At 63.6% G+C, this 110982-nt stretch carries 114 protein-coding genes, 2 pseudogenes and 1 riboswitch (2 of these 117 running past the window's edge); of the genes and pseudogenes, 60 read left to right on the plus strand and 56 right to left on the minus strand.

The window, feature by feature from the left end; genetic code table 11:
* From TZ00_RS09540 to TZ00_RS09550, 3 genes are all read right to left on the minus strand, one after another.
* Nucleotides 1-329, minus strand: the 5' portion of a protein-coding gene (locus TZ00_RS09540) for an NAD-dependent epimerase/dehydratase family protein (RefSeq protein WP_044441119.1). The gene continues 634 nt to the left of window position 1, outside the view; 329 of the gene's 963 nt are visible here — the first part of the coding sequence; it begins with the start codon at nt 327-329; its stop codon lies beyond the left edge, outside the window.
* Between the two features lie 81 nt (nt 330-410).
* Nucleotides 411-1442: a helix-turn-helix domain-containing protein gene (locus TZ00_RS09545; protein ID WP_044441121.1), complete on the minus strand. Its 1032-nt coding sequence runs from the start codon at nt 1440-1442 to the stop codon at nt 411-413.
* 82 nt (nt 1443-1524) lie between these two features.
* Nucleotides 1525-2499, minus strand: a complete 975-nt coding sequence (locus tag TZ00_RS09550; protein WP_044441482.1) for an alpha/beta hydrolase — start codon at nt 2497-2499, stop codon at nt 1525-1527.
* Between the two features lie 339 nt (nt 2500-2838).
* Between TZ00_RS09550 and TZ00_RS09555 the strand changes: the two genes are divergently transcribed.
* Nucleotides 2839-3495 carry a hypothetical protein gene (locus tag TZ00_RS09555; RefSeq protein ID WP_044441123.1) on the plus strand — a complete coding sequence of 219 codons (657 nt, stop codon included), beginning with the start codon at nt 2839-2841 and terminating at the stop codon, nt 3493-3495.
* Nucleotides 3492-4088, plus strand: coding sequence for a hypothetical protein (locus TZ00_RS09560; RefSeq protein WP_044441125.1), 597 nt, complete (start codon nt 3492-3494; stop codon nt 4086-4088). Before TZ00_RS09555 ends, TZ00_RS09560 begins: the two co-directional genes overlap by 4 nt.
* A 13-nt stretch (nt 4089-4101) precedes the next feature.
* On the opposite strand, the gene TZ00_RS09565 is transcribed toward TZ00_RS09560, so the two are convergent.
* Complete coding sequence (locus TZ00_RS09565; RefSeq protein ID WP_044441127.1) at nt 4102-4533, minus strand: MepB family protein; 432 nt, start codon at nt 4531-4533, stop codon at nt 4102-4104.
* A gap of 202 nt (nt 4534-4735) precedes the next feature.
* On the opposite strand from TZ00_RS09565, the gene TZ00_RS09570 reads away from it, so the two are divergent.
* Nucleotides 4736-6124, plus strand: a complete 1389-nt coding sequence (locus TZ00_RS09570) for an FUSC family protein (protein ID WP_044441129.1) — start codon at nt 4736-4738, stop codon at nt 6122-6124.
* Here TZ00_RS09570 and TZ00_RS09575 read toward each other — a convergent pair.
* From TZ00_RS09575 to TZ00_RS09600, 6 genes are all read right to left on the minus strand, one after another.
* Nucleotides 6121-7617, minus strand: coding sequence for a bifunctional hydroxymethylpyrimidine kinase/phosphomethylpyrimidine kinase (locus TZ00_RS09575; RefSeq protein WP_044441483.1), 1497 nt, complete (start codon nt 7615-7617; stop codon nt 6121-6123). The genes TZ00_RS09570 and TZ00_RS09575 overlap by 4 nt on opposite strands.
* A complete protein-coding gene (gene thiE, locus TZ00_RS09580) occupies nt 7614-8267 on the minus strand; it encodes a thiamine phosphate synthase (RefSeq protein ID WP_044441131.1) in 654 nt (217 codons plus the stop codon). The genes TZ00_RS09575 and thiE overlap by 4 nt, the downstream gene beginning before the upstream one ends.
* Nucleotides 8264-9070: a hydroxyethylthiazole kinase gene (gene thiM / locus TZ00_RS19665; RefSeq protein WP_044441132.1), complete on the minus strand. Its 807-nt coding sequence runs from the start codon at nt 9068-9070 to the stop codon at nt 8264-8266. The genes thiE and thiM overlap by 4 nt, the downstream gene beginning before the upstream one ends.
* A riboswitch (TPP riboswitch) is annotated at nt 9064-9155 on the minus strand. It overlaps the preceding gene by 7 nt.
* A 27-nt stretch (nt 9156-9182) precedes the next feature.
* Complete coding sequence (locus TZ00_RS09590) at nt 9183-11126, minus strand: YhgE/Pip domain-containing protein (protein ID WP_044441133.1); 1944 nt, start codon at nt 11124-11126, stop codon at nt 9183-9185.
* Nucleotides 11123-14200 (minus strand): MMPL family transporter, encoded by a 3078-nt coding sequence (locus TZ00_RS09595; protein WP_052521444.1) that lies wholly within the window; start codon nt 14198-14200, stop codon nt 11123-11125. Before TZ00_RS09595 ends, TZ00_RS09590 begins: the two co-directional genes overlap by 4 nt.
* A 131-nt stretch (nt 14201-14331) precedes the next feature.
* The gene (locus TZ00_RS09600; RefSeq protein ID WP_044441135.1) at nt 14332-14709 is read right to left on the minus strand and encodes a bleomycin resistance protein; all 378 of its coding nucleotides are present in this window, start codon (nt 14707-14709) and stop codon (nt 14332-14334) included.
* Between the two features lie 132 nt (nt 14710-14841).
* Between TZ00_RS09600 and TZ00_RS09605 the strand changes: the two genes are divergently transcribed.
* The 4 genes from TZ00_RS09605 (at nt 14842) to TZ00_RS09620 (ending at nt 18405) form a co-directional block, all read left to right on the plus strand.
* Nucleotides 14842-15384 carry a hypothetical protein gene (locus tag TZ00_RS09605; protein ID WP_152631135.1) on the plus strand — a complete coding sequence of 181 codons (543 nt, stop codon included), beginning with the start codon at nt 14842-14844 and terminating at the stop codon, nt 15382-15384.
* Nucleotides 15385-15527: 143 nt separating this feature from the next.
* Nucleotides 15528-17282 carry a DUF7125 family protein gene (locus TZ00_RS09610; RefSeq protein WP_044441140.1) on the plus strand — a complete coding sequence of 585 codons (1755 nt, stop codon included), beginning with the start codon at nt 15528-15530 and terminating at the stop codon, nt 17280-17282.
* Nucleotides 17283-17287: 5 nt separating this feature from the next.
* A complete protein-coding gene (locus TZ00_RS09615; RefSeq protein WP_161793756.1) occupies nt 17288-17566 on the plus strand; it encodes a circadian clock KaiB family protein in 279 nt (92 codons plus the stop codon).
* A 140-nt stretch (nt 17567-17706) separates the two neighbouring features.
* On the plus strand, nt 17707-18405 hold the full coding sequence (locus TZ00_RS09620; protein ID WP_161793757.1) for a phosphatase PAP2 family protein: 699 nt from the start codon (nt 17707-17709) through the stop codon (nt 18403-18405).
* Between the two features lie 6 nt (nt 18406-18411).
* On the opposite strand, the gene TZ00_RS20365 is transcribed toward TZ00_RS09620, so the two are convergent.
* The 3 genes and pseudogenes from TZ00_RS20365 to TZ00_RS09635 all read right to left on the minus strand — a co-directional run bounded on the left by TZ00_RS20365 (nt 18412) and on the right by TZ00_RS09635 (nt 20917).
* Nucleotides 18412-18825: a hypothetical protein gene (locus tag TZ00_RS20365; RefSeq protein WP_238579651.1), complete on the minus strand. Its 414-nt coding sequence runs from the start codon at nt 18823-18825 to the stop codon at nt 18412-18414.
* A gap of 267 nt (nt 18826-19092) precedes the next feature.
* Nucleotides 19093-19176, minus strand: a pseudogene (locus TZ00_RS20370) (DNA-binding response regulator); the annotation flags it as partial.
* A gap of 145 nt (nt 19177-19321) precedes the next feature.
* Nucleotides 19322-20917 carry an exo-alpha-sialidase gene (locus tag TZ00_RS09635; protein WP_152631136.1) on the minus strand — a complete coding sequence of 532 codons (1596 nt, stop codon included), beginning with the start codon at nt 20915-20917 and terminating at the stop codon, nt 19322-19324.
* A gap of 254 nt (nt 20918-21171) precedes the next feature.
* On the opposite strand from TZ00_RS09635, the gene TZ00_RS09640 reads away from it, so the two are divergent.
* The 6 genes from TZ00_RS09640 (at nt 21172) to arfA (ending at nt 28329) form a co-directional block, all read left to right on the plus strand.
* Nucleotides 21172-22197 carry a LacI family DNA-binding transcriptional regulator gene (locus TZ00_RS09640; RefSeq protein WP_044441144.1) on the plus strand — a complete coding sequence of 342 codons (1026 nt, stop codon included), beginning with the start codon at nt 21172-21174 and terminating at the stop codon, nt 22195-22197.
* A gap of 141 nt (nt 22198-22338) precedes the next feature.
* Entirely contained in the window at nt 22339-23601 is a 1263-nt protein-coding gene (locus tag TZ00_RS09645) for an ABC transporter substrate-binding protein (RefSeq protein WP_044441145.1), read from the plus strand.
* A gap of 86 nt (nt 23602-23687) precedes the next feature.
* Nucleotides 23688-24641 carry a carbohydrate ABC transporter permease gene (locus TZ00_RS09650; RefSeq protein WP_044441146.1) on the plus strand — a complete coding sequence of 318 codons (954 nt, stop codon included), beginning with the start codon at nt 23688-23690 and terminating at the stop codon, nt 24639-24641.
* Entirely contained in the window at nt 24638-25516 is an 879-nt protein-coding gene (locus TZ00_RS09655; RefSeq protein ID WP_044441147.1) for a carbohydrate ABC transporter permease, read from the plus strand. The genes TZ00_RS09650 and TZ00_RS09655 overlap by 4 nt, the downstream gene beginning before the upstream one ends.
* 20 nt (nt 25517-25536) lie before the next feature.
* A complete protein-coding gene (locus TZ00_RS09660) occupies nt 25537-26802 on the plus strand; it encodes a family 1 glycosylhydrolase (RefSeq protein WP_238579636.1) in 1266 nt (421 codons plus the stop codon).
* Between the two features lie 12 nt (nt 26803-26814).
* On the plus strand, nt 26815-28329 hold the full coding sequence (arfA, locus tag TZ00_RS09665; protein WP_044441149.1) for an arabinosylfuranosidase ArfA: 1515 nt from the start codon (nt 26815-26817) through the stop codon (nt 28327-28329).
* A 13-nt stretch (nt 28330-28342) separates the two neighbouring features.
* Here arfA and TZ00_RS09670 read toward each other — a convergent pair whose 3' ends face one another.
* On the minus strand, nt 28343-28930 hold the full coding sequence (locus TZ00_RS09670; protein ID WP_044441150.1) for a TetR/AcrR family transcriptional regulator: 588 nt from the start codon (nt 28928-28930) through the stop codon (nt 28343-28345).
* Nucleotides 28923-29759, minus strand: a complete 837-nt coding sequence (locus TZ00_RS09675) for an alpha/beta fold hydrolase (RefSeq protein ID WP_044441151.1) — start codon at nt 29757-29759, stop codon at nt 28923-28925. Before TZ00_RS09675 ends, TZ00_RS09670 begins: the two co-directional genes overlap by 8 nt.
* 186 nt (nt 29760-29945) lie before the next feature.
* Here TZ00_RS09675 and TZ00_RS09680 point away from each other — a divergent pair, with 186 nt between their 5' ends.
* Nucleotides 29946-30599, plus strand: coding sequence for an NAD(P)-dependent oxidoreductase (locus TZ00_RS09680; RefSeq protein ID WP_044441152.1), 654 nt, complete (start codon nt 29946-29948; stop codon nt 30597-30599).
* Between the two features lie 4 nt (nt 30600-30603).
* Here the strand turns inward: TZ00_RS09680 and TZ00_RS09685 are convergent, their stop codons facing one another.
* Nucleotides 30604-31185, minus strand: a complete 582-nt coding sequence (locus tag TZ00_RS09685; RefSeq protein ID WP_044441153.1) for a TetR/AcrR family transcriptional regulator — start codon at nt 31183-31185, stop codon at nt 30604-30606.
* A 121-nt stretch (nt 31186-31306) separates the two neighbouring features.
* Here TZ00_RS09685 and TZ00_RS09690 point away from each other — a divergent pair, with 121 nt between their 5' ends.
* On the plus strand, nt 31307-31972 hold the full coding sequence (locus tag TZ00_RS09690; RefSeq protein ID WP_044441154.1) for an SDR family NAD(P)-dependent oxidoreductase: 666 nt from the start codon (nt 31307-31309) through the stop codon (nt 31970-31972).
* A 1-nt stretch (nt 31973) separates the two neighbouring features.
* On the opposite strand, the gene TZ00_RS09695 is transcribed toward TZ00_RS09690, so the two are convergent.
* Nucleotides 31974-32951: a DMT family transporter gene (locus TZ00_RS09695; RefSeq protein ID WP_044441155.1), complete on the minus strand. Its 978-nt coding sequence runs from the start codon at nt 32949-32951 to the stop codon at nt 31974-31976.
* A 168-nt stretch (nt 32952-33119) separates the two neighbouring features.
* Nucleotides 33120-34154, minus strand: coding sequence for a LacI family DNA-binding transcriptional regulator (locus tag TZ00_RS09700; RefSeq protein ID WP_084606022.1), 1035 nt, complete (start codon nt 34152-34154; stop codon nt 33120-33122).
* A gap of 222 nt (nt 34155-34376) precedes the next feature.
* On the opposite strand from TZ00_RS09700, the gene TZ00_RS09705 reads away from it, so the two are divergent.
* The 5 genes from TZ00_RS09705 to TZ00_RS09725 all read left to right on the plus strand — a co-directional run bounded on the left by TZ00_RS09705 (nt 34377) and on the right by TZ00_RS09725 (nt 39769).
* Nucleotides 34377-35627: an ABC transporter substrate-binding protein gene (locus TZ00_RS09705; RefSeq protein ID WP_238579637.1), complete on the plus strand. Its 1251-nt coding sequence runs from the start codon at nt 34377-34379 to the stop codon at nt 35625-35627.
* A 64-nt stretch (nt 35628-35691) separates the two neighbouring features.
* On the plus strand, nt 35692-36651 hold the full coding sequence (locus tag TZ00_RS09710; protein WP_084606023.1) for a carbohydrate ABC transporter permease: 960 nt from the start codon (nt 35692-35694) through the stop codon (nt 36649-36651).
* A complete protein-coding gene (locus TZ00_RS09715; RefSeq protein ID WP_052521447.1) occupies nt 36648-37553 on the plus strand; it encodes a carbohydrate ABC transporter permease in 906 nt (301 codons plus the stop codon). Before TZ00_RS09710 ends, TZ00_RS09715 begins: the two co-directional genes overlap by 4 nt.
* 2 nt (nt 37554-37555) lie before the next feature.
* Nucleotides 37556-39334: a DUF5605 domain-containing protein gene (locus tag TZ00_RS09720; protein WP_044441159.1), complete on the plus strand. Its 1779-nt coding sequence runs from the start codon at nt 37556-37558 to the stop codon at nt 39332-39334.
* 171 nt (nt 39335-39505) lie between these two features.
* Entirely contained in the window at nt 39506-39769 is a 264-nt protein-coding gene (locus tag TZ00_RS09725) for a hypothetical protein (protein WP_152631137.1), read from the plus strand.
* Between the two features lie 21 nt (nt 39770-39790).
* Here TZ00_RS09725 and TZ00_RS09730 read toward each other — a convergent pair whose 3' ends face one another.
* Together TZ00_RS09730 and TZ00_RS09735 are read right to left on the minus strand one after the other, a co-directional pair.
* On the minus strand, nt 39791-40168 hold the full coding sequence (locus TZ00_RS09730) for a DUF1801 domain-containing protein (RefSeq protein ID WP_044441163.1): 378 nt from the start codon (nt 40166-40168) through the stop codon (nt 39791-39793).
* An 87-nt stretch (nt 40169-40255) separates the two neighbouring features.
* Nucleotides 40256-41728 (minus strand): helix-turn-helix transcriptional regulator, encoded by a 1473-nt coding sequence (locus tag TZ00_RS09735; protein WP_044441164.1) that lies wholly within the window; start codon nt 41726-41728, stop codon nt 40256-40258.
* A gap of 146 nt (nt 41729-41874) precedes the next feature.
* Between TZ00_RS09735 and aceA the strand changes: the two genes are divergently transcribed.
* Both aceA and aceB read left to right on the plus strand, forming a co-directional pair.
* Nucleotides 41875-43170, plus strand: a complete 1296-nt coding sequence (aceA, locus tag TZ00_RS09740) for an isocitrate lyase (protein WP_044441166.1) — start codon at nt 41875-41877, stop codon at nt 43168-43170.
* Between the two features lie 28 nt (nt 43171-43198).
* On the plus strand, nt 43199-44827 hold the full coding sequence (gene aceB, locus TZ00_RS09745) for a malate synthase A (RefSeq protein ID WP_044441168.1): 1629 nt from the start codon (nt 43199-43201) through the stop codon (nt 44825-44827).
* 160 nt (nt 44828-44987) lie between these two features.
* Here the strand turns inward: aceB and TZ00_RS09750 are convergent, their stop codons facing one another.
* The gene (locus TZ00_RS09750; RefSeq protein WP_044441170.1) at nt 44988-45329 is read right to left on the minus strand and encodes a hypothetical protein; all 342 of its coding nucleotides are present in this window, start codon (nt 45327-45329) and stop codon (nt 44988-44990) included.
* A 95-nt stretch (nt 45330-45424) separates the two neighbouring features.
* Here TZ00_RS09750 and TZ00_RS09755 point away from each other — a divergent pair, with 95 nt between their 5' ends.
* The 5 genes from TZ00_RS09755 (at nt 45425) to TZ00_RS09775 (ending at nt 48858) form a co-directional block, all read left to right on the plus strand.
* Nucleotides 45425-46234, plus strand: coding sequence for a helix-turn-helix domain-containing protein (locus TZ00_RS09755; RefSeq protein ID WP_044441171.1), 810 nt, complete (start codon nt 45425-45427; stop codon nt 46232-46234).
* A 69-nt stretch (nt 46235-46303) separates the two neighbouring features.
* Nucleotides 46304-47098: an SDR family NAD(P)-dependent oxidoreductase gene (locus TZ00_RS09760; RefSeq protein WP_044441172.1), complete on the plus strand. Its 795-nt coding sequence runs from the start codon at nt 46304-46306 to the stop codon at nt 47096-47098.
* A gap of 46 nt (nt 47099-47144) precedes the next feature.
* Entirely contained in the window at nt 47145-47954 is an 810-nt protein-coding gene (locus TZ00_RS09765; RefSeq protein ID WP_044441174.1) for an alpha/beta hydrolase, read from the plus strand.
* Nucleotides 47955-48000: 46 nt separating this feature from the next.
* A complete protein-coding gene (locus tag TZ00_RS09770; protein WP_044441177.1) occupies nt 48001-48528 on the plus strand; it encodes a putative immunity protein in 528 nt (175 codons plus the stop codon).
* Between the two features lie 33 nt (nt 48529-48561).
* Nucleotides 48562-48858, plus strand: a complete 297-nt coding sequence (locus TZ00_RS09775; protein WP_044441179.1) for a DUF2277 domain-containing protein — start codon at nt 48562-48564, stop codon at nt 48856-48858.
* Nucleotides 48859-49109: 251 nt separating this feature from the next.
* On the opposite strand, the gene TZ00_RS09780 is transcribed toward TZ00_RS09775, so the two are convergent.
* The 3 genes from TZ00_RS09780 to TZ00_RS09790 form a co-directional block, all read right to left on the minus strand.
* A complete protein-coding gene (locus tag TZ00_RS09780) occupies nt 49110-49415 on the minus strand; it encodes a hypothetical protein (RefSeq protein WP_044441181.1) in 306 nt (101 codons plus the stop codon).
* Nucleotides 49416-49636: 221 nt separating this feature from the next.
* The gene (locus TZ00_RS09785; RefSeq protein ID WP_044441183.1) at nt 49637-49963 is read right to left on the minus strand and encodes a PadR family transcriptional regulator; all 327 of its coding nucleotides are present in this window, start codon (nt 49961-49963) and stop codon (nt 49637-49639) included.
* 115 nt (nt 49964-50078) lie between these two features.
* The gene (locus TZ00_RS09790) at nt 50079-50474 is read right to left on the minus strand and encodes a hypothetical protein (protein ID WP_044441185.1); all 396 of its coding nucleotides are present in this window, start codon (nt 50472-50474) and stop codon (nt 50079-50081) included.
* A gap of 105 nt (nt 50475-50579) precedes the next feature.
* On the opposite strand from TZ00_RS09790, the gene TZ00_RS09795 reads away from it, so the two are divergent.
* The gene (locus TZ00_RS09795) at nt 50580-51641 is read left to right on the plus strand and encodes an ankyrin repeat domain-containing protein (RefSeq protein WP_052521448.1); all 1062 of its coding nucleotides are present in this window, start codon (nt 50580-50582) and stop codon (nt 51639-51641) included.
* 46 nt (nt 51642-51687) lie between these two features.
* Here the strand turns inward: TZ00_RS09795 and TZ00_RS09800 are convergent, their stop codons facing one another.
* From TZ00_RS09800 to TZ00_RS09810, 3 genes are all read right to left on the minus strand, one after another.
* Complete coding sequence (locus TZ00_RS09800) at nt 51688-52011, minus strand: type II toxin-antitoxin system PemK/MazF family toxin (protein WP_238579638.1); 324 nt, start codon at nt 52009-52011, stop codon at nt 51688-51690.
* Nucleotides 52012-52028: 17 nt separating this feature from the next.
* On the minus strand, nt 52029-52274 hold the full coding sequence (locus tag TZ00_RS09805; RefSeq protein ID WP_044441189.1) for a CopG family transcriptional regulator: 246 nt from the start codon (nt 52272-52274) through the stop codon (nt 52029-52031).
* 79 nt (nt 52275-52353) lie between these two features.
* Nucleotides 52354-53217 (minus strand): helix-turn-helix domain-containing protein, encoded by an 864-nt coding sequence (locus TZ00_RS09810; RefSeq protein WP_044441190.1) that lies wholly within the window; start codon nt 53215-53217, stop codon nt 52354-52356.
* A gap of 173 nt (nt 53218-53390) precedes the next feature.
* Between TZ00_RS09810 and TZ00_RS09815 the strand changes: the two genes are divergently transcribed.
* The 3 genes from TZ00_RS09815 to TZ00_RS09825 all read left to right on the plus strand — a co-directional run bounded on the left by TZ00_RS09815 (nt 53391) and on the right by TZ00_RS09825 (nt 56425).
* Complete coding sequence (locus TZ00_RS09815) at nt 53391-54239, plus strand: SDR family NAD(P)-dependent oxidoreductase (RefSeq protein ID WP_044441191.1); 849 nt, start codon at nt 53391-53393, stop codon at nt 54237-54239.
* Nucleotides 54240-54332: 93 nt separating this feature from the next.
* Entirely contained in the window at nt 54333-54725 is a 393-nt protein-coding gene (locus tag TZ00_RS09820) for an ArsR/SmtB family transcription factor (RefSeq protein WP_044441193.1), read from the plus strand.
* Nucleotides 54722-56425, plus strand: coding sequence for a SulP family inorganic anion transporter (locus TZ00_RS09825; protein ID WP_084606024.1), 1704 nt, complete (start codon nt 54722-54724; stop codon nt 56423-56425). The genes TZ00_RS09820 and TZ00_RS09825 overlap by 4 nt, the downstream gene beginning before the upstream one ends.
* Here TZ00_RS09825 and TZ00_RS09830 read toward each other — a convergent pair.
* Nucleotides 56419-57984, minus strand: coding sequence for a flavin-containing monooxygenase (locus tag TZ00_RS09830; protein WP_044441498.1), 1566 nt, complete (start codon nt 57982-57984; stop codon nt 56419-56421). The two genes, TZ00_RS09825 and TZ00_RS09830, sit on opposite strands and share 7 nt — an antisense overlap.
* Before the next feature lie 70 nt (nt 57985-58054).
* Between TZ00_RS09830 and TZ00_RS09835 the strand changes: the two genes are divergently transcribed.
* Nucleotides 58055-58684, plus strand: a complete 630-nt coding sequence (locus TZ00_RS09835) for a TetR/AcrR family transcriptional regulator (protein ID WP_044441195.1) — start codon at nt 58055-58057, stop codon at nt 58682-58684.
* A 14-nt stretch (nt 58685-58698) separates the two neighbouring features.
* Complete coding sequence (locus TZ00_RS09840) at nt 58699-59556, plus strand: 3-hydroxyacyl-CoA dehydrogenase (RefSeq protein WP_044441197.1); 858 nt, start codon at nt 58699-58701, stop codon at nt 59554-59556.
* A gap of 69 nt (nt 59557-59625) precedes the next feature.
* Here TZ00_RS09840 and TZ00_RS09845 read toward each other — a convergent pair whose 3' ends face one another.
* Complete coding sequence (locus tag TZ00_RS09845) at nt 59626-59991, minus strand: MmpS family transport accessory protein (protein ID WP_052521449.1); 366 nt, start codon at nt 59989-59991, stop codon at nt 59626-59628.
* Between the two features lie 58 nt (nt 59992-60049).
* On the opposite strand from TZ00_RS09845, the gene TZ00_RS09850 reads away from it, so the two are divergent.
* The 8 genes from TZ00_RS09850 to TZ00_RS09890 all read left to right on the plus strand — a co-directional run bounded on the left by TZ00_RS09850 (nt 60050) and on the right by TZ00_RS09890 (nt 71005).
* The gene (locus TZ00_RS09850; protein WP_044441199.1) at nt 60050-61057 is read left to right on the plus strand and encodes a LacI family DNA-binding transcriptional regulator; all 1008 of its coding nucleotides are present in this window, start codon (nt 60050-60052) and stop codon (nt 61055-61057) included.
* Nucleotides 61058-61115: 58 nt separating this feature from the next.
* Nucleotides 61116-63272: a beta-galactosidase gene (locus TZ00_RS09855; protein WP_238579639.1), complete on the plus strand. Its 2157-nt coding sequence runs from the start codon at nt 61116-61118 to the stop codon at nt 63270-63272.
* 9 nt (nt 63273-63281) lie between these two features.
* Nucleotides 63282-64634, plus strand: coding sequence for an ABC transporter substrate-binding protein (locus TZ00_RS09860; RefSeq protein WP_238579640.1), 1353 nt, complete (start codon nt 63282-63284; stop codon nt 64632-64634).
* Nucleotides 64635-64696: 62 nt separating this feature from the next.
* Nucleotides 64697-65605 (plus strand): carbohydrate ABC transporter permease, encoded by a 909-nt coding sequence (locus TZ00_RS09865; RefSeq protein WP_044441203.1) that lies wholly within the window; start codon nt 64697-64699, stop codon nt 65603-65605.
* A complete protein-coding gene (locus tag TZ00_RS09870; RefSeq protein WP_044441205.1) occupies nt 65602-66501 on the plus strand; it encodes a carbohydrate ABC transporter permease in 900 nt (299 codons plus the stop codon). The genes TZ00_RS09865 and TZ00_RS09870 overlap by 4 nt, the downstream gene beginning before the upstream one ends.
* 62 nt (nt 66502-66563) lie before the next feature.
* Nucleotides 66564-68972: a glycoside hydrolase family 43 protein gene (locus TZ00_RS18840; RefSeq protein ID WP_161793758.1), complete on the plus strand. Its 2409-nt coding sequence runs from the start codon at nt 66564-66566 to the stop codon at nt 68970-68972.
* 1244 nt (nt 68973-70216) lie between these two features.
* A complete protein-coding gene (locus TZ00_RS20375) occupies nt 70217-70741 on the plus strand; it encodes a hypothetical protein (RefSeq protein WP_052521451.1) in 525 nt (174 codons plus the stop codon).
* Between the two features lie 42 nt (nt 70742-70783).
* Complete coding sequence (locus tag TZ00_RS09890; protein ID WP_044441209.1) at nt 70784-71005, plus strand: hypothetical protein; 222 nt, start codon at nt 70784-70786, stop codon at nt 71003-71005.
* A gap of 65 nt (nt 71006-71070) precedes the next feature.
* On the opposite strand, the gene TZ00_RS09895 is transcribed toward TZ00_RS09890, so the two are convergent.
* Together TZ00_RS09895 and TZ00_RS18850 are read right to left on the minus strand one after the other, a co-directional pair.
* Nucleotides 71071-71274, minus strand: a complete 204-nt coding sequence (locus TZ00_RS09895; protein WP_044441211.1) for a hypothetical protein — start codon at nt 71272-71274, stop codon at nt 71071-71073.
* A 39-nt stretch (nt 71275-71313) separates the two neighbouring features.
* Nucleotides 71314-72159, minus strand: coding sequence for a hypothetical protein (locus tag TZ00_RS18850; RefSeq protein WP_152631142.1), 846 nt, complete (start codon nt 72157-72159; stop codon nt 71314-71316).
* Nucleotides 72160-73139: 980 nt separating this feature from the next.
* Between TZ00_RS18850 and TZ00_RS09915 the strand changes: the two genes are divergently transcribed.
* Entirely contained in the window at nt 73140-73409 is a 270-nt protein-coding gene (locus TZ00_RS09915) for a hypothetical protein (protein ID WP_044441215.1), read from the plus strand.
* 36 nt (nt 73410-73445) lie between these two features.
* Here TZ00_RS09915 and TZ00_RS09920 read toward each other — a convergent pair whose 3' ends face one another.
* Nucleotides 73446-74060: a TetR/AcrR family transcriptional regulator gene (locus tag TZ00_RS09920; RefSeq protein ID WP_044441217.1), complete on the minus strand. Its 615-nt coding sequence runs from the start codon at nt 74058-74060 to the stop codon at nt 73446-73448.
* A 75-nt stretch (nt 74061-74135) separates the two neighbouring features.
* Here TZ00_RS09920 and TZ00_RS09925 point away from each other — a divergent pair, with 75 nt between their 5' ends.
* Nucleotides 74136-75098 (plus strand): zinc-dependent alcohol dehydrogenase family protein, encoded by a 963-nt coding sequence (locus tag TZ00_RS09925; protein ID WP_044441508.1) that lies wholly within the window; start codon nt 74136-74138, stop codon nt 75096-75098.
* Between the two features lie 98 nt (nt 75099-75196).
* Here the strand turns inward: TZ00_RS09925 and TZ00_RS09930 are convergent, their stop codons facing one another.
* Entirely contained in the window at nt 75197-76867 is a 1671-nt protein-coding gene (locus tag TZ00_RS09930; RefSeq protein WP_044441219.1) for a 2-isopropylmalate synthase, read from the minus strand.
* A gap of 139 nt (nt 76868-77006) precedes the next feature.
* On the opposite strand from TZ00_RS09930, the gene TZ00_RS09935 reads away from it, so the two are divergent.
* Nucleotides 77007-77681 (plus strand): FadR/GntR family transcriptional regulator, encoded by a 675-nt coding sequence (locus TZ00_RS09935; RefSeq protein WP_044441221.1) that lies wholly within the window; start codon nt 77007-77009, stop codon nt 77679-77681.
* A 50-nt stretch (nt 77682-77731) separates the two neighbouring features.
* Here the strand turns inward: TZ00_RS09935 and TZ00_RS09940 are convergent, their stop codons facing one another.
* Nucleotides 77732-78340, minus strand: coding sequence for a LysE family translocator (locus TZ00_RS09940; protein WP_044441223.1), 609 nt, complete (start codon nt 78338-78340; stop codon nt 77732-77734).
* Nucleotides 78340-79302 (minus strand): MerR family transcriptional regulator, encoded by a 963-nt coding sequence (locus tag TZ00_RS09945; RefSeq protein WP_044441225.1) that lies wholly within the window; start codon nt 79300-79302, stop codon nt 78340-78342. Before TZ00_RS09945 ends, TZ00_RS09940 begins: the two co-directional genes overlap by 1 nt.
* Before the next feature lie 121 nt (nt 79303-79423).
* Here TZ00_RS09945 and TZ00_RS18855 point away from each other — a divergent pair, with 121 nt between their 5' ends.
* Entirely contained in the window at nt 79424-80257 is an 834-nt protein-coding gene (locus TZ00_RS18855) for a response regulator transcription factor (RefSeq protein WP_084606027.1), read from the plus strand.
* Here TZ00_RS18855 and TZ00_RS19300 read toward each other — a convergent pair.
* The 3 genes from TZ00_RS19300 to TZ00_RS09960 all read right to left on the minus strand — a co-directional run bounded on the left by TZ00_RS19300 (nt 80236) and on the right by TZ00_RS09960 (nt 81280).
* On the minus strand, nt 80236-80397 hold the full coding sequence (locus TZ00_RS19300; RefSeq protein WP_084606028.1) for a YqaE/Pmp3 family membrane protein: 162 nt from the start codon (nt 80395-80397) through the stop codon (nt 80236-80238). The genes TZ00_RS18855 and TZ00_RS19300 overlap by 22 nt on opposite strands.
* 35 nt (nt 80398-80432) lie before the next feature.
* Nucleotides 80433-80636 (minus strand): hypothetical protein, encoded by a 204-nt coding sequence (locus tag TZ00_RS09955; RefSeq protein WP_044441227.1) that lies wholly within the window; start codon nt 80634-80636, stop codon nt 80433-80435.
* A 149-nt stretch (nt 80637-80785) separates the two neighbouring features.
* Nucleotides 80786-81280, minus strand: coding sequence for an Asp23/Gls24 family envelope stress response protein (locus tag TZ00_RS09960; protein WP_052521454.1), 495 nt, complete (start codon nt 81278-81280; stop codon nt 80786-80788).
* A gap of 262 nt (nt 81281-81542) precedes the next feature.
* On the opposite strand from TZ00_RS09960, the gene TZ00_RS09965 reads away from it, so the two are divergent.
* Nucleotides 81543-82553 carry a hypothetical protein gene (locus TZ00_RS09965; protein ID WP_044441229.1) on the plus strand — a complete coding sequence of 337 codons (1011 nt, stop codon included), beginning with the start codon at nt 81543-81545 and terminating at the stop codon, nt 82551-82553.
* A gap of 175 nt (nt 82554-82728) precedes the next feature.
* Here TZ00_RS09965 and TZ00_RS09970 read toward each other — a convergent pair whose 3' ends face one another.
* The gene (locus TZ00_RS09970; RefSeq protein ID WP_044441514.1) at nt 82729-83508 is read right to left on the minus strand and encodes an alpha/beta fold hydrolase; all 780 of its coding nucleotides are present in this window, start codon (nt 83506-83508) and stop codon (nt 82729-82731) included.
* 50 nt (nt 83509-83558) lie between these two features.
* On the opposite strand from TZ00_RS09970, the gene TZ00_RS09975 reads away from it, so the two are divergent.
* Nucleotides 83559-83972, plus strand: a complete 414-nt coding sequence (locus TZ00_RS09975) for a MarR family winged helix-turn-helix transcriptional regulator (RefSeq protein ID WP_044441231.1) — start codon at nt 83559-83561, stop codon at nt 83970-83972.
* Nucleotides 83973-84008: 36 nt separating this feature from the next.
* On the opposite strand, the gene TZ00_RS09980 is transcribed toward TZ00_RS09975, so the two are convergent.
* Both TZ00_RS09980 and TZ00_RS09985 read right to left on the minus strand, forming a co-directional pair.
* Nucleotides 84009-85922: an ABC transporter ATP-binding protein gene (locus TZ00_RS09980; protein ID WP_044441233.1), complete on the minus strand. Its 1914-nt coding sequence runs from the start codon at nt 85920-85922 to the stop codon at nt 84009-84011.
* A 293-nt stretch (nt 85923-86215) separates the two neighbouring features.
* Complete coding sequence (locus tag TZ00_RS09985; protein ID WP_044441235.1) at nt 86216-86944, minus strand: hypothetical protein; 729 nt, start codon at nt 86942-86944, stop codon at nt 86216-86218.
* Nucleotides 86945-87170: 226 nt separating this feature from the next.
* On the opposite strand from TZ00_RS09985, the gene TZ00_RS09990 reads away from it, so the two are divergent.
* Nucleotides 87171-87740 carry a sensor histidine kinase gene (locus tag TZ00_RS09990; RefSeq protein ID WP_052521455.1) on the plus strand — a complete coding sequence of 190 codons (570 nt, stop codon included), beginning with the start codon at nt 87171-87173 and terminating at the stop codon, nt 87738-87740.
* A complete protein-coding gene (locus TZ00_RS09995; protein ID WP_044441237.1) occupies nt 87737-88396 on the plus strand; it encodes a response regulator transcription factor in 660 nt (219 codons plus the stop codon). The genes TZ00_RS09990 and TZ00_RS09995 overlap by 4 nt, the downstream gene beginning before the upstream one ends.
* A 187-nt stretch (nt 88397-88583) precedes the next feature.
* On the opposite strand, the gene TZ00_RS20600 is transcribed toward TZ00_RS09995, so the two are convergent.
* The 3 genes from TZ00_RS20600 to TZ00_RS10005 are packed head-to-tail and all read right to left on the minus strand — an operon-like array spanning nt 88584 to nt 90374.
* Entirely contained in the window at nt 88584-88985 is a 402-nt protein-coding gene (locus tag TZ00_RS20600; protein WP_420796230.1) for a ubiquitination-like system serine protease family protein, read from the minus strand.
* Nucleotides 88982-90142: a ThiF family adenylyltransferase gene (locus tag TZ00_RS18860; RefSeq protein ID WP_052521456.1), complete on the minus strand. Its 1161-nt coding sequence runs from the start codon at nt 90140-90142 to the stop codon at nt 88982-88984. Before TZ00_RS18860 ends, TZ00_RS20600 begins: the two co-directional genes overlap by 4 nt.
* Nucleotides 90117-90374, minus strand: coding sequence for a multiubiquitin domain-containing protein (locus tag TZ00_RS10005; protein ID WP_044441239.1), 258 nt, complete (start codon nt 90372-90374; stop codon nt 90117-90119). The genes TZ00_RS18860 and TZ00_RS10005 overlap by 26 nt, the downstream gene beginning before the upstream one ends.
* 244 nt (nt 90375-90618) lie before the next feature.
* Between TZ00_RS10005 and TZ00_RS20380 the strand changes: the two are divergent.
* The 3 genes and pseudogenes from TZ00_RS20380 to TZ00_RS10015 all read left to right on the plus strand — a co-directional run.
* A pseudogene (locus tag TZ00_RS20380) lies at nt 90619-90762 on the plus strand (helix-turn-helix domain-containing protein); the annotation flags it as partial.
* Between the two features lie 48 nt (nt 90763-90810).
* Complete coding sequence (locus tag TZ00_RS20385) at nt 90811-91056, plus strand: hypothetical protein (protein WP_238579652.1); 246 nt, start codon at nt 90811-90813, stop codon at nt 91054-91056.
* Nucleotides 91053-91601, plus strand: a complete 549-nt coding sequence (locus TZ00_RS10015) for an ImmA/IrrE family metallo-endopeptidase (RefSeq protein WP_052521457.1) — start codon at nt 91053-91055, stop codon at nt 91599-91601. Before TZ00_RS20385 ends, TZ00_RS10015 begins: the two co-directional genes overlap by 4 nt.
* Nucleotides 91602-92074: 473 nt before the next feature.
* Here the strand turns inward: TZ00_RS10015 and TZ00_RS10020 are convergent, their stop codons facing one another.
* The 3 genes from TZ00_RS10020 to TZ00_RS10030 all read right to left on the minus strand — a co-directional run bounded on the left by TZ00_RS10020 (nt 92075) and on the right by TZ00_RS10030 (nt 95512).
* On the minus strand, nt 92075-93265 hold the full coding sequence (locus tag TZ00_RS10020; protein ID WP_161793759.1) for an ATP-dependent nuclease: 1191 nt from the start codon (nt 93263-93265) through the stop codon (nt 92075-92077).
* Between the two features lie 856 nt (nt 93266-94121).
* Nucleotides 94122-94676, minus strand: coding sequence for a restriction endonuclease (locus tag TZ00_RS10025; protein WP_044441244.1), 555 nt, complete (start codon nt 94674-94676; stop codon nt 94122-94124).
* Complete coding sequence (locus TZ00_RS10030; protein ID WP_044441246.1) at nt 94673-95512, minus strand: toll/interleukin-1 receptor domain-containing protein; 840 nt, start codon at nt 95510-95512, stop codon at nt 94673-94675. The genes TZ00_RS10025 and TZ00_RS10030 overlap by 4 nt, the downstream gene beginning before the upstream one ends.
* A 1031-nt stretch (nt 95513-96543) precedes the next feature.
* On the opposite strand from TZ00_RS10030, the gene TZ00_RS10035 reads away from it, so the two are divergent.
* From TZ00_RS10035 to TZ00_RS10055, 5 genes are all read left to right on the plus strand, one after another.
* On the plus strand, nt 96544-97674 hold the full coding sequence (locus tag TZ00_RS10035; RefSeq protein WP_084606029.1) for a Shedu immune nuclease family protein: 1131 nt from the start codon (nt 96544-96546) through the stop codon (nt 97672-97674).
* 175 nt (nt 97675-97849) lie between these two features.
* A complete protein-coding gene (locus TZ00_RS10040; RefSeq protein WP_084606030.1) occupies nt 97850-98956 on the plus strand; it encodes a histidinol-phosphate transaminase in 1107 nt (368 codons plus the stop codon).
* A 31-nt stretch (nt 98957-98987) separates the two neighbouring features.
* On the plus strand, nt 98988-100109 hold the full coding sequence (locus TZ00_RS10045; protein ID WP_044441248.1) for a thiamine pyrophosphate-dependent dehydrogenase E1 component subunit alpha: 1122 nt from the start codon (nt 98988-98990) through the stop codon (nt 100107-100109).
* Nucleotides 100109-101089, plus strand: coding sequence for an alpha-ketoacid dehydrogenase subunit beta (locus tag TZ00_RS10050; protein WP_044441250.1), 981 nt, complete (start codon nt 100109-100111; stop codon nt 101087-101089). The genes TZ00_RS10045 and TZ00_RS10050 overlap by 1 nt, the downstream gene beginning before the upstream one ends.
* A gap of 51 nt (nt 101090-101140) precedes the next feature.
* Nucleotides 101141-102631: a dihydrolipoamide acetyltransferase family protein gene (locus TZ00_RS10055; protein WP_044441251.1), complete on the plus strand. Its 1491-nt coding sequence runs from the start codon at nt 101141-101143 to the stop codon at nt 102629-102631.
* A 101-nt stretch (nt 102632-102732) separates the two neighbouring features.
* Here the strand turns inward: TZ00_RS10055 and TZ00_RS10060 are convergent, their stop codons facing one another.
* From TZ00_RS10060 to TZ00_RS10085, 7 genes are all read right to left on the minus strand, one after another.
* The gene (locus tag TZ00_RS10060; protein ID WP_044441253.1) at nt 102733-103692 is read right to left on the minus strand and encodes a hypothetical protein; all 960 of its coding nucleotides are present in this window, start codon (nt 103690-103692) and stop codon (nt 102733-102735) included.
* 471 nt (nt 103693-104163) lie between these two features.
* Entirely contained in the window at nt 104164-104286 is a 123-nt protein-coding gene (locus TZ00_RS20495) for a hypothetical protein (RefSeq protein ID WP_274519269.1), read from the minus strand.
* Entirely contained in the window at nt 104279-104401 is a 123-nt protein-coding gene (locus TZ00_RS20500; protein ID WP_274519270.1) for a hypothetical protein, read from the minus strand. The genes TZ00_RS20495 and TZ00_RS20500 overlap by 8 nt, the downstream gene beginning before the upstream one ends.
* Before the next feature lie 63 nt (nt 104402-104464).
* Nucleotides 104465-105664, minus strand: coding sequence for a sensor domain-containing phosphodiesterase (locus tag TZ00_RS10070; RefSeq protein WP_044441257.1), 1200 nt, complete (start codon nt 105662-105664; stop codon nt 104465-104467).
* A gap of 56 nt (nt 105665-105720) precedes the next feature.
* Nucleotides 105721-106179 carry a MarR family winged helix-turn-helix transcriptional regulator gene (locus TZ00_RS10075; protein WP_044441259.1) on the minus strand — a complete coding sequence of 153 codons (459 nt, stop codon included), beginning with the start codon at nt 106177-106179 and terminating at the stop codon, nt 105721-105723.
* Nucleotides 106180-106183: 4 nt separating this feature from the next.
* Nucleotides 106184-106609: an SRPBCC family protein gene (locus TZ00_RS10080; protein WP_044441261.1), complete on the minus strand. Its 426-nt coding sequence runs from the start codon at nt 106607-106609 to the stop codon at nt 106184-106186.
* A gap of 51 nt (nt 106610-106660) precedes the next feature.
* Entirely contained in the window at nt 106661-107410 is a 750-nt protein-coding gene (locus TZ00_RS10085) for a MerR family transcriptional regulator (protein WP_044441263.1), read from the minus strand.
* A 155-nt stretch (nt 107411-107565) separates the two neighbouring features.
* On the opposite strand from TZ00_RS10085, the gene TZ00_RS10090 reads away from it, so the two are divergent.
* Nucleotides 107566-108321 carry a hypothetical protein gene (locus TZ00_RS10090; protein WP_044441265.1) on the plus strand — a complete coding sequence of 252 codons (756 nt, stop codon included), beginning with the start codon at nt 107566-107568 and terminating at the stop codon, nt 108319-108321.
* A 228-nt stretch (nt 108322-108549) separates the two neighbouring features.
* Nucleotides 108550-109272: an alpha/beta hydrolase gene (locus TZ00_RS10095; protein ID WP_044441266.1), complete on the plus strand. Its 723-nt coding sequence runs from the start codon at nt 108550-108552 to the stop codon at nt 109270-109272.
* On the opposite strand, the gene TZ00_RS10100 is transcribed toward TZ00_RS10095, so the two are convergent.
* Complete coding sequence (locus tag TZ00_RS10100; protein WP_161793760.1) at nt 109258-110289, minus strand: alpha/beta hydrolase; 1032 nt, start codon at nt 110287-110289, stop codon at nt 109258-109260. The two genes, TZ00_RS10095 and TZ00_RS10100, sit on opposite strands and share 15 nt — an antisense overlap.
* Entirely contained in the window at nt 110282-110698 is a 417-nt protein-coding gene (locus TZ00_RS10105) for a DUF4259 domain-containing protein (protein WP_044441270.1), read from the minus strand. Before TZ00_RS10105 ends, TZ00_RS10100 begins: the two co-directional genes overlap by 8 nt.
* 116 nt (nt 110699-110814) lie before the next feature.
* On the opposite strand from TZ00_RS10105, the gene TZ00_RS10110 reads away from it, so the two are divergent.
* Nucleotides 110815-110982, plus strand: partial view of a cupin domain-containing protein gene (locus tag TZ00_RS10110; protein WP_044441272.1) — the 5' portion only. The gene runs 216 nt beyond the window's last position; the window shows 168 of its 384 coding nt (coding positions 1-168); it begins with the start codon at nt 110815-110817; the stop codon falls past the right edge of the window.

Here is a 110982-nt window from a genome sequence, read left to right on the forward strand (position 1 = left end):
GACTCGTCGGCATCCGTTTCATCGTTTCGGCTGTAGACCGAGACGCTCGACACGAGCGTCCAATGCGCGGCGCGAGACGCGAGCGCGTCGAGGGCGGGGCCGACGAGTTGGGGATCGTGCGAGAGCTCGACGACGTCGTCCCACTCGCCGGTCACTTCGTCGTATGCCTCGGGCGACAGACGATCGGCGCGCACGAGATGCGCGCTGTCGGGAACCGCACCCGATTCTCCGCGAGCGAGGCAGGTGACATCCGCCCCCTCGGCCACCGCTCGCTGTGCGATCTCGCGCCCCAGCCATCCCGTTCCGCCCAGTACAAGCACTCGTCGCATGAACCCAGTCAAGCGTGCGCCCTTAGGCGATGTCGCTCGCTTCGCCAAGGGCGCAACCGTTGGGATGGGGCGCCGGATCGTTCAATCGAAGCGCGTCGTGGCGAGGCGGTGGAGTGCGAGTGCGAGAGTGAGACGCACGCGGCCGGCGGGAGTGTGGGTGTCGAAGCCGAGAGACTGCGTGACATGTGCCACCTTCGTCTGCACGGTGGAGTGGTGCAGCCCGAGTTCGAGGGCTATCGCGCGCAAGCTGTCGTTCTCGGCGATCGCGTCGAGAAGATTCTCAATCTGCGGCTGTGCCCGCAGGAGTGCCCTCACGGCGATCACGTCGGGAGTCGGCGGGCCTGACGAATCGGCTGCCGCTGCGAGTACAAGCAGGCCGCCGAGGTCATCGGCCTCGATCACCGGTGCGCGCGCCGACGTGAGCCTCAGGGCGATGAGAGCCGACGACCATGACGAGGCGAGGGCGTGTGCTCGAGCCGCCACACCGACGCCCGCGCGTTCGGGCAGTGGCGCATCCGCATCCGCACCGGCACACAGCGACACCCGAACCGGCCCGGCGCTCGTTCCGATCACGGCGCTCGGCCTGATGTGACCGTGGGATGTGGGGCTCGCGAGCACCCGGTACGGGGTGGTGGCATCGAGGTGGAGTCGCGTCGCGGCCCCGATCCTCGCCTCATCGGTGGTGGTGGCGTCGATCAGCGTCTCGATGGCCCGCCGTGACACCGCCGATGGCGAGGTGCGATCCACGGCCAGATCGAGCGCGATGGCGAGCCGTTCCAGGATCATGTGATCGTTCGCGTGCGGTGCGCCATCGCGTTCGATCCAGGCCTTGCCATCGTCGCCGAACGGCTGCGACGCCCATCCATCGACACCGTCGGCTCCTCTGTGGTGCGGGCCAGGCGAGCGGGTGTCGACGATGCCTGACGCCTCCACCCGACGGGTTCGGCCCTCTGCGTGGAATCCGGCTGCACATCCGCTCAGCACGGCCGCGCCGCGCAAGAGCACATCCACGCCCGCCCGGCCGTCGATCAGGGCGTCGAAATAGGAGATGACCTTCAGGGTTTCCGTCGCCTCGGCGTCAAGTGCCGTCAGGCGACCCACGAGTTCCTGCATCTTCGCTGCTCACTGGTCGGTGTCTCTGCCCCACCACCCTAGCCCTGCGACGACGGTGGCGGGGCAGAGATCCACCGCCTACTCAGGCCTCGAGCACGCGGTGGAGCCAGGCCACGCGAGCGGCGCGTGCCTGAATCGAGAGTGCTGCCTGCGGTGCCATCGCGTCGAAGCCGTGGAATCCGCCGGGCCACACGTGCAGCTCGGCCACACCGCCCTGCTCCCAGATTTTTACCGCGTACGCGACATCCTCGTCGCGGAATACTTCGGCGCTGGCGACGTCGATGAAGACCGGCGGCAGGCTGGTGAGGTCTGTCGCGCGGGCGGGCGCGGCGTAGATCGAGACCGCGTCTGTGCGGCGGCGCGCGCCGAGCAGAGCATCCCAGCCGGTGTCGTTGCTGCCACGATCCCAGATGCCAAAACCATCGACCTGGTGGCTCGAGACGGTCTCATTGCGGTCGTCGAGCATCGGGTAGATGAGCAGCTGGGCGGCAAGGGCGGGCGTGCCGAGGTCGCGGGCCTTCAGAGCGACGCCGGCGGCGAGGCCGCCTCCAGCGCTCGCTCCGGCGATGACGATGCGGCCGGGATCGACCCCGAACTCGTCGGCGTGGTCGGCAAACCACACGAGCCCGGCGTAGCAGTCGTCGACGGGCGCTGGATCGGGATTTTCGGGCGCGAGCCGGTACTCCACCGATGCAACGACCGCGTCGAACTCGAGCACCCAGGCGAGAAATTCGTCCGCTCCTGTGAATCGGTCACCGACGACCATGCCTCCGCCGTGGGTGTGGTAAATCCCCGGGCCGCCTGCGACATGGTCCGTGCGGCTGAAGAGAGAGAGCACGATATCGGGGGCTCCCGCCGGCCCGGGAACGATGCGCTCCTCGTGCCGGATTTCGCGGTCGCCTATGAGTTCGTCGATGGGGATGGCGCCGAAACCGCTGCTGCGCATCGGGCCGATCATCTCGGGAGTCAGAGTGGAGGGGAGCATCTCGCTCATGGCGGCGAGCACAGCGCCCAGCTCGACATCGAACGGGGGAGAGGGGTGAGTGTTGATTGTCATAGTGACCTCCATTGGTCGCGGCCACGACTGTGTGGCCTGATTCATCCTGACGTGTCGCGGAGGCGCACCTCTACCGCCGTTTGCACGCGAATGGATGCGGCCACCTGCCGTCTGGCGGGTCTGCCCGCCGCGAGGGTCGCGACCACGTGCGGCGTGTCCCGATTGCCGACAGGCGCGCGCTTCAACGCAGGCAAAACCGGGTGTCCGCGTGCGAACAGGCCTGATACGGGCCACTTTTCCTGAATGAGGGCGAGTCCTGCCTCCGCTCGGGTCGTAAAGCACAGTCGATAGGGTCGATGGAGGGCACGCAGCCGGCGGCCCGCCTGACGGAGGAGCTCGATGACCCAGTGGAGATGGCGCTACGCTGCCTGGTACCTGCTGCTGATCCCGTTGATTCTGCCCCTGGCGGCGTTTGCCGGCTGGGCAGTGAAGAACTCGTCTCGTATGGCGGATCCGCCTGACTACCCGCTGTCGGCGACCCTCTTTCTCGGCTCGGTCGTGGTTGTGCCGCTCGTGATCTTTCTCTTCGTCTACGAGGCCATGGCTGCTCGCCGGTTCGCGGCGATACGTGCGCAGTTTCCGCGAGCCGTCGTGATGGAGTTCGGCGTCTCCGGCGCACTGCGCGCCTCGCTGCAGCAGCTGCTCGGCCGTCGCCTGGCCGGGCCCGTCGTCGCATCGATGGTTGTGGTCGTCTCCGAAACGGCGATCGGTCTGCACCGCAGAGCCGAGCCGACGAGACCCGAGATCGTTCTGCGCTGGAACTCGATCGGCCGGGTCGGAGTGGTGCGTAGAGGAAAGAAGATCGAACTCGTCATCGAGGTTCTCGGGCCGAACGGCGATAAGGGCGACTCGCTGATTCTCTCGCTGCTCATGTCGCTCAATCACTCGCCGAGTCCTCGGAGCTACGCGAGTCGCCGCGAGGTACTCGAGTCGGCGCTCGACGGCATCGCGTCGTGGCGAGAGCACCGCTTCGTGGCCGGAGAGGCCAGCGCATGAGCGCTCTTCCTCCCCTGCCGCCGATGCGCAAGCCCACGCGCTCGCTGCCCTCGTGGCCAGTCTGGGTGTTCTTCGCCGTCATGCTGATTCCCGGCATGATCGTTCTCGCCCTTCTCGGTTTCAACAAAGACATCGCACAGATGGGGCTCGAGTTTCAGCGCGATGCGATCGGCCGCAGCGTCGTGGTCACGGGAACACTCTCGGAGGTCGACACCACGTCTGGCCTGCCCATGACCACGAGCTACTACGAGGTCGTGATTCCGGATGCCGACGGCCGGCCAGGCAAGACCGTCACCTTCACCGGTGGCGAGCAATGGGGGTTTCCGCCCTCGAGCGAGTACCCGGCCGAGCAGTCCTTTCTCGTCATCGCCGACGATCCGCCCCGCTCGGTCCGGAACGGTCCCGTGGGCAGCATCGACCCGGTGACTGAAGAGACACTGCAGGATGCAGAGCGTGGCCGCACGATCGCGCAGGCCGTGTGGGTGGCGGGCATCGTGATCTTCTGGATCTTCGCTGCTGGGCTTCCCATACTCGGGACCGTTCTCGCGGTGCGCAGGCATCGCAAGCGCCCGGGGCTCGTGCCGCGTATCTAGGTCGGCTGAGAGCTCAATACTCCTGAAACGCCGACGCCTGAGCATGCTGCGTGGCCGTGGCCTGTGGGTTCAATCCCGCACACCAGCTCGGGTAAACGCGGAACCCGCGCTTGCCGCTCTTGGCCCCGGACGTGATTCCGAGTTCGGCGAGATGCGCACGGCCGAACCGAAATACGCCGCGTCTGCCCTGCTGCTCTACAAAGACGAGCAGGCCCGCCGCGAGATCGTCATCGCTGAACGGTGTCGTCGTTCCGTCCTCATCCCGCTGCCAGAAGGCCACGAACGCGCCTGGTTTAGTCGGAGTGTTTCGTGCGGTCCGAATACGCCAGGCCTCACCGTCGATCTGCGCGATTCCCGACTCGTAGTCGCTGTTTTGCGTCTCGGGAGTCACCGAAACTGTCGTCCCCACCTCGGCCGCATAGGCCTCGAACGCTCTGAACTGCACCCAGCCAAGCTATCCCACCCACAACGAAGGCCTCCTGCGGTGCCCTGCGCTCCAACTCAGGTGGAACCGGCCAACGGCGCGCGAAGTCGCGCGATTCGAAGCAGTTCTCCTGAACAGTGGCGCGCCGCCTCGGCAACTCTCTAAAAAACACTGCTCGGACTCGTTCAGCTGAACAGACACCGCGCAGGTATAGCGTTGCGTCATGCATCGAGGGATCCGGGCCAAGCTGGTCAGGGGTAGCGTCGCTCTGTTCGCAGTGGCGCTCATCGTGGCCGTGTTGCTGGTCGTCGATCCGGAGCCGGCGCCTGTGATGCTCGGCATCACTTTGGGCTCGTCGTTGAGCCGTAGCCAGCTGGGGCGCCATGGCCGTGAGCGTCTGGAGGCTCTCGCGTTATTGCCTCTTCTGGGCTTGGCCACGATCGGCCTGGGCACGCTGTTGCACGTGCAATTCGTTCTCGGCGCTGCGGTCTATGTGCTCGTCTTGGTCGGCACGGTGCTTCTGAGACAGACCGGCGATCTGGGAAAGCGCTTCAGTGGACTCGCCGCGACACCGTTCCTGGCCGTGCTGTTTCTCCCCGGTGGTGCGGGCCGAGACCACGGCCCGGTTCTCGCGGTCGCAGAGCCGTTGTTGATCGCCGTGTTTGCGTGGGTGGTCGTCACCGCGGTGCAACTTGTCGTGCAGCGCATCGGCGTGCTTCCTTCGCCCGTTGTGCCTCCGGCAAGCCCGGCAAGCCCGGCAACCCCGGCATCCTCACGCCCGACCGGCGGACTTCGCCCCTCCGCGACCACGCGCTCGGCTCTCCAGCTCGGCGTCGGGCTCACTCTTGCCTTCGTGATCGGTGTGGCGGGGTTCGGCACACACTGGGCGTGGGTCGTGCTGAGCGCGGTGATCGTCGCCTACCTGCCGCGAGGCAGAGCGGATGCCGTGAGCAAGGGTCTGCACCGCCTGCTCGGCGCCGCCGCGGGTTCGGTTTTCGCCCTCGTGCCGCTCGCCGTCGGCCCTGGAGACTCGACTGTTCTGGTCCTCGCCGCGCTCGCGGCGATCGGCGTCGGCATCCTCTTCAGAGAGGTCAGCTACGCGGTGTGGGCATTCGGGGTGACTGTCGCCCTGACTCTGCTCGATCACCTCACTGGGCAAGCCTCACCACTCATCGGGATGCGTCTGGTCGAGATCGCTATCGGCGTCACGGTGGGATTGCTCCCCGTCTGCCTCCTCCTGCCGGTACGCACCACTGACGTGGTGCGCTCACGCCTGCGACCGGTGCTCTCCGCCGTGGCGGAGCGCCTCGAGGCTGCGGGGCCGAGCGAGCGTGCCGCCACGCAGCATCGCATTGAAGCGGATCTGCGGGAACTCGACCAGGCCAGCGCATCATTGCGGGAGGCGGCTCGCGTGCTCGCGATCGTGCGTCGCCCGCCTCCGGAGGGTGCGCAGTGGGTGCGTGACACGCACACGATAGCGGCAGCGGCCATCGCCTCGCCGCCGTCAGTCGACAGCGATTTCCGCCGGGCGATCCGCGATGCACGGCGCGCACTCCGCGACCCGGCCGCGCTGGGCACCGCGCTGAGTGTCGCCTCTCGAACGGCGAACTAGGTCTGTTTCGCCAGCGGCGAGGCGAAGAACGCCAGCTCGTGCTCGGCCGAGCGCACGAACGCCTGCCGCATCGCTTCGCGACCCCGATCGTCGGCGCGGGCGGCAGCCTGCGTGACGAACTCGACCGCAGCCTCGGTCACCTCGGCAATGCCCGCGTCGGCGTAGGTCTCGATCCACGATCGATAGGGATGCGCGTCGTGCGATCGAGGCAGCAGCCGCAGGCCGATGTCTTGATACAGCCAGAAGCACGGCAGCAGGGCGGCGATGAGCGTGTCGTAGCTTCCCTCGGTGCACCGCGCGAGCAGGTGGTCGAGGTACGCGGTGGTCGCGTCGTCTGCGACCGTGCCGTCATAAGCGCCGTCGGCGAGCCACGAGTCGTGCAGCTCCAGCTCGGCGGTGATCGAGCCCTCTGCGGCTGCCGCCCAGAACGCCTGCTCGGCGACGGTCGGAGCCAGTGCGCTCGCCATCGCCAGCACACGTGCGTAGTCGCGCAGATAGAGCGCATCCTGAGCCAGGTAGCCGCGGAAGACGTCTTCGCGCAACGTTCCGTCGCCCAGGCCCAGCACGAACGGCAGCGCATCGATCTGCTCGCGCACCGTTCGGATGCTGTCCCACCACTCCGTTCGAATCTCGTCGGCCGTGGGCCGGGTCTCGAGCCCGGCGCGCTGCCACATTCCCGCGAAGTGGTGGATCGGCCCGTTGCCGCCGCCGACCGCGAGGTCGCCGCCGGCCCGGATGCTCTCGCTGATCCAGCGCTTCACCTCCCCGACCGCGCGGGCCGGCGAGGCGAAGCCGACGAGCCGTGTCGCCAAGGCAGAAGAGAGCGAGCACCCCGTGCCGTGAGTATTCGTCGTCTCAATGCGCGAAGCGTCGTAGACGGTCACGAGCAGCTCGGAGCCGGTCGCGTCGACCAGGGCATCGGGCGCTGTGTCGTGATCGAGGTGGCCGCCCTTCGCCAGCACCACCACGCCGAGTCGCGCCGACACGCGCGCAGCCTGATCGAGCGTCTGTTGCCACGTCGTCGCCTGCGGCTCGTCGGCCAGAATGGCCAACTCAGGGATGTTCGGCGTGACGACGTGCGCCAGCCGGGCCAGCTCGCGAAGGGCCCCCTCCGCATCGGCGCGCAGCAGCCTGTCGCCGCTGGTCGCCACCATCACCGGGTCGAGCACCACGACGGGCGGCGCCACCCGAACCAGCCACTCGCGCACGGCACCGATCACGTCGACGTCGGCGAGCATCCCGATCTTCACCGCGTCGATCTCGACGTCGTCGCTGACCGCATCGAGCTGTTCGCGAAGAAACGTCACGGGAGGCACATGCACCGAGCGCACCCCGCGGGTGTTCTGTGCGACGAGGGCTGTGACCACCGCCATGCCGTAGCCCCCGTTCGCCGCGATGCTCTTGAGGTCGGCCTGAATTCCGGCGCCGCCGGTGGGGTCGGTGCCGGCGATGCTGAGTACCCGGGGCACGGCGCGGGTCGGCACTGCGCTCATCGGGCGTTCCTCCATTCGCTCGCCAGCTCTCGGGCGGCGTCGCGGGGGTTGGGCGCCGAGCAGATGGCCGACACCACGGCGGCTCCCGCGGCTCCCGCTCGGCGCAGCGGTGCGATATCTTCCCGGCCGATGCCGCCGATCGCGACGGCCGGCAAGCGGGTGGATGCGGCCAGCGCCGCGAAAGCCTCGAGCCCCAGAGGCCGGGGCGCGTCGGTCTTCGTCGTGGTCGCGTGCAGGGCTCCGATGCCCACGTAGTCGACGGCGCCGGGGTCGTTCTCCGCCTCGAGCAGCTGCGCGGGCGTCGATGCGCTGAGTCCGAGAACGGCGTCGGGGCCGATCAGTTCTCGCGCCATCGCGGGCGGCAGATCGGACTGTCCGAGGTGCATTCCGCTTACCCGCGCGCCGAGCCTGCGGGCGGCGAGAAAGACATCCACTCGGTCGTTGACGATCACCGCGACCTCGTCGGGCACCTCATCGGCGACTCGGCCCACCAGGTCGAGAAACTCGCGGGCCGTGGCGTTCTTCTCGCGCAGCTGCACGACGGTCATGCCGCCCGCGACGGCTTCGCGCACGACCGAGAGAATCGGATGCCCGGCCGCCGTGGCGAGGGCCGTGTCGGTCACGAGGTAGAGAGACAGATCGAGCGTCACGAGATGCTCGCTCGCGCGGCGATGTCGTCTGCGTCGACAGCGGCCAGGGCATCGAGGAAGGCGACGCCGAAGCTGCCAGGGCCTCCGGACTTCTCCGCGGCAAGCTCGGCGGCGACCGTGTAGACGGTGACCGCCGCGACCGTCGCGGCCAGGCGGTCGTCGTGGGCCGCAAGGAATGCGGCCATCACGGCGCCCAACGCGCATCCGCCGCCCGTGATGCGGGTGAGCAGCGCGTCGCCGTTGGCGATGCGCATCACGCGCGCGCCGTCGGTGAGCAGATCGACGGCGCCGGAGACGGCGACGACGCCCGACGTCGTCTCGGCGAGTGAACGCGCGGCGGGGAGGGCGGCCTCGACCGAGTCGAGCGCGTCGACGCCGCGGCCACCCGCGCCCATGCCCGAGAGCGCGATGATCTCGGAGGCGTTGCCGCGGACGACCGTGGGGTGCAGATCGCGCAGCCGGTACGCGAGGGGCGTGCGCACCGGAAGTGACCCGATGGCCACGGGATCGAGCACCCAGGGGGTGTTGCCTGAGGCTGCTCCGGCCTGCGCTTCGATCATCGCGGCGCGCTGCTCGGGCGTGGGCGTGCCCAGGTTGATCAGCAACCCGGATGCGACGGTTGCGAACGGCCCGGCCTCGCCGACAATGTCGACCATCGCGGGCGCGGCCCCCACGGCGAGCAGGGCGTTGGCCGTGAAGTTCACGACCACGCTGTTGGTGATGCAGTGCACGAGCGGGCTGGTCAGCCGCACCTGCTCGAGGGCATCGACGGTGGATTCGATAAATGGTGTTGACGTGCGCATAAGCGCGACATCCCTTCGCTAGTACGAACTAGATCAGGTTCGACGGGTGTGTTCTCAGCCCGGATGGGCACCCCGTGTCACGTAATTGCGGCCAGCCTAGCAAAGTCTCCGATCAGGGCAGCGGCTGCATCCGGCGCCGCGAGATCGCCACCAGCGTCAGCGCCACGCCAACGGCTCCGGCGATCACCAGCGTCGCGATCGCCGAGCCGACCTGATCCCAGCCTCCGTCGCCGGCTGCGAGTGCCTGCAGCGCCCGGGTCGCCTGAGCCAGCGGAAGGCTGCCGACCAGTGACTGCAGCGGATTGTCGGCTCCCGCTCGCACGAAGAGCGTGCCGGCCGCCGCGAGTTGCAGGGCGACGACCGCCAGTGAGATCGCCCAGCCGATGCGGCCGAAGAGTGCCACCAGCCCCTGGTGCAGCAGCACGAAGGCCAGGGAGATTCCGAGCACGACGAGCACGCTGCCGGCGTGGTGAACAGGCGATACGCCGAAGGCCGCAAGCCAGATCAGAACGAGCACGGCCTGCGCCAGAACGAGCGCGGCCACGACCGCGAACGAGCGAGCTCCGATGCGCCAGCTCGACGCGGCCGAGAGCAGGGCCCTCGGCGGGAACGGACGCAGCAGGACGAACAGCACGAGGGCGCCGATCCATAGCGCGAGCGGCAGCACGGCGATCGATATCGCGGTCTTCGGCGCGGGTGCTGCGGTGGTGTCGCTGGTCGTCGTGACGATCGGGTCGCTCACCACCATCGACAGGGTCTTCTCCTGGTCGTCGGTGTAGCTGGGCACGGCGTTGGCGGCTGTGCGAAGGCCGGATGCGAGTTGCCCGGTTCCGCTTGACAGCTGGGCTGCGCCGCTCGACAGCGCCGCGGTTCCCGTGTTCAGCGCAGAGGTTCCTGCCGCCAGCTCGGAGGCTCCGCCGGCGAGCAGGGTGAGCCCATTGCTCAACTCGGGCGTGTTGGTGGCGAGGGCGCCGGTGCCCGTTGCGAGCAGCTTGTTCGCCTCGGTGAGAACGCCCGAGCCGAGGGTGGCCGCGTCGAGGTCGATTCCGATTCCGATGGCCTGCGCCTCGGTGGTGTCCGCCGTCTGCTGCGCCGCCTCGAGCTTCTGCTGCAGCTCGAGTTTGAGGGGCGCCAAGGCCGGGTCTGTGGTGGTGTCGATGCCGTCGATGACCTGGCGCAATGCATCCATCTCGCCGCGCAGTTGCAGCTGGTTCGCCTGAAGGGCCTCGGCCTTGCGGGCCGTGTCGCCCAGCCCTGAGGTGAGCAGCGTCGATCCGTCGACGGTCACGCCGGCCAGGGCGTTGAGCTTCTGGGTGGCGTCGGGCAGCGCGCTGGCTCCGGCGGCGGCAGCAGAGAGTCCGCTCGACAGCTGCTGCGCGCCAGCGTCGAGCTGCGCGGTGCCGGTCGCCGACTGCTGCAGGCCCGTGGCCAGCTGGCTCGCGCCCGAGGCGAGGGTGCCGGCGCCGTCGGCAACGGTGCCGAGCTGGTCGTGCAGATCGGTGTAGCCCACGAGCAGTTGAGACACGAAGCCCTGGGTGAAGGTGGTCGCCAGGCTCTCGTGCAGACTCCGGGCGAGTGCCGAGGCGAGTGCCTGCGCCGACGCTCCCTGCGCGCTGCTGGTCTGCACCTCGAGTTGAGCCTGCACGGGTGTGTCGCCCGTACTTGAGATGTATGCCGCCGAGAAGTTCGACGGAACCGTCACCACGGCCGAGTAGAGGCCGTCGGACAAGCCCGCTGCTGCGGCGGACGGGTCGGTCAACGTCCAGTCGAAGCCGCTGTCGTCGCCCGACACCAGCTGCTGGGTGAACAGCTTTCCGGCGGCCACGGGCGTGGACTTTCCGCCCGCTTTGCTGTCGATCGGAGTATCGAGGTTCACGATCGCGGCAGGCAGGGTCGGCACGCCGTTGGCCGCAGTCGGTGTCGTCGGCGTCATCGCCGTGACCGCGACACCGGCCACCACCAGCGGAGCCACGAGGACCAGGGCGAGAAGTGCCCCGCGCAGCCAGCGCGGTCTACGTGAGTCTGCATCGTTCAGCAGGCCGGTGAGCGCGCTCATGCCAGCACCTTTCCGTTCAGGTCGTGCGCCGGGTCGTTGACGGCCAGACTCAGCTCGACGAGGTGCGTGATGCGACCGAGGGCTTCTGGGTCGAACTGGTGTGTCGTGCCGGTCGCATCGCTCGCGTCGGTCGCGCTCGCCGCGAGGGCGATCGCGAGGGTGACGTCTGCAGGCGCGGCCTCGGCGAGGGCGAGCACAAAATCGGATGCGTGCCGCGGCTCGAGCGCGCTCGTCTCGACAGCAATCAGCGGCCGGCCCGACGAGAGCGCGATGGCCACGTCGACGGCGAGCAACTGCTCACCCGAAAGCTCGTGCAGCGGCGTCTTGTCGGTCACGCGCCGTGCGCCTGCGCTCCGGAGGGCGTCGGCGGGTTCGTTGATTGCGGGCAGTCCATCGGATGCCGTGCCCCCGGTGACCTCGTCGCTCACCGCGGCGAGCAGGGCGGGCAGGATGCGGTGCGCGATTCCGCGACGATCCGCGCGGTGGCCGCGCGGTGCATCCATGGCGATCTGAGACGTGAGATAGCGGCCCACGGTAAGTGGCTCGGCGGGCTGAGCGAGCACGAGTTCGCTCTGGCCGCGCAGCGCGTGGGCGTCGAACGGCAGCGCTTTGCCGAGCACCGTGAGGTGGCCCGAGACGGGTCGGGCCCGGCCGGTGAGCGCGGCGAGCAGCTCGATGCGCGCGGCAACAGATGCGCCGGCGAACAGCAGGACGTTGCCGACTTCTGCGTCGATATCGACGGGGGAGAGGCCGGCGATGACGAGGTCGCGAGCCTCGATGGCCGGCGCGGCCGGGGCCGCGTCGGCCTGCCCGTCCGGGTCTGAGCCGGGCGCGGCCGGGGCCGGGCTGGCCTCGGGGTGCCAGCCCCGGGCATCCAGAAGCTCGTGCACTTTCTCGCCCTCGAGATCGACGTTCGGCACGATGCGGTCGAGCCACGCCGGAAGATGCCACGCCCGATCGCCGAGCAGCGCCATAAGGGCGGGAATGAGGGTCATGCGCACGATGAAGGCGTCGATGAGCACGCCCACGGCGAGGCCGCCGGCGAGCGGCTGAAGCACGGCGCCTCCGCCGGGAACGAACGACGCGAAGACACTGAACATGATCAGCGCGGCGGCTGTGACCACGCGTGCAGAAGCGGTGAAGCCATCGATGACCGAGCGATGCGCGTCGCCGGTCTTCGTGTAGTCCTCGCGCATGCGGGTCACGAGAAAGACCTGGTAGTCCATGGCGAGCCCGAAGAGAACGGCCATCACGAGAATGGGCATGAAGCTGATCACCGGGCCGACCTTCTCGACGCCGAGCGGATCGGCGAGCCAGCCCCAGTTGAAGACCGCGGTGACCACGCCGAACGACGCGCCCACCGAGAGCAGAAAGCCGAGGGTCGCCGTGAGGGGAACCGCCAGCGAGCGGAACACCATGGTCAGCAGCACGATGCAAAGGCCGACCACCACCAGCGCGAAGGGCAGCAGCGCGTTGCCGAGGCGGCCCGAGATGTCGATCGCGATCGCGGTCTGGCCGGTCACCATGTAGCCGAAGTCGTTGGCCTTCTCGAAGGCGGGCTCCATGTCGCGGATGCTGGTGACGAGAGCCTTGGTCGCGTCGGAGTCTGGCGCGCTCGACGGGGTGATCGAGATGATCGCCATGTCGAGCGCCTGGTTCGGAACCGCCTGGCTTACGGCGGCCACGTCGGCCACGCCGGTGAACTGCTTCTCGAGGGCATTGAGCGCATCCTCGATCTTGAGCGTGCCGCTGATGTCTGCGGTCACGAGCAGCGGACCGTTGAATCCGGGACCGTAGCCCTTGGCCAGCAGGTCGTACGCTACGCGCGCCTGCGTTCCGGGGGCGTCATAGCCCGCATCGGGCACCGTGAGCTTGAGGCCGAGGGCGGGCACGGCCAGCAGACCGAGGCCCAGCACCGTGGCGACGACGGTGATCACGGGGCGTCGGGTCACCATGGTCACCCAGCGGTGCCGGATGCTCGTCTCCTCGGTGCGCGGGCGTCGCGGCGCGCGCGTGGCCGGCTTCTTAGACGTGTTCTTGGAGGCTTTCGGCGCCTTGGGCGTGCGCACCCGGGGGATCATGCGCTTGCCGCAGAGGCCGAGTATCGCAGGCAGCAGGGTAATAGAGATGACGATCGAGATGACCACGCCGAACGCGGCGCCCGCGCCCATAACAGAGAGGAACGGGATGCCCACGACCGAGAGGCCGAGCAGGGCGATGATCACGGTGAGGCCGGCGAACACCACCGCGCTGCCGGCCGTCGCTGTGGCAAGAGCCACCGATTCTCGGGGCGCCATGCCGGTGGCCAGCTGCGCTCTGTGTCTCGACACGATGAAGAGGGCGTAGTCGATTCCCACGGCGAGGCCGAGCATTTCGGCGAGCACGGGTGCTGTCGACGAGATCGTGACGAAGGCCGAGAAGATGCCGATGCCGCCACTCGAGATGGCGACGGCGATCAGGGCGGTGACCAAGGGCATCCCAGCCGCCAGAAGCGAGCCGAAGGTGATGGCGAGAATCACGAAGGCCACGCCGAGGCCGATCGCTTCCTGACTCAGATCGGAGGCGGCCGCGGGCGGGGTGACTCCGGCGTATGAGACGGTGAGCCCGTCTTTCTCGGCGGCATTGCCCACGCTCTGGATGTTCTCCTCGGCTTCCGGGGTGAGCGAGGTCTGTGGCACGTCGTACTGCACCGAGACGTAGGCGAGCGACTTGTCGGCGGAGATCTGGCTGGAGTTGCCCGAGGCGAAGGGGTCCGCGGCGTTCGCCACATTGGGCATGGCACCGAGGTTCTTGGAGATGGCACTGATCTCGGAGGAGTAGTTGTCGATGTCGTCGCCCGCGGGCGCCTCGAAGATCACCTTTGCGCTGCCGCCGCTGGCCTGCGGGAACCGCGTCTCGAGCATGTCGATGGCGGTCTGCGATTCGGTTCCCGGAATCTCGACCGACTGTTGCATCTGGCCGTTGAGAACGTGCGCTCCGCCGAGTGCGGCCACGGCCAGCAGCAGCCACGCCGCGATAATCAGAAAGTGTCTGCGGGCGGAGAATGCCCCGATCGAATAGAGCAGTGTTGCCATGAAAAGCACGTCCCCCGGTGAGCGCTTGCACCCATTGGATGCGCCGCGCGGTTACGGCCACGGGGCATGCCCACGATACCGGAGCAGGCACTCAGACGCGACGAGGCATCACGAATCTCCGCCGAGGCCGGTCACACCGAGTCGGCTGCTCTGTTCTCGATGAGATTCAGTTGTGTTCCGTCAGGATCGATGAGGAATCCCGCTCTCAGACCCCACGGCTGCATCGTCACGGGATGCAGGCGCGGTCTGCCCGCCGACTTCTCCTCCACGCCGGTCTGCTTGATCCGCCGATAGAGCTCGTCGACATCGTCGACTCGAACGCTGCACATAAAAGAGCTCTCGTCGGGAACGAGGTCGGCGAAGGGGAAGAACTCGAGCTGCAGATCGCCGCGGCGCAGAATAAGCCACTCGTCGCTTCGGTAGCTCGGCTCGAATCCGAACGCGCCGTAGAAGGCGACGGTGACGTTGAAATCACGAGACGGCAGGTTCGGTGCGGCGTGATCGGTCATAAAACGAGGCTAGCGACGTGGATGCTTTGGGGCCACTCCTCGATAATCCCCCCGAACGAGGGGTCACAATGCTGCGCGTGCCGCGTCGGTGCGGCAAAATTGAGCGCGACGACATCGAGGAGGTTCTCACCCGTGACATCGCCGAGACCAGCAAGGCTCGCTCTCTTGTTCAGCGCCGCACTCATCGCCGCCGCGCTCGCGGGATGCTCCACTTCGGCAGTCACTGACTCCCCGACCTCCACCCCGCCATCTGCCTCGGCGACACCGACCCCGACTGCGACACCCGACGCATCCGCCGGGTCTGGCGAAGATCGTTACGCGACCTTCTGTGCAGCGAACGGAGCGGCGTCGGCGGCGAAGGCGGGCACGGTCGGCGAAGACCTCGAGGCGGTCAAGGCGCAGGGCGTGGCCATTCGGGCGCTGCTACCGATGACGGACGTGAGCTCTGAGATCGCGGCGGGCGCAGAGGTGTTCGCCATCTCGACCGACGAGACTGCCGGGATCCTCGCGCAGTTCCCCGCCGACACCCTGGTCTCCGACGTGGGGCTCGACCCGCGGTTCACCCAGTCGCAGTCGATGCAGAGCGCCATGACCGATCCCAACTACCAGGCCTTCATCGCCTGGACCATCGAGACCTGCGGACTCGGCTCGGGAGAGAACGGCAACAATCCGTGAACCTCGACTCGGGTGGTTGCGTGCTTTTTATACAACGTCGCGCCGCAAAATTTACGCTGCGTAGGGCATGACCTTACTGTCTCCAGGTAGTATCACGAGACCGGGCACCCTGGAGGACTGCCTGACATCAATGAACGGATGACATGGACGAGCAACCGCAGTTCCACGAAGTCGAAGCACGGTCGGTTCTCGAAACGGGCATAGCTGGTCTCGATCACATCACTGGCGGGGGGCTGCCGCGAGGGCGCGTGATCAGCATCTTCGGGGCAGCGGGTGCCGGAAAGACTGTGCTCGGTCTGCAGATTCTCGCCCATCGGGTGAGCATGGGTGAACGTGCGGTCTTCATCAGTTTCGAGCAGACGGCCGACAGCGTTCTCGAAGACATGGCCGGCTTCTCCTGGGGCGCCGATGGTTTTCCCGAGGATGACCTGATCGTACTCGAGACCGGGGTGCCGACTGATCTGCACATATCTGGGCGATTCGATATGCAAGGGCTGATCGCCACGTTGCTTGCCGTGACCGACGCGTCGGGCGCCACCATCGTGATGCTCGACGGACTCAACGCGCTGCTGTCGCTGCTGCTCGAAGAAGCGGACGAGCGGCGAGAGCTCTTGCGCCTCACCGACTGGGTGCGCAGCCAGGGCCTCACTGTGCTGATCACGGCGAAGGCCAGCGCCGAGAACGAGCGCGCACGCACCCGCGCTGAGATCCTCGACTACCAGACGGACTGCGTTCTGGTGCTGGATCGTCTGCAGACCGGCAACACCATCTCGCGCACTCTCCAGGTGACCAAGTACCGAGGGGCCGCTCACATCGGACACATCGTTCCCGTCGTGATGACGCACAACGGCGTCGACGTCGTTGTCGCCGCAAGTCTTGTGCTCGAAGACTCCACGACGAGCGTCTCCGGGTCGCGGCCCGATGAGCGGATGCCGACGGGCGTGGAGGAGCTCGACCCCCTCTTGGGTGGGGGATACCTGGTGGGCTCGAGAACCCTCCTCTCCGGCGCGCCCGGAACATCGAAGAGCACCCTCGCCGCTGCATTCTCGCTCGCCGTGGTGCAGGGCGGTGGCCGGGTTCTCTATGTGAGCTTCGATGAGGTGCGCGCCCAGCTCGAGCTGCATACCTCCAGCGTCGGTTACTCGTTCCGCGAGCCGCTCGAGAACGGCAGCCTTCGCATTCTCGAGGAGTCTGCGGCGGGTGGCACCCCGGAGGAGTCGGCGCTGCGCATCATCCGCGCGGTCGACGAGCTCGGCGCGAACGCGGTGGTCATCGACCCTGTGTCGGCGTTGACCAGCTCGGGGCAGCCATTCGTCGAGGAGGCGCTCAGCTATCTTCTGACGAGCCTCAGCCAGCGCGGGGTCACCGTGCTGCTCACGTCACTGCTTCACGGCGCTGCGTCGCTCGATGATGAGGCGACGAATAGCAATATCTCGACGATCGCAGACAACTGGATTCACCTCACCTACATAGCGAACGGAGGGGAGCGCAACCGGGCGCTGACGATCGTCAAGTCGAGGGCAACCGCGCATACGAATCAGGTGCGAGAGCTCGTGATCACATCGGACGGTATCGAGCTGCGTCCCGCGTACGCCGCTGACGGCGACGTGCTACTCGGCTCGGCACGCGTTCAGAAAGAAGAACAGGATCGCACAGCGGCCTGGCTGCGTTCCGTGGAGTACGAGCGGGGGGAGGCGGAGATCCTCGCGTCGATGGCAGAGCTCGAAGGCCGCATCTCGGGTCTCGGCAACGAGGTCGACCTGCGTCGCCGAGATCTCGAGCGGCTGCGATCGACGAGAGACGGCGCTCTGGAGCGGACGGCAACGGCGCTGGAGGCCCGTGTGGCCTCTCGCAGGTCGGGCAACCTCGCGAACGAAGGCGAGGCAAACCAGAAATGACTGAGATGTCGACATCGAGAAGCGCCGAGTTGACCCTGCTCGTGGCGGGAGAATCGTCGGCCGCGCGATCGGCGCGAGCCACCCTCGACACTCTGATCGGTGACGGTCTGGCAGAGGCCTCGCACGTCCGTGTCATCGATGTGCTTCAGCAGCCCGATTACGCGCTGCGCTACAAGGTCTATTTCACGCCGAGCCTCATCGTCGAGACGTCGACCACGACGACGACGATCGTGGGAGACCTTCACGAAATCGACGAGGTCAGGTCGCTTCTCGCCGCTGCCTGACCGGCGCGGCGGTCTATTCGCAGCTTCACAGCGGCCCGGATGCCTACTCTTGGTCACGACCGTACGACGGCGTCGGTGACCGGCGTGCTCTTCGAGCGAGTGTTCACCGGGTCGCACCTGAGAACTCCCGAATGGACAGCATGCCCTCCGTCAAACACGCCGCACCCGCGCCCGGGGCGCACTCGTACATTCTTCGCGCGGCCCCGCATCCACGACGAACGCTGATCGTCGCGATCGTCGCCGTCGTGATGCTCACCCTGATCGGGTTCCTCCTCCGATCGCATCCCGTCGACCTGCAGCTCTCCCAGGCGTTCAATGCAGCCCACGTCGGCGCGCTCGGGGCGTTCACGTCGGCGGTCTATGTGGCGATCGGACCTGTACCCGCGATCATCGGCACAGCTCTCGTTGCGGTCGCGATCGGTTTCGTCGGACGGAATTGGCGCAGGGCTGCGGCCTTCGCCGGCGTCGTCGGTCTCACCTGGGTTCCATCCGACCTGGTGAAGATTCTCGTCGATCGGCCGCGACCGGACGCGCAACTGCTCGCGCATCCCTACTCCCCGGCGCAGGTCGACGCCTCGTACCCGAGCGGGCACACCGTGTTCATCGTGGCGTTGGTGATCGCTGCGCTCTACCTACTCGTCGGCACCCGCTGGTTCCGTGTCGGAGTGGTCGTCGGCGGTGTGCTCGTCGCGGTCGTTGTGCTCTCTGTCGTGATCGATGGCCTGCACTACACGTCGGATGCTCTGGCCTCGGTTGTCTGGGCTCTGGCCGTCGCCCCGGCCGCCCGCCTCGTGTGGGTCGACTGGATTCTCGCGCGGTTCTGGCCCGGTAGGCGCTGATTCGGCTCAGACGCCAGTCACGAGGCGGATGCCGGCGGAGATCTTGGCCACCATGTAGGCGGGCAGGTCGCCCACCGGATACGGGTCGATGAACTCGCGACTGACCGCGCCGAGCTGAGAAGCGACGGCCACGGAATCCTTCTCCAAGCCGGAGGCCTCGACGGGCACCACGACGTTGCCAGGGAATCCCTCGAGAATGGTTCGCTCGAACTCACGGAGAAAGGCTCCATCTGCGGCCGGCTGTCCCGCGCGGGCGATCGTTGCGTTCGCCAATGTGGTCAATTCGGCTTCGCCCTCGAGCTCTGCTGCGAGCTTCGCTCCTGCCAACCTGTAGAACTCAGACCTGTTCATGCCGCGCCGTGCCGCGATGCGCTCAAAACGCTCGAAGTCGCCATCTGGAAGGGAGATCGCCGTCTTCATGAACCAAGTATCACCAGTCATACCGCAGAATCGGGCGCATTTCTGACCTGTCGCGTGGTTGGGGCGCTCCAACTCAGGTAGAACCGGCCCGTGGCGCACGAAGCCTCTCGATTCCGCGCAGTTTTCCTGAATAGTGGCGCACTGGCCCGGGGTACTTCCGCTCAACGCCGGGCAGATGGCCGTGGCGGCACCCCACCCGCGAGCCGCAGCGCCAGCGCCGTGCGGTTCGCGCACGAGACGCGCGTCGTCGAAGCTCGTGAGAACTAGCACGGGCAGGCCGGGATGCGACGTGGCGCACTGCTGCACGAGTCCGAGCCCGTCGAGCACCGGCATCCGCGAATCGGCGAGCACGACGTCGGGCTTGTGCTGGTCGTCACCGCTCTGCGCCGCGGCAAGCGCATCCTGGATGGCGAGAGCTGAGGTCGAGAGCTCAGCCGGCCCCGGGCGCTGTGCGCCGCGGAACCGACTGAGCTTCGCGAGCTCAGCGGCAGATGGATCAGGGCTGATAGAGCTGAATCTGGTCGAGCTCGGCGAATCCTGTTCCCTTGGTGAAGGTGATCGTGTTGGTGCCTGCCGCGAGTGTGACGTTCAGTTGAGCCCAGCCGAAGCGGCCCCAATTCGCGGTGGGCGGGTACGACACCGTCAACGCTGACCCGTTGTTGACGCTGACGGCGTGCGTGCTGGTCGTTGTCGTGCCGTTGTCGTAGCGAACGTTCATCGTGTAGGTTCCGGCCGCGGCCGCTGTGACGGTGAACTTGACAGAGCTGGTGGCGTTGTTGATGTTGCCCACCTTCAAGCCGCCCTTGGCGTCGGCCTGCGTCACGGTCGAGGTGTCGGTGCGGGTGGCGGATTCGGCCTCGTACTGCTGTGCATTGATGGGGATCGATCCGACCCGCACGTCGTTATACGTGGTGGCCAGGTTCTCGACGTTCGTCGCCTGGTACAGCGTCTTTCCGTCAGCGCTGCTGTCGAAGCTCTGGGCGAATCCACTGAACGTGCCGCCCTCTGTGTCGGCTGCGTCGTAGGTCACGGCGTAGGGCAGTTGCTCCCACGAACCGCTGCCCTGGTTGCGATTGACGAAGAAGTTCTGCCCGCCGTCGATGGCGCCGGCTGAGGTGAGGCCCCACTTCGACGAGACGACGATCATGCCGTTCGAGTTTCCGGCGGTCGGAACCCAGCGCACTTCGGGTGATGACCCGAGACCCCTCCCGTTGGGGAGCGATATCTTCGTGCCGAGGCTCGTGGTCGGCGACCAGTTCAGCCCGTCGGGTGAGGTCTTGTAATAGACCGGCGCGGTGTTGTTCGACTGGCTCGGTTGATTGACCACCTCGTAGGTTGCGATGTAGTTGCCGTTCGGCAGTCGGGTGACGGTGATCATGCCGGGCCGGTCGCTGTTGTTGTTCGGAGCAGAGACGTTCACGACGCCACCCCAGGTCAGGCCGCCATCAGTAGAGCGGCGGTAGCTGACGGCCTGCAGAACCCCGCTTGCCTTCTGGCGTTCGTCAGAGAAGTAGGTGACGAGTCCGCCATTGGCGTCGACTGCGAGAGAGGGTTCCCAGACGGTCGACGTGGTCGAGGTGGGACTCGGGTCGTAGACGGCCGCCCCACCCGTGTCGACTGTGCTGACGAACGACCAGGTCGCACCGTGATCAAGACTCTTGTACATCACGAGGCGGCTGCTCGATCGATCGGAGGGCATGATCATTCCGCTGAGCAACAGAGTGCCCGCAGGCATGGAGCCCAGTGCGATCGGGGTCTCGTACAGCGAAGGCTGTGCGGTTCTCGTGAGCGAGGGAAACTGGATGCTCGGCGAGACGGTCGCGATGCGGCTCCACGTGGTGCCATTGTTTGTGCTGCGGTAGATCGGGTAGACCTGCACCCCGTTCTCGAGAACGAGCTGATCGAACGTGACGATCTGGGTGCCGTTTGAACTGCCACTGTTCTTCAGCACGATCATCTTTGCGTAGGTCGTTCCGGCCGCCCGGCCACCCTCTGGATTGAACGATGTGCCGGCGGCGGGCGAGTAGACCAGACTCCCGTTGCCGGTCGTGACGGCGAACGCCGGACCGGCGAAGGCCTGCGGGGCGATCATGGTCGCCGCTGCTAGCGCTGCGATCAAAACGAGGCGCTTTAGGCGCCGTGGTGGGGTAGGTCTGAGATTCAACGTCATTGTCTGGATCGCTCCTCGATAGATGCGGATAATTTACATCGATGTAAATTTCAAGCTAAACTAGCCGTGGGAGTGCTGTCAAGGCGTGAAATTCTTCGGGAAAGGCGTCGGGGTATTCTTAGCCCACGTATCTGATTGGGGTGCTGATGGGTCGGTCTGCGCGCGAAGCTCCGAGAATGCGAGATGTCGCTGCGCTGGCGGGAGTGTCGGCCAAGACGGTCTCGAATGTGCTGTCGGGGTACGAGCACGTCTCTGAAAAGATGCGTGCTCGAGTTATGGATGCCGTCTCCGAGCTCGGCTACGAGGTCAACGTGTCGGCGCGTAATCTGCGGGTGGGCAGTACTCGGGTGCTGGGCCTGGCGGTTCCGGAGCTGAGTCAGGCATATTTTGCCGAATTGGCAGACGCGGTCATTCGTGCTGCCGGCGCGCGAGGGTACACGGTGCTCATTGAGCAGACTCTTGTTGATCGGTCGCTTGAGATCACGACGGTCTCTGACATGCGACGGCACTCGATTGATGGGCTCATCTACAGTCCCCTGGCTGTTCGCCCGGGTGACGTCGACCTGCTCGACGTCGACTTTCCGATTGTCGTTCTGGGCGAGAAGGTCGAGGGAAGCCGTTCGGACCACGTTGCGATGTCGAATGTCGAGGCCATGAAGGTAGCCACCCTGCACGTGCTCTCGCTGGGCCGACGCCGTGTCGCGGTCATCGGAACGCAGCCTGACGGTCCGGTCGGCACGGCAGCCTCACGACTGCATGGCTATGTCGAAGCCTTGGCTGAATATGGCATCGATGCCGATGCCGACCTCATTGTGTCGGCCGCACTGTGGCATCGCGAGAACGGGGTCGAGGCCATGGAGCGCCTCATCGCCAGTGCAGTGCCGTTCGACGCCGTCGTCTGCTTCAACGACGCGTTGGCGCTGGGGGCGATGCGCGCCTTGCATCGGCATGGACTTCGCATTCCCGACGATGTCGTTGTTGTCGGTTTCGACGACATCGAAGACTCGGCCTACTCGACGCCCTCCCTGACGACGGTCTCTCCGCACCGAGACGAGATTGCGCAGAACGCCATCGACATTCTCATCGAGCGCATCGAGGGTGACGGTGCCCGCCCCGATCCACGGCGCGTCGAGACCGGGTACTCGTTGGTGATCAGAGAGTCATCGACGGGAGTGAGTGTCGGCCAGCGCTCGGCGCTCTAGCCCTCTCCGCACGTCGCGGCGTGCATGAGTTGACACGGCTGAGCTTGTCGCTTACTGTCACTTTTACATCGATGTAAATTTGATGTCCATCACTCGAAAAGTTCCCGCACACAGGCGTCGGGAGCAGTAAGTAGGTACTCAGTGAAGAAGCTGATCGGAGTCGCCGCAGCAGCGTTGGTTGCGGTGGGGCTCTCAGGATGCGCGGGATCGTCAGACGATCAGGCCAGCGGCCCGGTCTCCCTGACTTTCTGGCACGGCTATACCGAAGCCGACGGCGGCGTGCTCGACGACATCGTCAAAGACTTCAACGCGTCGCAGAGTGACGTCACCGTGACGACCCAGACGAAGACATGGGCTGTGATCGATGACACGCTCCTGCCCGCCCTCTCCTCGAAGAACGGGCCGGACATTGTCGCCATGACCAGCGACCGGCTCCCGGTCTACGCGCAGAAGAAGGCGCTTGTCGACCTCGACGATTTTTACAGCCAGTCGTCGAGTAATACCAGCGCGTTGAAGCCCGAGGCTGTCGCTATGGAGACCGTTGGCGGCAAGAAGTTCGGCGTGCCGAGCGGTTTCGTTCCCCTCTCGGTCATATACAACAAGACGCTGTTCGCCGCTGCGGGCATCACGAGCTTTCCAACCACATGGGACGAGTGGGTCGCTGACGCGAAGAAGCTCACCGTCGACTCCAACGGCGACGGCACTCCGGAGCAGTACGGCCTTGCCCTTCCCGACCACGCCACGGTCGGCAACGGCATCTGGCCGAGCCTGTTCGAGGGCAACGGCGGGTCGATCACCAACGACGACGGTACTGAGTCGACCATCGACTCAGCGGAGAACGTCGAGACCCTGACCTACTGGTCGAAGGCTATTCAGAACGACAAGATCTCACCGACGGGCCTCGACGGTATCGCCGCCGACAAGCTCTTTACGGCGGGCAAGACAGCCATGGAGATCGGCGGGCCGTGGATGGCCGGGGTGGCACAGTCCTCGAATATCGACTACGGCATCGCAGCCATCCCTGCGGGCCCGAAGGCGCAAGCCGCGTCGTCGATCGGTATCTCGATCGGTGTCACGGCGCAGACAGATGCCCGCACGCAGCAGGCGGCCGAGAAGTTCCTTGCCTACTTCAACGACAAGACGACCGCCACGAAGTGGTCGCTCGGGTCGGGTTGGCCGCCCCTGCGCACAGATATCACGTCTGCCGATGTGTCGGCCAACGCGACCGTCGCAACCCTGACGGAGATCGCGCCGAACACGGTGGCTCTGCTGCCGGGAGTCGTCAACAGCACCGACGTTCTGACGGCGATCGACACGGCCACTCAGAAGGCTGTCGCCGGTGGCGATCCGAAGCAATTGCTGAGTGACGCGTCTGCGAGCATCCAGCAAGCCCTCACCAAGTAGTACCGACTACAAGTAGCACCGACTACGCCGGGGGCGGGGGTGTGCGGCCGACGAGCCCGCACCCCCGCTGCTCGCCGGGAGACACCATGACCACGCAAAACCTCGCTCGACCGCGCCGATACCGACCACCAGCGCAACTCGGCGGGCGCACGCCACTGAACGGCACGTTCAAACGACGCGCCACCATCGTCGGCTTCCTCGCTCCGGCCCTGATCATTCTCGGCGCATTCGTCGCGTGGCCGATGATTTCCGCCTTGCAGCTCTCGTTCACCGACGCGAGCGGCTTCGGCACACCCGAGTTCGTGGGTCTCGACAACTATGTGCGCGTCTTCACCGACAGCGAGATCCTTCAGTCGATGGGTAACACTGCCCTATACGCGGTGTTGTTCACCCCGACCGCGATCGTTGTGGCGCTCGTTCTCGCTCTCGTGATCAACAGCCCACGCCTGCCGTTTCGCGGCTTCTTTCGCTCCACGCTTTTCCTGCCCTTCATCGTGTCGCTCGCCGTCGCCGCGTTCGCGTGGTCGTACCTGCTCGACCCCCAGATCGGCCTGCTGAACTACTGGCTGCAGGCCGTCGGCATCCGCATCGGCAATGTCCTGCAAGATCCAGCCCTGGCTATGCCCACCGTCGTGGCGGTCGCGGTGTGGAAGAGCTTCGGGTTCTACATGGTGATCTTCCTCGCGGGCCTCCAGGAGATTCCGACAAGCCTCTACGAAGCCGCGCAACTCGACGGTGCCAACGGCTGGAAGCGATTCACCAACGTCACTTTCCCGATGCTCAGCAACACGATGGCGTTCGTCGTCATCGTGGCGCTCATCGCTGCTTTGCAGGCATTCGACCAGATCTATGTGCTGACCGGCGGCGGCCCCTACCGAAGCACAGAGACCATCGTGATGCAGATCTATCAGTCGGGGTTCAAAGACCTCGACCTCGGGTTCGCCTCCGCGCTGTCGTATGTGCTGCTCATCGTCACCCTTCTGCTCAGCCTTGTGCAGTTCCTCTTTTTCGGCCGTCGTTCAAAGGACATCAACTCGTGACCGCTCTCGTCCGCCCCCGGGTTCTGCCCTCGAGCCATGCGAGCTCGCGTCGGCGCCGTGGCGACCCAATGCGCTGGGTCTTCTTCGCGTCGTTCCTGGTCGTGACCTTCGCTCTTATGTTGCCGGTGACCATCATCGTGCTCACTGCTTTCAAACCGGCCTCCGAGGTCAATGCCTTTCCGCCGACGCTGTTCCCCCATCAGTGGACTCTCTCGAACTTCGAGGCGATCTTCTCCGAGCTGCCGTTCGGACGGCTCATTCTGAACAGCTTCGGTTTCGCCGGTGGTGTGACCGTATTCGCGCTGGTATTCGATTCGCTCGCCGCTTATGCACTCGCCCGGCTCGATTTTCGTGGGTCGCGCATCCTGCTCATTGTGATCATCGCCAGTCTGATGATCCCGTTTCAGGCAACGCTCATTCCGATCTACCAGTTGGTCTCCCAGCTCGGTTGGGTGAACACCTTCGCTGGGCTGATCGCCCCGCGCGCGGCCGATGCCTTCGGCATCTTCTTTCTGAGGCAGTTCTTCGTGTCGTTGCCCCGAGACCTCGACAACGCGGCCCGCATCGACGGCGCTTCGGAGTGGCGGGTGTTCCGAAGCATCATCTTGCCGAACGCGGTGCCCGCCTTGCTGACGCTCGGCATCTTCTTGTTCGTGAACAACTGGAACGACCTGCTCTGGCCGCTCGTGTTCACCACCGACCAGAACATGGGAACGATCACCTCCGGACTGACCCTCCTCACCGGACCTGGTGGCATCATTCCGCAGGGCGTGATGATGGCGGGCGCCCTTATAGCCGTTCTGCCGCTGGCCATCATGTTTCTGCTCGTGCAGCGCCGCTTCATCGAAAGCGTTGCGAGCACCGGCCTCAAATGATCTACGAGACGAGAACTGCTGTGAAATGGTTTGACGACGGGGAGCTGCACTTCGCCCTCGGCATCGAAGACACCTTCGTGCCGCAGAGCCGTGCCGGCGAACGGGCGATCGACGAGTACGAATTGACCGACCACTACAACCAGGTCGAGACCGACCTCTCTCTTGCGGTGGATGTCGGGGCAGAGTTTCTTCGGTGGGGTGTCCCCTGGTACCGGGTCGCGCCCGAGCCTGGTCGCTGGGACTGGTCGTGGGTCGACCGCGCAATGGACCAGTTTCGCCGTTTGGGCCTCAAGCCCATCGTCGACCTGTTGCACTATGGCACGCCGCTGTGGCTTGCCGACCAATTCGCCAACCCCGACTATCCGCATCACGTCGCGGAGTTCGGAGTTCGTTTCGCCGAGCGATACGGTGACGTTGCCACCGACTACACCCCGGTCAACGAGCCCATGGTGCACGCGCTCTTCTCGGGCGAGTACGCCTACTGGCCGCCGTACTACGACGGACCAACGGGGCTCGCGCACATCGCCACCTCCCTTGCCCGCGGTCTCGTCCTCACCCAGCAGGGCATCGCCCAGGCGCTGGGCAAGAGAGCGAGCTTCGTTCACGTGGATGCAGGCATGCGCTACGTCGGCGACGTCGATGCGCCAGAGCACCGAGATACGGTGGCCCGACTGCGTCATCAATCGTTTCTCGTTGAGGATCTTGTAACCGGCAATGTGGGTGGCGATCATCCACTGCTCAGGCAACTCGGCGAAGCCGGGGTCACGGATGCCCAGCTCGCCTGGTTCGAATCGAACGCCGTGCATCCCGATGTTATGGGGGTGAACTACTACCCCTTGCACTCGACGGAGGTGTTCGAGGCGGGGGTGCATCACGGGGGAGGGTTCGCCGATTCGCGACCGTTCTTCGACGCCGGCGCCGATGGTCTCGCGGAGGTCCTGCGCAGCTACGCCCAGCGCTACGGAGCCCCGGTGATGCTCACCGAGACGTGCGTGACGGGAAGCGTGGATGAACGGCTGGCGTGGATGGACGAATCCGTCTCGGCTCTGCACCGTCTGAAGAGCGAAGGGCTCCCCGTCGTCGGCTTCACCTGGTGGCCTCTCTTCGACATGTACGAGTGGACCTACCGGCACTCCACGGGCCCCAAGCGAGACCACTTGCTGACGATGGGACTCTTCGACCTCGTCGAGATGCCCGACGGGCGGTTGATTCGCGACCGCAACCCGGTCGCCGACCGATTCCACCAGCACGCGACCGCTGCTGTACCCCAATCCACTCCTGCCTGAAAGAAGACCTCCATGCTTCACGCCCGCATTTTCATCGACACGCGTTCCGTCATCGGACCCGTCAATCGTCGACTCTTCGGATCGTTCGTCGAACACCTGGGCCGTTCGGTCTACGACGGCATCTACGAGCCCGGCCACGAGAGCGCAGACGAAAACGGATTCCGTCGCGATGTCATCGAGCTGGTGAAAGAACTCGGCGTCACCGCGATTCGTTACCCGGGTGGCAACTTCGTTTCGGGCTTCCGCTGGGAAGACAGTGTCGGCCCCCTTGAGAGTCGGCCCCGTCGGCTCGACCTCGCCTGGCATTCGACCGAGACGAACGAGGTCGGTCTGGCTGAGTTCGACGCGTGGCTGAAGCTGGTCGACAGTGAGCTGATGCTCGCTCTGAACCTCGGCACCCGCGGCGTGCAGGAGGCACTCGATCTGCTCGAATACGCGAACCTCGCAGAGGGCACGGCGCTCGCCGAGAAGCGGATCGCAGACGGGCATCCGGAGCCGTACGGCGTGCAGATGTGGTGCCTCGGCAACGAGATGGATGGGCCGTGGCAACTCGGCCACCGTTCAGCAGACGACTACGGCAAGCTGGCTGCCCAGACCGCCCGGGCCATGCGTTCGTTCGACCCGTCGCTCGAGCTTGTGGTCTGCGGATCGTCGAGCGCATCGATGCCCACCTTCGGAGAGTGGGAACGCACCGTGCTGACCCACACCTACGACGAGGTCGACTACATTTCTTGCCACGCTTACTACGAAGATCGCGGCGACCGTGGGGACTTTCTCGCCTCAGGCGTAAACATGGATCACTTCATCGATGCTGTGGTCGCCACGGCCGATCATGTGAAGGCCGTTCGGGGTAGCTCGAAGACCATGTACATCTCGTTCGACGAATGGAACATCTGGTACAACGAGCGGTTCGAGAAGGTCGACAAGCTGACGGGCGTCGACAACTGGCCCGTCGCCCCGCGCCTGCTCGAGGATCGCTACTCCGTCACCGACGCCGTGGTCTTCGGGAGCCTGCTGATGTCGCTCCTTCGGCATGCAGACCGCGTCACCAGCGCGTCTCTCGCTCAGCTCGTGAACGTGATCGCTCCGATCATGACTGAACCTGGCGGCCCGGCCTGGCGGCAGACCACGTTCTTTCCGTTCGCCGAGACCGCGGCGCACGCGTCGGGGTCGGCCCTGCGGGTGAACGTCGAGAGCGACACCTACCAGACGGCCTCCTATGGCGACGTATCGCTCGTCGACGCGGCGGCGACCTTCGACGATCAGACGGGCAACGCGGCGATCTACCTCGTGAACCGATCGGAGCACGAGAGCGTCGAAGTGACAATAAACCTCGGCGATCTGGCCGGCTCGGTGCTGACCGCCACGAGCCTCGCCTCGAGCGACCCGGATGCCGCCAACACCCTCGACGAGCCCGATCGCGTCGGGCTCACCGCCAACGACACTCTGCGTTCGAGCGGGGCGACGGCGTCGATCACGCTGCCGCCGATCTCGTGGACGCAGATCACTGCGTTGACGCAGAACTAGCCGACCGATCGGCTCACGTTTCGGCGATTTCGACGGGTTCTTTCCAGTGGTCCAGCGCGACGGTGAAGCCGTGGATCAGGCGCTCGAAGCTGCGCTCGATGTCTACTTTGAGGGCGAACCCACCAGTGGTCTCGAGCGACACGAATCCGTGCAGGAGGGAGCGGAAGGCGCGAATCGCATCGACAGAGTCGTCGCCTTCGAGGTTGTACGCGGTGAGCACGTCGGTGATGACCCGGATGGCGGACATCGTGGTGGTCTCGTCCTCGGCATCTCCTGCGGCCGGCGGTGTCTGAGACACGACATACCGGCCGGGATGCTGGATGGCCCAGTTGCGATACGCGTGAGACATGGCGAAGATCGCGTCGGCGCCGGAGCGGCCGACGGCGGCCCGAGAGATTGCCTCCCCGAGTTCGCGCTTGGCGACCAAGGAGACGCTTCGGTGCAGGCCCGCGACGGAGTCGAGGTGCTTGTACAGCGAGGGTTGCTTCACGCCGAGCCGTTCGGCCAGGGCGGCGAGGGTGAGGGAGTTGAGCCCCACCTCATCCGCCATGATCGCGGCAGTCTCGACCACGCTGTCGCGGGTGAGGCCGACCCTAGGCAACGGGAACCACTGTGGAGAGGAAGCCCAGAACCGCGGGCGTGGTGACCTCGGGCCGCTGCGACTGGGGGTAGTGGCCGGCTTCGGGAACCATAACGACGTCTGCGTGCAGCTTCTCGCCGATCCACTTCGCTTCGGCGGCGGGGTCTGTGAAGTCGGGGTCGCTGTCGCCCATGATGACGATCGCTGGCGCCGTGACCTTGGCGAGGCTGGCCTCGGCGGGGTCGTGGTTGGTCTGGTTGGTCGTGAGCGAGAAGGCCTTGCCATAGCCGGGGCGCTTGAGGCTTGCGATCACCGTGGAGCGGTACTCCGTGAAGTCGGCGGGCTTCGTGCCCCTGTAGAGGGTGGGTAAGTAGGAGTTCCACATCGTGGTCACCCAGAGCGGTGCCATCATCGTGCGGAACAACCATGCCTGGAACGCCGATGTCGGAGGATTGCGCACGAACGGGCCGAGCAGCACCAGGCCGGAGACCTTCTCGGGATGCTCCGCGGCGACAATGACCGCGGCACCGGCTGCGAGCGAGTTGCCGCCGATGACCGCTTTGCCGCCCAACTCGTCGATCAGGGCATCGATGTCGCCGGCAGTTTCGGGGTCGCCGTACGACGAGAATGTGGTGTCGCTGTCTCCGTGGCCGCGAAGGTCGGTCGTGGCAACGGTATAGCCGGCGGCGACGAGCTCGGGTGCCAGGTAGCGGTAGCTGGCACGAAGGTCGCCCATGCCGGGAACCAGAACGACGAGGGGGCCGCTGCCCTGAACGTCGTATGCGATGCGGCCTTCGGGGCGATCGATATAGCGAGTGGGTAAGGACTTGGCGGAGAGTGATGATGTCATGTAGCTAGTATGCATTCCTGTTTGGCTAACGTCAATAGCCATTTCATGCAATGCGATTCGGGATCCGGATGCTCTTCTCGGCCTATTAATGTGAGGAGTGGCTCAACTTGCGTGCTACTCTAATCCTGAAAAGTGAGGTAGCCCTCATATTGTGCGGCTGTGCCGCGATTGGACTCGGGAGACGTGATGAATCTGACCATCTTCGGCGCCAGCGGGCGCACTGGCGTCCACCTGGTCGAGCAGGCTCTTGCCGCGGGACACGACGTGGTGGCGTTGATCCGAGATCCGGCGAAGCTCGCCCTGCGCCACGAACGGCTGCAGATCGCGCAGGGCGAACTGACCGACAAGGCAGCCGTTGAGGATGCCATCCGCGGCGCCGACGCCGTCCTCGCCGCCCTGGGTCCCAAGGTCTTCGGCGGGCCCCGGGACCTGCCCCTCGCGTCGGGAACACGCAACATCCTGGCCGCGATGCGCACGCACGGCGTCCGCAGACTCGTCTACAGCTGGGGGCCGAGCATTCTGATTCCCCGCAGTCCCCTGCTGCGCGCGTTGCGCACGGCGAGCTTCGCCCTGTTCACGCTGTTTCCTGCCACCCGCCCCATGGTCACGGAGTCGGCCGAGGTGGGCGAGGTCATTCGCGGATCGGATCGCGACTGGACCATCGTGGCCGTCACCGCGCCCAACGACACGCCCGGATCGGGGAGGGTCAAGGTGCGTACCGCGACCGGATCCGGGGATCGAGTCGGCGCGCGCATCTCCCGGGCCGACCTGGCAGAGTTCATGCTCGCTCAGTCGGATGACCTGCGATACGCGCAGCAGGAGGTGCGGATCAGCAACTGACGCCCTAGAGCGCCGGCTGTGACGATTCGGTCCATGCGGCGGCGATGCTGCGGTCGACCACGCGGCGCCAACCCGCCGGCGCTGTCCGGTCGCGGCTCGCCGTGCCGACCATCCACAGCACTGCCATGAGGTCCTCACCCGTGAAGTCGTGGGATAGGACGCCGGCGTCATGGGCGTTCTCGACAAGCTCGTGTCCGAGCGCAGTAGACCGATCGCAGGCGTTGATGAGCGCGGTTGCGTCGGGGAATCGTCGGAGCATGGCATCGTTCATGGCCGGATCGCTGAGCTGCAGGTCGATCATCTCCGAGATGAATCGCTCCAACTTCGCCCGGGGGGTCTGCTCCGCAAGCGTCCGCTCCGTGAGCGCCTTAAGCTTTTCGCCCATGACCGCGGGGACTACGGCGTCGATCAGGCCCTCGCGCGACCCCACTCGGTTGTAGAGCGTACCGATGCTCACGCCGGCCTCGCGGGCTATGTCCTCCAGTGGAGCGGATAGCCCGGTCTTGGAGAACACCGTCAAGGCGGCCGAATGCAGCTTCTCGACGTTGGCCTGTGCGTCTCGTCGAAGGCCTCGTGGCTGATTCATGTGGCCTCCACTAGATATTGAGTGCGCCCTCAAGATATGCTGAATTTGATTGAGGACAACCTCAACTTAGATCATCAACGCTGCGCCTCGCCACTTAGCGGACGTAGAAAGGACTCATCCCATGCCCCTGATCACTGTCATCGGAGCCGGCTCCGGCCTTGGCCTCGAAATCGCTCGCACCTTCGGACGCAAAGGATTCGACGTCGCTCTGGTGGCGCGCAATCAGGCGAAGCTCGACGCCCTCGCCCTCACGCTCGAGGGCGAGGGGATTCGCGCTCGCGGGTTCACGGCAGACGTCAGTAAGCCCGCCACCATCGTGAGTGCCCTCGGTGCGATCAAGACCGAGCTCGGACCGATCGACATCCTGGAGTTCTCCCCGGCCGACCCGACGATCGTGCCGGTCGACGTGCTCGAGGTGACGGCAGAGAACCTGCAGCCGCAGATCGACTTCTACCTCGGCGGAGCCCTCACAGCAATCGGCGCCGTTCTGCCGGACATGATCGCCGCCGGCACCGGAACGGTGATCGTCACGACCGGAGGTGGCTCCATCAGCCCCGTGCCGTTCCTCGGCAACATCAACATCGCCGCCGCGGGCCTCCGGAACTGGACGCTGAATCTGCACAACGCCCTCCGAGACAAGGGCGTCTATGTCGCCCATGTGGGGATCACCGCTCTCATTGGGGGCGGCCACCCGGACGCCGAGCCGGCCGTCATCGCTAAGGCATACGCGAAGCTCTACGACGACCGCCAGGATGCAGAACTGCACTACATCGCCTACAACGGTTGACCTACCCGCCCGGCCGGGGCCCGCTGCTCCGGCCGGCAGGCGCGGGAAACGGGCCAGCCACCTTGAGGCGGCGAAGCCGGGGTAGGCGTCGCTGACTGATCAGGATGCCAACGATCACGACGGTGGCGCCGATCGGCTGGTACCACGCAAGACCCTCGTGAAGGACCGAGACGCCGAGTGCAATTCCTATGACGGGAGCAATGTAGGTCACCGTTGATGCGGTGGTTGCGCCCCAATGGGCAACGATGCTCGCGTTCCAGATATAGGCAAACCCGGTGCCGAAGGCCCCGAGAGCGAGCATTGACGCGACCGCCGCGGGGGAGATGGTGACGGGTTGGCTGGCGATGAACGGGCTGAGCGCGATCATGATGACTGCGGCCATGCCCACGTGCGCCGTCGCGAGAGGGATTGCGGCGATACCTCGGGGGGACACGAATCGACGCAGGTAGACGAACGCGATCCCATAACTGAGAGTTGCGCCAAGGCAAGCGAGATAGCCACGGGGGCCGGCGTCGCCGTCGAATGCACTGAACGGATCGAGAACGAACAGGATTCCGATGAATCCGACGCCGAGGCCGCCTACCTTCCAGCGATCCGGTCGCTCCGAAGGCAGAGCGAGCAGCGCCACGATCATCGTCATCAGCGGCGTGGTCGCGTTGAGGATGCTCGCGATACTCGACGGAATGTTCTGTTGCGCCCATGCGAACAGCAGGAACGGAACAACGCAGAGCAGCATCGCTACGACGAACAGATGTGCCCAGGTGCTCACGCCGCGAGGAAGGCGTTGACGGCTGACAAGACACACGACCCCCAGAACTATCGCACCAATTGTCAGACGTGCGAACACCACCTGAGTCGGCATAAGATCCCGCAACCCTATGTCGACGAAGAAGAAACTCGACCCCCACACCAGAGCAAGCATCACGTACTGAATCAGGGTGCGATGTGGCCCTGTCGAACTCCGGGAAACGTCGGTCATGAATTCAGAATCCGTCACCGCTCCGAGAGGCGCTGGCGGAATACGGACAACACAGCCGGGCTTAGCCCTTCGGAGCAGTGTTGAGCGCAGCCGCCGCGCGGATCACGGCCTGCAGCGCATCCGCATCCACCGTCTTGCCCTCGCTGTCATCGACGCTCGTCGCGGTCGTCACCGGCGAGGCTCGCCCGTCGACTCTCGTACGACCAGCTCTGCGGGAATGATCACGCCCGGCTGGCGTTCTCCGGTGCGGATTCGCTCGAGAAGCATCCGAATCGCCGTTTCGCCGAGCAGCTGAAAATCCATGCGCACGGTGGTCAGAGGAGGTGTGCGGAACAGGGAGTCCGGCATGTCGTCGATGCCGACGATCGAGTAGTCGCGGGGCGCCGTGAACCCTCGAGCCGCCAATGCGTGTGAGAAGCCGAAGGCGATCTCGTCGTTGGCCGAGAAGACGCCGGTGAAGCTGGAGGGGTCGACGCGGGCGCCGTGGCCGGCGCCGGAACGCGCATCCCACTCCGGGCATCGAAGTACGTCGAGCGGACTCAGCCCCGCCTCGGCGATCGCGTCTCGATAGCCCTGCTCGCGTTGGCCTGATTCGTTGCGATCGCTGGGGCCCGCGAGATGAAGGATTCGCCGGTGGCCGAGTTCAATCAGGTGGCGAGTCGCGGTGAGGCCGGCGTTGTACGAGTCGGCGTGGGTGAAGTCGACAGCCGAACTCTCCTGCTCCGACAGGGTGACGACGGGCACCTCGCCGCCGACATGTTCCATGACGGCACCCAGGCCCAGATAGGGCGTGCCCACCACGATCCCATCGACCTGAAAAGACAGAAACCTGTCTAGTGCGGCGCGCACATCGCTGTGGGCGTCCTCTTCGGTATCGAGGTCGAGTTGGGTGGTGATGACCGACATGCCCGACCCGCGCGCGCCTCGTCCCACGCCTGTGAGGATCTCCGCGTTGCCGTAGTTGATCGGTCCCATCATGAGAAATCCGACGGTGTCGGTGCGTTGGACACGCAGGTTGCGGGCGACCTGATTCTGGCGATAACCGAGCTCCGCGACGGCGGCCTCGATGCGCGCCCGGGTCTCTTGACCCACGTAGCCGCCCGTGAAGAATCGGGAGACGGTCTGGGCTGATACCTCGGCGAGTCGGCCGACGTCGGCCATGCTCGGGCGGGCGCGCGTCTGATGAGGGGATGTATTTGTCATCGTTGATCTCCCGCTGATGCCGAATGTTGAGTCTAGCTACTCGCCTTCGTGCGTGATGGTGTTACTCGATCGTTATTGGTCAACCGGTTCTTCTGTACTTGTTTTCTCAATGTGTTATCGATAACGTACTCTCAATCCTCACGAGAATCTGTCTCGGAGGCAAGACGATGGCGTCGCTCCGCGGCGCTGCGATCACAGCGAAAGGACGCAATGATGCGTGCAGTGCCCAAGATCATTGCCGTCGGGCTGGGTCTCGCCCTCGTAGCCGGAGTCTCCGGTTGCTCAGGGGGCGGCTCCACCGATGGCAAGACCGAGATCACTTGGTTCAAGCTCACCGAGTCGGCTGATTCGGCGAACACAACGATCAACGAGATCGTCGCCGACTTCGAGAAGGCGAATCCCGACATCACCGTCAAGGTCGAAGGACGCGCTGTCGACGCCCACAAGGATGCACTCCGAACCACTCTCGGCACGAGCGGTTCACCGGACATCTTCTTCTCGTGGGCAGGCCCGGGGCTAGGCGGAGAGTTCATCGACGCCGGCGCCAGCCTCGACCTCGAGAAGTACTACGACGAGTACGGCTGGGCAGACAGGTTCTCGGACACCACGATGTCGACGGTGACCCAGTACGGTGGCCACGACGGTGTGCCCTATACGCAGCGCACGGAGGCCGTCTTTTACAACAAAGAGCTCTTCGCCCAGGCGGGCATCGACGCTGCGCCCACCAACTACGACGACCTCGTATCCGACGCGAAGAAACTCAAGAGCGCCGGCATAACGCCGTTCGAGTTCGGCGGCACCGTGAACTGGCACGTGATGCGACTGCTCGACAGCCTTCTCGAGACCAAATGCGGTGCCGACACTTACCAGGCGCTCGTGACCAAGAAGGCGAGCTGGGCCGACGAATCCTGCGTTGCAGATACATACAGCGAATTCGCGACCTGGACCTCGGACTATGTGAACCCCGGCTTCATCTCGATCAACAACGACGAATCCGGAGCACTGTTCTTCAGCGGCAAGGCCGCCATGGCGCTCGAGGGTGACTGGTTCAACCAGCAGGTGCGAGACGCGGGGATGGCGGAGGACTCCGTCGGAATCTTCGCGTTCCCCACGGGCACAGACCGGATCTACGGATTCAACGAGAACAACTACATCTCGGCGAACTCGAAGCACCCCGACGAGGCGGCGAAGTTCCTCGATTACCTCACCTCGGCTGAGGCGCAGAAGAAGTTCATCGCCACCTTCGGCAGCCGCTCGGTCAACGTCGATGTGGTCCCGGCCGACCAGAACGCCTTCGACGCCGAGTGGAACCCCATCGTCGCCGCGTCCACGGGCGTCTACATGAACAACGACCAGAACCTCAGCCAGAGCGAAACCACCGAGTACTGGCGCATCCAGAACCTGGTGGCGACGGGAGAGCTCGAGCCGTCGAAGGCCGGCGCCGAGTTCCAGAAGTTCATCGACCAGGAGTGACGGCAAGGTGGGCGGCACGGAACTGTGCCGCCCACCTTCTCCGCCCCGGTTACCGAGAGGCATCATGTCAACGACATCCACCACCGCCCCCAGTCGTACGTCGCGCACTTCACGGCCACGTCGACGGCTCGCCCGTTTCGGCAGTACGGGCTTCATCGCGGCCCTGCCCTTCCTCGCCCCGGCTCTTGTCGCCTATCTCGTCTTCGTCGTCGCACCAGCCCTCGAGTCGGTTCGGTTGAGCTTCTTCGAATGGTCGGGCTTTCAGGGGGCACCGCAGGTTTTCGTCGGGCTGCAGAACTACGTGCGGATCTTCACCCATGACCCGGTCTTCTGGACCGCTCTGAGCAACACCGTGATCTGGGTCATCCTTTCTCTGGTGATCCCGGTGGGTCTGGGCCTTGTGATGGCTCTGGCGCTCAACCGCAAGATCTTCGGGCGAAACCTCTTCCGCTCGGTCTTCTACATCCCCGGCGTTCTGGCGCCGATCGCGATCGCGAACATGTGGCGGTGGATGTACAACCCGAACTACGGAATAGGCGTGAACCTCGCGCAGCTTTTCAATCTTCCGTGGCTTGCCGACGTGCAGTGGCTCGGCGACAAGAACCTCGCTCTCTACTCGATCTTCGCCGCGTTCGTGTGGCAAATCGCTGGAACCAACATGGTTCTCTTCCTTGCCGGCCTGCAGGGTGTGTCCCCCGACCACGTCGAAGCTGCCAAGCTCGACGGCGCCAACCGGTGGCAGGTCTTCCGCAACGTCGTGATGCCGTCGCTGCGCCCCACCACCGTCGTTGTCGTCGTGCTCACGATCATCAACTCCATCAAGGTGTTCGACCTCATCGTCGGCATGACCGGCGGAGGCCCGGCCCAGCAGACCCAGGTGCTGGCGCTGTGGTCGTTCCAACAATCCTTCAACAACCACGAGTACGGCTCCGGCAACGCGATCGCGACCGTGCTGCTCGTGATCACGCTCATCATCGTTGTGCCCTACATGGTGTGGACGGCGAAGCAGGAGAAGAACTCATGACCGTCACCGCCATCCCCACAGCCGCCGCTCCCGTGGCGAACCCGTCGCCCAAGCGCAAGCCTCGCCCGTTGTCGCGCGGCCGCGACTGGGTGCGAGTGGGCCTCTGGGTCGCTCTCCTGTTCTCCGTTCTGATCTGGGCCGTTCCGCTCATCTTCATGGTCTTCACGTCGCTGAAGAGTGAGGCCGACATCTTCGGTACGCCGGCGTTCGTGCCGCCGTGGGCCCCCGAGTGGGGAAACTACGTCGAGGCTCTCGACCGAGGCCACCTGCTCACCGCGGGCGGAAACAGCCTGATCGTCGCGATCATCAAAGTGCCGGTCGGTCTATTCATCTCCGCCGCTGCAGCGTTTGCCCTGTCTCGGATCCGGTTCAAGCGTCAGCGTTTGCTGATGGGAGTCATCGCGCTCGGCGCGATGGTGCCGATCCAGGTTGCGATCGCGCCGCTCTTCCAGGTCATCAACGGACTCAACCTGCTCAGCACGAACCTCGGCCTGATCCTGCCGTACATCGCCTTCGGACTGCCTTACCAGACGTTCATCCTCTACGGCTTCTTCCGTCAGATCCCCGAGGAGATTGACGAGAGCGCACGTATCGACGGCGCAGGAAACTGGAGGCTCTTCCTCACGATCATTTTGCCGCTGGCCAAGCCCGCTCTGGCGGCACTGTTCATCCTCGACTTCGTCGCCACGTGGAACGAGTACTCGATCGCGCTGGCGCTGCTGCAGAGCCAGGATTCCTGGACCATTCCGCTCGCGCTCCAGGGCTTCCAATCTCAGTTCACCAGTTCTTACGGGCCCCTGAACGCCTTCACCATCATGTCCGTGTTCCCCGTGCTGATCGTCTACCTGATGTTCCAGCGCTACTTCGTCGAGGGCGCCTTCGCCGGTGCTGTGAAGGGTTGACCGTGCCCAGCGCCACCACCACCGCCGATCGATTCACCCGCAACACTCCGCTCTTCCACGTTCTTCGTGACCCCCGTGGGCACGATGCCGTCGAGCGGTACCTGCCAGGACTCGTCATGTCCTCGACGCTGCACACCCTCCACGGCTTCCCGATCGGCCTCATTGCGGACACCGAGGAGAGTCTCACCCCCGAGGCCCGTGCGGCCTTCGTCGCCGACGTCGAAGCTATCGACCTCTCCCTGCCTGCCCCCGTGCGGGAGCCCGAGCGATACATCGCACCCTCGGCCGCATACGAGGACTCGACTATCGCTCGCGGATCCGCCACAGCTGTGGCGACGGAACACGTGTCTCGGTTCGGCCGATTCGAGCTGCAGGTGGATGGTCCCCACTCGGGCAATCCCTTCATCGACGTGGAGTTCGCAGCGACCATCTCCGGTCCCGACGGATCGGTCCGAGTGCCAGGCTTCTACGACGGCGACGGTGTGTACCGCCTGCGTTGGCTCGCCGAGGTCGAGGGCCCCTTCACCTTTACGACAGCGAGCAACGCTCGATCCCTCGATGGCATCACCGGCGGCTTCACCGTCGGCTCGGCTGCAGAACGCGCGCACGGTCCAGTGCGGGTTGCGAACACCTTTCACTTCGCCCACGCGGACGGCGCCCGGTACCGCCCCATCGGCACCACCTCGTATGTCTGGACGCACCAGGGCGACGAGCTCGAAGAGCAGACGTTGCGCACCCTCGCCGACTCCCCGTTCACCAAGATGCGCATGTGCGTGTTTCCCAAGTCCTATCTCTTCAACGAGAACGAGCCGCAGCTCTTTCCGTTCGAGGGGGATGCGCGCGCCGGCTTCGACGTGCGGCGGCCGAATCCCGAGTACTGGCGCCACCTCGAGAAGCGCATCGACCAGCTCGCGGAGCTCGGCATCGAAGCCGACCTGATCCTGTTCCACGCCTACGATCGGTGGGGATTCTCGACGATGGACCCCGTCGCGGACGACCGCTACGTCGCCTACGCCGTCGCACGACTCGCGTCGTTCGCGAACATCTGGTGGTCACTGGCGAACGAGTACGATCTGCTCTTCGAGAAGACCACCGAGGACTGGGAGCGCTTCGCCGCGATCGTGACAGCCAATGATCCGGCCGACCACCTGCTCTCCATCCACAATTGCCGAGACTTCTACGACTACTCCCGCCCGTGGATCACCCACGCCAGCATTCAACGGCAGGACATCTACAAGACATCGGAGACGACGAACGAGTGGCGCGAGGCCTGGCGCAAGCCTGTCGTCATCGACGAGTGCGCCTACGAGGGCAACATCGATCAAGGCTGGGGCAACATCACCGGCGAGGAGATGACCCGACGTTTCTGGGAAGGCGCACTACGGGGTGGTTACGTCGGACACGGTGAAACCTACGTCGACGCGAACGACATCCTCTGGTGGGCCAAGGGCGGTTCCTTGCGCGGCACCAGCCCCGATCGCATCGAGTTCCTCGACAGCATCCTCGCGGAGGGCCCGACTGAAGGGCTCGAGCCGATCCCCCTCGACTGGGACATACCGCGGGCAGGAGTGGAGAACGAGTACTACCTCTACTATTTCGGCTTCAACCGCCCCACGTATCGTCGCTTCCTGCTCGAGCCTTCGCGCAGCTACACCGTCGACGTGATTGACACGTGGAACATGACCATCACCCGCCTCGCTGGTGTGTACAGGGGGCGCTTCAGAATCGATCTGCCCGGCCGGCCGTACATGGCGGTGCGGCTGATCGCTGTAGACGACTGAGGAGAGCGCGCTTCAACGCAGGAAGAACCGACCGTCGGCGGGCAGAGCGGCCCGATTTTGGCCATTTCTCCTGAAATAGAGCGGCGCGTCTGGCCCGGCACGGCCATCGCCGTATGGGCTCGCAGCCCTGGGGCAGACGGTCGGCCTCATGCCGCCGACCTTATGCCCGGGATGCTGATCAACGCGTACTCGTCGGAGCCGGGGGAATCGGGGCTGTACGGCAACGAGGCATCGGCGCAGCTGAGGACGTACGGGTTGGCTGTGTGCGAGTGGTTTTCCGAAGCTGACATGGGTGCAATCGATGCCGTCGAGGCAGAATCCCAAGCGATCGTTGCCTGGTCTAAACGTCATAGCAAGAACAAGCCCCCTGTGTCGCCCGAGCTGCTGGCAACTCGGTATCGCGAAGCCCTGGATCGCTACTTCGGCAGTTCTTGACCCGGTGGCCGAAGAACGAAGTCAGGCTTTCGGAGCAGTGTTGAGCGCAGCCGCCGCGCGGATCACGGCCTGCAGCGCATCCGCATCCACCGTCTCGCCCTCGCGGATGTCGATGGCCCGCCGCACGCCCGCGCCCGCGGCGAGCAGGCCCTCGGGGTCATGAATCGACGACCCCTTCGGGAAGGTGAGCTTGACCTTGTCTTTGTAGGTCTCGCCGGTGCAGATGAGTCCGTCGAGGCTCCAGGTTGCGACGCCGAGGGGGTTCGTGGGCTTCTTCCACTTGGCTTCTTCGACGACGTCGGGCAGGGCCTCGACGATCAGGCCCCGGATGCGCGAGAGCGTGTCGCCGCGCCAGTCCGGAAAGGCGGCGACGATCTGATCTACGTCGGGTGATGCCATGAGAAGGCCTCCTTGTTTTGCAGCGCGTACTGCGCATCAACGCCATGCTAGATGCTTTCGGCGCGGTCTCTAGATGGATGCTGCCGGCTATGCCACCGAGGGGTCGTGGTGGCTGAGAAACTCGTACACCTCTGTCGAGTCCACGCCCGTGAACCCCGTGGTCGGCATAGCGGCGTGGAGCGACGAGTTCAGCCGTGCGGTGGGGAATGCTTGGCCCTCCCATCGCTCGGACAACGCCGCCGGCGGGCGGCGACAGCAGCTTTCATCCGGACACGTCGAGGTGAAGCGGTTCGTGGTGTCACGGCCGCGGAACCACTTCGAGTTCGCGAACGATGTGCCCACACTCACCGAGAACTGACCTCGCTGCGATCCCTGGATGCGTGAGGTGCACCAGTAGGTTCCCGAGGGCTTGTCGGTGTACTGGTGATAGGGGCTGAAGTGGTCGTCGACATCGAATACCCGTCGCGCGCTCCACTTGCGGCACACGATCTGACCCTCGACCGCGCCCAGCGCATCCGTCGGGAACATAACGCTGTCGTTCTCGTAGGCCTTCGAGATCACGCCGGACTCGTGCGCCTTCACGAAGTGCACGGGAATGTCGAGGTGCTCCGTGGCCAGGTTGGTGAAGCGGTGTGCGGCGGTCTCGTAGCTCACCCCGAATCCGTCACGGAGATCTTCGACCGAGAGTTCCCGGGCCTCCTTGGCGCGGCTCAGCAACTCGACCGCACCCTTCTCGGGAATGAGGAGGGCCGCGGCCAGATAGTTGATCTCAACTCGCTGCTGCAGGAACTCGGCGTAGTTCTTCGGCTCCTCCCGGTGCAGCACATGGGAGGCGAGTGCCTGCAGAACGACCGACCGAGGATCGGCGTCGGGGCTCTGCTGGTGCGGCACGTAGATTCGGCCGTTTCGAGTGTCGGTGATCGACCTGGTCGACACCGGCAGATCGCGCACATAGTGGAGGGTGAAGCCGAGGTGGCTCGCGAGGTCGGCCGCTACCCTCTGCGATAGAGGGCCGCCCGGGTGGCCGACCGCCTGATGAAGGGAATGCGCCATCTCTTCGAGTTCGGCGAAGTAGTTGTGGCGTCGGCGCATCGCCGAGCGCAGATCGGTGTTGGCGCGGCGGGCTTCCTCGGGCGTTGCCGCGCGTTCGGTATGGATGCGCTCGAGCTCGCGATGCAGCGCCAGGATCGTTTTCATCGACTCGTCGCTGAGCGACTTGCGAACAGGCATGGGTCCGAGCCCGAGAGATGCGAACAACGGCCCGCGTTGCGCTCTCTCGAATGCGATCTCGAGCGCCGCGCGCTCGTTCGCGGGTTCCGCCGACAGCAACTGCTCGGGCGACACATTGAGGGCGGCTGCGAAACGCTGCAGCTCGCCCAGCTTCAGCTCGCGTTTGCCGTTCTCGACGACCGACACCTGAGAGGGGGCGCGACCGATCGCCCGGGCAAGGCCGTCGAGCGTCATGCCCTGGTCGGTGCGCAACTGCCGGATGCGGCGGCCGATGACGAGGGAGTCGAACATAAGCCCATCCTGAATCGAAAAGGCGGGGCTGGTCGTCATGGGAGACCTCCAAGGTCGCGACTTCTTCGTCTAAGCAGAAAACTAGTCGATCTTCTGTGGGCGAGACCGGTAAATCGACGATTCCTCGGCGCATAGTCGAAAAACGAAGTCATTCGACCCGTGATTCGACGCAAAGGAGCGACACCATGAGCACCATCCGCCACGGAGACCAGACCCAGACGGCCGCCGAACTCGAGCGTGAGTGGAAGACCGACGCCCGGTGGAACGGCATCCAGCGCGACTACACGGCAGACGACGTGATCGCCCTGCGCGGGCGGGTCGCCGAAGAGAACACTCTTGCCCGACGAGGCGCAGAGAATCTCTGGGAGCTCATCCACGATGAGCAATCCTGGGTCGCCGCTCTCGGAGCGCTCACCGGAAACCAAGCGGTGCAGCAGGTTCGTGCGGGACTGAAGGCCATCTATCTCTCGGGCTGGCAGGTCGCCGCTGACGCCAACCTCAGTGGCCAGACCTACCCCGACCAGAGCCTGTATCCAGCCAACTCGGTGCCCGCCGTCGTGCGCCGCATCAACAACGCCCTGCTGCGCGCAGACCAGATCGAGTACTCAGAAGGGCTGCCCGAGCGCGAGTGGCTTGTTCCGATCGTGGCGGATGCGGAGGCCGGCTTCGGCGGTCCGCTCAACGCCTACGAACTCATGAAGTCGATGATTCAGGCAGGCGCTGCGGGCGTTCACTGGGAGGACCAGCTCGCCAGCGAGAAGAAGTGCGGACACATGGGCGGAAAGGTGCTCGTTCCCACCGGCCAGCACATTCGCACGCTCAACGCGGCGCGTCTGGCGGCCGACGTCGCGGGCGTGCGAACGATCATCATCGCCCGCACTGACTCTCTCGCGGCCAACCTCATCACGAGCGATGTCGACGAACGCGACCAGAACTTTCTCGATGGATCGCGCACCCCGGAGGGCTTCTACGGAACCACTCCTGGAATCGAGACGGTCATCGCCCGGGGCCTGGCCTACGCGCCCTACGCCGATCTGCTCTGGGTCGAGTCGTCCGAGCCCGATATCGAGCTCGCCCGTGTGTTCGCCGAGGCCATCCACAAGGAGTTCCCCGGCAAGCTGCTGGCGTACAACTGCTCGCCGAGCTTCAACTGGAAGGCGAAGCTGAGCGACGCCCAGATCGCGAGCTTCCAGAGCGGCCTGGCGGCCATGGGATACGCGTTCCAGTTCATCACCCTCGCAGGGTTCCACGCCCTGAACCACTCCATGTACACCCTCGCCCGCGCATACGGCGAGCGGCATATGAGCGCCTACGTCGAGCTGCAGGAGGCCGAATTCGCCTCTGAGGCCGACGGATACACCGCCACGAAACACCAGCGTGAGGTGGGCACCGGCTACTTCGACCGGATAGCCACGGCTCTGAACCCAGAGAGCGCCACCCTCGCGCTCGTGGGATCGACCGAATCCGAACAATTTCACTGATCAGCTTCTTCTGAAAGGGCACCAGACCATGTCTTCACACAACTCCATCACCATCCGTGCCGATCTCGACGAGAGATTCGACGAGATCCTGACCCCGGCATCCCTCGCCTTTCTCGCTCGGCTGCACGACCAGTTCGCCGGGCGTCGGCACGACAGGCTCGATGCCCGGATGCGATTCCGCAAGCGGATCGAGAACGGTCACGATCTGCGCTTTCTGCCCGAGACCCGGTCGATCCGCGAGAACACCGAATGGCGGGTGGCCGGCGCCGGCCCCGGACTCGACGATCGCCGTGTCGAGATCACCGGGCCCACCGATCGCAAGATGACGATCAACGCCCTCAATTCAGGCGCGAAGGCGTGGCTCGCCGACCTCGAGGATGCGACGAGCCCCACCTGGGCGAACGTCATCGGCGGTCAGATCTCGCTCTTCGATGCCATTCGTGGGCAGATCGACTTCGTCTCGGAAGAGGGCAAGGAATATCGCGTCACCGCTGAAGAGACTCCGACCATCATCATGAGGCCGCGCGGCTGGCAGCTCGTGGAGAAGCACCTCTGGTACACCGACCGGGCGGGCCACACGAGCCCCGCTTCCGCGTCTCTCGTCGACTTCGGGCTCTACTTCTTTCACAACGCTCAGGCGCTGATCGACGGCGGTCGTGGCCCGTACTTCTACCTGCCGAAGCTCGAGAACCACCTCGAAGCGCGGCTGTGGGATGACATCTTCACCTTCTCGGAGAATGCGCTGCGGATTCCCCACGGCAGCATCCGGGCCACAGTTCTGATCGAGACCATCTCGGCGGCATTCGAGATGGACGAGATTCTCTACGAGCTGCGCGACCACGCGGCCGGGCTGAACGCGGGGCGCTGGGACTACATCTTCAGTCTCATCAAGAACTACCGCTGCCGCGGGCGCAGCTACGTTCTTCCCGAGCGGTCGCTGATCACGATGACGGTTCCGTTTATGCGGGCATACACCGAGCTGCTCGTTCAGACCTGCCATAAGAGGGGAGCACATGCCATCGGAGGCATGAGCGCCTTCATCCCCAACCGTCGTGACCCCGAGGTTACAGAGCGGGCACTCGCGAAGGTGGCCGACGACAAGCGGCGCGAGGCCAACGATGGCTTCGATGGCAGCTGGGTCGCGCATCCGGATCTCATTCCGACCGCACGCGCCGAGTTCGACGCCGTGCTGGGCGACCGGCCGAACCAGCTCGAGCGTCAGCGCCCCGAGGTCTCGGTGACCGCGCGCGAGCTCATCGATCTCAGCGGCATCGAGAAGACGGTGACGGATGCCGGGCTGCGGTCGAACGTGTCGATCGCGTTGCGCTACATCGAGAGCTGGCTGCGCGGCACGGGAGCGGCGGCCATCGACAACCTCATGGAGGACGCGGCGACCGCCGAGATCTCGCGGTCGCAGATCTGGCAGTGGATTCGCTACGGCATCGTCACAGAAGAGGGCACGACCATTACCCACGCGCTGGTCGAGTCTCTTTTGCAGGAGGAACTGCGGGCGATGCAACGCAGCGGTTCCGACCGTTTCGACGAGGCTGCCGAGATCGTCAAAATGGTGGCTCTGGAGGAGGACTTCCCGACCTTCCTCACCATTCCGGCGTACGCGCAGTACCTCGTTGAAAGGCCGGCCGCAATCGCGGCGTGATCACGCCCGAGACGGCCACAAGCCGCGTGGTCGGCGACGTGGGTTCCCCACCCCGCGCCGGCCACGCGCTAGCGGTGGATGCGCTGCGCGAGCCTGTCGTGTTGTCTCACCGGTCGAGTCGTGCAGGAGATGCATGCCAACGCGTACCGGCGAGATCGCCCTAGCCCGTCGCCTCGTCAATAAGCAGCATCGCTGCCGCGAAACCGGCGACCATCACGCCGAGACCAACGAGCGGAATGAACAGCGTTCGCCGCTTTTGTCGCCGAAAAATCACCGTCAGCGTGATGGACGTCAGGACGGTCAGCGCCGATACCGCGACCATGCCGTACAAGGCGATTGATGCGGTGGCGTTGTTGCAACTGCTATCGCATGCGTCGTATTTGAAGAGGGATAGCAGCACGATGGCCGAACAGAGGAACCCTGCGAAAACCTGAGCAATCAGCAGCAGGACAGTGTTTGTGAACGCTGCGGGTTGCGCCGACGTGCTTGAGGTCGGTTCCATTTTCGCCTCCTTCGGGTGCTCGAAGAGGCACGCCTACAACGTAACTCAAGCGGGAGAGGAGGCGAGATCCTGAGCGTGTCTCGATAGAATTCGGCATGCCTGCACATCATCCGATGGGTGACTATTTGCGAGCCCGTCGTGAGCTCGTTCAGCCCGCTGACGTCGGCCTGGCGCCGACCGGAGGGCTGCGACGAGTGAGTGGCCTCCGCCGATCCGAGGTGGCTCTTGTCGCGGGAATCAGCACCGAGTACTACGTGAAGCTCGAGCAAGGGCAGGAAACCCGTCCGACCGATCAGGTGCTCGATGCGCTGTCTCGGGCCTTGAGACTCGACGCGACGGCGAAGTCGTATCTCTATGCCCTGGCGCGTCTGGTCGACGAGCCGGAGCATCCGGTTTCAGCCCCGACCGTGGAACGCACCCGTTGGCTCATCGACTCCTGGCCGATGACGCCCGCGATCATCCTCGACCGGCATTCCGACATCGTGGCAGTCAATTCGCTGATGTCGATACTCATCGACGGCTACCGGGTGGGGCGCAACGCCGTGGTCGTGCTGTTGACCGACCCGGCGCTGCGGGAGTTGTACGTCGATTGGGAGGGCCTGAGCAAGCGTACGATCGGGCTCTTCCGCTCGAGAGTAGGCCTGCATGCCGATCGACGCACCGAGCAGCTCATCGCCGAGTTGACGCGCGACAGTGCCCGATTCCGTGAGCTGTGGAATCGCCACGACATCGCGGGCATGACCGAAGGCACACACCCGATGGTGCACCCGCGCGTCGGCGCCTTGAACCTGCACTACGCGCACCTTCCTCTCGTCGGCTCCGACGACCACACGATCTTCCTCTATTACGCCGAACCGGGAACGCACAGCGAGAAGGCCCTCGCCGAACTGGCCACCCTCTCCTAGGCAGGTAGTGGCAGTACTAGTCACAACTCGGGCACGCTCAGCGCAGCGCGACTCCCTACTCTCGGCGATATGGATCTGGGACTGGCTGGAAAAGTCGCCGTCGTCACGGGCGCGAGCAAGGGAATCGGCCTTGCGATCGCGCAGGGACTCGTGGCGGAGGGGGCCCGCGTCATCGCCGGGGCGCGGTCGTCGACGACCGAGCTTGACGAGCTCGTGGCAACGGGCTCCGCGGTGTTCGAGAGCGTCGATCTCTCACAACCGGATGCGCCGGGTCGGCTCGTCGGGCGCGCTGCGGATTTCGGCGGGCTCGACATTCTCGTCAACAACGTGGGTGCGGTCGCGTTTCGCTTCGATGGTTTTCTCTCGATAACCGACGAGCAATGGCTGAGCACGCTCAACCTCAGCTTTCTGGCCGCGGTGCGCACCACGCGCGCCGCCATCCCCCTTCTGATCGAGCGCGGCGGCGGCAATGTCGTGACCATCGGATCGGTGAACGCGTTCCTACCCGACCCGCCTGTCGTCGATTACTCGGCGGCGAAAGCCGCTGTCTGGAATCTCTCGAAGTCGCTGTCGAAGGAATACGGGCCCCAGAACATCCGGTTCAACACCATCAGCCCAGGGCCGGTGGCCACTCAGCTCTGGCTCGGCGAGAACGGGGTGGCGGCAACCGCGGCGAAGAACATGGGAGTCGACTTCGACACGGCCCGCGATCGCGTTGTCGCGAGCCAGGGCGGGTTCTCGACCGGACGCTTCACCCAACCCTCCGAGGTCGCAGACCTTGCCCTGATTCTCGCGAGCAATCGCGCCGGCAACGTGACCGGAGCGGACTTTCTCATCGACGGCGGGCTCATCAAGACCCTCTGACCTGCCCTTATTTACCCATCAATCTCGTCACCACGAAGGAGCTCCAATGCCGAAACACGTCGTCTTCATTCACGGACTCTGGATTCACGCCTCCGCGTGGAAGCCTTGGCAGACCCTCTTCGAGGAGCGGGGGTACACGATCTCTGCGCCGGGCTGGCCGGGCGACCTCGATACCGTCGAGGCGACGCGTGCGAACCCGGATGGGTTGAACAACCAGGGCATCGCAGAGATCTGCCACCACTACGCCGACATTCTCGAAGCGCTCGACGAGAAGCCGATCGTGGTCGGCCACTCGTTCGGCGGGCTCATCGCGCAGGAGTTGCTCGCGAACAACCTGGTCGAGGCCGCGGTCGCCATCGATCCGGCGCCCATCAAGGGGGTGAAGGTCCTTCCGTTCTCGCAGCTGAAGTCGGGCTTTCCCGTTCTCGGTAACCCGGTGAACAAGTCGCGCACGGTCGCGCTCACAGAGAAGCAGTTCAAATACGCCTTCGGCAACGCGATCAGCGACGAGGAGTCGAACGCGCTGCACGCCGCCTTCACGATTCCCGGCCCCGGCCGACCGCTGTTCGAGGATGCGACGGCGAACTTCGTGCGCAACTCGCCTGCAGCGGTCAACACGCACACGGCCGTGCGCGGCCCGCTGCTTCTGACCTCTGGGACCGAGGATCACACCGTTCCCCGGTCGGTGACGGTGGCCGTGTCGAAGCTCTACGCCGACAACACCTCTTCTGTGACCGAGTACCACGAGTACGAGGGCAAGGGGCATTCACTGACAATGGATTCGGGGTGGGGTGAGGTCGCCGACGATGTGCTGACGTGGCTTGCGAGCCAGGGCTTCGGGCCCCGGGCGGAGTAACGCCGTCCTTCTGCTGTCGTCGGGCCAGATGTGCGACAGTGCAGGTATGGCTTCTCCCCAGTCGCTCAGCGAGAGTGATCGCCGGCTCGTTGCAGCGTGGGCCGCCGACTGCGCCGAGCGCGTTCTGCCTCTTTTTGAAGCAGAGGCGCCCGACGAAGACAGGCCGCGGGATGCCATCGCCCGGGCGCGTGCATTTGCTCGCGGCGAGCTGGATGCGGCCGGCGAGATCCGCCGCCGCTTCGTGGCCAACCGCGCGGCGCAGGTGGTGAGCTCACCCGCAGCGAAAGCTGCCGCATGGTCAGCCGGACAGGCGTCGGGAGTCGCTCACATGGGTGCGCACGCATTGGGCGCGGCTGCCTACGCGGCGAAGGCGGCGGGTCTTGCTGAGCCGGATGGCGGCCGCGTTGCTGCCGCAGAGATCGCTTGGCAGCTCGAGCACATGAACGAGCCAGTGCGCGCGGCCCTGCGTCTACTGCCTCTGCTCGGCACGGATTCGTCGGGCCCGCTCGGCGCCGGACTCTTGGCGTCGGGGGTTCTTGGTGAGAACATCCGGCTGATTCAGGCGGCTCTCTAGGCGAGCTATGAGGCGAGGAGTAATCTCACTCGCATGTGCAGGAACATCCGAGTACTCCACAATTTCGACCCTCCGACCAACGACGATGAGGTGCGCGAGGCCGCGCTGCAGTTCGTGCGCAAGGTCAGCGGATCCACTCACCCTTCCCGGGCGAATACCGAGGCATTCGAACGGGCCATCGATGAGATCGCGGAGGCGACGCGGCGCCTGCTCGACGGACTGGTGACGAACGCGCCTCCCAAGAGCCGGGAGCTCGAGGCGGTCAAGGGTCGTGAGCGACACGAGAAGCGCATGGAACGGGAAGTGCGCATCCGCACGGCGACCGCGTAGCGGGTGCCATGATCCGGTGTGCTCAGTCCACCGGGTTCGGTCGAGACGCCCACGACGGGAGAGTCGCTGACACCCGGGATGAAGACGGTCGGGTTCTGGCGACTAGATGCTCGTGCGCCTATGTCGGGTCACGCCGTGGTTCGCTTCCCTGCGGCGGGCGCCCACTGCAACCCATTCAAGGAAGAGCGCGTACGGATCATCAGCCGGGTCGACTGTGCGCGAAGCGCGCCATTTCGATCTCCTCACACCCATCAGTGTTCGCGGGGGTGCGGTGTCGGGTGGTACGGCGTAACAGGGACTGTCTCGCCGGTTGCCGGGTCGATTTTTCCGACGATCGTCAGAGTGCTCACGTCGACCCACTCAGGCTTCGATGTTCCGTTGGAGATGGTGACAGGGCCAGTGGAGTCATTGGCTGTGAATGTCCGCTCCGCTGTCTGCACCTGGGCACCCAGCCAACCCGTGCTGGCGAGAACACCTCCTGAAAGCAGAGCTGAAGCGGCGACGATTCCGCTGGCCAGTTTGATGATGGCCCGGGGTCGTGCGTTCGGGATCTTCATGTTCGTTCCTCCTGTTTCGTTCGCGGCCTGGGCCAATGACGCGAGGTTGCTGCCCCGACTTCTCAGTGATGTCAAGCAGGCTCCAGCGGCCACGCTTACAGGAGAGAGGCCAAGCTCGCCGGCGTCGCGACAGTCTGCGAGCCACTGCTCGCGCCGTGTCTCACGGCACGGACGCGGTGAAAGTAGGACGGCGGCCTGAATAAGCGATCGCTCCACCCGGTTCATGACAGAGCCAGCTTTCCTGCGGCGGGCGCCTGGTTGGTGGCCTGTCTCTTCTCGTTGAAAGCCAGGCATAACTCACGGGCTGCCGATTCGCCCTCGGCGGTAAACTCGTAAAGACGCCGCCGCGGACCCTGCCGTTCAGAATCCTCTTCCCAGGTCGACGCAATCCAGCCCTGGCGTTCCAGTCGCTCCAGAATCGGATAGACCGTACCTGGGAGTCGATCGGACTTCTTGACTATCAGAAGCCCCCAGATTTGGTGGGGGTTTTCTAGCATCACCGTGAGAACGTCGATCGTTGGTTCCGTGACTCGTCGAATGGGCTCCATGAGATTAATCTAGCTATATTGATTAAGAATTTCAAAAGCAGGAACGAGATTTCCGGACGCAATGCGGCGGCCATCTAGCTGATGCGGCTATCCAGCCAACTCGACGAAGCCCGGCCTACTTCGTCTCGTACACGTCGAACTGGGTGACGGTCGGCGCGCCCAACTTCTTGCCCGTGGTTCTCAGCTCACAGATCCAGTCTCGAGACAGGTCAGGATCGTCTGCGTAGAACCTGGTCGAGGTTCCGCTGATCCAGTACATGCCAAACTCCGCGTCGTCTCGTGGCGCCCGCACGACAATGTCGGTTGCCACCGTATTGATTCCGATGGAGTCGCTCACGTCAGCGAAAGAGAGCGTGTTCTGAGCGCACAGCACGACGGCTTCCTCGTAGGGGCCCTCGTAGACGATTCGATCGGACGGATCGAGATCCAGCGCATCCGAGCAGCCTGCGGGTCCGACCGCGACTCCGGCAACCAGTGTGAGGGCTGCGCCTATCCGAATTCGCCGTACCATCGGAGATCCAATCGGTAGGCCGTCGGTTTGGCTCATGTTGGCGTGAAGCTGGCTGGCCTGTCAACTCGCCATCGCCCAGCCTCTGCAGCCAGTTACGATCTCCACATGGTGCAGCAGCTGCGTTCCACTCTTCCGAAGAACTTTGAAGACCTTCTCGCTGATGGCGACGAGGCGGCAGTGCTCGCCGTGTTCGACACCTGTGAGGTCAACGCGCGGGGCGGGTATTGGAAGTGCACAGCGCTTGGTTTTGCCACCTGCCCGGCAGTTGTCGCTCGATGGCTTGTAGATCATGGCGCCGATGTTGAAGCAGTCGATTCGGGCGGTATGACCCCTTTGCATCGACACGCAGGAGCTTGGAACGGACAGCCCGGGCTGCTGCTTGACCTCGGCGCGAACATCGAGTCGGTGAACAAGCAGGGTGAGACAGCCCTGCACGTAGCGGCGGGTAGGCACCGTGTTCAGACTGTGCGATTACTTGTTGAGCGCGGCGCGAATGTGTCGGCTGAAGCTCGACGCGGCCTCACGCCTGCCGCAACTGCTGTGAAGCTCTGTGAAAATGCCACCATCGCCGAGACCGCCGAGATTCTTGAGATTCTCGTTGCTGCGGGTGCTGTGCTCACAGAGGATCTGCGTGCTGACGCAGCGCGGATCGGGAAGCAATTCGAGTTCCATCGTGACAATTTCAACCAGGACTCGTTGCCTGCGGCTGACGCGGGTCTGCAGAAAATCTACGAGTTGCTGAAGGCATCGCCGGTTCAACGAAGGCGGATGCATGACGGGTCTTCAAACATCGTGGTGACAGGGTCGACCTGGCAGGACCAGCATCGGGAACTGTGGGACCTCCTCGTTCCCTCCCAGGGCGCGGCGGCGACGGTGCAAGGTGAAGTGATTCGCATCACAGGTCGAATCTCAGACGAGATCGAACGAAATGGCGGCGGCAACTGGGATCGTGATTTCCAGCGGATGGCGGATGCTCTCCCCGAGTACCTAAGCTCATCGACCCCGCTCCACGCCGTCGATCTCAAGGCAGCGAGAAACGCCACGAGGCTTCTCAAGGGGAGGAAACGGCTCGCCGTCGATCATCCGATGCTGTCTGAGTACGCGGTGCGGTGGGTACGCGAGAACCCGCAACCCATCCCTTTGACCACGCCGAAGTACCGACGCTAGCTCAGTACGATTACTCGGCAGCCCGAGTTCGGCGTGGAGACTATGCTTAGACCCCGGTGACGAGCCGGATGCCGGCGGAGACCTTCGCGAGCACGTAGGCGGGCAGATGGCCGACAGGGTACGGGTCGATGAACTCGCGGCTGACGGGGCCGAGTTGCGAGACGACCGCCACCGAGTCCTTCTCCAAGCCGGAGGCCTCCACCGGCACCAGAACGTTGCCGGGAAATCCCTCCAATGTCGTATTCGAGGTCAGGGGTACGACGAGAACGGTGCTGATCTTCGATGCCAGCAACCAGTCTTCCTGCATGACCACGCTGGGGCGGATCTTTGCAGGCTCGGAGCCGCGAGGCATCCCGAAATCAACCCACACGACGTCTCCGTGGGCGATTACCATTCCGTGCCCTCAAGGATGGTCTGCTCGGACTGACGGAGAAAGGCGCGGTCTGCAGACGGTTGCCCCGCGCGCGCGATGGTGGCGTTCGCGAGGGTGGTCAACTCGGCCTCCCCTTCGAGTTCTGCTGCGAACTTCTCGCCCGCCAATCTGTAGAACTCGGAGCGGTTCATGCCGTGCCGTGCTGCGATGCGTTCGAAGCGCTCGAAGTCGCCATCAGGGAGAGAGATCGCCGTTTTCATGCGTCAAGTATAACCAGTCATACCGTGATGAAGAAGGGGGTATCCAGGCCGGCGCTCCCGTCGGCGTTGACCCGACTCGTTACTCCGCGCGGCTCGTGGCGGCAGGCTGGATCCAGCTCACCAGAAGATCCAGCGCCTGCCGTGAGGTGGTCGCGGGCTCGGTCGTATAGATGAAGAGGGTCTGGTCGGGATCCCCGGGCAGAGTGAGCGTCTCGTAGTCGACCGACAGCTCGCCGACGATGGGATGGCGCAGGCGTTTGGTGCCGAAGGTGCGCTGGTAGACGCGGTGTTCGGCCCACCACCGGCGAAAGTCCCCGCTCCTCTGCGCCAGCTCGTCGACGAGCTCGATGATGAGTCGATCATCCGGATGGCCGGCCGCCGCGAATCGCAGGCTTTCGACGGCCGCCCGAGCCTGCGCATCCCAATCGATGAAGAGCTCGTGGGCCGCGCTGTCGAGGAACAGCCACCGGGCGTAGTTGCGGTGCTTGGGCTTCAACGCGTCGAAGTCTGAGAACAGCGCTCGGGCCAGGGGATTGGATGCGAGGATATCCATCCGTAGGCCCAGGATCATCGCGGGTTGGCTCTCCAGAGCGTCGAGCAACTGATGCAATCCGGGCCTGACGCGTTGCACGGATGGCGTTGTTCGAGATGGGCGGGCCGTCGTGGTGCCTATCAGGTTTTGCAGGTGGGCCCGTGAGATCGCGTCGAGATCGAGGGCGCGGGCGATCGCATCCAGAACACCGGGCGACGGGGTGATCTTTCGGCCCTGCTCGAGGCGGGTGTAGTAGTCGGTCGAGACGCCCGCGAGCAGGGCGACTTCTTCGCGGCGGAGGCCGGGGACGCGTCGCACGCGTCCGTCTGTCGGGAGCCCGGCGCGCAGCGGATCGCCCTGGCTGCGGGCGCGCTTGAGGAAGTCGGCGAGTTCCTTGTTCGTGTCGGCCACATTTCGAGTGTGGCACTGACCTCGGCGAGTCCGCATGGGTCGCTGAGTCCTAGCCTCTTCGCTCCCAGGATGAGGCGGCCCTGATATGCGCCTCGCCGCATCGGCGCGCTGCCCGACGATCGAATAGGGGCACCACCCGGTGCCCTCCACCGTCTCTGATTGGAGTCACCACCATGAGCTTTCCTGAATCGACCGGCACCTGGTTCGTCACCGGCACCTCACGCGGCCTCGGCCTCGAACTCGTCACGCAGTTGCTTGAGCGCGGACACAACGTCGCCGCGACGACCCGCTCGATCGAACGCCTCACCAGCGCACTCGGCAGTACGGACACCAGCCGCCTGCTGCCCATCGAGGTGGACCTGGCCGACGAGGTCGCGGTGGCGGCCGCGGTGGTGGCGACGAAGGATCGCTTCGGCGGCCTCGATGTTGTCGTGAACAACGCCGGCTATGGATTCCTTGGCGCCGTCGAGGAGATCACCGACGCCGAAGTGCGCCAGATGTTCGACGTGCAGATCTTCGGCGTGTGGAACGTGCTGCGCGCTGTGCTGCCCGACTTCCGGACCGCGAAAACCGGCCACATCATCAACGTGTCGTCGATTCTCGGACTGACCACGTTCCCCGGCTGGGGTCTGTACTCCGCGGGAAAATTCGCGCTGGAGGGACTCACCGGTTCTCTCGCGCAGGAAATCGCGGAGTTTGGCGTGAAGGTGAATCTGGTCGAGCCCGGCTACATGCAGACCGACTTCCTGAAGCCGCAGTCGCTCGGTCTGCCCGGTCGCGTTGCGGAGGGCTACACCGCCATTCGCGACATGACGGCAGCACACCAGGCCATGCCGGGCACCCAGCTCGGCGATCCCGCGAAGGCGGCCGCCGCGATCATCTCGCTTGCTGTCACGGGCGATGCCCCGCTGCATCAACTGCTCGGGTCGGACTCGCTCGCCATCGCGGAGGGTGCTCTGCAGGCGCTGACGGCGGAGATCGAGACGGGCCGCGCCCTGGCCGTCACCACCGACATCCCGTAAGTGCGACGAGCACACCACCCGGTGTGCTCGGATCATCGCGATACAACGATATGATGAATTTATTCATTCATAAAACTGTGGGATCGTGGGGGTATGGATCAGTTCACCAATGCTCATCGGCCGCTGTATGAAGTAAAGGCCAACCTGTTCAAGGGGCTTGCCCACCCGGTTCGGGTTCGGGTGCTCGAGGTGCTGGCATCAGCCGATCACGTCTCTGTTGCCGACCTTCTGTCTGACACCGGTCTCGAGGCATCCCATCTGTCGCAGCATTTAGCCGTGCTGCGTCGGCACAATCTCGTGGTCGCGGAGCGGCGCGCCAGCCAAGTCTTCTACCGACTCGCGTACCCGCAGGTGGCGGATCTGTTGGCTATCTCGCGGCAGCTGCTGGTTGACATTCTTCAGAACACTCAGCAGCAATTGGACTCCACCATCAACCTTGCCGATGCCGTGGCCCCACGCGGTCCTGACTCCACCTCAACGTCATGAGTGTCGCAGGCTATCTTCGGCCTCTTCTTCCGAGCCTCAAGGACTACCGCGACATCCGGCGCACCTGGCGAGGCGACCTCGTCGCGGGAATAACCGTCGGGATCGTCGCCCTGCCGTTGGCTCTCGCCTTCGGGGTCAGTTCTGGAGCGGGAGCCGAAGCCGGTCTGGTCACCGCCATTGTGGCCGGTGTGATCGCGGCCATCTTCGGTGGGTCGAACGTTCAGGTGTCCGGACCCACCGGGGCGATGGTGGTCGTTCTCGGTCCTGTGGTCGTCGCCCACGGCGTCGGATCCGTTCCTGTTGTCAGCATCATGGCCGGCGTTGTCGTTCTCGTGGTGGGTGCGCTGAAACTCGGCCGCCTGGTGTCGTTCATCCCGTGGCCGGTGATCGAGGGATTCACTCTCGGAATCGCCGTCATCATCTTTCTCCAGCAGATTCCGTCTGCCATCGGGGCCAGACCGGGTGCGAGCAGCAACGCGTTCATCGCGGCAGTCGAATCGTTCCACACGATCGACATCAGCACCGTGGTGTGGCCGTTGCTGACCGTCGCTGTCGTGGCCGTGATCATGTTGATCGCCCCGCGCATCCATGCTCAACTGCCGGGCTCGATCATCGCGATCATCGTCGTCTCGGTGATCGCCACCGTTGCCGCCCTGCCGGTGGCTCGGATCGGGGTGCTCCCCGACTCCCTGCCGTCTCCCGCGCTGCCCGCCCTGGATGCGGCAACCATCACCTCGCTGGTGGGGCCTGCGCTCACGGTGGCGGCGTTGGCCGCGATCGAATCCCTGCTCTCTGCCCGGGTCGCCGCATCCATTTCTGACACGGGCACCTACAACGCCGACCGCGAACTCGTCGGGCAGGGCCTGGCGTCACTCGGGTCAGGAATGTTCGGCGGTATGCCGGCGACCGGTGCGATCGCCCGCACCGCGGTGAACATCCGATCCGGCGGCAGAACCCGCGTCGCAGCGCTGGTGCACGCACTCCTGCTGCTCGTCGTCGTGTACCTCGCAACCGGGGTCGTTTCTCAGATCCCCCTCGCCGCGCTCTCCGGAGTACTCATGGTGACTGCCGCGCGCATGGTGTCGCTGTCCACTATCCGCGCCGTGGTGGGCTCCACGCGATCCGACACGATCGTGTTCATCATCACCGCAGTCATCACCGTCTCGTTCGATCTGATCGTGGCTGTCGGCATCGGTATCGCTGTGGCGGCGTTCTTCGCCCTCCGCGCGCTGGCCAAATCTGGGGGTGTGCACCGTGAAGAGATTCCTGCACCCGCCCAACCCGAAGATGACCACATCGCCGTCTTCCGTCTCGACGGCGCCCTGTTCTTCGGCGCCGCCGACCGCATGCTCGAGCGTGTCACCCGAATCAGCAGTGTCTCGGTCGTCATCATCCGACTGTCTCAACTCCAGGTGCTCGATGCCACCGGAGCTCGGGTGATCACCGACATGATCACAGACCTGGAGCGGCGAGGGATCACCGTGCTCATCAAAGGCATCCAACCCGAACACCTTCACCTGGCCACCAAGGTCGGCGTGCTCAGCGCGCTACGGCACCAGAACCATCTCTTCGCCGATCTTCCCGCCGCGGTCGAGCATGCCCGCAGCCACGTCAAGCGAGAAGCGATGCAGAAGATCACCCATGCTATGACCGACTCGGCCGACTCGGATGAGCGCCCTGCGGCCGAAGAAGGTCATTGACGGCGCCATCGACGAGGCCGCCGAACACGATGTACTGAGGGTCCGGTCGGCATTCCCGGCGGTGTGCGCTCGCCGGCGAGGCCGAACTGCACGGAGTCCGTCACCCTCCCGGCGCGCAGCAGCAAGAAGTCGCGCACGTAGTTCTGGTGCAGACGCCACGGCGTGCGTTCTCCCTGCTTGGGCAACGACCGGATGCTGCGACGCACGTACCCCGCGGCAAGGTCGATCAGCGGGGTGAGATGGCCCGAGGCCACGGCTGAATCGGCCTGGGGAGTCACGCTGCAGTAGTGGTGGCGATCCATGAACGTCAGCAGTCGGGCCACGTAGCGGGCCACGAGGTCTGCCTTCAACGTCCAGGATGCGTTGGTGTAGCCGATCGTCATCGACAGGTTGGGAACGCCGGTCAGCATCATGCCCTTGTAGGCGAGCGTCTTCGATACGTCGACGTCACGCCCGTCGACGACCAATCGCATCCCACCGAGATAGAGCAGGCTGAGGCCGGTGGCGGTCACGATGACGTCGGCGTCGAGATGCCCGCCATCCACCAGATCGATTCCGTCGGGGGTGACGCGACCGATCTGCCCGGTCACGATGTCGGCCTTGCCTCGGCGGATCGCCGAGAAGAGATCGCCGTCGGGGATGGCGCAGAGGCGTTGATCCCACGGCTCGTAGCTGGGCGTGAGGTGCGGGTCGATCGCGAAGTTCTGCGGCAGCCGTCGCGCGGCCGCCTTGCGCAGGATGCCCTTCATCGCCTCGGGCCGCCGACGCGCGAACTGGTAGATGAGCTGCGAGCGTCCGATGTTCTTCGCCCGCACCAGCGCGTAGGCGAGGCGCTCGGGCATCCGGCCCCTCAATCGGTCGGCGAGGCGGTCTACCGACGAGACCGAGGCGATGTATGTGGGGGAGCGCTGCAGCATCGTGACGTGCTCGGCGCGCCCGGCCATCGACGGCACGAGAGTGACCGCGGTCGCTCCGCTGCCGATCACCACCACCCGGCTGCCCGTGTAGTCGAGATCGGCCGGCCACTGCTGCGGGTGAACCACGCGGCCCCTGAACGACTCGAGTCCGGGGATCTCCGGCGTATAGCCCTGGTCGTAGCGGTAGTAGCCGGAACAGACGTGCAGGAACGAACACGTGATGGGGATCGTCTCACCCTGCGGATCGCCCTGCGTGAACTCGGCGCCCGTGGGCGTGCGCACCACGGTGAGCGTCCAGCGCGAGTCGGCGCTCGACCAGGATGCCGAGACGACACGGTGGTTGAGACGGATCGCGGGCTGCAGCCCCTCGTCTGCGACGGTCGAGGTGATGTACTCGCGAATGGCGTCGCCGTCGGCCAGCGCTCGCGAGTCTCGCCAGGGGCGGAACGAGTAGCCGAGCGTGGACATGTCGGAATCCGAGCGCACACCGGGGTAGCGGACCAGATCCCAGGTGCCGCCCACCGCGCTGCGGGACTCGAGAATCAGAAAGCTCTTGTCGGGGCGGTCGCGCTTGAGGATGCTCGCGGCGCCGATGCCGCTGAGGCCGGCCCCGACCACCACCACGTCTACGTGAACCACCATGACGACCACCCTAGTCGACGCGGTGTCGATTTAATCAACACCGTGTCGAGTGAAGTGCTAGCGTGGAGTCATGGCCGAACGATCGCGACGCGCATCCCGCCCCTCCGGCGACGACCGGCAGGAGGCGATCCTCGTCACCACAGAGGCTCTGCTGCAGTCGCGCGACTTCGACAGCCTGTCGATCGACGAGCTGGCAAAGGGCGCCGGCATCTCTCGCCCCACCTTCTACTTCTACTTCGCTTCGAAAGAAGCGGTGCTGCTCGCCCTGCTCGACCGGGTGATCAGGCAGGTGGAGGATCGCGTCGGAGCGCTGTCGCGCGAGTTCGAGGCCGACCCCGCCTCGGCCTGGCGTCGATCTATTGCGGCCTTCGTTGAGGTCTTCTCCGAGCATCGCGCCGTCGCAACCGCCGCCATGGCTGTGCGCTCGCGCAACGTCGAGGTGCACGACCTGTGGTCGCGCTCGATGCTCAGCTGGGTCGATTACACAGCCGAGGTCATCGAGGCCGAGCGGGCCCGCGGGGCCGCACCGGCGGGCCTCCATTCTCGTGATCTCGCCGCCTCGCTGAATCTCATGAACGAACGCGTGCTGCTCGCGGCGGCCAACGGCGAGCATCCGGCCGTCACCGCCGGCGCCGAACTCGACGTTCTCGTCGACGTGTGGGTGCGCAGCATCTACGGCGTCATCCCTACCTCTCATTAATAAGGAGCACCACCATGTCATCCATCCAGAACGTCACCGTCATCGGCACCGGAGTGTTGGGGTCGCAGATCGCGTACCAGGCCGCCTTCCACGGATTCACCGTGACGGCCTACGACGTCACCGACGACGCGCTCGAGCACGCCCGCACGCGCATCGCCCAGCTGGCGCCGGTGTACGTGGCCGACAAGGTGGCCGGGGCCACGGCTGAGTCGACCGAGGCGGCGGCTGCCGGCATCCGGTATTCGAGCGACCTCGCCCAGGCGGTGGCCGATGCCGATCTCGTGATCGAGGCGGCGCCTGAGAGCATCGACATCAAGCGCGACCTCTACCAGCGTCTCGCCGAGGCGGCGCCGCAGAAGACGATCTTCGCCACCAACTCGTCGACGTTGCTGCCCAGCGATCTGAAGGACTTCACCGGGCGCGCCGACCGCTTTCTCGCGCTGCACTACGCGAACCAGGTCTGGCGCCAGAACACGGCCGAGATCATGGGCACGACCGATACCGATCCGGATGTCTACCGCTCGGTGGTCGACTTTGCCGGGCGCAGTGGACTCGTGCCCATCGAGCTGAAGAAAGAGAAGGCGGGCTACGTTCTCAACTCGCTGTTGGTGCCCCTGCTCAATGCCGCGGCCGGCCTCGTGCTCGAAGGCATCGCCGACCCGGAGACCGTCGACAAGACCTGGCGTATCGGCACGGGAGCACCCGTCGGACCGTTCCAGATCTACGACGTCGTCGGCCTCACGACCGCTTACAACATCGCGTCGGCGAACCCGGAGCCAGGATCGCAGGCGTGGGCCGCGTACCTCAAGAAGAACTTCATCGACCAGGGCAAGCTGGGCGTCGCGACCGGCGAAGGCTTCTACCGGTACTAGAACGCGACGACGAACCAAACAGAGAAGGCCCCCGAACGTTCGGGGGCCTTCTCTGTTGCTGGTATTCGGTTAGTTGTCGAATCCGCTGCTGCTGCAGGTTGCGGAGGCGTACTGGCCTGTTGCGGTCTGCTCGGCGGCTACGACACCGTCGATGGTGATGCGGCAGGTGATGTCGCCGCCGGTCTGTCCGTTGGAGCCGGTGAGGGTGAAGGACTGGTAGTCGAACTGTCCTCCGGCTTTGACTGTGAAGTCTTTGGCGAACGGAAGCGTCTGCCCCGTGGCCTGCTCGGTTCCGAAGTTGCCATCGTTGTAGGTGCTGTACGTAACGGTGGCGTCGGTGCTGTCGCCGACAATCTCGTACGTGACCGCAACATCGACGTTGGCTTCGGCAGATTGCGTCGCCTGAACATCCTTGATGCCTTGGTCTAAAAGCACTATTCGAGCACAGCATGGCCTGCTGCAGGTCAACAGATGTTCACGATATCATTTAGAGATGAAGTCAGCCACGATCTACGATGTGGCCGAACGGGCGGGTGTCTCGCACATAACGGTCAGCCGCCATTTGAACGGTTTTGAAGGGATTCGCCCCGGTACACGTCAGCGTATTGAGCTTGCAATCGAGGAGCTGAAATATACGCCGAACTTGGCTGGGCGCCATCTGCGCCTGCAGAAGATCGACCGAATCGGTTATATCGTGGATCGCCTATCGGAGGCAGGTCCTGCGCGTGCGGCGTATGGTGCAATCGAGGCGGCTCGGGCAAGTGGATATATTCTCGATATCGTTTCGACAAATGGAAGCGATGAGAAATCCATTGCTGATGCCATTGATATCGTTACCCGCGAGCGTGTCGCTGGAATGGTCCTCTCTGTGCAGACCGAGGCGGCACGAGCTGTTTTAGGCAGAAGAAAGTTCACCGTCCCTGTCGTCCATGACTTCGATCTGCACATCGAAGACTCCGACACAACAGTCAACGAATGGGTCGGTCATGTCGCGGCGGACCACCTACTTGCCAATGGGCATCGCAACTTCTTCTACTTGACTGGGCCATCATCCTGGACCGCCTCGAAAACTCGAGCGGAGGCATTCGCTTCCGCCGTCCAGCAAGCCGGCGGTTCAGTAGTCTCGACCGTTGAGGGCGACTGGTCGGCGCGGTCGGGCTACGAGGCAGCATCCCGCCTCATCAAGGATGGAATACGCGGCGTTACGGCTATCGCAGCAGCAAATGACGGGATGGCATTCGGCGTGCTCTCAGCGCTATCCAGTGCAGGGATCGCGGTTCCTCACGATATGAGCGTGATGGGCGTAGATGATCAGGCCGAAGCAGCGTACGCAATTTGCCCCCTTACAACTGTCAAACTCGACTTCGCATTTGAGGGTCAATATGTCATTGCGAAGTTGATTGCGCAGATCGAAAAGACAACCAGTGCGTCTGCCCCGTCACGTATACCGCGTCCCCCGCTAGTCGTTCGCGCTTCGACCGGCCCACCACCGACGCAGTAGCGCCTTCGGCGCTCGGGTTGCGCCGACCGCAGTCTCCATTCATAATGTTCTCGAGAACATGTTCTCGAGAACAGAAAGTTTGGATAAGCCAAAGATGCCGTTTTCCCTCAACTCCGATGTCCGTTTCGGAGCCGCCTATTACGCGGAATACAAATCCCACGTGGATCTCGACTATGACTTCGATCTCATGGTCGAGGCGGGTTTCACGGTGATTCGTGTTGGGGAATCGGTCTGGTCAACATGGGAACCACGCAATGGCGAGTTCGATCTCGACTGGCTCGAACCGGTGCTTGATGCTGCAGCTGCGAGGGGAATTGGCGTCATCCTGGGGACGCCCACCTATGCAATCCCACCTTGGCTCCAGATTCTGCACCCTGAGATTGCGGCCGAGTTGCCAGATGGCTCACGCGTAGGTTGGGGGGCACGCCAGGAGATGGATCAGAGCCAACCCGCCTATCGCTATTTTGCCGAGCGAATCGTGCGGAAGGTAGTCAAGCGCTACGCCTCCCACCCCGCTGTGATCGGTTTTCAGGTAGACAACGAGCCCGGGAATGTTGTTGCTCACAACGCGTCGACATTTCAGGGTTTCCTCGCGTGGCTTCGACGGAAGTATGGCACGGTCGATCGCCTCAACAAGGAATGGGGATTGGTCTATTGGTCACATCAAATTTCTGAGTGGGCCGAGCTTTGGCGACCCGCCGGCAATTTGCAGCCTCAATACGATCTCGATTGGCGCCGGTATCAGAGCAGTCTCGCCACTGACTTGATCGCCTGGCAGGCCGAGGTTGTCCGGGAATACGCCCGTGACGACCAATTCATCACGACATGTATGTCGTATTCGAGACCTCAACTCGCAGACGACGAAATGGTGCGGTCGCTGGATATCACAGCAGGCAATCCTTACTACAGGATGCAAGACGCACTGACCGCTGGTGAAGATTTTCCGCGAGAAGCTGAATGGTGGCACTCCGGGGTTTGGGCACTTTTCGAGTGGGCAGATCGTGCCTGGTCGAGCAAAGCTGGTCCGTTCCTCGTGACGGAAACCAACGCGCAGTCAATCGGTCATTCTTGGCAAAACGAACCTCCCTTCCCGGGTCAAATCAAGCAGGCGGCGCTTGCGCTCGTTGCGCGTGGAGCGAGAATGATCGAGTACTGGCATTGGAACAGCCTGCATTTCGGAGCCGAGACCTATTGGGGTGGAGTTCTCCCTCATTCAGAAGTCCCGGGACGGATCTACCGAGAGGTTGCTGAGCTCGGCACGACACTCAAGGAGTTGGGTTCCCGCATATCGGGCTTCCAGCCCGACTCAGATGTGGTTCTGCTCTATTCCACCGACACGAAATGGGCATGGGAGTTTGCTCCGCCACTTTCGAACTCAGACGGTACCCCCAACACGTTCTCGTATCTTGATATCTTCGACGCTCACTACCGCGGACTCGCCGAGACCGGCGTTCAAGTCCGCGTCAAACAGATCTCAGAATTTCTGCAGACTGAGCCGGCCACCCTCGCGCATACTCACCCGGTACTAATCGCACCTGCCGTCTACGTGGCAGACACTGACGTGCTGACACGGCTTGGTGAGTACGCAGCTGCGGGAGGTCACCTCGTAATCGGAGTCCGTACCGGTTATGGGGATGAGTTAGCGCGTGCCCGCCGTGCTGTGGCGCCCGCATATTTGAGCGCCGCAGCTGGGGTTCACTATGACGAATTCACCAACCTCCGTGAACCACTCACAGTCTCTTCTGTCGATGCCGCATTCGTAGCGGAAGACGAAGCTGCTGTTATTTGGTGGCTGGAGAAGTTGGAAGTTGCGGGGGCATCGGTTGTGGCAGAGCTTCAAACGACAGAGTTCGGCGCTACCGCCGCCCTGACAACAGCCGCCTATGGCGCCGGTCGTGTCAGTTACGTCGCTGGTGTACCCAATGCCGCTTTGTCACGAAGCATTGCCAGGTGGCTGGTCCAAGATACGGCCTCGTCGCAGTGGCAGGCGTCTTCCGCCGTAACAGTTTCAACAGGGCGATCCGTGGACCACGAGCTTGTGTTCGTGCACAACTGGTCCGGTCATCCCAGCCAGGTCACAACACCCTTCCGAGTTCGCGAAGTGACCACCGGATCAATCTATGAACTCGGAACCCAAGTACCCCTCGAACCCCGCGCAGCGCTGGTGTTCGAGGTTCTGGCCGGCCCATATGGGCCGACTGTCCCTTCCCACTGAGAGAAAAACATGACACGCACACGCAAAGCAATGGTGCTCGGAGCTGCGGCGCTGGTATCAGCCTTGACCCTGGCAGGCTGCTCGCCGGCAGCCCAAAATGACGACTCATCGAATGCCACGACCTACACCCAGGACGAGATTGATAAAGCGCTCTCCACTCCGACCGAGCTGACATTCTGGACGTGGGTTCCTGACGTCCAGAAGGAAGTTGACCTGTTCGAGGCGAAGTACCCAAACATCAAGGTCACGGTGGTGAACACGACAGGGGGCACGCAGCAGTACCCCAAGCTGCGAGCCGCCATCAAGGCTGGGGAAGGTGCCCCCGATGTGGCCCAGATCGAGTATCAGTATCTGTCCTCATTCCGGCAGACCGGCAGCCTGTCCGATTTGACCCAGTTCGGAGCCGACGAGCACAAGAGCGATTACGTCGACTGGATCTGGAACCAGGTCGCTGACGACAAGGGCGTATGGGCTGTTCCGCAGGATTCTGGACCGATGGGAAACTTGTATCGGACGGATATCTGGGCTGCCGCTGGACTTGAGGGGCCCCCTAGCACGTGGGACGAGTTCGCTGAACAGGCCGCGGAAATTCGATCCAAGACCGACTCCTACATTGCTGATCTGCCCGGGAATGACCCGGGCCAGATGATGGGCTTGTTCTGGCAGGCCGGAGCCAAACCCTTCTCCTACGACGGAGACAAGACCGTGTCCATCAACCTCAACTCGCCTGAAGCGACGAAGGTTGTTGCTTTCTGGCAGGACCTTATCCAGAAAGACCTGGTCGCAACCGACCCTGACTTCGCAGACGAGTGGTACCAGGGGCTGGCTCGAGGAAAATACGCCAGCTGGCAAGTTGCTGCCTGGGGTCCACTGTTTCTCCAAGGAACTGCGAAAGACACCAGCGGACTCTGGAATGCCGCGAAGCTTCCGCAGTGGAACGCAGGCGAGGACGTCTCGGGTAACTGGGGCGGATCGACCGACGCCGTACTTGCGGGAAGCGACAACCAGATAGCTGCGTACGAACTCGCGAAGTTCATCAACACAGACGAAGAGTCCGCTCTGCTACTCGCGAACGACCAGTTCCTCTTCCCGACGACAACGGCAACTCTGAAGAATCCTGATTTTGTCGATCAGGAGTCCGAGTTCTATGGCGGTCAGAAAGTCAATGAATTCTTCGCCGGCGTATCAACCACCGTCGACAAAGACTTCCAGTGGCTTCCGTTCATGGACTTCGTTTACTCCAGCTACAACGAAACAGTCGGTGCCGCCATCTCGGACAAGGCCGACATGGTATCCGCCCTCGATGACTGGCAGAACGCCGTCCAAGAATACGCAACCCAGCAGGGCTTCACCGTTCAGTAGCAATAGTGGTGGGGCCAGGACGCTGCAGGCATCTCGGCCCCACCCACCCGAAGAAAGTTCTCATGACCCGACCTACCGCAGCGCGTCGATCAACGATCGACCGAACGCAAACACGAGCCGCATGGATCCTCATCCTGCCGTTTCTCATCGTGTTTCTTCTGGCCTTCATTGTCCCTCTCGGATACGCGGCATACCTCAGCGGCTTCACCTCGCAGCTAGTGGGCGGGGAAGTCTTCTCCGGTCTGACGAACTACACTCGCGCACTCCAAGACCCACAGTTCTATGCCGGCCTCTCGCGGGTTGCACTCTTCTTGTTTGTGCAGGTGCCGATCATGCTGATTGCTGCCCTCGCCCTTGCTCTTGCCCTCGACACTGGACGAGTTCGAGCCAGCAAAGCGGCCCGCCTCCTCATCTTCCTTCCCTACGCAATACCCAGCGTGGTGGCGACACTCATGTGGGGATACCTCTACGGGAACGACTTTGGGCTTATCACTCAACTTTTCGAGCTGATCGGACTTCCAGGCCCGGATCTTCTCGATAAATCGAACATCGTTGGCTCAACGATGAACATCGTCTGCTGGGAATTCATCGGCTACAACATGATCATTCTCTACGCGGCTCTACGAGTCATTCCGACCGAACTCTATGAAGCAGCCGAAATTGACGGAGCGAACCAGTTCCGAATCGCGTGGAGCATCAAAATCCCGGCAATCCGGCAGGCCCTGATCCTGACGGTGATCTTCTCGATTATTGGTTCGTTCCAGCTCTTCAACGAACCAAACCTTCTCTACAACATCGCTCCAAACTCCGTCGGCACCGATTTCAGCCCCAATCTGTACGCCTACAACATCGCCTTCAAGAACCAGGACGTCAACTACGCGGCGGCCATAGCCTTCCTCCTAGGAATCGTGATCGTCATCATCTCCATCGTCGTTCAGTCCGTCGTCAATCGGCGGGAGCGCAACTCATGACCATCAAGCCCCTCTCGAGAAGCAGAACTCGCATCCCAAAGCGGACACACTCAAGCAAATCAAGCAGCCTCCTCACCGTTCTCGTATGGGTGAGCATCGTCTACTTTCTCGTGCCAATCATTTGGCTGGCCATCGCAAGCACAAAAGACAACTCGGACCTGTTCTCGACATTTGGTCTTTGGTTCGGGAACGGCTTTCATCTATTCACCAACATCAGTCAGGTCTTTTCTCTGAATGATGGAATCTTTTCGCGATGGCTTCTGAACACAGTGCTGTACGCCGTCGTTAGTGCCGTCGGCGCGGCTGCACTTGCCACTGCCTGCGGGTACGCGCTCGCGAAGTACCGTTTCCGTGGACAGACTGCGGTCTTCTGGGTCATCATCGGCGCTGTCATGGTGCCAATGACCGCGCTCGCTATCCCCACATACCTTTTGTTCAGCAGCGTTTCACTCACAGACACAGTCTGGGCGGTGATCTTGCCCGGCCTCGTTAGCCCCTTTGGGGTCTACCTGATGAGGGTTTATGCCGCGGAATCGGTCGATAACAGCCTTATGGAAGCTGCACGGATCGATGGAGCCGGCGAGCTCCGCATCTTCATGACAATCGGGTTGAGGCTTCTCACGCCAGGCATCGTCACGGTGCTGCTCTTCCAGCTCGTCGCAACATGGAACAACTATTTCCTCCCGCTGATCATGCTCAACTCGCCATCTCTCTACCCCGTGACAGTCGGCTTGGCGCAGTGGCAGCTTTCAGCATCCAGCGGTGGCGGCGCGCAAGTGCTGTTCTCCACGGTCCTCACCGGTTCACTCGTCTCAGTCCTCCCACTGGTGGTCTCTTTTCTCTTCCTCCAGAGGTTCTGGCAGTCCGGACTTTCAGCGGGGGGCGTCAAGGGATAGACCACTTTCAACAACCACCGCCGCTTTACCAGCCATGCCCCAAATGTTCAAAGGAGAACACAGTGCAACCCTTCCCGATTCAGCGTCTAGCCCGAACGCGAGACAACGCTCCTCCCGCCTCCCGTCGAGCAAGACTTGCGGCCATCTGTGCGGCAATTTTGATCGCGGTGACTCCGGTCTCAGTTCAAGCAGCCTCCGCGGCGCCGGCTACCCCGACTTACAACAACCCGATCTACCTGAACAGTGGACTTCCCGATCCGCAGGTGATCGTGGGAGAAGACGGGTACTACTACCTCACGGGCACCACAACCAGTTCATCCGTCGAGATCATTCGGTCTGCGTCTCTGACTGACTTCAGCGGTGCGGTGCGTAAGACGGTCTTCACGCCGAACGCTCCCTACAACAAGGACGTTTGGGCGCCGGAACTTCACCGGCTGGATGGTAAGTGGTACATCTACACCACGGCATCGGACCTCGACTACGCGACGGTAGGAAATCCGGCCGTAGCGAACAACCGGATCCTTGTCCTGGAAAACACAGCAGCGAACCCTCTCGACGGCACATGGGTAAGCAAAGGTCAGGTCTCTGGCGTCAGTACCACCAAGGGCTCTCTTGACGGCACTGTCTTCGAGAGTGGTGGCGTGCGGTACTTCATGTTCGCGTACTCCTACAACGGGAATCACGTCTACATCGCGAAAATGTCGAACCCATGGACTCTCAGTTCCGAACCGGTTGAAGTGATCAAGCCCACGCTGGGATGGGAGGGGCAGTGGACGACCGAAGGACCAGCCGTTCTGGTCCGGAACGGCAAAGTTTTCGTGTCATATTCCGCGAACGACTGTGCGTCTGACAACTACTCGATCGGCCTGGTCTCGGCCAACCAGTCGAGCGACCTTCTGAACCCAGCCTCATGGACGAAGAACACACAGCCTGTCATGACTTCGAACCCCGGCGCTGGTGTCTTCGGCCCCGGGCACAACTCTTTCACGACGTCACCTGACGGAACCGAGGATTACATCATCTACCACGCCAATTCTGCCGCTGGGCAGGGATGCGGTGGAGGGCGTATGGCTCGCGTTCAGAAGATGTCGTGGAACGCTGACGGTTCGCCTGCGTTCCCAACCCCGGCAAGCCAGAATATTCCGACACCGAAATGGGACGTGGGTGCGTCCGCGCTGGTGCGAAACGGTAGCTTCGAGCGTGACCAGAAGGCATTGTCAGCTCCTAGCCAGTGGACGTCCGCTGACAATAATCCAGAAGCCTTCTACACCGAAACAGGCGGTCGGACGGGGGACTTCAAAGGAACCCAGTGGGCGACGCAGCCTTACCGGGTGTACACGTACCAGCGGATCCCCAACCTCCCGACCGGTAGCTACACCCTTACGGCGTGGGTGAAGTCGAGCGGCGGCCAAACCGAAGCCAGCGTTGAGCTCAAAAACTACGCCGGAAGCTCGAGCAAGAAGCTTGTTGCGATCCCACAGGCTGGTGATTGGACTCGCATTCAAATCTCAGGCGTCAACGTGACCGCCGGAGAAGCAACCATCGGGTTCTGGTCAAACGCATCCGCCGGCCAGTGGTTGAGTTTCGACGATGTGCAACTCACTCCCGATAACTATGCCAACTACACCTTCGAAAGCGATGGCCTGGGATCAGTTCCGTCTGGATGGACACCAGACTCCTCAGGGTGGTCCGTTGTGCAGGCTGCACCCAATTCCCGACAGCTCACCACTCCGTCGAATGGTACGGGAGCAGCTCTCGCTGGAGATTCACGGTGGACCGACTACGCCGTGGAAGCAACAATCAAATTCTCCGCGATCAACGGCGGAGGGCTAGGACTCCTCGCTCGCGTCTCAGACACCAACCACTTCTACCAACTCGAGCTTTCCCGACTTGGATCGGGATCCCTTGGTTGGGATCTCTACAAAAACGACGGTGGCTCGTGGACAAAGCTCGCAGAAGGAAATCGAAACTTCGACCCCGGGACGCCTTACCGACTCCGTCTGGCTGCGGTAGGTTCCCAGCTCAAAGCTGACATCTCCTCTGACAACGGAGCTACGTGGGAAGCGCTGGGTCAGGTAAATGACTCTTCGCTCGCAGCAGGTCGAATCGGCTTACGCGCTCAGGGAGGTTCGACCGGCACATTCGATGACGTAACCGTGCGGCGGGCGGAGGCGACCGTTGCCCCGAAGCTCGACGTGCAGGTGGCCGCTCGATGCGTAACGGGGAAGGTGGTCTTGGCAGTCAAGGCGACGAATACCGACGCAATTCCGCTGGACGTCAGTGTGGCAACGCCCTACGGGGCCCCGCCGAAGGCAACGATCGCGGCTAGCAAATCTGCATCCAGCACGACCAACACCCGTCTGGTCAGCGTTGCAGCCGGAACTGTCAATGCAGCCATCTCGGGTACCCGAGATGGAGTCCAAACGACGTCCGTTGTCCAGACCCCCTACGCAGCACTTTCGTGCGGCTGAACTTCGAAAGGACGGAAAACACAATGACCCGATCAAAATGCATCCGAACAACCGCAGGTGCGCTGGGGTTTGCTTTAGTCGCGCTCGTTGGGGCGATAGCTACCCCCGCAAGCGCCTTTGCTGACGATCAAGTTGGCGGTGACAATCAAGTGGACGTGTCAGTTGAAATCAGTGACGCATCGCCCCCGGGCATCCTCACGATGACAGTCGCCGGTACTTCCGCCCAGCTCGTGGAGTCAACTTCAGACTCACCGGTGATTCGTCAGTTCTCAGGCTCCCTCCCGACAGTCACGGTTACGGATACTCGCAGGTCCGACCAAATCCCTGATGGCGCGTATTGGTCGGTGCTTGGGTCCACCTCGGCCTTTGTCGGAGACAACGGACAAGAACCCATCACTCCTGACCATCTCGGGTGGGCTCCGCATCTTCTCACCCCCGCAGACGAGGGCGAGGTTGCAGAAGGTTCGCCCGTCGAAACCAGCCTCGACGAGGGTCCTGGGAATGTCGGCTTGGTCGATAGGGAGCTGTTGGCGATGGCTTGGGACTCTGAGGAAGCGGTTGGGGAATGGTCTGTGAACGCTGACCTCACACTGAAGGTCCCCGTCACAACGGAACCAGGAACCTATTCATCGGTCCTGACATTGTCGCTGTTCGAGTGATCGCCGGCGAGGGGGCCAGCGAACCTGGCCCCCTCGCTTTTGCGACTATGAAAGGCCACACCCATGCCCCGATATTTGAAGAAGTGGTCGGGGGGCTGGTGGCTAATTGGCCTCCTAGTCCTTCTTTTTGTGGGAGCCGGTTCGTCGCCCGCTAGCGCGGAGGAACCAAGCGACATCACATGGTCAGTCCGCCCCGCATCATCAGCGGGACCCGACGGTCGATCGTGGATCGAAACGTCCCTAGAACCTAGGTCGACAATTATCGAGCACCTTGCGGTGACCAACTTCAGTGATCAACCGGTGACGTTTACGCTGACGTCCGCAGACGGCTATTTCACCGAGGAGGGCCGCTTCAATATGCTGCCCACTGCGCAGCCCTCAGTAGATGCGGGGACATGGATCTCAATTGAGCCCACAGTGACGCTGCCAGCGCACGGTATGGCGACTGTGCCCTTTACGATCACGGTTCCACCGAATGCCGAACCAGGTGACCACGCAGCCGGAGTAGCCGCCTCTGTTCTAGGTTCCTCCGTCGATGACACTGGATCCCGCGTAACCGTCGACAGCCGAGTTGGATTTAGAGTCATGACCCTGGTTGAGGGCGACCTGAAGCCAGCCGCATCGATCGATCTACTCAACGCAACGTACGAACCCACTTGGAACCCCTTTGGCTCCGGCTCTGCTGATGTCACGTTCAACGTGAAGAATTCCGGCAATACCCGCTTGATCATCGACGGAACGGTGCGGGCGGGCGACGTGGAGTCTGAGATACACGCATCGAATACCCCCGATGAAGAGCTCCTACCCGGGGAGAACGGTAATTTCACAGTCAAGCTGACGGGTGTCTACCCAACATTCCAGATCCCCATCACTGTCGAACTACGACCCGATGCACCAACACTCCCAGACGGAACCCGACTAGATCCCGTTGTCGAGAAAACGACGGTGTGGGCGCCACCTCTTCCGCTTCTGGGAATGACTGTCATGGCGATCGCTCTCGGTCTCATCATCACCAAAATCGCAATCATCCGAAGGCGAAGAATTGCCGCGCTAGTCGATAGAGCGCGAGAAGAAGGGCGCAGGGAAGCGCACCACGAAAGCAGTTCCTAAAGGTTCCCGATCTGACGCGGAAGTGGACCATAGGCTCGGAGTGTGCTTTATCTTGCGCGGGGCATCGAGAACGACCACTTCTGGGTGGCCCAGGAACTCGATGGCGCCCTCGTGGAGACGCCATGGCGGGTCGAACGCGAGGAGGGTAGGTACCGTCTAAGCCACGCGGACGACAGCCGCGAGACAGCTCGAGGGTTTGCGCTGGGCGAATTCGCAACACCGGAATCGGCGGTTGAGGCGCTGCGACGCCTGCTGCAGCTCTGACGTCGGGACGTCTCGTTCTCTCCAGGGGCTGCCGCGCGCGATGCGCTTGCCCTCGATGGGGTGGGCTAGTTTGTGGGGTTGTTTCCGATGGCGCCGGTTGGGCCGCGGCGGATGTCGCGGTCGCGCGCTTCGAGCCAGAGCTGGTGCCGCCGTAGAGCGCTTTGCACCGCCGAGCGGATGACCCAGTGCAGCGCGAAGAGCACGATCGCGGCGAACACGAGGTAGATGAGCAGGCTGCTGAGGATGCCGGGCCAGAAGCTGTAGGTCATGGTGGGGTTCCTTTGCTCGAGCTGGTTGACGCCTAGGTGTCAACCAGCGGTGAGTTGTCCGTCGGTGAATCCGACGTCGATGTGGAGGTGGGTGCAGGTGTCGTCGAACTGTGTGAAGTGTGTGGTCCCGATCGTGGTGCCGGCTTCGGCACGGCATTCGACTTGGCCGACGCGGGCGCCGTCGGGCATGACGGGGTCGAGCGCGCTGATGAGACGCAGCGAGTTCCCGTCGGCGCCGGTGAGCCCCTGCCCGTTGAGTCGGTAGAAGTCGACGGCGAGCCCGCCACCCTCGAAGTAGTGCGAGGACGCGGTGCCGGCGCCTTCGATCTGGCCGGTGCATCGGCGGTTGATGTCGGAGACGCCGACCTGGTCGAAAACCTGGAGGGCGAGCACGAGCACCTGGAGGATGCGGACGTCGACGCCGCAGTCGGGCACCGCCTGCCCCTGGGCGATCCATCGGATTTCTTTGATGTGGTCGGGGGTTGAGCCGATGAGGCGGCCTTGGTCGGCGGCGTCGACGAGCTGCTGCGCGAGCTGCACCGCATTCCCACCGATTGCGCACGCCCCGGCGCCGCCGGTCGAGATCAGGCCCTGCACGATGGCCGTGGCGGGGGCGTAGAACGGCGTGTAGTAGTTCGGGTCAAGGTTGATCTGCACCGCGTGCGCGGCCAGCGTGGGCTCCATCGTTCGCCACCCGGGCACACCCATGAGGCGGGTGAAGAAAGCCGTAGCCGCCTTGAACGGGTCCATCCGGTCCGCGAGCGGCCCATAGCCGCGCTCCTGCTGCTGGAACAGCCCGACGGAGTCAGCGATGGTGCCGTCGGGGTTGATGGCGTTGTCGCCGTGGTCGAGGTTCCGAAGGGTCGATTCCCCGATCGCGGTCATCACCCCGATCGTTTGCGCCTCGGTGGGGAGTTGGAGCTCCGCGGCCGCGTTCATGATCTCCGCTGCGTTTTCCAGCTGCCCGTCCGAGAACCGCAAGCTGGCTGCCGGCGAGGGTGACTTGAAGCTGGTTCTAACCGTCTACGCGAGTTAAGCGAATCACATTTTAGCCCTGGGCCTAGGCCTATCGCTGGCAGCCGACTTGAGACTTCCATACCGGTAACGTAGCTCTCTTCGCGTAACCGGAGTCCCGCTAAGAGCAACCTATGAAGCAATATGACGCCGTCGTGTTTCAAGACCGGACGTGGTGGATGATAGAGATCCCCGAGCTAGGCACCATATCTCAGGCAGTTGCCCGATCGGATGTGCAATCCCAAGCGCGCGATCTGATCGCAGTGTGGCTCAACGTGCCAGAGAACCACATAGTGCCGCCTCGCATCCGTTGGTCGGCACCACGTCACTTCGATCGCATCAGCGACGACGAGTAGGACTCACTCTCGTTAGAAGAGCCAGGTGGCCCATGGCAAAGAGCACCCCGAAAGTTCGGCCGCCGGTGACTTGGTAGGCACTACCTGCGTCTGATTTGTCCGAGTTGAACTAGGGCCTCTTCGCTCGAGGCGTCCTGCTGCATGTCCCAGCTTGCGGTACGAGCTTTGAACGCTGCGTCCTTTCCCGCTTCCTGTTGCGGGGTGCCCGGCCGCGGTGCGGTCGGTGCTCCTGCGGACGGGGCAGGGTTGCCGAGCAACCGAGTACGGCGTGCGACAGCTGCCTACTCGGCCCGCGCGAGGCGTCGAGGCGGGGGCTCACCCCGGTCGACCACTGGCCGCTCGCCTGCGCTGACGCCCTCGGCCGCGGTCGTGTTCTCGAGGATTTAGCGTGCCGCGGTGGCGTCGACGGCTGCGACCTCGGCCGCGGTCGTTGTGGCTCGACATGTTCATTTCTGCTCCACGGGGACACCCACTCAGTAGCGTCAGAGATGGCACGTGGTATTCACGGTTCTCCTGCTGGCTGTGTGCAATTACATGGAGAAAGCATCTGACTTCGAGGACCCAAAACGGAATGACAAGCTTCAGTTGCTCAAAGCCGCGATCGGCACGGTAGGTGCTTGGGGAACGTTCATTGCTGCAGCAGAGCCGATGCTGGGTGCTGGTGCGTGGTGGATTGCGTCCGTAGCGATCGTGGCTCTTCACGGAGGATTCATCATGATGGGCCGTTGGAAGCGTGTATGGGCCGTCATTCGGAACCAGCACTGACGATCTGGCGGTTGGATGCCTACTGAATCTTCGGCTCTAGCGAGGTTGAGGCGTCGTGACCATTTGTTGATCGCGCTCGCGGAAGGCATCGATCGCCAGCGAAGCGAAGCGGCGGGCGCGTGCCTCTCGCGAGCTGGGCAGAAGGGAGGACAGCCCTCGGCCGGCGAGGAGAACGAGAACCAGGTCGTCCATGACGAAGTCGTGCCGTAAAGCGCCGGCTCGTTTCGCCCGTTGGGCCAGCCGAGTGAGCTGTCGGTGCAGCGATTCTCGATGCTCGGTGAACGAGTCGGCCTCGGGGTTGGCAGACATGAACGCGTTGACGAAGCCCTGATTGCGGGCGTTCAACACGAACAGCCCCTCGATGGCTGACGTGAACCCTCTCCACGGGTCTGCGTCTGCGCAGCTCTCTTCGACGATCCGGCGACAGGCCGCCAACTCGTCGATGAAGGCCTCGTCGATCAGTGTCTGCTTCGTCGGAAACCGTCGATAGAGCGTGGCAGGGCCGACTCCGGCTTCGCGTGCGATCACGCGCATCGGCACGTCGAGGCCGCGCTCCGAGAACAGCGAGCGCGCGGCATCCAGAACCCTGTCGCGGTTGTCTTGGGCGTCGGAACGTAAGACATGAGGCAATTGCTCGACCACATTTCTCACTTTCGTCAAGTGGACGGGGGCGTCCGTTACGTTCTCGAGAGTAACGCGAAACACGACGGCACGAAGAAAGACATGATGCGAGCAGTAGTAATCCAGAGCTTCGGAGATCCATCCGGAATGGCCGTGATCGACGCACCCGACCCAACGCCGACCGCCGACGAGGTCGTCATCGACAGCTCGGCCATCGGAGTCGGCGGCGTGGATGCCGTGATTCGCCGAGGCACTCTCGGTGGCTACGGCTTCACCGAGGGCCACATTCCCGGCAGCGAGGTCGCGGGCGTCGTGAGCGCGGTCGGCGCAGACGTCGACGCATCCTGGATCGGCCGCCGCGTGTGGGCCTTCACGGGCACCGGGGGTGGTTACGTCGAGCGGGCGGTCGCGAGCATCGGCAACGTCGTACCGCTTCCGGATGGGCTGTCGCCTGTCGACGCCGTCACGCTGGGAAGCGCTGCACCCGTGGCGCACTTCGGGCTCGCCCACGCGCACTTCGCGGCCGGCGAATCCGTGCTCATAAGGGGCGCTGCCGGCAGCATCGGCATCGCCGCGGTGCAGCTCGCCGCTCAGGGCGGCGCCGACGTCGTCGCCGTCACCTCGTCGAGCCCGGAACGCGGACGACGATTGCGCGAACTCGGCGCAACCCACGTGCTGGACCGTGCCGGGGATGGTGACCCCGCAGCATCCGCCTCGTTCGACGTCATCTTCGACATCGTCGGCGGCGAGCACATGCCCGCTTTCATCGACAGGCTGGCGCCGAATGGCCGTATGGTCACGGTGGGTGTGGTGGCGGGGATGCCGCCCGCCGACTTCGGAATGCAGCTGCTGCGCACTTTTCAGAAGTCGCGTTCATTCGCGACATTCAGCCTCAACACCGTTCCTGCGCGGCAGCTCGATGAGGTGCGTGCCGAGCAGTTCGCGGCTGCCGCAGACGGACGACTGCTGTCGGTCGTGCACGAGGTTCTGCCACTCGATCAGGCCGTCGAGGCACATAGGCAGATGGATGCCGGCTCGGTCTTCGGCCGAATCGTTCTTGTGCCGTGACGCCGATCACCGCGACTCACTGCGATGGTCGAGTGGCAGCGTCACCACTCGTTATGAAGCGTCGCCCAAGAGAATGAGCTGAAGTCCCTCTGCCTCGGTCATGCTGTGGCGGCGTTGATGACAGCGATGACCGTGGCGTCGAGCACCGAGCGGTGGCGTCCCGCTGCCCAATGCGTGGCGGGTCCGCGCCGGTATTCGATCAGGGTCAGGGCGTCGCTGTCGTTGCCGGCTGCGAGCGAGGTCTGATGCAGCGAGACGATGTCGAGGGGCATGCCGGCGGCGTCGAGGACGCGTGTGGTTGCCTCGACCACCCCGACATCGGTGAACGTCGCCGCGTGCTCCGTGCCGTCGACATCGATCCGCAGCGCGGTTCGAGTCGCGCCGCCGACTGACGTGACGTCGAGTTCGACGAGCTCGATGCTTGTGGCGCCTGGGGTGAGGTAGCTGCGTTCGAAGATCGTGAACAGGTCTGCGGAGTCGAGTTCGAGGCCCGTGTCGTCGGTGTGTTGTTGCACGCGGCGAGAGAAGTCGATCTGCAGCCTGCGGGGCATCTCGATTCCGTAATCGCGTTCGAGCAGGTAGGCGATGCCGCCCTTGCCCGATTGAGAATTCACCCGGATGACCGCCTCATAGCTGCGGCCGAGATCTGCAGGGTCGATCGGCAGGTAGGGCACGCGCCAGGGGAGCTGGTCGGTGGGGATGCCGGTGGCTGCTGCACGGTCTCGATGTTCGGCGAAGCCCTTCTTGATCGCGTCTTGGTGGGTGCCCGAGAATGCGGTGTGAACCAGGTCTCCGACGTAGGGGTGTCGTGGGTGGATCTCGATGCGATTGCTGTGTTCGACGACACGGCGAATGTGGTCGATGTCGGAGAAGTCGATCATCGGATCGATGCCTTGCGCGTGCAGGTTCAGGGCCAGCGTGGCGATGTCGACGTTGCCAATGCGTTCGCCGTTGCCGAAGATGCATCCCTCCACTCGTTGGGCGCCGGCGAGCACGGCCAGCTCGGCGCAGGCAATGCCGGTGCCGCGATCGTTGTGGGGGTGCACCGAGAGGATGACTGCGGAACGCCTGTCGAGATTGCGGTGCATGTACTCGATCTGGTCTGCGTACACGTTCGGGGTCGCCGCTTCGACGGTCGCCGGAAGGTTGAGGATCACGGGCCGATCGGCGCTGGCATCCCAGAGCGTGGTGATGGCGTTGCAGAGTTCGAGGGCGTAGTCGGGCTCGGTGAGGTTGAAGACCTCGGGTGAGAACTCGAATCGCACGCCGTCGAGGTCTCCGGCGAAATCGAGCACATCTCGGCCGCCGGCGAGAATCAGTTCGCGCAGCGACTCACGATCATGGCCGAGCACGACCTCGCGCCAGAGTGGCGCTGTCGCCGTGTACATGTGAATGACGACGGGGTTTCGGATGCCGCGGATCGACTCGACCGTGCGCTCGATGAGATCGCGACGGGCGGGGGTAAAAACCACGATGGTGACGTCGTCGGGAGCGAGGTCGGTCTCGGCGATCAGCCGCACGAAGTCGTAGTCCGTCTGTGACGCCGACGGATACCCAACCTCGATCTCCTTGTATCCCATCGACACCATGAGTTCGAAGAAGGCCCTCTTTCGACTCGGGTCCATTGGCTCGGCAAGTGCCTGGTTGCCATCGCGAAGATCGACCGGAACCCACAGCGGAGCTTCAGTCAGGCGCCGCGACGGCCACTCGCGATCGCGGAGCGGCACGTCCACCCGGGCGAAGAGATCGTCGTACCGAGCGGACGGCATCTGAGAATGGCGTTGCCGGTTCCAGTGGGGAGAGGCATCCGGAACCGGCCCCGCCGGGGTCGAGAGTCGCGAGTTGGTGGAAGTCACGGCGCAACGCTAACACAACTCCTCAGACAAGCTGAGGAGTAAGCTAGGAGATATGAGCCCCATACTTCGCGAATCCCTTTCCGACCAGGTCGCTCGCCTTCTCCTTGCTCGAATCCAAGCGGGAGAGTGGAAGGTCGGACAGAAGCTGCCCGGCGAAACGACGTTGGCCCCACAGCTGGGCGTCGGGCGCTCCACGGTGAGGGAGGCGATCCGGCAGTTGAGCGGACAAGGCGTTCTGTCGACCCGGCAAGGCGCGGGCGTCTTTCTTCAGGCGGTCTCTCCCTCTGTCGATTGGGACGCGCTGGTGACGCGAACGAACATCTCGTCGATCCTCGAGGCGCGCATCGCCATCGAGTCCGAAGCGGCAGCACTCGCCGCCGAACGTCATACGCGCGATGAGTTGGATGTGATTCGGGCAGCCCTCGCGCTCCGCGATGTCGACCGCATCACGATCGAGACCAGAGTCGACACCGACACGGCATTCCACCGGAGCGTCGTCGTCGCGAGCCACAACGAGGTTCTGACCGAACTCTTCGACACCTTCGCCGAGCGCAGCCGCGAGGCGATGATCCAGATGCTCGAGCTCAGCGGCGAGCCGGGCACCGACCACGACCAGCTCACCCATGCGCAGATCGTCGAAGCCATCGCGACCCGCGATGCAAGCGCAGCATCCGAACTCAGCCGTGCCCACCTCGTCGCACTCCGCGACGGGCTCGCCTCCCATTAGAACGGAATGCCGATCGCCGCGGCCCTCTCCACCCGTTGTACTGCGCGAACTCAGCTGAAAACAATCATCAGCGCTGCGATCACCAGCAGTCCTGCAGCGATGAGGTCGGTCGCGCGCGCGTGCCTGCGGAGCGTGTTCAGAAGTAGGTGCGCGAGCAGTGCGTAGGTGGCGATGACCGTTCCCATGATGGTGACGACCAGAAGAATCAAGACCGGAGCGACGTTCCACGGGCTGGCCCCGACAGGAATCACCGACGGCAAGATAGCGAAGTAGAAGGTCAGGGCAAGCGGGTTTCCGAGCGTGAGCGCCGCGCCGAGAAGGAAGGGGCCGCCCGCGCGCCGAGGCTTCTTCTCGGCCGCGAGCTCAGGGGGAGCCGCGCGGAACGATCGACGCACGCGGACGAACGCGAGCCAGAGCAGCCAGGCCGCGCCGGCGTAGCGCAGCAGCACGAACCACGGGCCGAGCAGGGCGGCCAGGGCCGTGGCGCCGAGGAGGGCGATGATGAGAAAGAGCACTTTGCTGAGCAGCAGGCCGGCTCCGAGAGGCACTACGTCTCGTCGCCGCCCCGACAGCACTGCACCGACGATCGTGGCGGCCTCGACTCCGGGAGTGAACGCCGTCACGGCATAGGCGATGATGAAGGGCAGGTAGTCGGGCATCACTCGGGGTGGGCTTCGAGCCAGTCGAGCACGATCTGCGCGTGCCGGTCGGCCGGAAAGACCGGGTAGAACACGTGCTCGATCACATTGTCACGAACGATGAGCGCGAGCCGACGGTAGGCGGTGACGTCACCACTCGAGAAGGTGGGCAAGACGGATGCCGCGGCCAGCAGCATCCGCTCGTCTGTGAGCAGCGGATACGGCAACCGCAGCGCCTCGGCGAGCGCCTGCTGGTATGCGACGGGCTGCCCGGAGAGCCCGAACACCCGACGCACTCCGGCCTGGATGAGGTCGGCGTAGTGGTCTCGAACATCGCAGTTGTGCGGGCTGCAGCCGCGCGCGCCGGGGATCGCATCCCAGCCATCGGGCATGTCCTGTTCGGGCGACCCCGTCATGGCGAACACGTAGATCAGCACCCGGCCGGCGCCGAGGTCGTCGAGGTCGACCTGGTCTCCGTCCGTCGACGGAAGCTTCACTGGGGGCAGCCGCATTCCGGCCAGGTGATCGGCGGCTCCGTCGTCTTCTGGAGCGGGCAGGTCGGCGGGCAGTGGCTGCAGATTGGGGTTCACTGCATCCAGCTCTTTCATTTCGCCCATGAGTCGCCTACTTGCGACGGCCAGGTTGCCGACCAACGCGTCGCGCTGCCGGGTGAGCGTCTCGATGGTGCGATCGATTCGCTCGACGGCTCGGCGATACTCGGCAAGCGACGACGGGCAGGCGTCGGCATGGATGCTGCCGGAATTCATGCAGTCAACGAACGGTGCCATGTCGCGAAGGGGAATTCCCAGTTCGTTTAGCTGATGAACCTGCTTGGCCGCGGCAACCTGCTGCCGATCGTAGAGGCGATAGCCGTTGGTGTCGCGCGACGGAACGATCAGCCCGAGCTGCTCGTAACCGCGCAATGCCTTCGGCGAGACCCCGATCTCGTCTGCCACTTGGCCCGACCGAAAGAACTGTTCCATCTCGCGACCATAAACCCTGCCCTTAGGGGCAGGGTCAAGGAGGAATGAAATCGCTCCTCCTTTGGTAGGACTGCCACCCATCCGCTGCCAACCTGGCGCGTACCGGACCTAACGTGATGACATGCAACTTCGTGGACGATTTCGGTGGGCGGTCGAGCCCCTTGTGGCCATCTTGCTCGTCTTGGTGTGGTGGTCGAGCGAGTCTGGTGGATTCACTGATGACGTGGCCCTGCGCTCGGATGCCTTCTCCACCAGTCCATACGGCGTCTTGGTTGCTGTGGGATTCGGTCTGTCTGTTGCCGTATCGCGGTTGAGCCCTGCGTGGTCGGTCGGGATAATGGGCACGCTTCTGCTGGCCCAGCTGCTCTTCTGGCCGGCCCGGTTCAGTCAGGTGAGTTGGACGGCATACATGTTCTTAGCCGTCTTGGTATTTCTCCTCGCCCTCAGCGCCCCTCCTGTGAGCCGGTGGGTCGTCATCCCCTCGCTTGCTGCTGGCGCTGTGCTCGTGACGGCCCTTCTGGTTTTTCCGTCACTGTCGATCTCGGGAAGCTACGGAACCATCAACGGAGCACCGTGGGGATCGATCGAGATCGTTCAGGGTTCCGCCGTGTGGTGTGTCGTGTGCCTCGCTCTGGCGGCCGGATGTTGGCGGTACGGCCGGAAAGTAAAGCGAGTCATCGAGGTCGATTCGGCTCCTGTGGCCAGCTCGGCGCCCGCGGCGCCGGCATCGACGGAACTGCTTCTTGCTCCGCTCTCCCCGCGCGAGCGGCAGATCTTTCATCGAGTTGCTCAAGGCCTGACGAACGCTGAGATCGCGGGCGAGGAGTTCATTGCCGAGACCACCGTCAAGTCGCACGTCGGCAGTATTCTCAACAAGCTCCACGCCTCGTCGCGCAGCGAACTCATCGCCTTGGCCTATCGAGTCGGGTTCGATCAGTCGCGTGTCACGCGGTAGAGGCCGTAGATCACCCCAGGAACGTGCCCGAGGAGTTGCAGCAAGAAGGCCCAGAGAACCTTCAAACCGAGGCCGTCGTGAATGAGAACAGCGACGAACGGAAAGAAGAAGCACAGGATGATGAGCAGTATTTTGCGCATGATGGGTCCAATCTGATTCGAGTCGGGTGTGATGACTACTTCTTGAGATCGCTCACTTTTGCGGCGATCTTCTTGCCCAGCTTCTTGCGTGCCTTCGCGTTCTTGGGGTCGCGCCAGAGACGCTCGGCCTGGTGACGCAGCGTCTCGGACTGCTTTCCCTTGACGGGTCGGTGCGAGCGGGCGCCCGCGAGGTAGATGGCTGCGGCGATGACGCCGACGACGATGATCTTGTTACGCATGGGGTTCCTTCTTGTTGTGGGGCAGGGTTTGTGGCCTGCCGGGTCAGCGGTTCATCGCCTGGGTGATGAGTTCTTGGATGAACGGGATGACGTTCCCGATCTGATTGACGCTCGAGAGCGCCGTTGTGACAAGCCGTTTGCGTGGGACCTCATGTGCGCTGTGCAGTTCGGTCGGGGCTGGTGTCGTCGGCCGCGGGCGCCGACTCGGTCTCCTCGTTCGCGGGCGTGATCGGGTCGAACGGGCCGTGCACGTCGGTGACGTTCACGTTCACCTCGATCGGTTCGCTCACGAGCTGCGCCGCCGCACGGGTGACCTGGTGCCTGACCGTCTCGAGAACCTCGGCGATCGTGTGCGGGTACTCCACAACGAGGTCGAGATCGATGATGGTGCCTCTCTCTGCTCGGCTCACCGTGACTCCGGGAGCGGTCGAGCTGCCCAGAATGCGGCGGCTCGCGCGGTCGAGGGCGTTCGAGGCGAGACCACCGAGGTGGTGTACGCCGATGACGCCGACCACGGTCTCGGCAGCGGCGGTGCTGATCAGGTGCTCCGGGGTTTCCGGATCGGGGTGGGTGGTCTCGATGGCACTGAGGTCGACGGGAACGGGCCGGGCGAGTGCGGCATCGCCGGTGAGTGGGTCAGTCATGTGGGGTCTATTTCTCTTTCTGTCGCGGCCGGGCGACCGGACTTTCGCTACATAGTTAAGACGTGTCGACAGGGCAGATCGTCACAAACCAATTCGTCGAAGGAGTGCCCTGCAGACGCTGACGTCCGAGGTCGAGCGGGATCGCGCTCCGGCCCGCGATGGGGAGCGCTCCCCATCGCCTCGGATCGCGGCCCTCGGATAGCGTTGAACACACGATCCGGTTGACAGTCGAGAGTCGGCAATCGGGCCGGGAGGGATTGATATGCGGACATCACGCAAGGCACGTGGTTCGAGCCATTCAGGAATCGCAACGACGGCGCGGGGTGGGGCGCTCGCCGTGCTCGCACTGGCCGGGGCGATCGGGCTTGGAGCCTGCACGACGCCTGAACCGGAGTCGACGCCCGATCCGGTGGGCACCTCGAGCGCGGCGCTGCGGGAGCAGCTTCTCCAGATCGAGGGCCTGTCCGACCCGGGTCAGACCCTCAGCGGCCTCGAATACGAACTGCAGTTCGCGATCGACGATCCAGACCGCGCCGCGGAGGCGACCCGTGAGGCGCTCGATGCATTCCATGCCTCGGGCGTCCCCGAGGCCCTCACCGCGGACGTCGCCGAGTTCTACGACTCCCCGCCGAGATTCCAGCTCAGCATCGTCGAGGCCGGCTCCAAGGGGGCCGGCCCCCACCTCGACCTGCCGATCGCTTCCAAAGACGACACGCCGACTCTGGCCGCAGCCGTCGCAACGTGGAGCCGGATGGGCCAGATCGAGGGCATCAAGCTGCAGACGAGCACCTTCGACACCTCGACCTTCGAGATGGGCTACACGGTCGACTTCGAGGGTCTGCTCGCGGGAGTGCGGCCGACCGCGGTGACCCCGCAGCTTCGCCAGATCCTCGCCGACGCCGGGTACGACCCCGCGGCCTCCACGATCAAGGCGGCCATCACGGCACCTGAGGCGAGCAACACCGTGGGCGGCAAGGAGAAGTACGTGCAGGGCACCCGGTTTGCCCGCGCCTCACTTCCGCTGAAGGCGGTGGCCGGCCCGAACTTCGCCTCGGTGTCGTACTTCATTCCGCCGGGTGGCAAAACCGTCGACATCTACGTGCTCCCCAAGCTCGCCCCCGATGGCACGCTCCTTCCGCTCGACCTGACCGACGAGACCGTGCGCACCGCAGGCGAGTCCATCCAGACCGGCAACTTCGACTCCTCCTGGGATCTGAGGGACGTCATCGCGTTCACCCAGGACGGCATGCAGACCTTCCCGACCAACGCCTGAACAGTGGATAACCGGGTAACTGGGGCCTCCGGAGCCTCGCGACGGTCATCCGCTGGCGCTCACCCCCAGACAGTCGGTAGCCACGCTCTCCCACCATGGTGTCGAGCCGGTCCGACTGCCCGGGTGCGCGCTCGCCGCTCGGACCGTGACGGTCGTCGTCGCCCCTGACGGAGGCTCACCGAATGCCTTTGACGAACGGGTCGATGACCGCCCAGGTCGCTTCCGGCGCCTCGAGGTGAGGGAGGTGTCCTGCGTCGGCCACGACGGCGAACTCCGCGCCGGGAATGGCGCGAGCGACAGCCTGGCCATAGGCGGGCGTGACGATGCGGTCGCTTGCGCCGAACACGACGAGCGTCGGCGCGGTGATCGCGCCGAGGCGCTCGAGGAGTGTTGCGTCGCTCATGGTGCGGCCTGCGATTGCGGCCATGGTCTGGCCATTGGACTGCTGAATCGCGCGCTGTTCGTCGGTGAATGCGGCGGGGTCCCTATATCCGAGCTTGGGGTTGTGCCAGGCAGCCTCGGCGAGTTGGTGGGCATCGAGCGCGAAGAAGTCCGCGCCCGGCTCGCCCTCGACGACAGCGCCGACGCCATCGATGTCGATGACGGTACCGATCAGGCCGGCGTACCGCTCATCGGCGGCGGACTGGATCGCCATCTCGAGTGCGATCCAGCCGCCGATCGACGACCCGATCAACACCACGTCGTGCTCGCCGCGCTCGAGAAGGTTTTCGAGGTACGCGGTTGCGAGCTGGGCGACGGATGCGATGTCGTCGGGTCTGCTCGAGCCGTTCCATCCCGGGTGGGTCGGGGCCAGAACATGCATGGTCTCGGCGAGGTGGCCGACGATGGGTGCGACGGTCTGCGGCCCGCCGCCGCCGTGCAGCACCAACGCGGTGCGCGCATCCGGATTGCCGGTCTCGACGACGAACGTGTTCTGGGGGAGCGAAGGAGTCATCATGCACCTATCTCAATATGTTTATGTACTGATATTGATACGCTAACACGATGACGACGAATCTGGAATCGCTAGGGAAGGCGATCAAGCAGGCGCAGTACCGCAATCACCGCACGATGGATGCAGCCCTGCGCGAGGTCGGGGTGAGCCTGGTGCAGTGGGACGCCCTGCGCGCGATCGACCGCATGCCCGGCGCATCCGGTCACGATCTGGCGGTTGCGACATTTCAGAGCGATCAGGCGTTCGGCACACTGGCGAACCGACTTGTCGACCGAGGGCTCATCTCGCGCGCCGCAGGGCGCGGGCGACGCATCGAACACGCCCTCACCGACTCGGGGCGTGACGCGCTGCGAGAAGGGCACCGCGTCGCCACGCACGTGCTCGAAGACCTCTTCGCCCCGCTCGACGAGGAGCAACGCTCCACGCTCGAGCGGGTTCTTCGGAGGCTCGTGCACGAACCGTAGACCGGTAAGCCAAGGACCCGCCTCGCGCCTGAGACTCTACTTAGGTGCGCCCTGCCCGCTCACTGCTTCTTTATCCACCGCAGCGTTCTTCTGCACCGCGAACTGGGTGCGGTGCAGTTCCTCGTAGCGCCCACCCGCAGCCAGCAGTTCTTCGTGTGTGCCGCGCTGCACGATCGAGCCGTCCTCGACTACCAGAATCAGGTCTGCGCTGCGGATGGTGGAGAGGCGGTGTGCGATCACCATCGCCGTGCGTCCCTCGAGCGCTTCGCTGAGCGCCGCCTGCACGGCGGCCTCCGAGGTCGAGTCGAGCGCCGCCGTCGCCTCATCGAGAATCACGACGCGCGGCTGGGCGAGCAGGAGCCTCGCGATCGTCATCCGCTGGCGCTCACCGCCAGACAGCCGGTAGCCGCGCTCGCCCACCATGGTGTCGAGCTGGTCGGGCAGCGACCGGATGAGCGGCTCGAGCCGCGCACGACGCACGGCGTCCCACACATCGTCATCGGATGCATCCGGCCTCGCGAGACGCAGATTGGAAAGGATGGTCTCGTGGAACAGATGGCCGTCTTGGGTCACCATTCCCAGGGTGTGCCGCATGGAGGCGAAAGTGACGTCGCGCACATCCGTTCCCGCGAGGCGAACCGCGCCGCTGTCGACGTCGTAGAGGCGCGAGAGCAGTTGCGCGATCGTGGACTTGCCGGCACCGGATGTTCCGACGAGGGCGACGGTCTGCCCCGGCTCTATGCGGAAGGAGATGCCGTGCAGCACCTCCTCGCCGCCGCGGGTGTCGAGCGTGGAGACCTCTTCGAGGGAGGCTAGGGACACCTTGTCTGCGGACGGGTAGGCGAAGCGCACGTCGTCGAACTCGACCGACACCGGGCCTTCGGGCACGGATGCGGCGTCGGGCTTCTCCTGGATGAGCGGCTCGAGATCCAGAATCTCGAAGACCCGCTCGAAGCTCACCACCGCGCTCATGATCTCGACGCGTGCGTTCGCGAGACCGGTCAGCGGCACGTAGAGGCGGGTGAGCAGGAGCGCAAGGGTGACCACGTCACCGGTGTCGAGCTGGCCGGCGAGTGCGAGGAACCCGCCGAGTCCGTACACGAGTGCGAGGGCGAGAGCGGAGACGAGCGTCAGCGCGGTGACGAAGACGAACTGCAGCATCGCGGAGCGCACCCCGATGTCGCGCACACGGGCGGCGCGCACGCGGAACTCTTCGGCCTCTTGATCGGGCCGGCCGAACAGCTTGACGAGGGTGGCGCCGGGCGCCGAGAAGCGCTCGGTCATCTGCGTGCTCATGGCGGCGTTGTGGTCGGCGGCCTCGCGGCGCAGGGCGGCGAGACGGCCGCCCATCCGGCGCGCGGGTATCAGGAAGATGGGCAGCATGATCACGGCGAGAATCGTCACGAGCCACGACGTGTTGAGCATGACGATGAGGGTGAGGATCAGCGCAACGACGTTCGTGACCACGCCGGAGAGCGTGCCGCTGAAGGCCTGCTGAGCGCCGATCACATCGTTGTTGAGGCGGCTCACGAGGGCGCCGGTTCGTGTGCGGGTAAAGAACGCGATCGGCATCTTCTGCACGTGGTTGAAGACGGCGGTGCGCAGATCCAGGATCACGCCTTCGCCGATACGCGCCGAGAACCACCGCGTCACGAGTGACACGGCGGCGTCGGCCACGGCCACGAGGGCGATGACAACGGCGAGCCAGACGATCGTGTTGACCGCGCCCCGCGCGACGATGACGTTGACCACCTGGCCGGCGAGCACCGGAGTCGCGACCGCGAGGAAGGCTCCCACGACGGAGAGCGCGATGAAGATCAGCAGCTTGGCGCGGTAGGGCACCGCGAACGTCAGGATGCGCCGCACGGACTCACGGGAGAAGCCGTGCTTGCCGTCTCTGGCGCTCGAGATCTTGTACAGCGAGCTCCAGGCGGCGCTTTCCATGCTCATGGCGATTCCTTCCGAGGGGGCCCTGCCCAACTTAGGCGACTGGATGCGGCGCGGATGCCGAGCGATGGCAGTATCTAGTCGAGCAGGCGTCGCATCTATCGGACGCGCGGCCTTCGAGTATTCGTGCGGTCAGCCCCCTTCGATGTCGGCGACGACGATCCGGACTCCTCTGGTCGCGATGCCGAGGATCGTGGGGAAGACCGTCGGCATCGAAGACGCCGTGAGCGACCGTAAATTTCGATGTCACATGAAGTTCGGAAGCAGGTCTCTGGCATGACTATGCGAGAGATCATCTAGCAGCCTGATTCCCGAAATTCCCACGCGCCCTCTTGCCCGCCAAGCCGACTTTCTGCGAGACCTAATGTCCCAACGCGTGCGAGTACATCTAAGTAGAGAGGGCCCGGATATTGCTTCCAGTGTTCTTGGCGCACTACCTGTCCTCCGATACGGAGGTCCATTGAATACTCGGTCCAGTAGTACGGAATTTCGTAGTCAACTCGACCGTCGACCAATTTGAGGGTTTGAGGATACCTATCATCGACTCTTAAGGTCACTGAAGCTTCCTCATCGAAGTTCATTCGAGATCCGTCGCAGAGGACGTAGCTCATGGTCGCCCACGTTTCGACTGGCGCGGATACGCGATCTGCCGCCTCAAATGGAACCGCTATGCCGCCGAGGGCTCCTGCAACCGCAACAATGGCCACGGGGATCAGACGGCCCTTGTTGAACTGCCGACTGTAATAGCGCGCGACTGTCAAGCCTGCAGCAATCCCGAAGGTGCCCCATCCGAGGAGCAACAGTATTGGCATCCCGGCCTCCGCAGCGATCACGTGAGAGCCACCGACCGCTGTTACGAGGGGCGGTATGAATGCGCAGAACGCCGCAAACGCCCATACTGGCCACAGCGGGCTGCTCTTCCGCGCAACGCGGAACGCTAAGAAGGCAGCGGTTCCAATTAGAAGTCCCGCAATCATCGAATAAATGAGATCGCTAAAGTTCGTCGACCTGATGGTTATTGTCATAACGGCAGTAGCTATGACGAAAACAAGTAGCGAATATGCAATAGAGTTCTCGGGTTTGGCTCGATGGCGAGGTCCGGGCATGAACTGTCCTCTTATGGGGATCGGTTGATCGCTACTTTGACGCCAGCATAGGGTCTTCTCGCGGAACGATGAGTGGTGTGGAACTTGCCTGATTCGTGCCTCGGCGAATCTCCCTGTCGATTGGGGCCTCGAGTTTTGAGTGGGGATGCTCAGCGTCAACCTCGGAGTCGCCGAGATCGGCCTGCCCCCGGAGGCGTCGTCGTCGCGCCAGGCCCTGGATTCGGCGCCGTCGAACGCACGCAATGTCGTGAGCGAGACCCAACGCATCCTGACCCTGCTTCGTCGGGGAGACGCCGTCGCCGACGAAGACGCCCTGCGGCCGACCCCGTCGCTCGCCGCCCTCGACAGTCTGATCGAGTCGTTGGAGAGCATCGGTCTCGAGGTGACGGCGTCGATCTCAGTGCCGGATGCCGCGCACGAGCCGGTCGTGGGAGTGACGGTTTATCGAATCGTGCAGGAGGCGCTGACCAACGCATACCGGCACGGTGAGGGAGCGGCGGTCGTGGGTGTTCATGAGGAGGGCGGTCGGATCCACGTGTGTGTGGAGAATCGGATCAGTCACACGCTGGGCGGTGCTGTGGCCGGGAGCGGTTTGGGGTTGGTGGAGATGCGGGAGCGCGCGGAGTCGTGCGGCGGAGCGCTCGCGGTGTCTTCTGTGGAGGATCGCTTTCGGATCAGCGCAGAGCACAGCCCGGTGGGAGCGCAGCTCGCATGACGAACATTCTGATCGTCGACGACCAGGACGATATGCGGGCTGGGATACGCTCGATGCTGCTTCTTGATCCCACGTTCGTTGTTGTGGGGGACCTGTCGGATGGGTTGCAGGTTCCGGCGTTTCTTCGGGACAACGCTGTCGATCTCGTGCTCATGGACATTCGGATGCCCGGGATCGACGGGGTCGAGGCGACGCGGTGGATACGGAAGGAGCATCCGGCTTCGAGACTGCGGGTGATCGTTCTGACGACGTTCGACCAAGACGAGATCGTGCTCGCGGCGCTGCGTGCGGGGGCGAATGGGTTTTTGAGTAAGACGGTGAGCCTAGCCGAGCTGGTCGCCGGGATTGCGGAGGTAGTTGCCGGTGGGGGAGCGCTGTCTGCGGCGGCTACTGCAGCGCTGATCGGGCACATGACTGACAGCCCGCCGGCTGTGATCGACAAGGGACTGCTTGAGCGCTTCTTCGCCTTGACGCCGCGCGAGCGCGATGTGATCGTGCTCGTTGCGAGCGGTCTCGACAACCACGAGATCGCAGCGCAGATGTCGGTGTCGCCGTTCACGGTGAAGACCCACGCGGTGCGGGCGATGACGAAGGTCGGCGCCAGGGACCGCGCGCAGCTGGTGACGTTCACGTTCCGAGCTGGGCTGCACCCGTGACGTTTTGTTGTGCGGTGAGTTATTCGGCAGCGCAGGGCGTGTCAGGTCCGCGCAAGCAGCCGCTGGAGACGTACGCGATGGTCTGCACAAGGCCGCCGCATTCGGCAATCATCACCTGGTTGCGCAATGGCGCTCGTCTACGGGCGCTGTTCCTCGCGTGCAAACCTAATGCGAACAGGCAGCCCGGTCAGCCTGCTCGGCGCCAGAGCCTCCTCCACCAGGACGGCGACTTCGTCGACGGTGATGTTTGTGCTCGATGATTGTTGAGCGCTTGGCGGTCGGACACCTGCGCCTTCGATGCTTCTGCAGCGTCTAACGAGTCGTGCCAGTCAACTTCACCTCGGGTGATGAAGTAATGGGAGTTGCAAGGAAGGCCTGTTGCGCCGACTGAGGGCTTGAGGGAGACCTCGCCGTCGAAAATGATCCGCCATCGGGCGGGAGACAGCTTCGTTACCACTTCGCGCCCACAGCCGCTCGGGCAGATATGTCCCGCGGTCGAGTAGCTCGTTGAGACGTAGAGTATGCCTGGCTCCATCGGTGTTGGGAACGACTCCACGAAGCGTGCATCGTAGTGATCAATCTCGGTCATTCGAGGTCGCCGTTTCGAATCTCGTTCGAGAATAGCTTGTAGACGGTGAGGTTCGATTCTTCATGGGTTGCATAGAATCCGAGGTACCGTTTCCAACGAATGACGGCAAGGATCGCGTTTAAGGCGTTCAGTTCTGCCAATTGGATGTTGCTGCTGTAGTCGTCCTCGCCCGGGGGAACGGATGGAGCGGTCGGCAGGGGCGATTCGTCCCCTGGAAGGTAGGCCGAGACCTTCGCCATACCGGTGAGACCGTGCTCTCCTTCCCTGAAACTCATGCCGACATCGATGAAGGGCACGCCGCGATCGCGGAGCCAATGCATGATTACGGGTCGAGCTTCCGCGTCGGCGGCGGCGAGGAACACGAATGTCGATCCTTCTAAAAGGTGCAGGGTCTCCGCCGTGAGGGCGACGGGGTGCGCAGTGATGCCGCTGTGCATGCGTCCGTACTCGGCGGCGAAATACTCGGCCTTATTCGGCTGCGTGGCCAAGACGTCGATCGCCACTGCCCCAGGGGCGCGGTATGCGTTGTGAGTTTCCAAGCTGTCACCGTCGATGAGAATGATCCGGTCGACCCAGGTCTTGGCGACTTGATCGAGGACGTAGCTGCCCGTGCCTCCGACGCCGACGATCGCGATGGTGTGGCCGCGAAAGAGGTTGTTGAGCGTAATCAGTCCGGCGCGGGTCGTGTTCGTATCGGGGTAAACGAGCGGGAGGTCGTCCGGCACGACTTGGTAGGAACCGTTCCTGGTGTCGGCGACAGTGGGGTCAATCTGCCAGGCGGCATTTCGCAGGATGTGGGCGTACTGCCGAATCTTGTCGTGCAGACTCGCGTAAGCGCCGCTCGGCGGCTTGAAGGACATCATGAAACCGGCGCGTTCCCCCACACCGAAGTCATGTGGGTCCAGGGTCGCGAGCGTTCCGCCGTTTTCGTCGCGTGGCTCCTCGCCCGCGAACCAGATCCGGTGGTCGGTCGCGTCGGTGAGCACGCCTTCGATAACGGTCACAGGAAGTACCAATTGGCCGTCACGCCGTAGCCCGGATGGTGCGAGATATGGGAGGCATCGGATGACGAGGTGCCCGCTTCGGAGCACCATGTCGTAACCGTCCGCGACGAGCAGGGCGACCGAACTGTCAGGACCGGTTTGCTGGTTCGACATCGAAGACCATCCCGTCCTTCACTTCGACGCTCTTGCCCGGACGCAGAGCATGATCGGGGCCGTGTCCGCGACTGTACTCGACCGTCGTGCCGGCCGGATCGTACGGCTGCCCCGGGAAAGCGAGCTCGACGACCTGCTCAAATGTGATCTTTTTTTCGGACCAATGCTGCGCCCGAGTGTTGACGACTATCTTCACTGTCTTGACCTTCTCTGAAGCCGTTTCAACGGTCATGGTGTTGCCTTTCTTTGGAAAGCGCTCGATCCGACTGAAGGTGCGCTACATACATGACTGTATCAGCAAAGCGGCATTGCCGATCAAGTGATTCGACGTGTCGTGTCATTCGCGCATCATTAAGGCGTTATTCTCGAAGCATGCAAGGGATCCCTTATTCGTCAGCGACGTCACAGAGGACGGCGTGACCGGCTCCTCAGGCGCCCCAGGCGCAGAACAGATCGACCTCGCCCAGTTAGGCACAATGCTGCGAGAGCGCCGCGGAACTTTGTCGCTGAGACAGGCGGCCGCAGAGGTGGGTGTCAGCTTCAGCACGCTCACGCGCGTGGAAGCTGGCGCCCAACCCGATTTAACATCCTTCACTCTCTTATGCAGCTGGCTGGGGGTATCTCCCGCCCAGTTCTTCATGCCTGTAGCGGAGCGTCGTGTCACGCCCATGGACGAAGTCATCGCGCATCTCTCGGCCGATCCGCGTCTCGAAGCTGATGCGGCGTCGAAAATCGCTAGCGTGCTGAAGAATATGTATGACGTGCTCGCCAAGGCCCCAACGCATCGACCTGTGGTTGCCTGCCACTTGCGAGCTGCGTCTGCTCTTCGCCCTGGGGTCCCGCACCGCCTGAACTTGATGCTGGGCGCAATGCACGACAAGCTGGCTGAGCGTGTCGCGGCCGGGGAGCTGTGACTCTCAGGCGCGGGTTCAAGGCAGAAGCTGAAAGGGAAGCAGCCCGCGTTCGCAAGGAACTCGATCTAGCCCCGCATGATCGCCTCGACCCGCGGGAACTCGCGAAGCACCTGAGTATCGCTGTAGTCGATGGCTCCGACCTAGTGGACATCGCAGACCTCGAAGAGCTCGAGCGACTGCAGGCCTTTGCGTTCTCCGCTGCTACCTTCGAGATCGAGGATCGGTCGATCATCGTCGTCAATCCATTGAGAACGATTGGCCGCCAAAACAGCGATATCGCCCACGAACTGGCTCATGTAATGCTCAAGCACGTCCTTTCCGAGATCCGTGAGGTCGATGGAATGCCATTCCGAACTTGTAGACCGGAAGAAGAAGAGGAAGCGACTGCTTTTGGAGGAGCCCTTCTTCTCCCGCGTCCGCTCCTGCTGAGTGCGGCACGGCGTCAGGCAACCGTGGACGAGATTTCGCAGCAGTATGAGGTGACTACCGAGATGGCGCGTTTTCGATATAACTCAACCGGAGTAGCAAAGCAGCTTGGTCGCTAGCGCATGTGCCGGCCGTAGCTGCGCCCCTGAGGGTCACATCGGAGCCCGGGAAAGGGCGCAACTGGTGACGTTCACGTTCAGGGCGGGGCTGTGCCCGTGATTTTGTTCTTGCAGTAGCAAGGGCGATCCCGGTGCCACCTCGAGCATATTTCGCAGAAGGGAGACTCTGGTCATTGACGAGGGGCATCCGCTCGATGCCGTTGGTCGACGCAGGATCGGGACGTCGTGGACGCGTGATACAGCCGTCCGAGCCTAGGTTTAGGCATACGAGGTAGAAGTGGTGCACCAGGTTGCGGGCATCCAGTGATCTACTCGTAGAGTCGGTGCGGCATTGCACCGGTGACCGACTTCAGATCGCGACTCGTTAACCGATAAGCACAGTTTGCCGTTTTTGACAGAATCTGGGACACGGTTGACCTGGCCGTCGCCCCGTCTTTCCAACCGACCCGATAACGCCAGGCTCGGCCAGAGCACTACATCACCTGTTGTTGAGTGGTGAATCTCCGTACATCCTGAAGAAATTCAATGGCTGCTGTTGCATTCTCATAGGCCCTCCCTTCGAGGACCGACCGAAGCCACCGGGCCTTGTTTTGTGATGAATATTCCGGATGGAACCCTTCGAGCTCACCTACCGGCACAAGAAAAATGCCGAAACCCTTCAAGCCTTGATCGAGCGCTCCGTAGGCCCGTAGTGCGTCACCGTGTAAAAGGCGTTTGCCTTGCTCCTTAAACTCCTTCCAGCCCGACCGTCCGGTTAGGGCTTTGGAGACTCGGCCAACCAGGGCACTCGTGACGTTTCCGTTCGCTTCACGAAGGAGTTGCTCGATCTCTGCTCGAGCGGCCACAACAGACTTTTTCTGATCCCGATCGCGGACCGCTGAGATTACAACACGTCTATCGCGTTCGAACAGGGCCGGGTCGGCTCCCGCAGCCATCAAGATTCGTTCGAAGTCGACATCGTTCTGAAGGAAATCGACGTCCACCAATGCCGCCACAGGTACTTTGGTACGCCGGAAAGCCTCCATGGCTACGTGGATGCGGGCTTTTCCCCCGGTGTGTGAGAAATGGAGACCTGAATCGATCCCCTCCTCCTGGTCGATCTCCTCAAGGACGGCGCGGTAATAGGTGCAATCGGAGTCTGCTTCGCAGATGACGACTCCGCGGACAAACAGACCGTTCAGCATGTCGTAGTAGCGGATCAAAGGATCGTCATATAGGTCCTTCACTGCCTCCGCGGTGAGCTGTGCCACCGCTGCCTCATCATCCTCGCGAGTTAGTCGAACGATCGAGACGCCATCCCCGGCGGTACTTGTCAGACCGGCGATGATGTCTTCGCTGTGCGTTGACACGATGACCTGGGTTCCGCTGGCATGCTGCTCTGATAAAAACTGTCCCAGGAGTCGCGCCTGAGGCGGGTGAAGGAAGGCTTCGGGTTCGTCTAGCAAGACGACGGGATATGCGCCTGCCAGAACAGATAGCGCCATGCCTATGAATGCCTTGAAGCCGTCGCCCTGATCGTCCACACGGGGGAGGCCAGCAAGCTGCTGCAGGTACGACGTAGTTTGAGGAGATTGACCCTCCTCTTCAACTGGTGCTCCAACGTGAAGGTGGATCATGCTGCCGGAGTATCTGTTGACCGTGGTTGGTTTTCCGAATGCTTTCATAGTGAGGGTGCTTAGGGACCCCTCTAGGCTTCGATTGGCGTAGAGCTGCTGCACCGCGTTCGATGGGGATTCGCGGAGACTATCGTATGCGCTAGTCGAACTAGCCATGTGCAACCGACTGCTGGCGTCCATAAGTATCGAGAAGTAGGGAGCCAGCGGACCGAGTCCAATGTTTGAAGTCCAATGCTGATCTACGTCGGATCCCACGAGAATCTGACCATTCGGTAGGCGCCAACTCGGTTCGGCGAAGAAGCCCTCTGGATGCTGACCGGCAGGGCGGATCGGGTACATTGAACTTAGGGATCTCTTCAATGCGTCGACGTTTTCGTCCGGTTCAAGCTCGTACGCTTCAACTAGTTTGTGATCCGTGATTGCGCCTTGAAAAGGGTGGCGAGCAAAGGCAGCTTGTAGCTCTCGCAAGAAGGTGCTTTTCCCAGAATTGTTGGGACCCACGATCGCAGTTACTGAAGATGAGATGGGGATTCGAACTCCGCCGGTCAGACGAACTGCTTGCAGCCTCAACTTGACTCCGTCTTTCCTAGAGATGATCAACGTAACAGCGCATCGATTGTCGTCGATAGTTTTCTCGCCCGGAAGAGTTCGGATTAAACGCCTTTGTATCTCTGGTTCAACCAATTCACGAAACTACGCCTTCTATGGGAGATAGAGGTTGACCGTGTTAGCCGCGAAGCATGGCTGGCCGCACACGCCCCAACAGGGAACTGATGAATTAGGTAGAGCACCGGTGCAGGAAGCTCTTTCAGGTTTCAGGTTTCAGGTTTCAGGTTTCAGGTTGCGAGGTCGAGCGAATTGACGACTTGTGAAACTTTTTTAGAAGCACTTGAGCCCGTTGCGCCTACAAAGCGGTTCGTGGGTCTTCATAAATCTCGCCGCTAAGGATTAGTGCGAGTCGTTTGCGGATGAGGAGGCGGATCAGTTCATCAGTCGAGGACAAGATCTCAATCTCAGCTCTTGTCAATATGAGAATGTGCCGACCGGCGCTGAGATAGCTATACAGGGCGTTATATGCCGCCGTCCTCGAAGTAGCGTCACCAGTGATGCCGGACGCGGCAACTAAGATTCCGAAACTCATTCCCCGATTTTCAAGCTTTTCTTTGAACAATACGATCTCGGTGTAGCCGACTTTGGCAGACCAGTTCTTTGCCTCGATAAGAATGAACGCGTCGAACTGCCGAAGCCCGTCAGGTGGTCCATCGTTCCAAAAGGCAACATCGATTTCAGCAACGCCCCCGGGGTTCCTTGCTTTGCGGGTCGTGTTCGATATCCCGGGCACTAGCTCGAATAAGTACACGATGAGTTCCTCGAGGGCATCACCTTTCTCCGAAGTCGTCCTCGCCGCGTCCCCGCGAGCGAAAAGCTCTGCGACGACGGCAGGATCGATCGAAGTCATCGTGGCGACTTGCCATGGAACGACTCATTACGCAAGTCACGTACGACGAGTGCAAAGGACTTGGCGCGCATCCTCTCGAGGAGCTCCAACGCGGACACGAAAATGACCGGATATCCACGCCCGGCCGCGTCTTCTGCAAGTAGCCGAGATGAACTCTCTTCGCGGTAGATGACTATGGCGAGATTTGACGTTGGGGACTCTCCGAGGAGCGTCGCAACCCTCTCGAGTGTCTGGGGTGTAACAGACCTGACGAACTCGACAAAGAGCGGATTTGCTCCAAACGAAGAAAGATCATCGGACCAGATCGCGAGATCAAAACCTCGAGGTTCTTTCCTGGACACCACTATTGCGCCAGACCGCTCGATCGCTTCTGCTATCGCGCTGAGGGATTCTGCCTCTGAACCGAAACGAACCACGGTGGCCAACTGGTCAACCGTAGAACCCAGTGATACCTCCATAGATCCAAAATCCCGCTGGTTGATCTTGTATGTTGCGGCGTGCAGAGCATCTCTGACTAAGTTCGAATCGAATGATCGAATTATAGGTCTGTCGCTCAACGACGATGGGACTATCGAGTCATCAAGCACGATCACGACCATGGGTATGCCCAATGCTGTCGCGATGCCGGCTTCGAACAAGCTCGATTCGCGCTGCAATTTTCCGAGAAGGACTATGACAGCGTCCGCTGACTCGATCGCTCCGCGGATTGCTGCTGCGAACTGAGTACCGAGTTCTACTACCTCGGAGAGCACGAAGGGCTCGTGCCCGAGCCGTTGTAGATCCTCCACGAGAGATCGCGTGTCGAGTCTGCTCCCCGACGAGATGAAGATTTTCATTCCATTTGGCACTCGGTACCCCATCGCGATGAATTTTGCGGTTTGGCTCTGCGCTGTCTATCGAGCATAGGGACTCGATCTGGCAGCACCAACCTACGCTGATGGCCGGCGCCGAAGTCCTCTAGGCGAGGCCGCGAGCTCCGGGTCTTTCGACTTGCCTGGTCATAAACAAGCGTCCGCATCAATAAGGCGGGAGATGGATACCGCGCACGAATCCAACGGAAAAGAGGCTCTCAGCACAAGGCCTGTTCCTCGAAGTCGTTCCTGTGTGGACGGTTGTTGCCTACGAAACCTAGTCGACCGTAGTCGGACGAGACGTCAAGTGTGTGATGCGCGACGTAGAAGTTACATCGCGTCAGTCGCAGCGGCGCCAAGGAGACGCGAGATATCTCGTCAATAGACGGCGCGGTCGCCGCGATCTCGCCGTTCAATACATGAGACTCACGACCAGGGCATTCTTGAGCAACGTACGCCGGACGTGAACGCCTTACCGGCCATATAGGGGGATCCAAGTGGAATCTACGAGCTTCAATTTTCTAGAGTTGGATGCGGAGACGCGCGGGCACATGCTTAGCGAGCTCAGATACGACATCTCTTCGCAAGGCGCGCCCTTTCTGGGAGCTGGACTTACTGCCCGAGGGCGAGTGGACTACGTTTCGCTCATTGAGCACGCGCTTCAGGCTGGAACGGAGGCCGACCTCATCAACCGACTGAATGAAGAAGGACGCGTGGTCGACGCTCCAGTGGATGCCGCGAGAAAGCTCGGTCGGACGGAGTTCAACCGTTACTACATTCGCGGAATATGCCTGCGAGCGTCATCTCATGGCACGAACGTGGTTGTCGTGTATAGGGCCCATGGCTCGGCGTCTCCGAGACCAGAATCAGTGGCACTGATGGATAGCGATCAGCCTGCCCCTGTCCTGCTCGCAAATGTTCGAGGAAGTCAAGGTGGCGACCCCGCCACCGGGCTGGGGCGAGTCAATTCGGGACTCTCAATTCGTTGTGGATGCTCGCCCTGCAGGACTGCCTAGGTGGGCGAGACATTCCCGGACCAAAGCCAAGCGGCGCGCGATTTCGGGGCCCCCGCCCGAATAATTTACGAAGACTTCGTTGGGATGGAGCAACGAGATGTACAGCCTGGAACTGGATCCATTTGGGAAGTGGGCGCAGATAACGGAGGGGTGACGTATCGGGTCAAACTGCTGACCGTTAGAGGTACCAACGCAGTAGACGAAATTTGGATCATGACGCTGGGCGAGGGAGATAAAGAACACAAGACGGTTCTCCACCTGCAAGGAATCCCCGCAGCACATCTCGTGGCGCTGATGCGAAACAAGAGTTTCGATACGAGTGGCGCCGACATGGTTCGCTCCACGAGAACGAAGACTATCCCTGATTCGGAATCGTTGGTCACTGCCTACGATCATGACGCGGAACGTTTCAGGGCACTAATCGCTGGTGACGCGGGAGCGGTTGACGTCGTAGCCGTGGCTCACCGGCGTGCGGTTGTGACGGAATTTCGGGCACTCTTGGAAGATGACGAACACTTCGATTCGACGCTTGCGTTACAGAAGGCGAAATCGACTGAGGGTGTCTGGCAGAACTTTTTTGAGTCCAACCCGTGGCTTTTGGGATTGGGTCTCTCGACGCAGTTGTTCACCGGGTGGGACGCTGATCGTTTAGAACAGGTTGTGACCGGCTACAGCGTGGCAGGACCCGGAAAGCGAACAGATGCACTTCTACGAACTGCCGGTGCAGCCCAGTTTTTGGTCTTTGCAGAGATTAAGCACCACAAAACGGATCTTCTAGGTAAGGAATATCGATCCGGATGTTTTTCTCCATCAACTGAAATTTCGGGAGCGGTGGCTCAAGCCCAGGGCACGGTACAGCTGGCTCAAGAACATATGGGAGCAATTCTCCGGAAAACCGAAGAAGGCGTTTCGCAACCAGTGTTGGATGCTTATACGTATCGACCCCGCAGCTTTGTAGTTGCGGGGAGGCTGGACGAATTTATTGGTGAGGCTGGCGGCGCCCATCAAGGCAAAATTCGATCTTTCGAATTGTTTCGCCGCAATCTGCATGAGCCGGAGGTCATCACGTTCGATGAGCTGCTTGCGAGAGCTGAAGTGGTCGTCGGTGCATACGAGAAGAAGACAACCTAGTGCCCCCTGGCGAAAATAGGGGTTACGGAGGTTGCAGCTAAGTGCCTCATTGATGTCCGGCACGTAATAGCGAGGTCGGACGACGAACTCGTAACAAGTACATCCATTCACTCCGCCTGCTTCGTATGTGAATTGATCTGCGGAAGCTACGAACGCCGCAACATAGACTGACCCAGTGAGCGACTCCCCCGTTTCCCCCGTCAAGCTGCGTCCCGAAATCCTCGCCTTGCCCCCCTATAAGCAGGGCACCTCTATAGAGGGAGGCTTCAAGCTCAGCAGCAACGAGAACCCCTTTCCGCCGCTGCCCGCGGTGCTCGAGGCCGTCGAGAAGGCGAGCGCCTCGCTCAATCGCTATCCGAATGCCGCCGCGCCCGATCTCACCAACGCGCTGGCCGAGCGGTTCGGCGTGAGTGCCGACGAGGTCATTATTGGGGCCGGGTCTGTCTCCCTTCTCGTGCAGCTCGTGCAGGCTGCGGCCGGCGCGGGTGACGAGGTCGTCTACTCGTGGCGGTCATTCGAGGCCTACCCCTGGATGCCCACACTCACCGGGGCCGTCAGCGTGAAGGTGGCGAACACCGACGACCACCGGCACGACCTGCCGGCGATGCTCGATGCGATCACCGAGCGCACTCGGCTGATCATCGTGTGCAGCCCTAACAACCCCACCGGAACCATCGTCACTCAAGACGAGTTCGAAGACTTCATGAGCAAGGTCCCCGGCGACCTGCTCGTGATCCTCGACGAGGCCTACACAGAGTTCGTCACCGACGATGACGCCGTCGACGGAAAGACGCTGCTCGGCAAGTACCCGAACCTCGTTGTGCTGCGCACCTTCTCCAAGGCTTACGGGCTCGCGGGTCTGCGCGTCGGCTACGGCATCGGCCCCGCCGCCATCCTGCAGGCCGCGCGCACGACGGCCATTCCGCTCGGAATCACCGACCAGGCGCAGCACGCCGCAGTCGTGAGCCTGGGCGACGACGTGCAGCTCAACGAGCGAGTAGCTGACATCGCCAAGCGCCGCGACGACCTGTGGGTCGCCCTCATCGACCAGGGCTGGGACGCTCCGAAGCCCCAGGGCAACTTCATCTGGCTGCCCACCGGAGAGCACACCGCGCACGCAGCGCAGGTATATGCCGAAAATGGAATAGTCGTTCGCGCGTTCCACCCCGAGGGCGTGCGGATTTCGATCGGCGAGCACGAATCTGTAGAGAAACTCATCGCTATCTCGGCAAAGCTTGTCGCAACCCTCTCAGAGGGCCCGTCGACGCACCCGATAGCGTAGGCATACAAGCGAAAGACAAGAGGGTTCTTCTATGACCACTCCTCCGCCCGCGGTTCAATTTCTGGCCACAGACGGTTCCTTCGCTCCCAGTGCCGGGAGCGACGAGTACCTGCCCTATGTAGAGGCGCTCAGCGACGAACAGCACGAGCAGTTCTATCGCGACATGGCCGTCATCCGGCGCTTCGATACCGAGTGCACCAATCTGCAACGCCAGGGGCAGATGGCCCTGTGGCCGCCGAGCCACGGACAAGAGGCCGCTCAGGTCGGGTCGGCCCGCGCTACGCGTGCGCAGGACCACATCTTCCCCAGCTACCGCGAGCACGTCGTCGGCAAGATCCGCGGCATCGACCTCATGGGCATCGTCGAGCTGATGCGCGGCACCACCCTCGGTGGGTGGGACGTGAACGACCCCAAGAACGGCAACTTCCACGGCTACACCTTGGTGCTCGGCACGCAGACGCTGCACGCCACCGGCTACGGCATGGGCATCAACTTCGATGGCGCCGTCGGCACGGGCAACCCCGACACCGACACCGCCGTGATCGTCTACTTCGGCGACGGCTCCACCAGCGAGGGCGACGTCAACGAGGCCATGGTCTTCGCGGCCAGCTACCAGACGCCCACCGTCTTCTTCCTGCAGAACAACCAGTGGGCCATCTCGGTTCCGGTCGCCACGCAGTCGCGCGTTCCTCTCTACCTGCGCCCGCGCGGTTTCGGCATTCCGAGCGTGCAGGTCGACGGCAACGACGTGCTCGCCAGTTACGCGGTGAGCGCCAAGCACCTCGACGACGCCCGCAACGGCCTGGGGCCCAGCTACATCGAGGCCCAGACGTACCGCATCGGCGCCCACACGACATCCGATGACCCCACCCGCTACCAGAACGACGAGCAGCTGGCCTATTGGGTCGCCCGCGACCCGATTCTGCGCTTCGAGGCGTTCCTCAAGAACAAGGGCGCGAGCGAGGCCTTCTTCGCAGACGTCGAGCAGGAGGCGGCCGACTTCGCGGCGGACATCCGGCACCGCACGCTCGAGCTGCCCAACCCCACGATCGACAACCTGTTCGACCACGTCTACAGCGAACCGCACCCGCTCGTCACCGAGCAGAAGGCCTGGCTCGCGAACTACGAGGCGTCGTTCGGAGGAGACAAGTAATGGCCGTCGAAGAACTTCCGCTGGCGAAGGCCATCAATGCGGGCCTGCGCAAGGCCATGACCGACAACGACAAAGTCCTTCTTATGGGCGAAGACATCGGAACGCTGGGCGGCGTCTTCCGCGTGACCGAGGGCATCAAGGCCGAGTTCGGCGACAAGCGCGTGCTCGACACGCCCCTCGCCGAGTCGGGAATCGTCGGCACCGCCATCGGCCTCGCCCTGCGCGGCTACCGCCCGGTCTGCGAGATCCAGTTCGACGGCTTCGTCTACCCGGCCTTCAACCAGATCACCACGCAGCTCGCCAAACTCACCAACCGCGGCCGGGGCACGCTCCGCATGCCCGTGGTCATCCGCATCCCCTACGGCGCCCACATCGGCGCGATCGAGCACCACATGGAGAGCCCCGAGGCGTACTTCGCGCACACGGCCGGCCTGCGCGTGGTCAGCCCGTCGACCCCGAACGACGCCTACTGGATGATCCAGGAGTCGATCGAGTCGAACGACCCCGTGATCTTCTTCGAGCCCAAGAGCCGCTACTGGCCCAAGGGCCCCGTCGATCTGGATGCCTCGGCCTCGCCGCTGCACGCCAGTCGCGTCGCGCGCACGGGCACGGATGCGACGCTCGTCGGCCACGGCGCCATGGTCACCATGATGCTGCAGGCCGCAGAGCTCGCCGCGACGGAGGGCGTGAGCCTCGAGGTCATCGACCTGCGCTCGATCAGCCCCATCGACTACGCGCCCATTCTCGACTCGGTCACCAAGACCGGCCGCCTGGTCGTGTGCCAGGAGGCCTCGGGCTTCGTGAGCGTCGGATCGGAGATCGCCGCGACTGTCGCCGAGAAGGCGTTCTACTCGCTGCAGGCGCCGGTGATTCGAGTCTCGGGCTTCGATGTGCCGATGCCCGCGCCTCGTATCGAGTCGCTGTTCTTGCCCGACGTCGACCGTATTCTCGAGGCCGTCGACCGGTCGCTGGCGTTCTAGTCCTCCCGGGCTCTTCGCTTCCTCAGTTCTTCAACCGCAAAGGATGGCATCGTGACCACCTCGCACTTCAACCTCCCCGACGTCGGCGAAGGCCTCACCGAGGCCGAGATCGTCTCGTGGCGCGTCGCCCCCGGTGACACCGTCGCCATCAACGACGTACTCGTCGAGATCGAGACCGCCAAGTCGCTCGTCGAACTGCCCTCTCCGTTCGAGGGCGTCGTCGAAGTCCTTCTCGTGAATGAGGGCGACACCGTCGACGTGGGAACGCCCATCATCAGCGTCACCTCTGCCGGCGGCGCGGCCGTTGCTCCCGCACCCGTTCCCGGGTTCGAGACGCCCATCACCGCGGCCGCGGCGTCGCCCGGTCACGCCGCGCCTGCGCCGGCCGCAGTCGCTTCCGCGCACCATGTCGCCCCCGCGTCGGCGTCATCGCCGGCGGTCGTCGAGGCCGAGCAGGTGCGAGCGGATGCCGCCGCCAGCGTCTCGCAGGAATCAGACAGCTCGTCGGGCGCGGTTCTGGTCGGGTACGGCATCAAGGGTCACGTCGCCAGCCGCCGGCCCAGTCGCCCCGGCGCGGGCGCGGCGGCAGCCAAGCCAAACGCCGCGTCGACCGGGGCCGCCTCGAGCGGCCAGCCGCAGGCATCCACAACCCGCGCGGCACGCGTGCCCGTTCTCACGGGCCTGCCGATCATCGCCAAGCCGCCCATTCGCAAGCTGGCCAAAGACCTGGGCGTGGACCTCGCCGAGGTGCAGCCCACGGGCCCGATCGGCGACATCACCCGCGACGACGTGGTGCGCCACGCGGAGCAGGCGAAGGTGTTCCACAACATCGAGACGCCGCAGTGGGCCGACACCCGTGAAGAGATCATTCCCGTGAAGGGCGTGCGCAAGCAGATTGCGAAGGCCATGACGCACTCCGCGTTCTCGGCGCCGCACGTGAGCCTGTTCGTCGACGTGGATGCGACGCGCACCATGGAGTTCGTGAAGCGCCTGAAGACGTCAACCGACTTCACGGGCGTGAAGGTGTCGCCGCTGCTGATCATGGCGCGGGCCATGATCTGGGCCGTGCGCCGCAACCCGATGGTGAACTCCGCGTGGACCGACAAGGAGATCATCGTTCGCAACTACGTGAACCTCGGCATCGCGGCGGCGACCCCGCGCGGGCTGATCGTTCCGAATGTGAAGGACGCGCAGGACATGTCGCTGCTCGAGCTCGCCGCGGCGCTGGAGCAGCTCACGCTGACCGCGCGCGAGGGGCGCACCTCGCCGGCCGACCAGGCCAATGGAACGATCACCCTCACGAACATCGGTGTGTTCGGCATGGACACGGGTACGCCGATCCTGAACCCGGGCGAGGTGGCGATCGTTGCTCTGGGCACGATCAAGCAGAAGCCGTGGGTTGTGGATGGCGAGGTGCGTCCGCGCTTCGTGACGACCGTTGGTGCGAGCTTCGATCACCGGGTTGTCGACGGCGATGTGGCGAGCCGCTTCCTGGCCGACGTCGCGAGCATCATGGAAGAGCCGGCGCTGCTGCTCGACTAGGCAGCGCAGCGCGCCAGTAGTGCCCGGCGCGGACAGTGGTGCCCGGAGTACCTGCACCTCTTGTCCACGCCGGGCACTACTGACGCCGGCTGCTCGGGTCTCTATTCGCGGGCAGCCGCGCGAGCGAGGTTGTGCAGCAGGCTCGCCGCGTAGTCGCGGTTGTCATCGGTGATGGCCGGATGCGTCGGGGCCGCGTGATCGTTCGACACCCGGAACGTCTTCGTCTCGGGCTCCCAAACGAAGCCCTCGACGTTCTCCAACGCAGTACGGAACAGAGGCTCCATGAGGTCTTTGGAGTACACCGCCTTGTTCGTGATGGCGATGCCGTAAACACCCGCGAATGTCGAGCTCGACAGCGAGACGAGCAGCACTTCGTCGGCGGGAAGGCTCCACTTGGTCGACAACTTGTTCAGCGCCTTGGCGTCTTTGGGTCGGGAAGGAACCCTGAAGTCGGAGTTCATGCGACTCGCGAACACGAGTTGCTCCACGGTCTGGGTGGGCTCTGCGCTGGCCGCACTCCCGTCGCCAGCGACGGTGTGCCCCGCCGCCTGCACGGCCGCGACGACGGCGGAAAGGTAGGCGGCGGCATCCGGAGCGGTTGTCGGCTCGAGCATGTTGGCGATCTGCGCGAGACCGACGGATGCGCCGGCCACCTCGAGCGATTCGCCCGCCACACGAATGGAGGCGGGGTCGACGCTCTCGGTCGCGAAGTGGGCTGAGCTGTGGCCCACATCGTCGAGATACACGGTGCGATCGGTGATGAGAATGCCGTTGGAATGACGGCGGAGCAACAGGTCGATGGAGTGGAAACCCCAGTAGACCAGAGGCAACTCACCGTCGTTGACAGCGCTTCGCAGGTGCAGCTGCTCGACGGCCTTCCAGAACACAGCCTCGGCATCGTCGAATTCGGGGTGCGTGGTCTGGCCGGCGAGAAAAACGAAGGAGTTGTTCGACGGGGGCCCAGGCACCGCTGCAACCGCAGACATCAGCCTGTCGAATGCGTCACGTCGATCGGCGGGGAGGCTGCTGAGGTATTCGGTCAGGTTGCTCGCTGCGGGCAAGATGGCGCTCCTATCGCTGATCGTATGATGCGACTATCTTCGCCTATCGCCGTGTCCCGTGGACTGCGGCGGCAACAGGCGGAGGATCGACACGGCTCGCAGAGGTCGCGCTACAACTCAGGACATCTCGACCTCTCATGCACGAAAAGACCGTTTCCGCCCGGCTTCTCCTGAGTACGAGCGATGGTCGGCTTTGCCCGGGTCACGGAGAAACCGAGCCCGGAACTCGATCGCTGAACGAGAGTCTGCGGGGAGCTGCTGACAAGCTATGGAGGCGAGAGGACCAGCCCCACGGGTTCGAGTTGCACATGAATCGACCCCGAGATTCGTTGAACAGGATGTTTTGACGGTGGGCCGGTGTGTCGTCGTTCCGACAGCGGCGTGGCGTCAATCCGCCCTGTAATAGCGCAGGCGCGGTTCCGTCGTCGACAGACCCCGTCTCAGACACGTTCTTTGCGCGAGAACGCGGCTCTAGGCCGCGATCAACTCCCGCGAGCCGGAGGGGTTCTCCACGGGAGTCCCATCGGGCTCGGTTCCCTCTTCAGGGTCGATCTCATCGGGCTTCGGGGTGTGCTCGGGGCGAGGGTCACTCATCGTCTGCTCCTCCTCCTGATGCGGTGTCTTCGCCGCTCTGGGGCTTACTTCCGTCAGATCCCGAGCCATCGGGAATCTCGTCGGCATCCGGCTTTGTGGATTCGTTCGTCGTCATATGTGCTCCTTTCCAGGCGCGACGTTACGCCTGCGCACCCGGTCGGCGGCAGGGGTTGACGGCTCAGCGCGAGAGAAGCGCTCGGGCGCAGCGCGTGACCAGATGGCGGTTGGTGGTCAGCACGAATTCGTAGAGCCCCTGGCCCTCGTGGGTGGGATCGATCTCCCGCGCGGTCAGGGCCGCCGCGTAGTCGGCGGTGAGCAGAACGACATCCCATTCGGATGCGAGCGGGTCGGTTTCTGAGAGCACCACATTGCGGGCCGGATGCGGAAGGCCCGCCGACGTGCCGGTCGAATAGACCGTTAACAGGCATCCGGTGTCGAGCAGGCGCTCGTATCGGTGGCGGGCCGTCGCGTTGATGTTGTCGTGGGCCTGAAATGTGGCGAGCAGCACGGCCGAGTCGGCGCTGGCGGCCGCCCGCTCCTCGAGCAGCATGCTGACTTGCAGGAGCATCGCGCGGTCGCCGACCTTTGCGGGTGCACCGGGCGTCACCACGTCGAACGGAGTGATGTTCGGTTCGGGCAGAGCCGATACTGAGCTGTGGCGACCGGGCCTCGATTGTCGAACGGTGACGCCGGGGGAGACCTGTGCGGATTCGTCTGGTCGGCCGAAATACCAGCCTTGGGCAAGGGATGCGCCGAGAACTCGCGCGCGGGTGATGTGCTCTGCGGTTTCTACGCCCTCGGCCAGCACGATCGACGCGGTTCTCTCTGCATACGCCGCGATCGCCGTCATCATCATGGCTGCCGTGCGGTCGGGCTGGCGCGCGATGAGGTTCATGTCGAGCTTCACGATCTCGGGTGCGAACAGCGGAAGCAGCGCGAGAGATGCTGCTTCGGCCCCCAGATCGTCGGCCGCGATGAGGTGACCCGCGGCGCGCAGGGCCGCCGTCGCGGCGAGAAGAGATCCGGGGTCTCCGGTGAGTGCGCGCTCGGTGATCTCGACGACCAATGGGGGAGCGCCGAGCAGCGCGGCCGGGATGCGCCCGTCGACCAAGCTCACGGGCTCGACGTTCACGAAGACGGAGTGCGGCGAGACGAGACCCTGCGCCTCGGCCGCGCGAAGGGCGGATTCGAGAAAGAGGGTGTCGAGCTCGGCGACCGTTCCGCGCTGGTACGCCTCGTGTAGAAGCCGATCCGGAGAGATCGGCACCCCGTCGGAGAACGCGCGGCTGAGCGCTTCGTGCGCCACCACCACGCCCGAGTCGATGTTGACAATGGGTTGGAAATTCGTCACGAGACGGTCGAAACCGAAGGACTGCATGTGGCCATTAACGCAGTGCGCCCGCTGAGCGCCTATTCGGGGCCGATCGGCCGGTTCTACTCGTGCGGATTCGAGGCCAACCGTTGCAGGGCGGGAAGGAACAATTTGCGCTGAGCCGGTGTCAGTGCTCCGAAGTAGGCGGTATCGGCGGACTCAACGTCTTGCGTGGCCATGTTCGCCAGCTCGATCCCGCGCGGGGTGGGGTGTAGCGCTATAGCGCGCCTGTCGTCGGGGTGGGGTTCGCGGCGGATGTACCCCTTGGCTTCGAGTGTGCGGAGTACTTGTGATGTCATCATCACGTCGAGCTCTGCGTGCTGGGCGAGATGGCGCTGGCTCACGGGCTCGGTGCGATCCATCCAGGTCAGCGACGCCAGAAGTACGTATTGCACGTGCGTCAGGTCATGGGGGGCCAGGGCCGCGCGGATGTGCTTCTGCCATGCGTTGGTCGCCCGCCACAGGGCGAGTCCTAGGCTCGATTGCGCATCCGGATACTGGGTGTCGAGGTCGCCGGGCATACGACTACTCGGCTGCGCGTTCTGCCGCCGATAGCAGTTCTGCCATCGCCACTGGAAAGTCGCTGCTGATCTGAGGCCCGAGCTCGGGTCCGATGTCCTCGGACCCGGGTCCATCGATGACGAGCGTGTGCGTGACCATCGTCCCGCCGTCTGGGGTCGGGGCAAGGTCGTGTCGGAAGGTCAGTTCCAGATCACCGAAAACGGTCCTGTCCGCGTAGGTGGTGTTGGGGACGAGCGCGACGATCGTCGACTGCATCGGCTCTTGACCTTGCGGTGTGATCGTGAGTGTCGTCCCGACGGCGAACGGTCCGTGCAGTTCGAATGCGTCGGAGCTTGGTCCGAGAGGAGTGCCGGAGTGCAGCTTCTCCAGGGCGGCCCAGACCGCCGATGGTGTGGCAGTGGTCGTCTGCTCGTAATTGGTGGTCCACATGGCAATCCTCCTAGTAGTAAGTGCGCTTACTATATTACACAACCGACGGCCCTACGGGAGGTTCGTCTCGATCCACGATTGGATCGCCGCGCGGATGACTTCGGCGTTGGCTTCGCCGCCGTAGGTCGCGGCAAATCGCGAGTCGGTGACGTAGAGGTGAGAGAGTCCGGTATAGGCGGCTCTGTCGGGTTTGCGCCCGTTCCAGTGCTCTGTGACCCACTTGTAGTGCTGCGCAATCAGGGCGTGAAATGCCTCGGATGTCGGGTCCACGTTTGATTCGGCGGCCGCGCGCAGGGCGGCGTTCACGTCGAGGCTGCGCTCGTCATCGGCTCTGCGCTCATCGTGCGTCATCTGGTTGCGACGCTCGGCGCTGCCTTCCCAGGCGTCGTCGCCCCAACGCTCTCTCACCTCGGTCTCGTACTGGCTCGGGTCGAAGCTTGCGAATACCTCTTCGATGCTCATTTGTTGGCCTTTCTGTGCCGCCTCGAGCGTTTGCCTTACGACGGTGATCTGTTGGTTCGTTCGGTCTCTGTGTTCTTCGAGAAGCGCGAGGTGCGACTGGATCGTCTCGACGAGTGACTTCTCGTCATCGAGGGCGAGGCGGATCGCGGCGAGCGGCAGCTCGAGAGCTCGGAGGGAGAGGATTCTGTAGAGGCGCGACAGCTCTGCTTGCCCGTAGAACCGATAGCCATTGCTCGCCACCCGCGACGGGTGGAGCAGGCCGATCTGTTCGTAGTGACGAAGCGTTCGACTGGTGAGCCCGGTCGCCCGGGCCACGTCCTTGATCGGCCACTCCTGCATGGCTAGGACCTCCTGTTATCGATCGGTCGCGCCGACCTGTCGGTGGCCGGTCTGGTTATCTTTGTTATGTCTGCAACCATTCCAGTTGACGTTACGGAAGAGTCAAGCGGCCTTCGACATGCGAAGCGGCCGTTCTGCTCCTGAAAGGCACGACCATGCATTTCATCTCTGAACGACATCTCGACCCCGGCATCGCCGAGCGTGAGTTCACCATCGGTGACATCGGCGGCATCCTGTGGACACCGCCGCAAGCTTCTTCCTCTGCGCTGGTTCCGGTCATCCTGATGGGCCAACCCGGCGGCCTCGGGATGCGACGGATGTATTCCCGGCTCGAGGCACGGGCGCGCAGCGCCGCCGCGCACGGTTTCGCAGCGGTCGCCATCGAACTGCCGGGAGCCGGCGAGCGAACAGCGCTGCCCGGTGCGGAGCGCGCTCGAGCAGACCTTCGCCGTGCGCTCACCGCCGGCGAACAGCCCGGGGCAGATGTGATCGACCGGCTGATCCTCCCTCTCGTCGATCAGGCGGTGCCGGAGTGGCAGACCACTCTCGACGACGTACTCGCCCTTCCTGAGATCAACGAGCGGGTCGGATTCTCGGGCGGCGTGATCGCGATCGGAGTGCGTCTGGCCGCGATCGATTCGAGAATCGCGGCGGCCGGGCTTTTCGCCGGCAGCTATGTTCCGCGCACCACGATGGAGGAGGCGCGTCGGGTCACGATTCCGCTGCATGTTCTCCTCCAGTGGGATGACGAGGGCAACGATCGAGGGATGGCTCTCGATCTCTTCGACGCCTTCGCCTCGACGGAGAAGAGCCTCTATGCGAACATGGGCGGCCACACGGGACTTCCGCAGTTCGCGGGTGACGATGCCGCCCGCTTCTTCGCCCGCCATCTCGGCGCTGTCACCCGCTGACCCTGACGAAACGGACGGAACCAAGCACATCCGACGCAAATAGCGCGTCGGTGTGCGAAATCTCCGCCCGTTCCGCCGTGCTGATCGAGTAGGTCGCCCTTCGACAGGCTCAGGGAGCGCTGCGATTGGCTTCGCATTCAGCGCACCGCCCTCAGCGAACCTCGATGTGCGCCGGGCACTCCGAGCCCTAGTGTCTGAAGCGTCACCGCATCCGAAAGGAACCCCACCATGCAGCTGCTCTTCGTGCACGGCGCTCTTGTTCGCGGCGGAGCGTGGTGGTGGCAACCCGCAGCCGACCTGCTCGAGCGGCGCACGGGCATCCGGAGTCGCGCCGTGATGCTGCCGTCGTGCGGCGAGAGTGCCACCGGCGGGGCCGACGGCGATTCGGATGCCGCGGGCGGGCTCATCGCGGACGCCGCGGCGCTGCGCCGCGAACTCGACAAGGCCGACGAGGCGATCGTGGTCGGCCACTCATACGGTGGAACCGTCATCGCCGAGGCCGGAACGCACCCCGCCATCAAGCACCTGCTCTACATCTCGTCGTACCTGCCCGATATCGGCCAGGCGCAGGGCGCGATCATGAGTGGTGAGCCCGACCCCGTGTCGATCGGCGACAACGGCGACGGCACGCTCAGCGTCTCGGGCTACGACGCGACGTCGTTCGGCGCCCGGTTTCTGCAGGATGCCGATGCCGAGACCCAGCGTGAGGCCTGGCAGCGGGTCACGGCTCAGGATGCGAGTGCGTTCACGACTCCGACGACGGCGGCTGGATGGCACGGAGTCGACTCGACGTACATCGTGTGCGGCGAGGATCGCAGCACCTCGCTCGAGCTGCAGCGCTTCCATGCGGCGCGGGCCACCCGCTCGATCGAGGTGCCGACGGGGCACCATCCGTTCATCACGCGCCCCGACCTCGTCGTCGACGAGCTGGAGGCGTTACTCGCGCGATGAGGAGTGCTTCTCGATGAAGGCGACCGTGTCGTCGAACGCCGTCTGCGCCGCGGTCGTCGACAGGTCAAAGGTGTAGTCGTGCGGCAGTGCCCTGCCCGAGCCTGTCCAGTAGCGGCTCGTGACGTCGACTCCCTGCGCGCGCAGCACGGCGTCGAGCTCGTAGCTCTGCGGTTCGAGGGGATCGGCGTCACCAGCCGTCAGATAGGTGGGCGGGTAGTCGGCCGTCGCCGTGCGCGTGGTTGAGAGCTGGTCGATTCTCGAGTCTGACGACCAGTCCTTGCGCCCGAGGTAGCTCCAGGCGAAGGTGTCGAACGCGGCGAAATTCGTGCGCGACACAGTTGAGAAGTCGTAGGGCCCCGAATACAGGATGACGCCGCGCAGCGCGGTCGCGGGCGTCTCGACAGACACATTCATCTCTTCGCGCAACGATGGATTGGTGACGATCGCCCCGAGCTGCGCGGCGATCTGTGCGCCCGCCGAATTGCCGGCCACGAACATCCGGGCCGGGTCGCCGCCGAACGACGCGACGTTCTCGCGCAGGTAGTCGAATGCTGCGAGCGACTGAAGCACGGGCGTCGGATACTCGTACTCCGGGGCCAGCGAGTAGTCGAGGTTGGCGACCAGGTACCCCTCCGAAGCCAGCAGCTTCGCGTAGCTTGCGATCTGCGACGCCTTGCCGAGAATCCATCCGCCGCCGTGAATGAGGAGAACGACGGGCTTGCCTGTCGTCGACTCCTCACCGTTCGAGTAGAGAACGAGCTGGGCGTCGGGCAGGCCGTCGACCGGCACCGAGATGGGATCGCTGGCTTCGATGCCGCTTATTCGATCGGCGTAAGGGCCGATGGTGACCGTGTCTTTGACCGATCCCACTCCGGCCCGGATGAGCAGGGCGGCCGGGCGCGGGGTCACCGCGTTCACGATCAGAGGAACGGCGACCAGAGTCACCACAACGACAGCAGTGACGATCAGCCGCCGACGGCGGCGATGTCGCTTCGAACGGGTCGGGCGTTCAGCCATGGCCGGGTAGCCCGGCATCCAGAGCCTGTTTCAGCGCCGCGTTCGCGCTGAGCCACTCGTCGGGATCTTCGTCTTGCCACAGCTCGGTCAATTCGCTCTCGGCAGAGCCGGCGGCGGCGAGAGCGTCGAGCGCAAACGCCACGAGTTCGGCGTCGGGCCGGCCGACCCGCTGCACGAACGAGCCCACCGACTCGGTGTAGGCATCCGTCTGCGTGGGGCGATCGAGGCCGTGTGCGACAACCTCGGCCGCGGCGATGGCGATGGCGGCGTCGTCTGCATCGATGTCGGTCTGGCCGATGACCTCGGTCAGCGCGTCGCGCACGACCGACCAGTCAGAGGCATCGGCCAGGTCATAGGCCCAGTCGCTCGCCGAGTCACTTCTGAACGGTTGTCCACTCCAGGTGCCCATGATTCAACGATAGACAGCCAGGGCCCGTTCCGCTGATCGAGCACGCCGCCCTTCGACAAGCTCAGGGAACGCCGCGGCCGTATCGAGATCGGGCCGCGATCACCCACACTGGATGCATGACGAACGTTTTTGGGATAGATGTCGCCGCCGAACTCCAGCAGGTCGACAAGCATTGGACCCCTCGGGTCGTGGGCCGCGTTAACGACCAGTACATCAAGGTCGCGAAGCTGCTCGGCGAGCTGGTGTGGCATGCGCACGACCAGGAGGACGAGATGTTCCTGGTG

This window comes from Agreia bicolorata, from assembly GCF_000938265.1.
GTDB classification, from domain to species: Bacteria; Actinomycetota; Actinomycetes; order Actinomycetales; family Microbacteriaceae; genus Agreia; species Agreia bicolorata.

Excerpts from the sequence above, each read along its gene's own strand:
- TZ00_RS09545 (WP_044441121.1), bottom strand. The coding sequence starts at position 1,442 with ATGCAGGAACTCGTGGGTCGCCTGACGGCACTTGACGCCGAGGCGACG.
- TZ00_RS09550 (WP_044441482.1), bottom strand. The coding sequence starts at position 2,499 with ATGACAATCAACACTCACCCCTCTCCCCCGTTCGATGTCGAGCTGGGC.
- TZ00_RS09555 (WP_044441123.1), top strand. The coding sequence starts at position 2,839 with ATGACCCAGTGGAGATGGCGCTACGCTGCCTGGTACCTGCTGCTGATC.
- TZ00_RS09560 (WP_044441125.1), top strand. The coding sequence starts at position 3,492 with ATGAGCGCTCTTCCTCCCCTGCCGCCGATGCGCAAGCCCACGCGCTCG.
- TZ00_RS09570 (WP_044441129.1), top strand. The coding sequence starts at position 4,736 with ATGCATCGAGGGATCCGGGCCAAGCTGGTCAGGGGTAGCGTCGCTCTG.
- TZ00_RS09575 (WP_044441483.1), bottom strand. The coding sequence starts at position 7,617 with ATGAGCGCAGTGCCGACCCGCGCCGTGCCCCGGGTACTCAGCATCGCC.
- thiM (WP_044441132.1), bottom strand. The coding sequence starts at position 9,070 with ATGCGCACGTCAACACCATTTATCGAATCCACCGTCGATGCCCTCGAG.
- TZ00_RS09590 (WP_044441133.1), bottom strand. The coding sequence starts at position 11,126 with ATGAGCGCGCTCACCGGCCTGCTGAACGATGCAGACTCACGTAGACCG.
- TZ00_RS09595 (WP_052521444.1), bottom strand. The coding sequence starts at position 14,200 with ATGGCAACACTGCTCTATTCGATCGGGGCATTCTCCGCCCGCAGACAC.
- TZ00_RS09600 (WP_044441135.1), bottom strand. The coding sequence starts at position 14,709 with ATGACCGATCACGCCGCACCGAACCTGCCGTCTCGTGATTTCAACGTC.
- TZ00_RS09610 (WP_044441140.1), top strand. The coding sequence starts at position 15,528 with ATGGACGAGCAACCGCAGTTCCACGAAGTCGAAGCACGGTCGGTTCTC.
- TZ00_RS09615 (WP_161793756.1), top strand. The coding sequence starts at position 17,288 with ATGTCGACATCGAGAAGCGCCGAGTTGACCCTGCTCGTGGCGGGAGAA.
- TZ00_RS09620 (WP_161793757.1), top strand. The coding sequence starts at position 17,707 with ATGCCCTCCGTCAAACACGCCGCACCCGCGCCCGGGGCGCACTCGTAC.
- TZ00_RS20365 (WP_238579651.1), bottom strand. The coding sequence starts at position 18,825 with ATGAAGACGGCGATCTCCCTTCCAGATGGCGACTTCGAGCGTTTTGAG.
- TZ00_RS09635 (WP_152631136.1), bottom strand. The coding sequence starts at position 20,917 with ATGATCGCCCCGCAGGCCTTCGCCGGTCCGGCGTTCGCCGTCACGACC.
- TZ00_RS09640 (WP_044441144.1), top strand. The coding sequence starts at position 21,172 with ATGCGAGATGTCGCTGCGCTGGCGGGAGTGTCGGCCAAGACGGTCTCG.
- TZ00_RS09650 (WP_044441146.1), top strand. The coding sequence starts at position 23,688 with ATGACCACGCAAAACCTCGCTCGACCGCGCCGATACCGACCACCAGCG.
- arfA (WP_044441149.1), top strand. The coding sequence starts at position 26,815 with ATGCTTCACGCCCGCATTTTCATCGACACGCGTTCCGTCATCGGACCC.
- TZ00_RS09675 (WP_044441151.1), bottom strand. The coding sequence starts at position 29,759 with ATGACATCATCACTCTCCGCCAAGTCCTTACCCACTCGCTATATCGAT.
- TZ00_RS09680 (WP_044441152.1), top strand. The coding sequence starts at position 29,946 with ATGAATCTGACCATCTTCGGCGCCAGCGGGCGCACTGGCGTCCACCTG.
- TZ00_RS09685 (WP_044441153.1), bottom strand. The coding sequence starts at position 31,185 with ATGAATCAGCCACGAGGCCTTCGACGAGACGCACAGGCCAACGTCGAG.
- TZ00_RS09690 (WP_044441154.1), top strand. The coding sequence starts at position 31,307 with ATGCCCCTGATCACTGTCATCGGAGCCGGCTCCGGCCTTGGCCTCGAA.
- TZ00_RS09695 (WP_044441155.1), bottom strand. The coding sequence starts at position 32,951 with ATGACCGACGTTTCCCGGAGTTCGACAGGGCCACATCGCACCCTGATT.
- TZ00_RS09700 (WP_084606022.1), bottom strand. The coding sequence starts at position 34,154 with ATGACAAATACATCCCCTCATCAGACGCGCGCCCGCCCGAGCATGGCC.
- TZ00_RS09710 (WP_084606023.1), top strand. The coding sequence starts at position 35,692 with ATGTCAACGACATCCACCACCGCCCCCAGTCGTACGTCGCGCACTTCA.
- TZ00_RS09715 (WP_052521447.1), top strand. The coding sequence starts at position 36,648 with ATGACCGTCACCGCCATCCCCACAGCCGCCGCTCCCGTGGCGAACCCG.
- TZ00_RS09725 (WP_152631137.1), top strand. The coding sequence starts at position 39,506 with ATGCTGATCAACGCGTACTCGTCGGAGCCGGGGGAATCGGGGCTGTAC.
- TZ00_RS09730 (WP_044441163.1), bottom strand. The coding sequence starts at position 40,168 with ATGGCATCACCCGACGTAGATCAGATCGTCGCCGCCTTTCCGGACTGG.
- TZ00_RS09735 (WP_044441164.1), bottom strand. The coding sequence starts at position 41,728 with ATGACGACCAGCCCCGCCTTTTCGATTCAGGATGGGCTTATGTTCGAC.
- aceA (WP_044441166.1), top strand. The coding sequence starts at position 41,875 with ATGAGCACCATCCGCCACGGAGACCAGACCCAGACGGCCGCCGAACTC.
- aceB (WP_044441168.1), top strand. The coding sequence starts at position 43,199 with ATGTCTTCACACAACTCCATCACCATCCGTGCCGATCTCGACGAGAGA.
- TZ00_RS09750 (WP_044441170.1), bottom strand. The coding sequence starts at position 45,329 with ATGGAACCGACCTCAAGCACGTCGGCGCAACCCGCAGCGTTCACAAAC.
- TZ00_RS09755 (WP_044441171.1), top strand. The coding sequence starts at position 45,425 with ATGCCTGCACATCATCCGATGGGTGACTATTTGCGAGCCCGTCGTGAG.
- TZ00_RS09760 (WP_044441172.1), top strand. The coding sequence starts at position 46,304 with ATGGATCTGGGACTGGCTGGAAAAGTCGCCGTCGTCACGGGCGCGAGC.
- TZ00_RS09765 (WP_044441174.1), top strand. The coding sequence starts at position 47,145 with ATGCCGAAACACGTCGTCTTCATTCACGGACTCTGGATTCACGCCTCC.
- TZ00_RS09770 (WP_044441177.1), top strand. The coding sequence starts at position 48,001 with ATGGCTTCTCCCCAGTCGCTCAGCGAGAGTGATCGCCGGCTCGTTGCA.
- TZ00_RS09775 (WP_044441179.1), top strand. The coding sequence starts at position 48,562 with ATGTGCAGGAACATCCGAGTACTCCACAATTTCGACCCTCCGACCAAC.
- TZ00_RS09780 (WP_044441181.1), bottom strand. The coding sequence starts at position 49,415 with ATGAAGATCCCGAACGCACGACCCCGGGCCATCATCAAACTGGCCAGC.
- TZ00_RS09785 (WP_044441183.1), bottom strand. The coding sequence starts at position 49,963 with ATGGAGCCCATTCGACGAGTCACGGAACCAACGATCGACGTTCTCACG.
- TZ00_RS09790 (WP_044441185.1), bottom strand. The coding sequence starts at position 50,474 with ATGGTACGGCGAATTCGGATAGGCGCAGCCCTCACACTGGTTGCCGGA.
- TZ00_RS09795 (WP_052521448.1), top strand. The coding sequence starts at position 50,580 with ATGGTGCAGCAGCTGCGTTCCACTCTTCCGAAGAACTTTGAAGACCTT.
- TZ00_RS09805 (WP_044441189.1), bottom strand. The coding sequence starts at position 52,274 with ATGAAAACGGCGATCTCTCTCCCTGATGGCGACTTCGAGCGCTTCGAA.
- TZ00_RS09815 (WP_044441191.1), top strand. The coding sequence starts at position 53,391 with ATGAGCTTTCCTGAATCGACCGGCACCTGGTTCGTCACCGGCACCTCA.
- TZ00_RS09820 (WP_044441193.1), top strand. The coding sequence starts at position 54,333 with ATGGATCAGTTCACCAATGCTCATCGGCCGCTGTATGAAGTAAAGGCC.
- TZ00_RS09825 (WP_084606024.1), top strand. The coding sequence starts at position 54,722 with ATGAGTGTCGCAGGCTATCTTCGGCCTCTTCTTCCGAGCCTCAAGGAC.
- TZ00_RS09830 (WP_044441498.1), bottom strand. The coding sequence starts at position 57,984 with ATGGTGGTTCACGTAGACGTGGTGGTGGTCGGGGCCGGCCTCAGCGGC.
- TZ00_RS09835 (WP_044441195.1), top strand. The coding sequence starts at position 58,055 with ATGGCCGAACGATCGCGACGCGCATCCCGCCCCTCCGGCGACGACCGG.
- TZ00_RS09840 (WP_044441197.1), top strand. The coding sequence starts at position 58,699 with ATGTCATCCATCCAGAACGTCACCGTCATCGGCACCGGAGTGTTGGGG.
- TZ00_RS09850 (WP_044441199.1), top strand. The coding sequence starts at position 60,050 with ATGAAGTCAGCCACGATCTACGATGTGGCCGAACGGGCGGGTGTCTCG.
- TZ00_RS09855 (WP_238579639.1), top strand. The coding sequence starts at position 61,116 with ATGTTCTCGAGAACAGAAAGTTTGGATAAGCCAAAGATGCCGTTTTCC.
- TZ00_RS09860 (WP_238579640.1), top strand. The coding sequence starts at position 63,282 with ATGACACGCACACGCAAAGCAATGGTGCTCGGAGCTGCGGCGCTGGTA.
- TZ00_RS09865 (WP_044441203.1), top strand. The coding sequence starts at position 64,697 with ATGACCCGACCTACCGCAGCGCGTCGATCAACGATCGACCGAACGCAA.
- TZ00_RS09870 (WP_044441205.1), top strand. The coding sequence starts at position 65,602 with ATGACCATCAAGCCCCTCTCGAGAAGCAGAACTCGCATCCCAAAGCGG.
- TZ00_RS20375 (WP_052521451.1), top strand. The coding sequence starts at position 70,217 with ATGACCCTGGTTGAGGGCGACCTGAAGCCAGCCGCATCGATCGATCTA.
- TZ00_RS09895 (WP_044441211.1), bottom strand. The coding sequence starts at position 71,274 with ATGACCTACAGCTTCTGGCCCGGCATCCTCAGCAGCCTGCTCATCTAC.
- TZ00_RS18850 (WP_152631142.1), bottom strand. The coding sequence starts at position 72,159 with ATGACCGCGATCGGGGAATCGACCCTTCGGAACCTCGACCACGGCGAC.
- TZ00_RS09925 (WP_044441508.1), top strand. The coding sequence starts at position 74,136 with ATGCGAGCAGTAGTAATCCAGAGCTTCGGAGATCCATCCGGAATGGCC.
- TZ00_RS09930 (WP_044441219.1), bottom strand. The coding sequence starts at position 76,867 with ATGCCGTCCGCTCGGTACGACGATCTCTTCGCCCGGGTGGACGTGCCG.
- TZ00_RS09935 (WP_044441221.1), top strand. The coding sequence starts at position 77,007 with ATGAGCCCCATACTTCGCGAATCCCTTTCCGACCAGGTCGCTCGCCTT.
- TZ00_RS09940 (WP_044441223.1), bottom strand. The coding sequence starts at position 78,340 with ATGCCCGACTACCTGCCCTTCATCATCGCCTATGCCGTGACGGCGTTC.
- TZ00_RS09945 (WP_044441225.1), bottom strand. The coding sequence starts at position 79,302 with ATGGAACAGTTCTTTCGGTCGGGCCAAGTGGCAGACGAGATCGGGGTC.
- TZ00_RS18855 (WP_084606027.1), top strand. The coding sequence starts at position 79,424 with ATGCAACTTCGTGGACGATTTCGGTGGGCGGTCGAGCCCCTTGTGGCC.
- TZ00_RS19300 (WP_084606028.1), bottom strand. The coding sequence starts at position 80,397 with ATGCGCAAAATACTGCTCATCATCCTGTGCTTCTTCTTTCCGTTCGTC.
- TZ00_RS09955 (WP_044441227.1), bottom strand. The coding sequence starts at position 80,636 with ATGCGTAACAAGATCATCGTCGTCGGCGTCATCGCCGCAGCCATCTAC.
- TZ00_RS09960 (WP_052521454.1), bottom strand. The coding sequence starts at position 81,280 with ATGACTGACCCACTCACCGGCGATGCCGCACTCGCCCGGCCCGTTCCC.
- TZ00_RS09965 (WP_044441229.1), top strand. The coding sequence starts at position 81,543 with ATGCGGACATCACGCAAGGCACGTGGTTCGAGCCATTCAGGAATCGCA.
- TZ00_RS09970 (WP_044441514.1), bottom strand. The coding sequence starts at position 83,508 with ATGACTCCTTCGCTCCCCCAGAACACGTTCGTCGTCGAGACCGGCAAT.
- TZ00_RS09975 (WP_044441231.1), top strand. The coding sequence starts at position 83,559 with ATGACGACGAATCTGGAATCGCTAGGGAAGGCGATCAAGCAGGCGCAG.
- TZ00_RS09980 (WP_044441233.1), bottom strand. The coding sequence starts at position 85,922 with ATGAGCATGGAAAGCGCCGCCTGGAGCTCGCTGTACAAGATCTCGAGC.
- TZ00_RS09985 (WP_044441235.1), bottom strand. The coding sequence starts at position 86,944 with ATGACAATAACCATCAGGTCGACGAACTTTAGCGATCTCATTTATTCG.
- TZ00_RS09990 (WP_052521455.1), top strand. The coding sequence starts at position 87,171 with ATGCTCAGCGTCAACCTCGGAGTCGCCGAGATCGGCCTGCCCCCGGAG.
- TZ00_RS09995 (WP_044441237.1), top strand. The coding sequence starts at position 87,737 with ATGACGAACATTCTGATCGTCGACGACCAGGACGATATGCGGGCTGGG.
- TZ00_RS20600 (WP_420796230.1), bottom strand. The coding sequence starts at position 88,985 with ATGACCGAGATTGATCACTACGATGCACGCTTCGTGGAGTCGTTCCCA.
- TZ00_RS18860 (WP_052521456.1), bottom strand. The coding sequence starts at position 90,142 with ATGTCGAACCAGCAAACCGGTCCTGACAGTTCGGTCGCCCTGCTCGTC.
- TZ00_RS10005 (WP_044441239.1), bottom strand. The coding sequence starts at position 90,374 with ATGACCGTTGAAACGGCTTCAGAGAAGGTCAAGACAGTGAAGATAGTC.
- TZ00_RS20385 (WP_238579652.1), top strand. The coding sequence starts at position 90,811 with ATGGACGAAGTCATCGCGCATCTCTCGGCCGATCCGCGTCTCGAAGCT.
- TZ00_RS10020 (WP_161793759.1), bottom strand. The coding sequence starts at position 93,265 with ATGAAAGCATTCGGAAAACCAACCACGGTCAACAGATACTCCGGCAGC.
- TZ00_RS10025 (WP_044441244.1), bottom strand. The coding sequence starts at position 94,676 with ATGACTTCGATCGATCCTGCCGTCGTCGCAGAGCTTTTCGCTCGCGGG.
- TZ00_RS10030 (WP_044441246.1), bottom strand. The coding sequence starts at position 95,512 with ATGAAAATCTTCATCTCGTCGGGGAGCAGACTCGACACGCGATCTCTC.
- TZ00_RS10045 (WP_044441248.1), top strand. The coding sequence starts at position 98,988 with ATGACCACTCCTCCGCCCGCGGTTCAATTTCTGGCCACAGACGGTTCC.
- TZ00_RS10050 (WP_044441250.1), top strand. The coding sequence starts at position 100,109 with ATGGCCGTCGAAGAACTTCCGCTGGCGAAGGCCATCAATGCGGGCCTG.
- TZ00_RS20495 (WP_274519269.1), bottom strand. The coding sequence starts at position 104,286 with ATGAGTGACCCTCGCCCCGAGCACACCCCGAAGCCCGATGAGATCGAC.
- TZ00_RS20500 (WP_274519270.1), bottom strand. The coding sequence starts at position 104,401 with ATGACGACGAACGAATCCACAAAGCCGGATGCCGACGAGATTCCCGAT.
- TZ00_RS10070 (WP_044441257.1), bottom strand. The coding sequence starts at position 105,664 with ATGCAGTCCTTCGGTTTCGACCGTCTCGTGACGAATTTCCAACCCATT.
- TZ00_RS10075 (WP_044441259.1), bottom strand. The coding sequence starts at position 106,179 with ATGCCCGGCGACCTCGACACCCAGTATCCGGATGCGCAATCGAGCCTA.
- TZ00_RS10080 (WP_044441261.1), bottom strand. The coding sequence starts at position 106,609 with ATGTGGACCACCAATTACGAGCAGACGACCACTGCCACACCATCGGCG.
- TZ00_RS10085 (WP_044441263.1), bottom strand. The coding sequence starts at position 107,410 with ATGCAGGAGTGGCCGATCAAGGACGTGGCCCGGGCGACCGGGCTCACC.
- TZ00_RS10090 (WP_044441265.1), top strand. The coding sequence starts at position 107,566 with ATGCATTTCATCTCTGAACGACATCTCGACCCCGGCATCGCCGAGCGT.
- TZ00_RS10095 (WP_044441266.1), top strand. The coding sequence starts at position 108,550 with ATGCAGCTGCTCTTCGTGCACGGCGCTCTTGTTCGCGGCGGAGCGTGG.
- TZ00_RS10100 (WP_161793760.1), bottom strand. The coding sequence starts at position 110,289 with ATGGCTGAACGCCCGACCCGTTCGAAGCGACATCGCCGCCGTCGGCGG.
- TZ00_RS10105 (WP_044441270.1), bottom strand. The coding sequence starts at position 110,698 with ATGGGCACCTGGAGTGGACAACCGTTCAGAAGTGACTCGGCGAGCGAC.